This is a genomic window from Arthrobacter sp. TWP1-1 (genome assembly GCF_049897845.1).
Classification (GTDB): Bacteria; Actinomycetota; Actinomycetes; order Actinomycetales; family Micrococcaceae; genus Specibacter.
In genome coordinates this window covers 1-112,495 of the sequence record NZ_JAFCXC010000003.1, presented here as the reverse complement: position 1 = coordinate 112,495, position 112,495 = coordinate 1, and the positions used below count along the sequence as shown (strand labels likewise).

Here is a 112,495-nt window from a genome sequence, read left to right as displayed (position 1 = left end):
AGTGCCTCGCGGCGTGAAAGCGGACTGAGCTGGTTCTCGTGATTGCGGACGTATTCGCGCACCCAGTCGGAATCGGTCCGGGCATGTTGGCGAAGTGCCCAGCCGATGGCCTTGCGGATGAAAAATTCCTTGTCGTCAAGGTTGGGTGCGATGACATCCTGCAGCAGCCCAAGATCTGTTGCGGTTTTGGCTGGCAATTGAGCAATGATCGAAGCCCGGCGGAACCAAAAGTTCCCGTCCACACTCCATCGACGAAGCAGCGGGTCCATGGCCTCCCTGTCCTTGAGGAGTAGTTCGCACAGGCGTGGCGCCACCGAATCCACGAAATCCCACCACTGTCCGGTCCCAATGACGACGCCGTAAAACGGCAGGAGCGCCATCTCGCCCCGGCCCAGGCGTGAGTCGGTGAGCATGATGGCCGCATAGCGTTCCTCCCGGAACTGCGCTCCTTCCCAGAGGGAGGTGACCGTGGCGTTGAGTTCCTCGACGCCAGAGAAAGGGTGCTCCTTCGCCAGGGCTCGTACGGCTTTGCGGACAGTGGGGGAGGGCACACCCAGAAAGGGCATGGAAGATTTCATATAGAGCGCCATCCCTGCGGCTTTCTCTGTCATGGCTAGCTGATCGAGGGCGGGGCGCAGAGCCTGTAGAAATGCGGCATTGGGGGTCCCGAGCGTGCTTTGATCCGTGAATATGTTCGTTTCCGATGGCGTCATGGCACCAGCGTAGCGGCAGGGCGACTACCATCTTGTTGGTATGGAGCAAAGTGCATGGAGGCCGGTCGCAGAGCTTGTTGCTGTGCTCCGTTCCGTTGGCTGCGTCTACGCCGAGGACGAAGCCGCCATTCTTCTTGATTCGGCCGATTCGCCGGAAATCCTCGCTCGCATGCTGGCCCGCCGAGCCCACGGGTATCCCTTGGAACATATTGTGGGGTGGGCAAGATTTTATGGGCTGAAAATGTCAGTGGCACCAGGTGTGTTCGTGCCTCGATTGCGCAGCGAATTTCTTGTGGGGCAGGTGCTGGCCTCGATCCCAGGAATCCCGCTCGGGAACGAGCCTTTGCGGATTCTTGACCTTTGCTGTGGTTGCGGAGCCGTCGGTGCCGCCGTGGCCCATGACATGGCCGATGGTCCCCACGCCGTCGAGTTGCATGCTGCAGACATTGATCCGACCGCGCTCAGCTGTGCCGCCGAGAACGTTGCGCCCTTCAAAGGGCAGATTCATTGCGGGGACTTGTTCGCGGCCCTGCCGCGGGAGTTGCGCGGGACTTTTCACATCATCGCCGCAAATGCGCCGTATGTCCCATCAAGCGCACTTGAATTCATGCCGCAGGAAGCCAGGGTTCACGAACCCGAGGTTGCCTTGGACGGGGGGATTGACGGGCTTGAGGTGCATCGGAGAATCGCGGCCGAGGCCCAGCACTGGCTGCGGCCCGGAGGGGTGCTGCTCATGGAAAGCAGTGCTCGGCAGGCCGCTGACAGCGCTGGCATCATGGCCTCGCATGGCTTTTTGACGAGCGTCGCCAGCAATGATGACCTCGGCGGTACGGTGGTCACCGGCCGCGTGCGGTCGTCCGCCTAATCAGTGGCTTACGGCGGAATCAGATGCGGAGTAAGATTCGAAGCCAATCCGCGGTAAGCGTCGGACGCTTGGAGTGAGCATGAATTTACTGAGGTCATCACAGTTCGCTGCAGGACGGGCGCTTGCCCTGTTTGTCCTACTCCTGTCCGCCGCAGTCGGCCTCATGACCGGGTGCGCAGGCCGCCCGTCATCCGTCGCATCGAGTTCCGCCTCCGTGCTCGAAGAGTCGTCGGATGAGTGCCTAAGGGCCGACGGTGGATGCCTCGGGGTTCTCGCTCCAGGCGCCTACGAAAGCGTCCATTTCACCACCTTCAGCGAACCGTCTCTTGGGCAGTTCTCCTACGTGGTCGATGCCTCCTGGGCCAACGCTCTCGATCACACGCCTGCGTATTGGCTCCAGCGTGCCGACGCTTACGCCGCGAGCAACGGTGACGCCCAACTACCCGGGGTCTACATATGGGGCGACGTTGCAGCCGCCGCGCAGACTTTCCCCTCCTGCCCAGAAGAATCCGATCCCGCTGGACCCACCGAGGCAGCAGACCTTCTCGCTTGGATGACGACGCTGCCGGGTGTCATTGCCACGCCGATCAGCGCCCAGATCGGCGGCACAACCGTCGATGGTCTCGACATCGTCGTCGACCCCGCCACCTCGTCGACGTGCTATGGGTCGGTCCCAGTTGTGCTCCTCATCGCTGGTCGTCAAGGTGCGCCCGATCCGTACTTGTGGGGCGTCACCTCGCCGGAGCGCGCGCAGGTCTTTCTCCTCGACCTCGGGGGCGGCCATACTGCCGCGGTCTTTATTCAGGCGCCGACCGCGGAATTCGATGCACTCCTGACTCCGGCCAAAGACCTGATTGCCACGTTCAAGTTCACCGCACCCTGACTCGCCCCCGCCAAATCGGTGAACACGGAGCCTTGAAGAGCTTCGCGTGCCAGGTGGGCTCGTCTGGCGACTGTCTCGTGATGGTGTTGTAGATGTCGGGCCCTTTCGCATCCGGCATGGATGCGCGAAGATGGGGGAACATCCTGTGTATCAGGGGGTCCTAAGGGAACGAGCACGTCATGAATTCTCGTTTTGGCCAAGGTGCAGTGATCGTGGGGTTGCTGCCGGAACAAGATCCCGCGGTTTTGAAGTTTGCTGTCGAATTGGCTGCGGCAACCGGTGCTGAGCTGGTGGGTGCATATGTTGACCCCGGCAGTTACTTGATTGAATGGGACCCCGATGGCGATGTTCTGGGAAAGTCCCTGAACAGGGACCTGGATCCGGAGGACGAGGCGGCGTCGGCCGTCTTGGAACTGGGGTCGCTGCTGACAGCGGCCGCGGAAGCGCACATGGTCACCTCAAGCATTCGCGTTCTGGGCGGCGAAACAGCGCTTGCTCTGGGACGGTTGGCCCAGGCCGTGAACGCATCGGTCATTGTGGTGGGTGCCCGCCGCCCAGGAATGCTGGCCGGTGTCAATGAAGTCCTTGCCGGATCCGTTGTCCGTAAGCTTTTGGCAAGCCAGCACATACCGGTGCTGGCTATTCCACGCGTGGACGCCCACAAGCCATTACACGGCTGAGCCAAACGCTCAGCTTTTGTTGGCCACACATTTGGCTAGCTGGGCCAGGCCCTTTTCAAAATCGCCACCCACCAGTTTGTCCATGTTCATGAACAGCATGAAGACTCGGCCCAAGCCCTTGTTTTCCCCTGTCATGGTCCAGGTGACGCGGGTTCCGTCAGCAACGGGTTCAAAGGTGAAGGTTGTGGGATTGACAGCCTTCATGGGTTTCGTGAACTCAAGGCGGAGGTGGATTTTGGTGGGTTCAACGGCTTCCAGAATTTCCATGGTTCCGGCCCCGGCCTTGCCATTTCCCTTCCATGAATAGGTGGCGCCCATACCCTCCACCGGACCCGAATAGGTACGCTGCATGGACGGGTCGATCCCTTCCCACGGTGACCAGTTGATCCACTCACGGAAGCTGACAACCCGCGCATAAATTTCTGCTGCGGGGGCTGGGATGACGGCGCTGCGGGAGACACTGAATGTTGACATAAACACAGCATAAGCTCCCGCGCCGACATTCGTCAGTGGCCTTGTAAGGCAGCGGGTCAGCCGGCATCCTCGGGACCCTCAGCAGCGTCTTGGGTATGCATGCGAATTTCCGGCATGTCCCTGCCGTCGGTGCCTTCTGCCGCAGTCTCAGCATGTTCCCGTGCCGTCAATTCGCCGGTCGACGCGGTTGCGTCGCTTGGGTTCGTGGCTGGTGTGTTGCTCATGGCGGTGCCTCACTCTTTTGCCGCCCGGCACCTGATGGCCAAGCGGCCTCTCTTTAATTGTGATCCTTTGCCTCGGCTTTGTCATGGGTGTGCGGCCGCCCGCTTCCCGAATCATCACTGTATTTTCGCCGTGAGAGGTACAGACTGGAACCATGAAGAATCCCGTGGACCGTTGGCGGCGGCAACTGCGCGGCACATTCAGCAACAATTCGCCTGCTATCCCGCAATGGGAACTCGACCTGGAAACGGGCGACGACGCAGGCTATATTGGTCCTGATTCGGCGGTATGGGCTGTCCATGGTTCCATGACGACACTCGTGGCAGGCATCCAGGCCTTGTTGATCCAGGCGTTGCACCCGGGCGCCCTCGCCGGTATCTACGACCACTCCAACTACCGCACCGACCCGCTGAGCAGGTTGGCCGGCACCATTCAATGGATCTTCAAGCTCACGTATGGTGACACGGCGACCGCCCAACAGGCCGCCGCCAAGGTGCAACACATCCACGGCTATATTCGGGGGAGCTACACCTCAAATACTGGGGAAGAATGCCCCTATTCGGCCAACGATCCTGAGCTGCTCCGGTGGGTACATCTGGCCTTCACCAAAGCATTCCTGGCCTCACATCTTGCTTACGGTGGTCCGATTCCCGGTGGCCCCGATGCCTACGTCGCCGACTGGGCCGTAGCCGGCGCCCTTATGCAGGTCACGGATCCGCCCACATCAGTCAAGGAGCTCGACACCCAGCTCGCCGCGTTTACCGGCGAGCTACGCTGCGATGGACGCGCCCGCGAGGCGATCGCTTTCATTCGCCACCCGCCCCTGCCACGCTCCCAACGGGCCGGATACACGGTGCTGTTCTCAGCCGCCGTTGCAGCCCTGCCTTCGGTCTATCGCGAACTCATACAACTCCACGTCCCGGCACTTGGCCCAGTCACGCTTCCGGTGCGGGTTCCCACCCACCTCGTGCTCGCCGTCGTGCGCTGGAGTCTGGGGTCGCCGAGTCCCAGCGAAGCCGCGGCTCGGGTGCGGCGGATGCGATTGGGTATGCAGGACGCTCCCAGTAAGCGCCGCTAAGCTGGATGGTGGTGTTTTCTGCCAACGGACTCCCGCCCACAAACCAAGGACTGCATCCAGACCATGTCGCCACGCACCTTTTACCGCACCATAGCCACGGCCGAGGCTGTCACCTGGACGCTGCTGATCCTGGGAATGATCCTGAAATATGGGGTGAAGGTGGGCGATTGGCCCGTCTCCATTGGCGGTTTTGTGCACGGGTTGGTGTTCATCGCCTATGTCGTCACGTCGATCCTCATTGGCCTGAACCAGCGCTGGCCCAAGGGCCTAATTGTGGTTGCCGCGGCCACCTCAGTCATCCCGTACCTGACCATCCCCTTCGACAGGTGGCTGGAAAAGAAGGGAAAGCTCGACGGCGCATGGCGCACCACCGCGAGTGACCACCCCGGCGACAAGAAGTGGGCTGATGTTGCATTGCGAGCGATGGTTGCCAGGCCGGTCCTGCTCGGTGTGACCTTCGTTGTGGTTGTTGGCGGGATCATGGCCACCATGCTTTTCGTTGGCCCTCCCGGCGGCCGCGCCTAGGATCTCCCGGCTGAGGGGGAACCCGATCGCCGGAGAGGCTATTCGGAAATCGGGTTATTCGTTGGCCGCGTAAGGGTTGATGGTTCGATCCAGGAACGGGGTGAACCATGCCGCGACATCCAGGTTGGAGATGCCCATCTGGTTTCCTGCCGCGTCATTGCCGACGCCGTCATAGGCGGCCACGTAGAGCAGTTCATGGTCCAGGCCGTCAAACAACATTGTGTCGGTCAGGCTCCGCCAGTCGTCCGGCAATTCCAGTGCGGGGAGCATTTCTTGCAATACGTCCACGCTGTCAAGGATCAACTTGAGTGAGAGCTCCTGGGCAACGCACGACGGTGAGCTGAACGATGTTGCCAGCGACGTGCCCAGATCCAGTGTCACCACCAGGAATCTTTGGGCGAACAGCGGCCCGTAGTGGGTTTGATACAGCGGCGGCAAGGAGCTGAGCTGCAGTGCCTCATCGATGGCTTCGGGCGCGGTGCGAAGCGCCTGGACATCGTCGAAGAGTTGATCGATCAAATACTCATAGGCCCAGTGGATGGCGCCGCGGAGGTTCGTGGCCCGGCGCAGGGATTGGGCGCGGGAATCCGGATTGAGTTTGACCGTGGAATAGCCCAGACGCTCCAGCCCCAGACCTGGAAGTTTCTCGGCGGCATCAAAGATTTCCTCGAGCCACTCCTCCTCGTTTTCGGACTCCTCGAGTTCATCGCCGGCTTCGGGTTCATCGTCGCTATCGTCCCCGCCCGGCCACGGTGCCGATTCATGGGAGGCCTCGTCGATCCACATGCTTGCACCCAGCGCCATGACCCCCGGTACCTTGGCGAGAACGTCGTCGGGCTCCACGAGCATCATGAGAGCTGATTCGGGACTTTCGGCGGCTTGGGCGAGCATCTCCGTCAGTGCCACTGAATCGTCGCGGGACTGCTCGTGCGCCCAGTCCCGGGCGTGGGCCTGAACAGCCTCAGGATCGTCAAATTCCACGTCAATTTCAAGGTGCAGCTTTGCTGTGCGGGGGATATCCATGTCCGGAAGTTTACCGCGGGGCGCCGGTGGCCGTGGCTGCTCCGGTAAGTAACAGTCGGAGTCCGAATTCAAAGGCGGAATCGGCGTCTGCCGGGTCGGCCGAGGATTCGAGAACGCCAGCCTGGATCAGCCCGCTGCGGGTTTGTTCCTCCGTGACGCTGCCCAGGATGTAGTGCACCAGGGCTCGGGCCGCCCATCCGGCATTGTGCCCGCGCAGGCCCGCGGCCTCAAATCCAAGAGTAAGCCGGCGAAGCACGGTGAGTGATTCCGGGTCAATAGCGTGGGTCAGCGCAACCACCTCGGCGCCGTCGCGCACTCTTAGCAGGGCCCGCCGGATGGCTTGCGATTGCAAGTGCAGGGCAGCAAACGCCTCGGTTTCGGCGGCAGCGACCGGATCCGCGTCTGCATCAGGGTCGGCGACGCCGCGTGCACCTGCGCCTGTGGGCCCGGAATCGGCGGGCATCAAGATCATGACCGACAGCACGCCGAGTAATTCTTGTTTGTTCTTCACATGCCAGTACAGGGCCCCAGGCTGCACGCCAAGGTCCCGTGCCAATCGCCGCATGGACAGATCGGCCAGCCCGTAGTCCCGCAGGATTTCAAAGGCGGTCTCGATGACCTGGTCACGCGTGAGGGGCATGTGCTGCAATCTTTCGTTGAGTCTTCGCCGGGATGCCCATGGGGCAACTTCCATTTTGCCCCATGGCGGCAGCACTTTGCCGCCTGCCAGTAATCAGGGCCCGCGTCGAGCCGTCGCCGTAACGCCGGCCATTTGACAGAACCGTCTCCCATTTTGATACTTGAACAGTGTTCAATAACTTTCAAGCCCTCGCAGACCGGCAGTTGTCCGGCGCCACGTTGACCCGTCAGGACGCCCTGGCGGTCCTGACCTCCTCCGATGAAATGATGCTTGACATGGTGGCCGCCGCAGCACGCCTCCGCCGTGCGCACTTTGCCAATACGGTGAAGGTGAACTACCTAGTCAATCTCAAATCGGGGCTGTGTCCAGAGGATTGCACGTATTGTTCCCAGCGACTGGGCTCGGCCGCTCAGATCCTTAAATACACCTGGATCAAGCCGGAAGAGGCACTGGCCCAGGCAACCACGGGCATTAATGCCGGAGCCTCCCGGGTTTGCCTGGTGGCCAGCGGCAAGGGACCCACTGACCGCGACGTGGAGCGGGTTGCCGGCATGGTGGAGGGACTCAAGGACCAGCATCCGGGCGTGGAAGTATGCGCTTGCTTGGGGATACTCAAGGATGGCCAGGCGGAAAAGCTCAAGGCCTGTGGTGTTGACGCGTACAACCACAACCTGAACACCAGCGAGGAAATGTATAAGGAAATCTGTTCCACGCATGAATTCGCCGACCGAGTGCGAACCGTCGAACATGCCAAGGCCGCAGGGTTATCTCCGTGCTCCGGCCTCATCGTGGGCATGGGCGAAAGCGACGAGGACCTCATCGATGCCATCTTCGCCCTGCGCGAGCTCGGCAGCGACTCCATCCCCGTCAACTTCCTCATGCCGTTCGAGGGCACCCCACTGGAAGGGACCTGGCTGCTGACCCCGGCCCGCTGCCTGCGCATCCTCGCCACCGTGCGATTCGCCTGCCCCGACGTGGAAATCCGCATGGCCGGAGGGCGTGAAATGCACCTACGGACCCTCCAGCCACTCGCCCTCAACATCGCCAACTCACTGTTCCTCGGGGATTACCTCACGAGCGAGGGCCAGCCTGGCCAGGACGATCTCGCCATGATTGCCGACGCCGGCTTCATCGTCCTTGGCAGCCAGCCTGCCGCGTCCTCCAATGACATGCACGACGGCGAGACCTCGCCAGGTGCCCCACTCACCATCCGGCGTCGGGGCGCGGGAACGGAATTTGCCGCCAATGCATAGCGGTGCCGCCGGGGAACCATCACTCGTGGAGCGCGACCGCGGATTGCTTTGGCACCCCTATGCTCCGCTGGATGGACCGGCACCTTACGCGGTCCTTGGGGCGGGTGGGACACGGCTCCAGCTTCAGGCAGAGGATGGGCGGAGCTTCGCGGTTGTCGATGCCATGAGTTCCTGGTGGTCGGCCGTCCATGGTTACCGAAATGCGGAACTGGACGCAGCCCTGCAGGCCCAGGCGGGTTCCTTTTCCCATGTGATGTTTGGCGGACTGACGCACGCCCCGGCCGTGGAATTGGCCGAGATGTTGGTGGAGATGGCTCCGGCTGGATTGGAACATGTGTTTTTTGCAGACTCCGGTTCGGTGTCGGTGGAGGTGGCCTTGAAGCTTGCCGTGCAGTACCAGCGGGCCGCGGGCCATCAGCGACGCACTCGTTTCCTGGCTCTCGCCGGCGGCTATCACGGCGACACTTTTGCGGCCATGAGCGTGTGCGATCCGGTGGACGGCATGCACGCCGAGTTCCCCGGGCTGGTGGCGCCGCAGCTGTTCTTGCCGAGGCCGCCGCAGGCCCGATTGGTGGATGGCGAGCTGCGCTCCGATCCGTTGGAGGTGACCGCCTGGGCGGCCATCTTGGAAGATACCGTGCGGGCCCACCGGGATGACCTCGCCGCACTGGTCATGGAACCCGTGCTGCAGGGAGCCGGGGGAATGCACATTTATGCGCCCGAATGCGTCACTGCAGCCCGGCGCGTAGCCAGCGAGTACGGGCTGCTGTTGATCTTGGACGAGATTGCCACCGGATTTGGCAGGACCGGACAGCTGTTTGCCGCCGAGTGGGCAGGCGTTACTCCTGACATCATGTGCGTGGGCAAGGCGCTGACCGGGGGATACCTGACGCTTGCTGTCATGCTGTGTTCGCGCCAGGTAGCGGCCGTCATCACGAATTCGCCCTTGCGGGCGCTCCTGCACGGGCCAACATTTATGGCCAATCCGCTGGCATGCGCCGTAGCGGTAGCGTCGCTGAAACTTCTTCGGTCCGAGCCATGGCAGGGGCAGCTTGCCACACTCCAATCGGGGCTCATCACCGCGCTGGCTCCTGCGGCAGCACTACCTCAGGTTCGCGACGTCAGGGTTCTCGGTGGCGTGGGCGTCATCCAGCTCCACACACCTGTCGATGTCCCGGCACTCACCCGAGTGGCTTTGGAGCAAGGGGTGTGGGTGCGCCCGTTCCGGGACCTCGTCTACACCATGCCTCCTTATATAAGTACCGCAGAGGACCTCGCCACCATCGGAGCCGGGCTATGTGCGGCCGTGGCTCAGGTGCACGGCTGATGGCAGCCGCAGACGCGGTGTTGCCAACTGCGGGACATGGCGCCATGGAATCCTGGCTGCAGAGCCGTTCGGATGTGCGTGAGCGTCGCGGCCTCGTCCGAGCGGCCAGCCCGATACGTCTCTCCGCGGCGGGCGCCATGTTGGATCTGGCCAGCAATGATTATCTTGGTTTGTCTCGGGACCCCAGGGTTACGGCGGCCGCCGTCGACGCCGTGCAACGCTATGGTGCCGGTGCCCGGGCCTCCCGGGTGGTGAATGGCACGCTGCCTGTGCACGCCGAGCTCGAGAAACAGTTGTGCCACCTCACGGGTGCCGAGTCTGCCTTGGCGTTTTCATCGGGGTATCTGGCGAACCTTGGCGTCCTTGGTGCATTGGGTGGCCCCGGGACGCTTCTGATTCTTGACGCCCACGTCCACGCGTCGTTGCTGGACGCCGCCCGGCTGTCCCGTTCCCCCGTGGCAATAGTGCCGCACGGCGACCTGGGGGAGGTAGCGACCGCCCTACAAACTCGGACTCAGCCGCGTGCCGTCGTCGTGGTTGAATCCCTGTACTCGGTGCTGGGCGACGGCGCGAACCTCACGGCGCTGGCCGCCCTGTGCGCCAGCCATGATGCCTGGCTGCTTGTCGATGAGGCGCACGGGATCGGCGTGGCGGGAGCCGGGCGAGGTGCTGTCCATGCTGCCGGGCTGGCTGGGGCAGGGAACGTGTTGCTGACGGTGACACTGTCTAAGGCGCTCGGCGCGCAGGGCGGCGCCGTCCTGGGGTCCGCGGCTCTGCGTGAACATTTGCTCAACACGGCCCGGCCCTTCATTTTTGACACGGCCTTGGCTCCGGCCGCCGCCGCTGCCGCGTCCAAAGCGGCGCAGATTATTGCCGCTGACCCCACTTTAGTGGCACGGCTGCAGGAGAACGCGGCTACCTTGGCCCGGTTATGCGGAATTGAGCGCTCGCCGGGTGCTGTGCAATCGATCCCCATGGTCTCGGCCGATCACGCCGTGCGGGCAGCCGCCGGTTTGCGTGCCGCCGGTGTGCGGGTTGGGTGCTTTAGGCCGCCCAGCGTGCCCGACGGCGTATCCCGCCTGCGCGTGACCGCGCAAGCCGATCTCACGCCCGCGGAAATGGAATACGCTGCCGGGCTGCTCCGCACGGTGGCACGGGCGCACCCCGCGAACGTTTCAGAACAAGCTGGCTTGGGCCGGAACAGGAATGACATATGAACTACCTCGTAGTAGGGGAGCCAGCCACCGTCAAGGAGGTCATGCGGCGCACGGATGATTTTGCCCCGAGCAATGCGCTCACTTCGGTGGTGCCCCTAGCTCCGGGCACTCTACGCATTCTCAGTAAGGCCAAATTTGCCCTGCCCCCGGTGCTGGCCTCGGCCACGGGGGAGCGGCACCGCATGGTTCGCAAAGCCGTGGCAAGCTTCTTCACCCCCGCCAAGGTCGCGGCCGTGACTCCCCGCGTGCGGGAGCTGACTCGCCACCACATCGCGGAGACTGCCCTTGCCTTGGATTCGGGCCCGGTGGATCTGTCCCTGTCGCTGGCCCGTCACGTGCCGCCGGTCATCATGGCCGAGCTCACGGGCCAGGACAATCCGCCCTTGTCTGACCTCAAGCTATGGAGCCGGGACTCATTGGAATTGTTCTGGGGCTGGCCGAGCCCGGAACGGCAGCTCGAGCTGGCTGGCAGCGCCGCCGAATTCTATGGCTGGCTACGCGCCGAGGTGATATCCAGCCGCGGCAAGGACTCCCTGTTTGGGGTGCTGCTGGCGGCCGGGCTATCAACCGCGGAGGTGTGCTCTCTCGGCTATTTCCTGGTCATCGCCGGGCAGGAGACCACTTCACAGCTCATCAATACTGCACTGTACCGGGGCATTGGGCTGGGCACCGAGGCGTGGGCGGGACTCGCCAACACGGAACGTGCTGACACGCATGTCCGGGCGGTACTGGCCACTGAGTCGTCCGTCCACACGTGGCGCCGCGCCGCGATTCGAGACACCGAACTCAATGGGGTCAAGCTCCCGGCCGGCGCCGAGATTCTTCTGGAGCTTTCGGGCCGTCATGCCCCGGATTCGCCGCCCACCGCCTACTCGCTCGCCTTCGGGTACGGGATGCACCGCTGCCTCGGGGCCAAACTGGCCGAACTTGAAACCCGACTCGTGGTGGAAGAGGCCGCGGCCGCCCTGCCGGAGCTCAAACTCGCGGACCCGGAGCCTAGCTGGCTACGGCTGCTCTCCTTCCAGACTCCTACGACTGTCATGGCGGCAAGGAGTCCGCGGTGAAGGGCGCAGGGGTGAGCCGCGGAGGGGTGAGGCTGCCCGGCGTCGTAGTTGTTACCGGAACCGACACGGACGTCGGCAAGACACTCACGACGGCGGCACTCGCCGCAGTGCTGCAGGCGCACGGCGCCACCGTGGCCGTCTACAAACCTGTTCAGACCGGGGTGGCCGCGGGGGAGGGCGGTGACATGGGAGAGATTCGGCGCTTGGCCGGAACGAACGAATGCGTGGAAGGAGCCAGGTTGCTGTTGCCCATGGCCCCGGTCGCGGCTGCCGTGCGCGAGTCCAAGGCGCTACCGGCGCTCGCCGACCATGTTGCCACCGTTCAATCTTTGGCCACCAGTCACGACCACGTTTTAGTGGAAGGTGCTGGCGGGCTACTGGTGGAGTTGGACCAAGACGGGAACACGATCGCCGATTTAGCTTCGGCGTTCCCAAGCTCTGCCGTGGTGGTGGTCTGCCGCAGTGGACTCGGCACACTCAACCACACACTGCTGACCCTCGAGGCGCTCGCCGTTCGAGGATTGAGCGCAGCGGGGCTGGTGGTTGGATCCTGGCCGCGTGATCCGGGCGAGGTGGAACTGGATAACAAGGAATACCTGTCACGGCTTGCCACCCCGCTGCTGGGGTGCCTGCCGGAGCAGGCCTCCTTATTATCCGGAGAGCAATTTCGCACAGCGGCCCCGGAATGGCTCGGTATCCGGGGCCGCTGATGCTACATTCCGGCCGGTGAGTTTTCTAAAATGTCCTTGAGCCTGGCAAGGTCTTTGCGCATGGCCCGGCGCATCATGGGAGACATGAATGCACCGGCCAGAATCGAGAATCCACGGGGTTGTCCGGCATTGCGCAGGGTCATTCGGGTGCCGGCACCGTCCTCATCCCAGGTGTAGGTGGTTTCCATGGGGAACGGACCCTGGCTGGTGCGCATGACAAGCCTTGTCCCGGGGATGACCTCGACGAACTGATAGGTGTAGCTCAGTGTTCGGCCCAGGAATCGCGCACTGAACCGCACCTGTGAGCCGGTGCTGAGCGGAGGTTCACTGAGCCATTCGGCTGTGTCGATGTTCTGGTACCACCGTGGTGCATTGTCCGGATTGGCAGCGTAGGCGGCCACCTCGGCGCAGGGGACGTCAATGTGAATTTCCGTGCAAACGTTGACCACGGTGGTCACCTTCCTATCCAGTAGTTAGGCGCTGGCGGTTTGGCGGCCGGTGAAGGCCACCAGGCGGTCGAGGCTTTCCGCGGATTCCTCAACGAGGGTTTCGTCGGCGAAGCTGTGCCCGCGCATGCCGGGTGTGATGGTGTTCTGGGCCAGGCCAAGAACGTAATCGGAGAGGATCGGCGAGACCTCCAGCGGCTGGCCCGTGGCTGTGGCGAAGTCCCACGCATGCACCAGGAATTCAAGATTCAAGATGTTGGCAACCGTGGTGGCCGGCAGCTCGGCGAAGCCCATGTCAATCGTGCCTTCGAGGCCACGGGCCGCGAAGGCCTCCAAGGTGGGTGCAGCGGCATTGGCCACGCGCACCTCGGGCGAGGCCTCGGCGTCGTCGGTAAGGACGGCTCCCAAAGCCTGGCCAATTCCGGAAATTGATCCCACCAGGTGCTCCACCAATTCTGCGACAGAGAAATCGTCGCAGGGCGTGGGTAGGGGCAGATGCGCCTCGGTCAAGGTGGCCAAGATGCGCTGGACAATTGCCAGGGTGGCTTCGGCGCTGATGAGTTCGTTGATCGGGTCCGGAGCTGCTGCCCAATCATCGGCCCCAGCATCGCCTGTGGTGGCAAGTGCCTCGAGGCGCCCCAGGAAGTGGATCCAACCTTCGGTGTGTCCGACGGCCGATTCGTCACTCAGACCCTCATGGACCAACCGGACGGTAGTGCCGCCCGCAACGGGTTCCAACGTGATGGCGACAGTGGAGCCGGTGGAATCGTCCTGTCCTTCCCATCCCCAAGTGAAAACAATGCGCTTGCCGGGCTCGACCACGGTGAACGTGCCGGCGGCGGAATGCCCGGGAGTGATGGTCCAGCGATAGTCGCCACCCACCCGCAGATCAACGCGGGCAGCAACTGTTTGCCAGCGACGAAGGCGTTCGGGTTCCGTGATGAGGCCAAAGGCCACGTCGGGGCTGACGGGAATGAAAACGGACTGGTCAATGGTCATGAGAATTCTCCTGAGATTCGGGCGATGCGTGGGTCGGTGAGGCCAAGGCGGCCGCATCCGCTACTAACTGGTCGAGCTCCGTAGTCCAAAACATTTCCAGCGAGTCCCGCAGCTGGGCCATGCCATGAGGATTGAGGCTATAAAGGCGCTGCCGGCCGTTTTTTCTGGCCTGGACCAGACCGACCTCTGCCAGCAACAGCAAGTGCTGGGAGATCGCGGACCGGCTGACCGGAAAATTCTCTGCCAGTGCACTCACGCCTTGTTCTCCGGAACCCAAGAGCTGCAGCAGGCGTCGCCTGCTGGGTTCCGCTGCGGTTTCAAGGAGATCGGGCATGCTTATACGTTAGCGGGCGCTAACGCATCTGGCAAGCACTGAGGGAAGCGGCCCTGCCGGAAGGTGCGCTGAGAATGGACCCCTAATGCCTTGGTTGAACAAATTCAAGAAATATTTGAAATTATTCATCGAATCAACTGGCTTTATGCGCAGTCCGTGATGTAGTTTATTTATTAGTCCCCGACAAACAGTCCGGGATGTTCGCGTGCAATCGAAGGGAGGCCATGATGTTTACAACTATCAAGTCCGGAGTTATCGGAACTGGTCATGCCTTGCCCGGCACGCCTGTCAATCGCCGTCACAGCTAACACTGTCACCGCGTAGGGCCGCCGCCGCAAGGCTGTCCAGACAAGGCCGCGTAAACGCAGCCACCTTCCGACCCGTCACTCCTGGTCATTAGCCGCATTCATGATTGGCACCATTTTCTGATCTACGCCTTCGTTTAACGAATCGTGTAGCAGATTTGGATTTGCCGCATCTAAGCGCGTGACCACGGTTTGACGGCCGGACTCCAAGCACAAAACAAACCGCGCTTTTTTGTGCTCTCATAATGCCGTTTTATATTCATTTCGATTATGAAAGAAGGGCTTTATTTGTCGCGCCCCAAAATGTCCACTAATTCGCCACAATTCTTGAAAGGAGGTGTCACAATGAGCCCCAAGTCCCTTAGGTCATCCGTTAGGCGGATATTCTTCACCCCCGTGGATCAAGAAAAGTTCAACCAGCTTCGCGAGCGTCAGTATCGCGAGATCGTCCGGGTTGATCTGTTCAACATCCGGTAGATCCTCTGCCTTCGACGCCGTGCCGATGAAGGCACATCACTGAAAGGAGGAGCGAAATGACCATTACACATTTCGTACACCTCATTCCCAGGGTCGGTATGGTGCGTATTTCACCTCCCGGCCACCGTGAACAGCCCGTGCTGACCAGCACGGGCTGTTTTGATTAACTCCCAGCGGGCCATCAGAGGGAAGTGGCGTCGTTGAACCTGCCAGGTGCATTAAATCTGATACTTGAAGCTACAAGTAAATGGTGTATCTTTAGAGTATGGTCCGTCTTGTGGCTGGTCATGCAGATGAAGTCCCTTACCCCAAGGAGCACGAATGAACACCACCTTGCGCGATGTGCGCTCGCCCGAATGGACCGCCAACGACGTTCCTGACGCGGTGGTACTTTTCCTTCACGGTTACGGCTCCAACGAGCATGATCTAGGCCCGCTGGCTCCCGCGATTGGGCTCAATCTGCCTTGGGCATCACTGCGGGCACCGCTTGAACTCGGTAACGGGGGAGCCGCATGGTTCTCGATTACTACGCCGGGAGTTCCGGACGCAGCGCCCGTTGAGCGGGCAAGTGACGCGATCTGGGCATGGATTGATGAGAATGTGGATCCCGCGACCCGGATCGTGCCCATCGGTTTCTCGCAGGGCGGCCTCATGGCGAGCCAATTGTTGCGCACGCGGCCCGAGCGGGTTGTTGCGCCGGTTATTCTGGGCGGATTTGTGCTCGGTGCACCGCAGCCCGGGGACAGCGCCCTTCTGGAGCAACGCCCGGCTCTTTTCTGGGGGCGGGGTGCAGAAGATGGAGTCATCGCCCCGGTTGCGATTGCCCGTAGCAGCGAGTTCCTGCCGCAACATACCACCCTCAACGAGCGCATCTACCCAGGATTGGCACATGGCATCAACGCTGCAGAGCTCAGCGACGTGCGTGACTTCCTGGCCGTCGAGGTCGGCGCCCACGTGGTGGCCGTGGCGTGAGTGCCACATCCCCCTTCGAGATCGGGATCTTTACCTTTGGTGAGCTGACTCGCGACGCGCACGGCAAACCCATGGAAGCCAGAGCCCGCACCAGAGACATTCTTGAGTGGGCCCGTGTTGCGGACCAAGCAGGTTTGGATGTGTTCGGCGTCGGCGAGCACCACAGGGAGGACTTTGCCGTTTCCTCGCCCGCGGTATTACTGGCCGCTGCAGCAGCGCAAACCGAACGCATACGCTTGACCAGCACCGTTACTGTCCTGTCGAGCGCCGATCCGGTGCGAGTGTTCGAAGACTTTGCAATGCTCGATCTCATCAGCGACGGCCGGGCCGAGGTTACGGCAGGTCGAGGCGCCTATTTGGAGTCCTTCCCGTTGTTTGGCCAGCAGCTCGAGCGCTATGACGAATACTTCGAGGACAAGCTCGAACTACTCCTGCGAATCCGCGACGAAAACCCCGTCACGTGGACCGGGACCACCCGTCCGCCGTTGACTGACGCCGGGGTGTGGCCGCGGCCGGTCCAGGATTCACTTCCGATCTGGGCTGCCGTTGGCGGTACCCCCGCTTCGGCCGAACGGGCCGGCAGACTGGGCATGCCCTTATACCTGGCGATCCTGGGTGCGCCGGAGCGGTTTGGGCCTCTGGCGCAGTTGTACCGCCGTGCGGCACAGGACGCTGGCCGTGAACCTGGGCGGATCGGGGTTACCTCACACTTCTATGTTGAAGAGACCTCGCAGGGAGCCAGGGAGACCTTCTTCCCTTACTACTCTTCCTATATTGAGCAGAACATGCCGCGGGCTGGTCGGTTGGACCGAACTGGCTTTGATGCATGGGCGAGTCCACGCGGCGCGCTTTTCGCGGGCAGCCCTGCCGAAATCGTCGACAAGATCCTGTGGGAGCACGAGATTCTCGGCCACACGCGTTTCCTAGCCCAGGTGGGTTTGGGTGGCTTGTCGCAAGCGGCGACCTTGCGCTCCATTGAGTTGCTGGCAACCGAGGTCCTTCCGGCTGTCCGGGCGGCGCTGAAATAATAGGGTCGGTCCCTAATCTGTCGGGTTCGCAGATATGCGAATACGCTGGCCAAAAGGGACCGGCGAAAGGATGATCCGTGGATGCGCTCGAATTCTCCGGAGTGGGCGAATGGGCCGCCTGGCTGGAAGCTCATCATGACCAGTCGGGCGAAGCCTGGTTGCGCATTGGTAAGCGGAATACGGCGCTTGCGCTCATCGCCATCGTGGATGCCGGAGACGTTGGATTGTGCTTCGGCTGGATAGACGGTCAGCGCAAGGCCTTCGACGAGGACTCCTTTCTACAGCGCTATTCACGTCGCCGAGCGGGGAGTCCATGGTCTCGGGTCAACGTGGATCGAGCCGAATCGCTCATGGCGGCTGGCCGCATGCATCCCGCCGGTTTACAGGAAATTGCTCTAGCCAAGGCCGATGGGCGATGGGACAACGCCTATGAGCCTCAGCGGACTGCCCAAGTGCCGGACGAACTGACGGTTGCACTAGCGGCCAACCCGCTGGCCTTTTCCGTGTTCGAGACTCTGGGGCGCTCGGAGCAGTACCTGCTGATGTTGCCGCTGCTCAAGGCCTACACGCAAAAGGAGAAAGCAGCTGCGCTGGCCCGGATCATCGCCCATCTCAGCCGATAAAGCTGTTGTTTTTGGATGAATATTTGATGAATTGCAGGCCTCCTTAGATGGCTCAAGCTGAGTGTTCCGTGTGAATCGCCCATCGTTCCTTTACTGTTTCGTTATAAAAGAGCAAGACTGGGGAATGCGCTCCGGCGACCGGTCGGGACGCACGATGTGAGGAGATACCGTGGGACTTGAAGATATGGGCAAAGACTTCTTGAACAGCAACGACGGCCAGAATCTGAAAGATGATGCTCTGAACAAAGCAGGCGAGGCGGCCAACGGCCTGACTGGCGGCCGGTTCGAAGACCAGATCAACCAGGGTCGCGATGCAGCCAGCGGTGCGTTCGGTGGCGAGCAGGACAACGGTCAGTCTGACAGCCAGGGCTTCCAGCAGGAGAACGGCCAGCAGGAGAGCGGCCAGTCTGAGCGCCAGGGCTTCCAGCAGGAGAACGGCCAGCAGGAGAGCGGCCAGTCTGAGCGCCAGGGCTTCCAGCAGGAGAACGGCCAGCAGGAAGACGATCAGGAACAATTCTGATCTCACTTCCGCCAGTTGGCGGAAAATTACTAGTGCAATTGGAAACCCAGCCGCACCATGAGATTCATTCCGGTAGGTTTCCAACGGGACTAAAAGAACTGTCCGTAGAGGACTAGTTTCGCGGTCGGGTCACTCCCTCGGGGTGACCCGACCGGCGTCTTTAAGTGCGTACGATTGGCGCCCTGCAGGCAACCCTGACGGCAATGAACTACCCAGCCTCGTTCAGCTGGAGCAGGGGGCCAACTTTGGTAGATTTGATGCCATGATTTCCATTCAACTCGATGACCCGGACAGTGCCGATGTACAGCAATTGCTGGATGAGCATTTGGCGGACATGCGGGCCACATCGCCCGCAGAAAGTGTTCATGCGCTGGATCATGCGGCCCTGAAGAAGTCCGAGATTGCGTTCTGGACCGTTCGTGAGGGCGGCGTGCTTCTCGGTTGCGGTGCCTTGAAGCACCTCGGTGCCGATCAAGGCGAGATTAAGTCCATGCGAACGGTGCCGGCGGCTCGAGGGCGGGGAATTGCCGCATCACTGCTTGGGCAAATCCTGGCCGAAGCGCGGGGTCGTGGCTACCGGAAGCTCTATCTCGAGACTGGAAGTGACGAATTCTTCGCGCCGGCAAGGCGCCTGTATGGCCGGCATGGGTTCGCCGAATGCGAGCCCTTCGCCGACTATATTCTTGATCCTTACAGTGTCTTCATGGAGTTAAAGGTCGACGGCGGCATGCCCGCCTAATCGCTTGACGCGCCTCTAGGGCGCAGGCCGGTTCTTCTTTCCGTCTAACCACAGCTCCGTCGACTCGTCGCGGTGTGTGCCATCGCTGCCAACGTGTTTTTCGCTGATGCTTGGGCCATTTTTGACGATGTGGACAATCGCCATCGCGTGCCCGCGGCCTAGTCCGTAATCATCCTTGAGCCAGTCGATGATGGCGCCGGCTTTGACCGGTTCTTTGTCCAGCCCACGGTCATGGGCGAGTGTGAGAAGTTCCCGTGGGGTGAGCCCGGTTTTGTTCTCGATGGTGTCAAGATAGGCCTGAAATGACATTGTCGTTGCTCCCATTGAGTCTGCTGTTGGCCGCCCGGCGCGGCTTCTCCTAGACGGAACTATAGCTGGCAGTGTTCCTTAGTGATGGTTATGTTGGTACTAGTACGGCTCAGATAGCGGCCGCTTCGTCAATTTCCAAGCGGACGATCTACAAGTACTTTGCTGGCAAGGAAGGCCTCTTCACGGCCCTCATTACGGATGTTTGCGATAGTATCCATGACCCGTTCGTGGGGCTGACTGACCAGATGCGTTCGGCGGCGGATGCGCATACGGCCGTTGGTCCCCAGCAATCGCGTGATGTTCGGCGGCTCCAGTGCCCACTTCAGCGACGACGAGTTGACGCATTTCATCGACTTTGGTGTGAGGACCTTCATTGCGGCATACCGCCCCGAAAATAAGGAGTAGCACCATGTTGACGAAGGTCAAGGGAAGCGAGCTGATGCTCGGCGCCGGCCGCACCATCAAGTTCGAAGGCGAGGGGTACGGATCCGGTGTCTCGTTTTTCCTCGTGGACAATGACCCGGGGCAGGGACCCGGCCTGCACCGTCATCCCTATAGCGAGACTTGGGTTGTTCTCGAAGGCGAAGCCATCGTAAGGGCCGACGGCGAGGCTCACCCCGCCGTTGTCGGCGACATCCTGGTGGTTGAGGCCGGGACACCGCACCAATTCCGTGCGGCGGGTAGTGGCAGGCTCCGCATGATGTGCATCCACGCATCGCCCCGATTCCATCAGGAGAACCTGGAAGCCTGAGCAACATCCCGATCTTTAGGGCGAAACGTACCCAGCTGCCTTGCACTACGTCGTCGGACGTTTAGCGTTGCAACAAGTGGTTTGGGAGCCTGTTCTCGGGTATCCGGCCACGAATCTCAAGCAGATCCCGGGCATGGGCGTGCAGGCGCTTGTCCTCCTCGGTTACGGGAACCCAGGCTGGAACCGGAACCGAGTTGCCGGCGTCGTCTCGTGTCACCATGACGGTCAGGCAGTAGGTGGTCAGGTTCATCTCGCCGCTTTTGGGATCTCCCGAACGGACATGCACGGCGATGTGCATGCCCTTCGTCCCGGTGTAGACCAACCGTGCCTCGACTTCGACAACGTGGCCGATCAGCAACGGGCGGTAGAATCGGACGCCGCCGGAGAATACCGCCACGGTGTCGTTCCCGCAGTACCGGGTGGCGCACAAATAGGCGGCCTCGTCGATCCACTTCATGACAATCCCGCCGTGAACCTTCCCGCCCCAATTCACGTCTGTGGGTGCCGCAAGGAATCTTAGGACGACACGCTCGGCTGTTCCGGAATCGGTATATTCCTGGGCTTTCATGGCGTCCACGATTTCCTCCCGGACCTTGATCCGAGCCAGGGCAACGTCGCGCTGATGAATTTCTTGGTTTGTTCTCGGCTCAAACGGTGTCACTGCCGTGGGCTTGCCGTCCGCACCCACGGCGACGAAAATAACGATGCACTGACTGCGCATCGTGGGGATGCCGCCCCTTGGATCACCCGAGGACACCACGGTGCGAATGTGCATCGACGACCGTCCTGTGTAGACAACTGTCGCCTCAACTTCCACCATGTCGCCACTGTTGACTGGGTCCGCAAAGTGGATGTTACCTACATAGGCCGTCACGCAATATGACTTGGCCCAGCCGACGGCGGCCGCGTAGGCTGCCTTATCCACCCACTCGAGCACGGTGCCGGCATCCACGGAGCCGCTGTGCCCGACGTCGGTGGGGGCAGCAAGGAATCGAAGGGTCACGGAATTGGCGATGGTCTCACTCATGACTAAATTCTATTTAGCTCGCGGGCCGTCCTCTCTCTTGAAAGTCTCATCCGAGGTTTCCCGCGTCACATTCAGTTTCCTTAGATCGGGCCAATAAGGATCGATGTGAATGTTGCTGCACAGTTAATCGTCCATTCATAACATCCGCGGAACTTGTTAAACTGCTCTTACTAAATTTTCTGTCATGGATAACATTTCACGCAGATCAGTACTGTCCGCCGGCCTCGGTGTCGGCCTCGTTGTCGCTGTCCCGGGGGCGGCCTTTGCCACCTCAGTGGCTGACGACGCCGGCATCCGCACCGACCCCTTCCTCCTAGGTATCGCTTCCGGTGAGCCGTGGCCGGACGGTTTCGTGATTTGGACCCGCCTCGCGTTGGATCCGGTGGCCGAGGATGGCCTGGGCGGCATGCCCTCACGGAACGTAGCGGTCGCCTGGGAAGTTGCCGAAGATGCGAACATGCGCACCGTCGTTGCTCGCGGAGTTGAGCAGGCGCGGATCGAAACCGCGCATTCCGTCCATGTGGAGCTGCGTGGGCTGCGTCCAGGCCGCGAGTACTACTACCGTTTCCGCACCGGCCGTCACGTCAGTGCGGTTGGCCGCACCCTCACCAGTCCGGCCCTGCATGAGACGCCGTCGTCATTGGCCATGGCATTCGCCAGCTGCGCAAACTACGAGCACGGCTATTTCACCGCGTACTCGCGGCTGGCCCAGGACCACCCGGACTTGGTACTGCACCTGGGTGACTACATGTATGAGTCCAAGAACGTGATCAATAGCGGCAAGACGCGCGACCACCAGGGCCCCGAGACCAGCCTGCTGCAGGGTTACCGGCAGCGTCACGCGCAGTACAAGTCCGATTCTGATCTGCAGGCTGCTCACGCAATCGCACCGTGGTTGGTGGTCTGGGATGACCATGAGGTGGACAATAACTGGGCGGATGAAATTCCCGAAAATCAAGATCCGAAGCAGCTTAATGACACCGCGGAACATTTCCGGCTGCGCCGGGCCGCTGCTTTCCAGGCCTACTACGAGAACATGCCGCTCCGCGCTTCATCGGTGCCGGCCGGGTTCGATATGAAGATCTACCGCACCATCCAGTGGGGCCAGTTGGCCAACTTCCACATGATGGATACCCGGCAGTACCGCGACGATCAGCTGGCCGGAGACGGCTGGAAAAAGAACGTCACCGAGCGCCTGGCCGAGGACCGCACCATCACCGGAGCCGAGCAGGAAAAGTGGCTGCTGGAGGGCTTCAAGAACTCCACGCAGCGCTGGGACATTCTGGGCCAGCAGGTGTTTTTCGCCGAGAAAGACCGGAACGTGGCGCCGGAGATCGATGACGTCTCCATGGACGGCTGGGACGGCTATGCTTCCTCCCGCCGCCGCATCACTCAGGGATGGGTGGACGCGAACGTTCGCAACGCCGTCGTCCTTACCGGTGATGTGCACCGCAACTGGGCCAATGACGTCAAGGTGGATTACAGAGATCCGGCGTCACCGGTGGTCGGCTCGGAACTGGTCTGTACCTCGATCACGTCCACCGGCGACGGCACAGGATCCACCGCGGATCCGGTCATGGCTTGGAACCCCCACCTGAAGTTCTACAACGACAACCGCGGCTACGTGAACACCAAGATCACCAAGGATGCGCTCACGGCAGACTTCCGGACACTTGATTACGTCACGACGCCGGGAGCTCCCGTCAGCACGAAGGCGTCCTTCGTCATCCAGGACGGAATTCGCGGGCTTCAAGCGCAGTAGAAGCTATACCCGAGACTGGAGGGCCGAATCATGGCCTTCCGGTCTCCTGTGCGGTCAGACCATCCAGGCTTGGCGCTGCATCCTTGACTGCCCAGGCTTGACTCTTCATTGGAGCCACGAGTCGGTCAGGGTTCGAACGTGAAGGTTTTGACGACTGCACTGGCTCCGATTTTCTCGAGATAGTCCGTCAGGCTGTGCTGTTCGAGTACTGCTGTAATTTCTATTGCAACGTTTCCGCCCTTCCAATCGAGTAAGAAGAGGCGCATTTCCAAGGGGGCGCCCATGACGTGATGGAGATCAGAGACGCCGCCGCCGATGATGATCGGAATCGCATCAATGACGCCACCGAGCGGGCATGGACTCTTCCAGTTGTCACTTACTCGGAAGTCGAGCATGATGCCGGGCAAGCCGCCGACCATAGCGGGGGAGTCCGCGACTATTTCAAGTCCCGGCACCGTGCGATACCAAGCCGCAAGTTCCGCGGCGCTTGTGCCAACCCCCGGCTGTGCTTCTTCGGAGCACAGCGACGACGCTTGGACATTTTGGTACACGCCGATGTAACTGCCGCCCCAGGCGCCATCTGGCGAGTCGCTGATGTGGGTAAACAGCACGTGTCCGGGCAGATCCTCCCCGTTGTTCCAGCCTTCTTGGACGGTGTAGGACAACGTCGGTTCGAAGGACGTCGTCGAGTAACTTCCCTTATTCAGGGCTCCCAAGCAGACACCGCCGTGCGAGTCCGGGCAGACAAACTCCGCCGACAGCGCAGGCCTGGTGAGAGTGGCACCATCAGGCGTGGCGCTCAGGGACGCGGCCGTTACCTCTTCGGCGCTGAGGGCACGAGGCCATGTTCGCACATCGGCAACTGTGCCCTTGAAGAAGCCGGAAAGTTGTCGATTCGCCTGGCCGCTGCCGAACAACATGGGACCTTTCGCTGGAAACAAGGGGTCCGTAGCGACACCATTGGCGCTTGTCGGGTAGCCGTTGAGATAGAACAAGGCCCGTCCGCCGGCCGAATCGTAGACTCCGGCCAGATGCACCCAAATATCGGGCTCCACCTCGACTTTCGTCGCCCGGTCACGGTTGGTCACGAAGTCGTCCCCATTGCCGTCAGCAGGCTTGACTGAGAGTGACCAAAACCCTTCGGCGACTCCCAAGAAGAAGGCGCCGGCGACATCTCCGGACTGGCTTAGGACTGTGGCGTACTGTTCGGGCTGCCCTGCCGGACGAACCCAGGCGCTCACCGTGAAACTTGAATCCGTGGCAAGGGGGCCGGGATCTTGGGTTGTGGCGAAGTTCGTGCCGTCCAGCGTCAACCCCTCGCTTGTCCAGCGGGCTCCGTCTTCGAGGGAAAGGGTCACGCCGCCCGCCGAGGCTTCAGGTTTCGTCAGTGACCAAGCGTTGGCTGCCTCCAATTTGTCAGAGGAGCCGCAAGCTCCGAGTGTTCCGATCAGAACACTGATGATGATCGCCGCGATGGTTCGCGACCGGCAGCGGGCAAACGGATGCGGGGTGGATTTCGGGCTGAGCGGGACCGTGGCCTCAAGGACTCCCATAACGGTGCCTTATCTTCTCGATGAAGAGGATCCGAGAATTGGATCCTGACTGAGGGGTGCACGAGGAATCGGGCACTTATGGGAGACCAATGCCGGTGCCAGCCCGCAGGGGTGGCCGCAGATTCTCAGGATACTCTCGGGCTTCTGCCGATGAAAGGACAAGGTTGTGGCGCCCAGGCCGGTCCCGCACTGTTAAAGACGGTCAAGGAAATTTCACAATTTACTTGAAGTATCAACTATTTCGGGGGTATGCTTGCTTCATGACTACTGCAGCTGCCCTCCCACCAGTCCTCTTTCTCTCCCATGGCGCTCCGCCACTTGCCGATGACGCCACCTGGACTGCCGAGTTGGCCGCGTGGTCAGGAACCATGGAAAAGCCCAAGGACATCCTCATGATCTCTGCACATTGGGAAAATGCGCCTGTTACGTTGAGTGCCACCCGCAACAAGCAGGAACTTGTCTACGACTTCTGGGGATTCCCGCAGCATTACTACGACGTGCGTTACGACGCACCGATGGCACCCGATCTTGCCGACGAGGTAGCCCGATTGGCTGGCACGCACGGTCACCATGTGGAGCGCGACGAGTCCCGTGGCTTGGACCATGGCGCCTATGTCCCATTGAAGGAAATGTTCCCTGAAGCCGATGTCCCGGTGGTTCAGATGTCCATGCCGACCTTGGATCCGCAGGGCCTTTTTGCACTCGGACAATCGCTGGCACCGTTGCGTGAGCGTGGCACCATGATCGTGGGATCCGGATTCACCACCCATAACTTGCGGTGGTTCAACCCTGCCGCCGGGCCGGACACGGCACCCCCGTCGGCATCGAGTGAATTCGACCATTGGGCCGAGGAAGCCATGGCTCGCGGAGACGTGGATTCAATTCTGGACTTCATGCACAAGGCCCCTGCCGCACGTGAGGCGCACCCGCGCTCGGAGCACTGGGCCCCGCTCTATGTGGCACTTGGTGCTGCGTACGCTTCGGGTGGCATTGAGGCCAAGACTGCCATTGACGGCTTCTGGTTCGGGCTCTCCAAGCGCTCCTGGTCACTGACTTAAATAGCTCGTCAGTCCTAAACACGTCGTCAGTCCGGGCTTGCCGCTCAACGTTCTTGTGCGCTCGAGAGGTCAAGTTCGGTGGACGTTAAAGAAGCTATTTGCTGTTTGACCTGCACGAGCTCGTCCTTGAGTTGGTCAACTGTGACCCGGTATTTGTCGAAGAGAGCTGTTCGGCGCCGAGCCAGTATGAAACTGATGACTGCGGCGATAATGGCCAGTGGGAACGCTATTAGTAGGGCCCAACCGGATGCGGCGAAGAAGTCCGTCGCAACGGGGAGAACCTGTTGGAATGCCCGGAAGTCGTTCATCCCGCCAACTAGTCCGTTCAGAGCCGTGTCAAGTGAGCCCATGTACTGCCCCACTATGGGGGTCTCGGACAACGATGGAGCGATCAGGGGAGGTTGTGCTCCTGTGGACCAGCGGGATTCACGGAAATGCTTCAGGATGTAGAACCCAACACCCACGTTGATGGCCGCGAAAAGTAGCACCGAATAAAAAGCCGTCCAGTGAAACTTGTTTCGGCGCAGGAGTCCGGCGCCTAGTGCGAAGACTCCGGCCACTGCCCAAGGCAAGATGTGGAGCTGCTCGCTGTTTAGGCCACTTAATGGATCCAAGGAATTTTCCCCTCTTTCTGTTTGAAGGGATGCTCGTCCGGACCCCGGGACAGCCTATCCCGGAGGTGGATTTGAGTTGAAACGTGACGCCAAGACGTGCCAAGAGTGCACGCTCGACGACGGCGTTGTTCCGTTTTTGGGGAAGAGGTTAGATGGTCTCTTTGGCGGGATGACCGCCGTCGACAAGGTCTAGCTTCGGAGTCCGACTGCCACTTCGCTGTGCGGCCGCGCCAGCAAGAATGACGAGCGCGATGCCCGCAATCTGCAATATCGAGGGGGACTGGCTCAGTACGAGCAGCCCAATAATTACCCCGAAGGCAGGTTCGACGGCGAGCAGCGTACCGAAGGCGGCGTGGGCCATGCGGCGGAGGGCGAGCATCTCCAGCCCGAACGAGATGACGGGCGTGATGAGTGCAATTCCCGCGGCGAGGAGCAGCACCTGCCAGTTGACGTTCCCGGTGGCGACTTGGGGGAGTCCCACGATTGTGGTGAACACCGCGGCGATGGGGATGGTCAGAGAGAGGCCGCTGATGCCTGAGAAACGATCGCCGACGAGTTGCGTGAATACGTTGTACAAGCCCCAGCAGGCGCCAGCGGCCAGCGCAAAGCCAACGCCGATCAGGTCGATCTCTCCGTGCCAAGGCTCGGTCAGCAGGACCACTCCTGCCAAGGCCAGCAACGGCCAGATGAGTGAACCGCGCTTCTTGCTGGTAATCGCCGCCACCGCCAGCGGGCCGAGGAACTCAATCGCCACGGCGGTGCCCAGCGGGATGCGCTCGATGGCCGCGAGGAAGAAGGTGGTCATGAAGCCGGTGACGAGACCAAGTATCAGCAGCGTTGGAATGTCCTTCCGGCGGATTGACCGAAGCTGCGGCCTAGAGATGAGCCAGAGAAACACCGTGCCGAAGCACATTCTGAGCCAGGCTGTCCCTGCAGGTCCAACTTCCGCGATCACTGTGACCGAGAGGGCGTTCGATAGCTGGATCAGCAGCATCGCGGCGATCGCCAGCGACCATGGCGGGATTCCTGCCGTCGTGCGTTGGGAAATCATGATGCGAGCTTCCTTCTCGTCGTCCGGACCTGGGTACCTGGCCCATTGGGGGTTGATATCTCAAGCATCGGGGTTCTCCGTTTTACGTGCTGTGCCAACTCCGGGCTCAAAAACCGTCAGGGTGAACCGGGCCGGGTCGCTATTCGGGTTCTCATAGGCGTGAGCAGTGTCGCCGTGGAATGTGAGGGCATCGCCGGGGCCGAGATCGTGGGCGGAGCCATCAACTTCAACGGTAATCCGGCCTTCCTGAACGTGCAGGAGCTCTCGCGTGCCGGCCGAGTGGGCCTCGCTCTCATGCCGCTCCTGCGAAGCCAGGGTCCAATCCCAAAGCTCGACGACGTCGGGCAGTTCCGTGCCTGCCACCAGCACGCCTTGGCCGCCGTGTTCACCGCGCCAGAGTACAGCGCCTTGACCCTTGCGGGTCACCTTCGCCAGCCGCGGGGCTGGGGGCTCGACTAGCGAGGGGAGGCCCACGCCCAAGGCATCGGACAACCGCAACAGTGTGCCGACGCTCGGGTTCACCAAACCCTGCTCCACGTTCACCACCATGCGGCGGCTGACTCCCGCTGCCTCCGCGAGCTGGTCGAGCGTCCAGTCCCGGCCCTTGCGTTCCGTCTTTACCCGGGCGCCGATGACGCGCGCCAAGGCCTCTGCAGCAATATCCATATAGGGCAGCATAGTGCACTATTAGGGAAATGGGTTATTTTGGCGGTCGCGGCGGTGAGCTTCGCGCTAGTTGCACCGATCAACAAAAAAACCGCTCAACCACAAGGAGGCATCCCAGTGCTTGAGCGGTTTTTATCAGTCCGGCTGGCTGGATTTCAGGCTGCAACTTCTTGGTCTCCAGCTACAGGGCTGCCCCTGCGGTGATGAAGCCCTTCTCGACCATCCAATCGAAGGCGACGTCGGCAGGATCTCGCCCGTCAACGTCGACCTGAAGGTTCAGGGCACGCATGACGTCGTCGGTGAGAAGGGGTGAAAGTGGCTCGAAGATTTCTTCGAGCTCCGGGAATTGCACGAGCATCTCTGAATTGAACACCGGGGCAACGTTGTATGCGGGGAAGAACTGCTGGTCGTCGGCCAGCACAGTCAGGCCGAGCGCATCGATCCTGCCGTCGGTGGCGAACACCTCACCGAAGGTGCAGTCGCCGGAATCCGTGGCGCTGTACACAGCTCCGACGTCATAGAGGCCGATGTTCGCTTCTGGAACACCCTCGGCAGTTCCTCGCTCGATGCCATAGTGCGCGAGCATCGGGGCGAAGCCGTCTGGGCGGGAGTTGAACTCGGGTTCTACGCAGAACGTCCGCTCTGCCGCGGGCACCTTCTTAATGTCGGAGAGAGTGCTGAGCCCGAACTTGGCCGCTGTCTCGTTGGTGACAGCGATCGCATAGGTGTTGTTGAGCGGTGCCTTGGCGCCCCAGGTGAGTCCGTTGCTGAGGTCTTCATCGTGCACGGCCTGCCATTGGGCATTCTGGTCGGGGATGCCTTCAGTGTGGCCCATGAAGCTCAGCCAGGCCGTTCCGGTGTACTCCCAGATGACGTCGGCATTGCCGGCGAGCATGAGTGAACGGGTGGGCTGGCTGCCTGGAACATTGGTGAGGTCGTTGGCCTCGAATCCGGCGGCATTGGCGGCAAGTACAGCCATCTTGCCGAGGATGAGGCCTTCGGTGTTATTGCGTCCGGTGACCGTCACCTCGACCCCCTCGGCGCCGGGGATCGCTTCGATGGTTCCCGGCCCAGCGGCCGGAATGTAGGAGGTGGCCGGGGCAAGCCCACAGCCGGACAACAGCGCAACGGAGGTGAGTACGGCGGTGGCAGTGCCCGTTATGCGGGCCAGCCGCGATGGGGACGTGCAAGTTGTGGCGCGCATTTAGAGTCCTTTCGGTCGGCACAGGTGTTCGACGACCCTGCCGGCCCAGTCGACGAGGAGAGCGAGCAGCGCCACGAGAAGCGAGCCGGTAATGAGAACCGTGGGGAGGTTCAGCTGGACGCCCGTGGTGATGAGGATCCCCAGGCCACCACCGTTGACGAATGCTGCCAGCGCCGCCGTGCCGACCAGAAGAACCAAGGCGGTTCGGATGCCGGCGAGCATGATCGGCACAGCCAAAGGAAGTTCAACCTTGAAGAGCACCGCGGTAGCTGTCATGCCCATGCCGCGGCCAGCCTCGACAAGTCTTTGATCGACGTGTTGCAAGCCAACCATGGTGTTTCTCAATACCGGCAGGACGCCATAGAGCACGAGGGCGATGACGGCCGGCCAGAATCCAAAACCGAGCCAGAACGCGAGGAGCACGAGCAACCCAATGGACGGTGCGGCCTGACCGATGTTGGCGAGGGCGAGAACCGGGCCGTTGAGCAACCGGAACCGGTTTCGGGTCAGCAGTACGCCGAGCGGAACGGCGATGCCTAGGACGATGACCGCAGCCAGGAGGGTCAGCTGGAGGTGTTGGAGTGTATAGCCCCAGAGTGCGGCGGGAGCGAGAGTGGTGAGCTCGGTCGCCGTGAGTGGTGCCAGCTGGAGCCAGATGACAAGGGCGACGAGAATCACGAGAATCGCGATGAGTTGGATGACGAGTGCGCGCCATGATTGCCAGCCCGTTGGCGCGTCGATGGTTCCCGCGACGTCACCGGTACCTTCGGATTCGAGTGCATCGGTGTCGAGAGCGTCTGTGCCCAGTATTTCGCGGTCAGGTGGCGTCACTGTGACACCTCGTCGTCGGGTACTTCTGCTGGGGCGGCGTCTGGTGCTTGAACGGGGATGGAACTCGTGTTGATACCGATTGGTGCGTCGCTCGACTCTCCTGCAGCCGATTCGTGTGCTGCCGTGATCGCCTCCATGATGGTCGTAACGTCGATGACACCCATGAAAACCTCACGCCTGCCTGTGACGAGAGCAGCGCCGGCGCTGGAGACGAGCATTGTGTCGAGAGCATCGTTGAGCGTCGCCTTGCTGCTGACAACGGGCAACTTGGGGTCCGGCGTCGTCGTCACCGTCGTTAGACGTCCGAGCTGCCGACGTGAGAGCCGCTGGATCGGACGCTGGCGATCGTCGACGATGATGGCATGCCCGTGACCTGCTGCGGTGATGCGAGCGAGGACAGCTGCCGCGTCGTCCCCTGGGTGTGCCACAGTGGCTTCCGCGAGAGCAACATCGCCGACCCGAGTTAGCGTCAGCTGCTTCAGGCCGGCGCCGGCGCCAATGAAGTTCTCAACGAACTCGTTGGCGGGGTTCGCGAGGATCCGTTCGGGGGTGTCATACTGCACGAGCTGGGCGCCCTCATTGAAGATGGCGATCCAGTCTCCGAGTTTCACTGCCTCATCGAAGTCGTGGGTGACGCAAACGATCGTTTTCTGCACTTCGGCCTGAATATGCAGGAGCTCATCCTGCAGTCGCTGCCTAGTGATGGGGTCGACGGCGCCGAACGGTTCATCCATGAGGAGCACGGGAGGGTCAGCGGCGAGAGCTCGAGCGACCCCGACACGCTGTTGTTGCCCACCGGAGAGTTCCTTTGGGAAGCGATTGCGGTACACGCCCGGGTCGAGCGAGACGAGCTCGAGCAGCTCATCGACGCGGGCAGCTATGCGTTTGGCGTCCCAGCCGAGCATCTTCGGGACAATGCCGATGTTCGCGGCGACGGTCTTGTGCGGGAAGAGGCCGCCGGCCTGGATCACATAGCCGATCTTGCGGCGGAGCCGGTCGCCGTTCATGTTTGTCACGTCGTCCCCGTTGATGACGATGCGGCCCTCGCTTGGTTCGATGAGCCTGTTGATCATCTTCAGGGTCGTCGTCTTGCCGCAGCCCGACGGGCCGACGAACATCACGATCTTGCCCATGGGGATCTCCATCGTGAGACCGTCCACTGCCGGTTTTTTCTGGCCTGGGTACCGCTTTGTGACCCGGTCGAGAAGGATTGACGCGCCGCTGACACCGGCTGCGTGTGGTGCTTGGAGATTGTTAGTTGCTTCAGACACGGATACCTCGGGGGATTGTCAGTCGGCCGACGCCGACAAGGAGGAGATCGAGCAGGAGGGCGAGAATAATGATCCCGACGACGCCGGTCACCACGGATTCCAACGAATTTGCGCCGCCTAGCCGGGAAAGTCCGGAGAAGATAAAGCCTCCGAGCCCTGGGCCGAGCGCATATGCTGTGATCGCGGCGATACCCATGATCATTTGTGCAGAGACACGGATGCCAGCCAGAATGACGGGCCAAGCCATGGGAAGTTCCACCTGCAGCAGGGTGCCCATTCTGGTCATACCGATGCCCCTCGCGGACTCCACCACCGTGGGCTTGATGGCGGAGAGGCCAACAACAGTGTTGCGCAGGATTGGCAGTGCCGCGTAGAAGGATGTAACGATCACTGCCTGAGTGACGCCGAAGCCGAACGGCACCACAAGGAGGCCGATGAGCGCGAACGACGGCAGGGTGAGGCCGATGGCTGAGACGGAATTGGCGGCGGCTACCAGGGATTTTCTCCGGTAGATCAGCGAGCCGATAGCAAGTGATAGTAGGGTGGCGAGCACGAGGCACTGGATGACCAGGCTGAAATGCTGCCATGCGGCAAAGAAGATTTGGCCGAGTCTTTCTGAGACGAAATCCGTCACAACTGCCTTTCTTCTTAAATTTTTCCGGAACGAACGATGATGATTACTCGATCGCATATTCGCGGGGATGCTGTACGCACGCGACGATGATCCGATACGGATTTAACGCGTGATTTCCATGGGAAATTGGCTCGCATTCCGCGAGTGCATCTCTTGAATGTGTGGCATTTTGACGAAGTTATTCGTTCACTTCGTTCGCGTGTGCCACCACACGACTTAACTGACTGTACCGTCTTGAGCGCCTCTTCTGTTCTACGAGGCCGCTCGCGGAGGGCTGTCTTGCTCGCTTCTGACGTCGTCTTCGCGGACTATCGAGGTTCATTTTCCGGGCCTATTTGCGCCGTCAATCCCGTCGAGAGAGAAGGCTAATTGCGTTCCGCCATGAGCCATGGATGCTCGAACGCCGACATCGACGGGACCGAATGCCGGTCCAGGCAGCATCGTGCCGCCGTCACCGCAGGTCGGGCGTGGCCTTCTGGCCATTGCCGGACTTCGGAAGCCACCGGGCAAGGGCTTCCAGAATGACGTTCAGGCCAATGTCGAATTCGTCGCCGAAGTCATAGCCGGGCTTGAGTACATGCTCGGCAGCAATCTCGACAAGGTGGGGGTAGTCGCCAGCGGAGAACAGCTCAACGATGGGTTCGGTGATCGCCGCTGCCGTGTCCGGACCGGTGAAGGGCAGCGCCGCCTCCTGAAGGGCAAAGCCGTAGATGTAGCTGTCAAGGAGGGCGTAGGCGTGCGCCGTTAGTACTACCGAAAACCCTGCGTTCCGCAAAACGCCAAGGGTCGCATCATGGTGACGGAGGGTTGCAGGTCCCGGTGTGCTCCGCGACTCCAGTAACCCGATGGCCCAGGGGTGGCGGCGCAGGGCTTGGCGGAGGGCATCGGCTCGACTGCGCATCTCGATTTGCCAGTCACCCTTGGTCGATGGCAGTTCCACCTCGCTGAAGACCATGTCGATGATGGCATCGAGAATCTCGACCTTGTTGGCCACGTAGTAGTAGAGGGACATGGGTTTGACACCCAAGGTTCCGGCGAGTGACCGCATTGTCAGCGCCCCAATCCCGGCCTCATCGGCGAGGTCGACGGCGCACTGCAGCACGCGTTCGCGGCTCAACGGAACACGGTCCTGGGTTGCCCCAATAATTTCTCCGGCTGTCATGGCCCAAGACTATCGCATTTTCGTACACTGTACGATACGCTTTCTTACTAAGTAAGGCGGGGGCTTGCTGGGAACACCAACAAGCAAAGGAAAGAAATCATGGCAAGCACCAGAAACCACAAAGTCCAGGCCGGGAATACCCAGCCGGGCACCCCTGACGCCGACTTGATGTCGGCCATTGTCCGGGACCGCTACGGTGATGCAAGCGTCCTGCAACTGGCCCGGATCAGCCTGCCTCCGGTCAAGGACAACGAAGTGCTGGTGCGCGTCCACGCGGCAGGCCTGGACAGGGGAACTTGGCACTTGATGGCCGGACGGCCCTATGTGGCCCGGCTGTTCCTAGGTCTTCGCAGGCCGCGCAATCCGGTGTCCGGCCTGGATCTTGCCGGGACGGTGGCAGCGGTTGGCAGTGCTGTCACCCGATTCAAGGTGGGGCAGGAAGTGTTCGGCTTTGGCAACGGTTCGTTCGCCGAGTACGCCACGGCCCGCGAGAGTAAGTTGGCCCTGAAACCGGCAGGGCTGTCCTTTGAACAGGCTGCGGCCGTCCCCGTTTCGGCGGTCACAGCGTTGCAGGCCCTGCGTGACGTCGGACGGGTTCAATCCGGCGCCAAGGTTTTGATCACCGGGGCCTCCGGCGGGGTGGGCAGCTACGCCGTCCAACTGGCCGTGGCGTTTGGGGCGGACGTCACAGGTGTGTGCACCACGTCAAAAATGGATTTTGTGCGCTCACTGGGTGCCGGGCAGGTCATTGATTACACCCGCGACGACTTTGCGGACGGCAGCCGCCAGTACGACCTCATTTTGGACTTTGCCGGGAACCCCTCGCTGTCCCGGCTCCGCAGCGCACTCACGGCCACCGGGACCGCCGTCGTCGGTGGTGGGGAATACGGCGGCAACCTTACCGGCATGGGCCGGCAGCTGGGGGCAGTTGTCCTCTCTCCATTCGTGTCCCAGCGGCTGAGGATGTTCGCTGCCAGGGAGCGTGCCGCCGACCTTGATCAGATCACTGAACTGATCGATGCCGGCAAGGTCATGCCGAGCGTGGACAGGACGTTCTCGCTGGCGCAGGCCGCTGAGGCCATGCGCTACCTCGAAGCAGGGCGGGTGCGCGGAAAGGTTGTCATCACCGTGTCCGCGCAGCAGTAAAGCAATTCCGGCCGCAAGGCCGTTCAAACATGCAACTACCCATTCACCACGTCAAGAAAGAAGAGAACCATGTCACCATCAATACCGTTTGAGGCCCCATCCAAGGCATCCCCGCCCGCGGGTCGTATGCCAGCGGCGCACCTGTTTGCGCTCATTGCCGGCGTCGTTCTGGGCACAGCCTCGGTGGGTGCGCTGGGAACGTCGCTGCCGCTGCAGTGGGCAGTGGCCGGCATGGCACTCGGCGCAGCCATGATTCTGCTGGGTGCCACCGGGCTCGGCCGTTCCATCACACCTGGCGCATCGCTTGCAGCAGGCCTGGGAAGCAGCGCGGCGTTCATGCCCGCACAGTTGAGCGGGCAGCTTGATCCGGAACTCTCCCGGTGGAAGTGGCTCGTCAAGTGGTTCCTCGCGATTCCGCATTACGTCATTCTCGCGGTCCTGTGGGTTGCCTTCCTCGTGGTGACACTTGCCGCCGGGGTGGCCATCTTGTTCACGGGACGCTATCCGGCGCCGTTGTTCCAGTTTGCCGTCGGTGTATTGCGCTGGAACTGGCGGGTTTCTTTCTATGCCTACGGGGTGCTGGGCACCGACCAGTACCCGCCGTTCACCCTGGCCCGGACTGCCTACCCGGCCGAATTTGATGTGGCTTATCATGAGCATCTTTCCCACTGGAAGGTGCTCGTAAAGTCATGGCTCTTCGCCCTGCCCCAGCTGCTGGTTGTCTCCGCCCTGTCCGGGGGCGTCGGGGCGTCGTCGTCGGCATCGGGGATTTCATTGGTGGGCGTGCTGGTCCTGGTCGCCGCCGTCATCCTGCTCTTTACCGGGGTCTATCGGATGGGCTTGTTCAACCTGCTCATGGGCCTGAATCGCTGGACGTTGCGCACCTTCAGCTATGTGGCGCTGCTGACGGACAAGTACCCGCCCTTCCGGCTGGATCAGGGGCCACTGGACCCGCCTGCCAGAAGCCTGGAAGCACAGATCGCCTAGCCGCGGCCCCACAGTGACAACCCGAGGAGCATGGACATGAATCAATTACGCACACGGCAGATGGTCGGCAAAACGGTGCTAGTCACCGGCGCAACCGGGGGCATTGGCAAGGCCACCGCCGTCGGGCTGGCAAAAATGGGCGCGCACGTCGCCATCACCGGGCGGGATGCGGGACGGCTGGGGGAGGCGGCCCGTGAAATACGTGCGGCCGGAGGCGGGCCCGTGGACACCTTCCTGGCCGACATGTCCTCGCAGGCCGAGGTACGGCGCCTGGCCGGGGAGGTCCTAGGGAAATATCCCCGGCTCGATGTGCTTGTCAACAATGTGGGCGGTTACTGGGACTCTCGGCACCTTACCGCCGACGGGCTGGAGCGCACCTTCGCCGTGAATTACCTGGCACCGTTCCTGCTCACGAACCTGCTCCTGGAACGGCTCAAGGCGAGTGCCCCGGCACGCGTGGTCACTGTATCTTCCAACGTGCAGGCAGTGGGGCGGATCGATTTCGATGACCTCCAAGGCGAGCAGAAATATTCCGGATCACGAGCCTACAACCAATCGAAATTCGCAAACATCTTGTTCAGCTACGAGCTGGCCAGGCGGCTGCAAGGCAGCGGCGTTACGGCGAACACCCTCCATCCGGGCGTGGTCAACACGGGGTTTGGGGCCGGAGACCCCGGCACCATCCAGCGCATTTTTGTTCCCTTCGTACGCCCGCTCATGAAAACCCCTGCAAAAGGGGCCGCCACATCCATCCATGTGGCGTCGGCACCAGAACTGGAACAGGTCACGGGCCGCTTCTTTGCCAATGGCCGGGTCAGGCGATCGTCAGCACAAAGTTACGACATCGCCGTGGCCATCCGATTCTGGCAGGTGAGCGCCGGTCTGGTTGGACTGCCCGCATCCACCTGAACCATATGTGGCTGAAGTACGACGGCGTGACTCGCCTGGTCTGCTGATTGTTGTGGACTTCGCTGAGGTACTTAGCCGGGTCGTTCCCTATTTGCTTTGGCACGGATATGCATTCGCTCGCCTTGTTCTCCGAATACGCTCAAGATCTCACCTGGCTGCTGGCCATCGCTGCCGAACCAGTGGGGAACATGGGTGTCGAATTCGGCCACTTCCCCTGGTCCGAGAATCAGGTCATGATCCCCGAGAATCAGTCGCAGGCGACCCGAGAGGACATACAGCCATTCGTAGCCATCGTGGGAATTGCGGATCGGTGTGTTCTTGGTGACGGGGATGATGATTTTCCACGCCTTCATCCCGCCGGGCTGTCGGGTTAGGGGTATCACTGTGCGCCCACTGGCATTGCGGGGCTTGAGTCTGAGCCGGGGATCGCCGACTTCCGGGGCGCCGACCAACTCCTCGAGCGGAATACGGAATGCCTGCGCCAAGGGTAGGAGAAGTTCCAGGCTCGGGCGGCGCTGCCCGCCTTCCAAGCGCGACAAGGTGCTTTTCGAGATTCCTGTTGCTTCGGCGAGGCTGGTCAGAGTCAGGTTACGTTGCATTCGCAGCCGCCTTAGCCGTACTCCGACCTGATCGAGGGCCGACCGGATGGCGGTGTTTGTGTCGTTGTCCATATGCTCATCCAATGCCCGTTTCCCGGAATCAGCAACGTTTGTTGTCGGTCCGAGGATTTCCGGAGAACCTTGAGGGCATGAGCGATTATGAAGTAGTGATAGTAGGCGGCGGAGCCGCAGGGTTGTCGGCGGCGTTGCTGCTGGTACGGGCACGCCGCAAGGTTCTAGTTGTGGATGCCGGGGAACCAAGAAACGCGCCTGCTGCGCATTTGCACGGTTTCCTGTCCCGGGACGGCTTGCCGCCCGCTGAATTGCTGGCTTTGGGCCGAGCTGAAGTGAAAGCCTATGGGGGCGAGTTCCTCGAAGGCGAAGTCAAGGACCTTCTGCCGTCCGGCGGGTCAGGATTTTGGGTGGTGCTGGCGGGTGGTCGGAGGATTTCCGCCGGGCGCATCCTTGTTGCCAGCGGGCTACGTGATGAACTTCCTGATATCCTCGGCCTTGCTGAAAGGTGGGCCCGTGATGTTTTGCACTGCCCCTACTGCCACGGCTACGAAGTCCGTGGCCGGAAACTGGGTGTGCTCGGTGGATCACCCGACACGGTTCGATACGCACAAATTGTCCGTCAGTGGGCCGAGGATGTCGTGTTGTTCGCACCAGCCGGATTCTTAACGACGCTTCAGCGCTCGGAGCTGGCAGCTCGTTCGATCGGGATTGTCGAAGGGAGCGTCAGTAGAGTCATCGTCGAAGATGATCGCCTGCGCGGGGTCGAAATTGACGACGGCAGCATTGTCCTGCGTGATGCATTGTTCGTACCGCCGCGTTTCGTGCCCAATAGCGAACTCCTGGCTCGTTTGGGCTGCGAGCTGGACGAAGCCGGTTGGGCGCTGAAGGACGACACCGGACAGACCACCGTATCCGGGGTATGGGTAGCCGGCAATGTGGCTAATCCCCGAGCCCAGGTAATTACAGCGGCTGGCGAAGGTTCGGCTACAGCTATGGCCATCAACGCTGACTTGGTCGACCAGGATGTCCGAAGCGCCGTCCACGTATTAAGCATGGGCTCCTAAAGGCAACATGCTTTGACACTGCTTTCCGGCACGAACAGTTCAGTCTTACTCAAGGAGTAAACATGTCCAAGCTATCCATCGATCCCCGCCCCGCACAGGCTGCACCGCCGAACAAACATCAGCTGGCTCTCATGATCTGGCTAGCAGTGTTCCCCACACTGACCCTGATCAATCTGACCTTCGGAGAATGGCTCGGAACCCTTCACCCCGTGCTGCGTACCTTTGTCCTGGCCACTGTCGCGGTCCCGATCGTCATCTACGGCATCATGCCGCACTTGCACCGCCTGCGGGGCCTGCTTCTCACCGGCACCGCCGTCAAATAGCCGCTGCCCGCGATCGGTTACGCAAGGGCGTCGAGCGGCTGGCTTTCCTTAGCGGGTGCTGGTGTTGACTTCGCGTGGTGCTCCGACGCCGGCGTTGGGGGTGGTGGGGCGCTTCGCCTCCGACCTGAGGAGTACGTCAAGAATTTCACCGACGGCGACCTCGTCCAGCCCTTCACGGCGTAGCGGTTGATTCGGATGCAGCTCGTAGAAATTGCGACTGCCTACCCGGCTGCGGGTTAGATAGCCGCCCTCGACCAGGTCCGCCACAATTCGATGTGCAGCCCGTTCCTGGACTCCCACACGTTCGGCGATCTCACGGATCCTGATTCCGGGGTGGCTCGCTACGCAGTAGAGCGCATGCAAGTGATTCGTCAGGAAACCCCATTCAGTCATGTCATCAATTCTATCTGATATTCAGGACATGTTTTCATTGACATGTCTTATGTGACAGAATACCGTTTCTCGTGTCGGCTAGGTGACTTCACCGTCGACATGCGTCGCGGATCTGAGCGGATTGGAGACACCAACCGCATTTGAGACGCCGGCGTCAACCACGCGAAGTGGCTGGCGTCATGGCGCATGGAAGGATTCATCATGGAGCGACAGACCCCTTACCCCCTCGTTCTCGACGGCGATTATTCTCCTCATCTGAGCCGTTGGCTTTGGCTCGTCAAGTGGCTGTTGGTCATCCCGCACGTCATCGTACTGTTCTTCCTATGGATCGCGTTCCTTGTGATGTCGGTGGTCGCGTTCTTCACGATCTTGGTCACGGGCCGCTACCCGCGGGCGATCTTTGACTTCAACGTAGGCGTGCTGCGCTGGACCTGGCGGGTCGGCTACTACTCCTACAATGCCTTGGGCACCGACAGTTATCCGCCGTTCAGTCTGGCCGACGATCCAAATTACCCAGCACGGCTGTCCATGGAGCATCCACAGTCGCTCTCACGCGGGCTCGTGTTGGTTAAGTGGTGGCTGCTTGTGCTGCCGCACTACCTGATCACCGGTGTGTTCACCGGCGCTGCTTTCGCCGGTTACAGCCAGATGAGTGATAGTAATACCTGGGCCTACGGTAGTGGCCTCATTGGTCTGCTGGTCTGCATCGCCGGAATCATCTTACTGTTTGCTGGCTTCTACCCCCGCGGCTTATTCGACCTCATCATGGGCTTGAACAGGTGGGTGTTCCGCGTCAGCACCTACGCGGCACTGATGTCCGACCAATACCCGCCGCTCCGACTCGACCTGGGCGGCCACGACGTACCAAGCTCCGCGGACGCACACACCATGCCCGGGCCGGATCCGCTGCCAGCAAGCTGAGATTTTCCCGCACACGCAGTCGCACCGGACTACTATCAACCGGCCAAGCCAACTTCGAAGGAGAACACCATGGCCACCAACACGCACGCCACCCCGCCCCTCAGCCCTTCAAGCTCGAGACGCCGAATGCCGCCAATGAGAAGGATTTCCTTGACCGCCGGCGTGCTGTACGTGCTCACATTTGTCTCCATCCCCACCCTCGCGCTGTACAAGTCGGTGAAGGATGATGCAGGCGCCTTCGTTCTTGGCGCCGGCAGCACCACCGGGGTGCAGTGGGGTGCCCTGTCCGAGGTCGTCGTCGGCCTTGCCGGAATCGGCACCGCCGTGGTGCTGTACCCGGTGGCCAAGCGGATCAGCCAAACCGCCGCCTTGGGGTTCGTGGCAGCCCGACTCGTGGAAACTTGTCTCATCTTTGTCGGCGTCGTCAGCCTGCTCTCGATCATCACGCTGAGAAACGATGTGGCCGGAACGGCGGGCACGGACTCGGCCTCGTTGGTCACGATGAGCTACAGCCTGGTCACAAGCTACAAGTGGACGTTCCTGCTCTCGCAAAGCCTGATGCCAGTAGCATGTGACATGTTCTTGGGCTACGTGCTGTATCGATCCGCTCTGGTGCCCCGGATCTTACCGATCATCGCCTTCATTGGGGCCCCGCTGCTGCTGGCCTCTGACATCGCGGTCTTCTTCGGCGCATACGGCCAAGTGTCACCGATCGCCGCCCTTGCCGCGCTGCCCGTCGCCGTGTTCGAACTCTCCCTCGGCATCTGGCTGATCGCTAGAGGGTTCAAGGCCACACCGCTGACAGACGACGGCGAGCCAGTCCGCCCCGGCCGCCCCGACACCCACCGAACGGTCCAGCCGTGAAAACCCGGACCGCCACGCCATCCGTGGCCTTTGCCACGCCAGAACTATCGCTTTTTCGCATGAACCTGATGCGTGTCGGCTACCTCTTTATGGGCGTGGGCCTAGTCATCGTCAAGTGGCCCCTGCTCCTCCATGCCAGCTCCTTGCCGCTGTTCGAAGGCGTGGTCACCTGCCTACTCACGGCCATGTCCCTGCTGGCGTTCCTAGGGTTGCGTTACCCTGTTCGGTTGCTGCCCATCCTGCTGTTCGAGTGCATCTGGAAGATCATCTGGCTCTCAGTAGTGGCCCTGCCGGCTATCCTCGCCGGCGACGTCGACAACGCCACCAACGCTGTGATCTTCAACTGTTCACTGGTCGTCATTATTCTGGCTGTCGTTCCGTGGGGGTACGTGTGGCAGCGATACGCCATGGCGCAGGGTGACCGGTGGCACTGATGTCCGGCATCGAGGCCGTGAGTTCCGACCAAGCTCACGCAACGGTCGACGTCGGTGATACCCCAAGTGGCGAGGTTCAGCGTCTCGTCGATATTGCCAAGGTTTTGGCCTTCGCCGCTGTGTGGGTAGCCCTAGTCAAAGGTGGCCGAGTAGCTCAGGAGCCCATCCCGTGAACATCGGCAGAACCAGCAACGGTCCCACGACGCAGCATCTGGCCGTCCCCGGCGGAATGATCGCGTACGACATCCAAGGCACGGGACCCCTCTTGCTTCTCGTTCCCGGAATGGGTGACCTCCGGGCTGCCTACCGGTTTCTCACACCCGCGCTCGTGAGCGCAGGCTACGCGGTCGCCGCCGTCGATTTACGGGGGCACGGCGACAGTGATCCCTCGTTCGCTGATTACGGGGATGTCGAGACGGCTGCAGACATAACCCTGCTACTGCGCAAGCTGGGAGCCCCGGCCGTCATCGTCGGCAACTCAATGGGCGCCGGCGCCGCCGTAATCGTTGCGGCTGAGACCCCGGACCTTGTCGACGGTCTCGTCCTCATTGGACCATTCGTCCGGCAGCCTGCCTCCAGCACGGCGTTCTCCCGGCTGTTCCTGCGCCTGCTCATGGCGCGCCCATGGGCTGCAGCAGCGTGGAAGGCCTACATCCCGAAACTGTACGCTGGCAACCGACCCACGGACTTCGCTGACTACCTGGCCGCCATAATTGCGTCCATCAAGCGCCCCGGCTACACACGAGCATTCAGCCTGACCACCCGGACAGATCATAGGCGGGCAGGCACATGCCTGTCTGACGTTACCTCGCCCACGCTCGTTGTCATGGGCGACAAAGACCCCGACTTCTCAGACCCGAAGGGTGAGGCCGACTGGATTAGCCGGACCCTGGGCGGGACCACCGTGATGATCGAGGACGCCGGCCACTACCCGCAGTCACAGCAACCGGAACTCACTTCGGCAGCCATCATTCGATTCCTCGGAACAATTGCCTGACCACTGACCACTGACTGTTAGGTGTCGGGCTCCATCCAGGACTTGTGGCAAGGTTCCGTTGATATAAAGCACCACTTGATGCGCGTGGATACGGTCTCGAAGCCTTTTCCTGTCCGTATTGAAAGGAAGCAACCATGAAAACGCCCCAACGTTTGGCAAGAATTGCGGGGATTCTTTATCTCGCCGTCTCCATCCTGTCAGGCTTCGCCGTCGGATTCGTACGTCCCAAGGTGTACGTAGCCGGAGATGCTACCTCCACCGCCCAAAACATTGCCGCCAACGAAGGTCTGTTCCGACTCGGGTTTCTGGCAGACCTGACACAATCTGCCTGCATGCTGCTGGTCGCTATGGCCTTGTGCCTGCTGTTCCAGCAAGTCAACAAGAATGTCGCCCGGGCAATCGTAGTTTTCGCTGCAGTTAGCGCCGCCATCCAGTGTCTGAACCTGGCACCGTATCTTGCGGCACTGAGCCTGGCCACCGACTCCTCTTATGCGGCTGCATTCGGCCCAAGCGGGGCAAATGCTCTGGTCCTGCTCCTGATGGACCTGCAGCACTCAGGGTTCCTTATCGCGCAGGTCTTCTTTGGGCTGTGGCTGCTGCCGATGGGCTACCTCGCGTTCACCTCAGGCATGTTCCCCAAGGCGCTGGGCGTGTTGCTGATGATCGCATGCTTCACCTACCTGGCCCACCTGCCATTCGCGTTCCTTTGGCCGGAGGTTGGCACGATACTCACCCCGTTCGTGGCCATTCCGACGACGTTGGCCGAGGTTTGGATGGTCTTGTACCTGCTGCTCAGGGGCGTGAAGGTACCTACGCAGAACGCCCAAGTTTCCGTCCCACCCTGAGTCGCTCGGCCTGTGATTCGGTGCCAACCACGCTGACCGCAGCAAAAGACTGCTTGGCAAACACAAAGGGCCCCTAAAGCGTCACCTGCTCAGCGGCGCACCGCTCCGGACCGCCGTGACGACGTCGAGGATTGCCTCACTAGTAACGGCGGCATATTTCTCGTCTGAGACAAAGGACGCGTGGGTGGCGCCAGCGATGACTCGATGTGCAGTGTTAGTCGACAAGGCGGCCATTGCCTGCTGCTTTGCGGGCCAGTCGGCAGTACTTCCGCTGCCAGCTGTCAAGACGATCAAGGGTTTGTTCGCAAGGGTTTCTAGAGTGGCCGCTTGTTCCATCGAGGTATTCGCCTCGACATACTCGTTGATCGTGCTCTCAAGCTGGTCGGCTTTCGCGACGCTGGCGCGGGCCTCGTCCCGAGAAGCAGGTGGCAGGCTGCCGTAGTCGAACTGGCCGTAGATGCGGCCAAGACCAAAGCGGGCCAAACCCGAAACCAGTGCGGATACGCGACTCATGATGTTGTAGGAGTCCCCATCTTCCGTCGGTGTCGCCCTCGGTGTCGCCCTCGGTGTCGCCCTCGGTGTCGCCGTAAATTTCGGTGCTGTGGAGTCGATCAGCACCATGCCGGCCACCTCGTCGGGGTAGAGGGCTGCGAAGGCTTGCACGTAGAGACCACCAAACGAATGACCCGCCAGCACATAGGGCCCGGCGATGTCTCCGCGATGCAGCAACGTGTGGAGGTCAGTCGCAATCTGTGTGCCATCCTGGGCCGCATCTGAGGGCTGGCTCCACCCGCGACCCGCCCGGTCGTAGACGCAGACTCGGGTGTCACGGGCAACGGCAGGTGTTGTCCACCCGAAATCAGCGGACATCTCGCCTGCACCTGGTTCGAGCACGACTGTGGGGCTACCCGAGCCGGTGCAGTTCAAGCGCAGGCTGTGTCCGCCGACATCGATGAGCTGGCCGACCATCGGGTGGGCGCTTGCGTCCACCGCTTCCGTGACTGTTTCGTAGCCGCCGCCGATCGAGGCAAGAGCCAGCAACGCGAAGAGCGGATAGATGAGCCAGTATCGGGTCCAACTGCGAAGCCGTCGATGGGCTCGAACCGTCATCCAAATCACCAATGCCAGCAAGGTGGGCGGCCACACCCAGTTGATCACTCCGTTCACCGGGGAACCGAACACCACCAGAAGAAGTCCGCCCACTGCCATGAAAAGCGCTGGAGCGGTGGCCCACAGCTGTGGCTGATCGGTGAATCGTACCGAGAGCACGACGAGTATCGCCCAGCCCAGCGCGAATCCGCACAGGACAGCTCCCCTGATGTTGCTTTCGTCTGGCGGGACGAACGGGACGGTAACGAGGAGTAACGCGGCAAGTAGTCCTGTGGCCAGCGAACCGGTCACGATCCAGCCGATGGGCCCCCTTGGGTGGGGGTCAGGGGCATGGGCCAGATGGCTCTGCTCGGCGTCCTTCGGGGTGGGTGTATTCGTCACGATTGACTCGATTCCCAGGACTGCTGGCGTCGCGCGAGTACAGCCATCTGCACTTGTGGCACGTGCCGTCTACTCGAGACTATAGTATTTTCGCCAGCTTGAACCAGCCCAGTGGAATGCTGATTATTCAGCGGTGGGAGTGGCAGATTGTGGTTCTCCTTTCCGGGAGTCGGCGAATGGATTTCCAGAAGAAAGTCGCGTGGAACGGGGGTGATTTCAGGACATAGTTTCCATCATCTTCGATCGGAAATTAAGCGCAATCGCCAGAGCCCGGCACGGGTGCCAGCGCCTAGTGGCAAGAGGATGTTCCTAGGCGCGCTTGGCGTGGATCTAGGCCTGTGTCAACTGCGATGGCGGGCTATGGACCACGCTGCCTCGGCGTCGCCTAACGTGCCTGACGGCAAAAAAAGAAACACCCCGATCCGAAGACCGAGGTGTACCTATTTTGTCCTCACATTAAGTGGGAACTATGACCCGAGACATCACGCTGCTGGGTTGTTAGTTCAGTATGGTCTGGAGAATTTCGTCTGCTGCCCGGCGGCCGGAGCGGATCGCACCGTCCATATAGCCATTCCAGATTGAGGAGGTCTCCGCGCCTGCCCAGTGGATGCGGTCCACGGGAGCAGCGAGGGCCTTGCCGTACTGCGTCCAGGCGCCAGCACCCAGCCGTCCGCCATAGCAGCCGCGGGTGAATTCCTCGGCCGTCCAGTCCTGCTCCACGATGTCGAACGGCGCGGCTGCCTTCGGTCCGAAGTACTTCACTAAGGACCCGACAACTAGCCCGCGGCGTTCCTCTGCGCTCATCAAACTGGCGGTACGGGCATGGGAGCCTTCAAGGAAGCCGACCAATACCCCGCAGGAACCATCATTCGGGCTGTTGTCCAAGACGACGTTGAAGGCGTCGTCGAAACTCCACACACTGCCGTTGAGTCCGTCCTCGCGCCAGAAAGGTGTGTCGTATCCTATTTGGAGCTTGATGACGGCTCCGGCTGGCATCTGTTGGGTGAGCCCATCACGTAGCGCGGGCAGGGGAGGGGAGTAACGTATTCTGCCGGCCAGCGTTTGCGGTATCGCGACGATTACGTGCTGTGCCGTGATGCTGCCGCCTTCATACTGAACGACGACGCCGGACCCGTCCTGGTGGATGGTTCGAACCACGCAATTGAGCCGAACCGTATCGCCCAGTGCCGCGGCCATCCGCTCAGAAATGAGGTGAGTTCCGCCGACCACCCGCCTTTCTTGGGCTCCTCCGGCGGTGCTCATCAGCGAATCCAGGCTGGTCCCGGATTTGATGTAGAAAAGAAAGTGCAGGAGTGACAGTTCGGGAGCCTCAGCCGAGAAAAGGGCCGGAACGAGGATGCGGAAGAACCGTCTGGCGAGGCTGTCTTCGGTGTGGGCGACGAGCCAGGAGTCAAGGGTTTGGCGGTCCAAGTCCTGGGCCCCTTCGGTTTCCCAGGGTTCACCAAGCGCCACCGTTGAGGCCAGCGCTTCAAGCTGGTCCCAGAGCCGGTCAACTTCCGCGGCCGATTCTGCAGGAAGCCCAAATGTCCTGTCGGAGTAGCGAACCGTGTTCCCGTCGACCACGGTCAGTGCGTCGCCCTGATCGAAGCTGTGGAATGTCTCAAGCCCCAGTTCCTCGATGAGTCCAAGTACGGCATCCTGAGTCGGGCCGACCCATTGGCCGCCCATCTCCACAGGAACTCCGTTACTGAGAAAGCCCCCCATGTTTCGGCCGGCCACCCGGTCACGGGCTTCAAGTACGACGGCGGTCTTGCCTGCCGCTACCAACTTTCGGGCGGCGCTGAGGCCGGCCAGGCCAGCGCCCACGACAACTACGTCCACGTCAAACATTTCAAGATCCTCCAAGTGCAAATTCAGTCATATAACCAAGGCTGGCGCTGTCCGATACAGCACCAGCCTCAGAACAAATTCATTGGTTCGATTAGGCGACCGGCGCGAACGCGGCCTGACCCTGCACAGCTGAGGTTCCCAAGTCGCTTTTGGGGAGGGTAGTTCCGGACTCGACGGCGTGCATCCAGTCATTCGTGGTAGCAACGGCGGCAAAATTGGAGTGCAGCAGTACCATCAGCGTCTCGAGCAGCTGCTGCGCGCTGACTTCGCCCAGCTCGTTTGACAGGTGGACCGCGCCACTTGCATCCGAGAGCACTTCAACCCCGAAGCCCAGCGGTTCGGCTGCCGCTGCGGTGGCTAGATCGCAGTTGTTGGTCATGTAGCCGACCACTGTGATGGCCTCGACATCGTTGGATCGCAGCCAGGCTTCGAAGTCGGTGCCGGCGAAGACACTCGCGTAGCTCTTCACGATGTGCTTCCACGAATCCTTGCGGCGGGCGGAAATCTCCGGATGCAGTTGCCAGCCCTCGGATCCCTCGGCGAAGACCGGTGCCCCGGCTGGGTACTGGTGCTGCACCACGGCAACAGGCATCCCCTGCGCTTCGGCCAAGTCGATCGCCCGGGTGATGTTTGTCAGGGACTCGTTGCGGTCCGGGTACTGGATCTCCAGCGGTCCTCCGACGGTGAAGTAATCGTTTTGCACGTCGATAATAACTAGTGCGCGGCGCAGTGCAGCCATGGTGGGCTCCCATTCGTTGTTTTTGGTAGGTGATTCCAGCATGGCATCGTGCTCGCATGTACAGTGAGTGGCGTATATGCACATCTTCGATGGAAATGAGCCAAGATGAAGATTGCCATCCACGCCTTTGACGGCATGACCATGTTCCACCTGGCGACCCCGCTACTCGTCTTCGGCGAAGTTGCGCGATTGGGCCTGGGTGACGACTGGGAGACGAGGGTTTTCACCGAGGGCGGCCGGCCGGTTCGTAGTGCCGAAGGGTACGTGATTGGAGACGTCTCCGGACCGGAGGTTGCTGATGACGCTGACCTTGTGGTGTTTCCCTCGTGGTTGTCGGAGTTAACGGATCCCTCCGTGCCCCTGCTTCAACTGGTGAGAGATTCCCACGAACGGGGAGCCACGATTGCGGGCCTGTGCCTGGGCGCATATCCGGTGGCATGCAGCGGTGTGCTCGATGGCCGCACGGCGGTGACGCACTGGGGTGCCGCCCGGGACGTGGCCGCCAAGCTGCCCGCCGTGGAGTTCAACGACTCCGCGCTCTATATCGACCACGGTGATGTGCTGACCTCGGCCGGCACCGCTTCTGCCTTGGATGCTTGCCTGCATATTGTGCGAACACGTCTGGGCTCGGCGGCCGCGGCTGCCGTGGCGCGTCAAATCGTCATCGCTCCGCACCGTGAAGGCGATCAGGCGCAGTACGTTGCCCGGCCACTTCAAGATCCCGATCTGGACGGGCCGCTGGGCCGGACCATCCAATGGGCGCTGGCGAACCTAGATCAGGACCTTGAAGTCGAGAGTTTGGCGGCGCGCGCAACCATGAGCAAACGGAATTTCACCCGCAGGTTCAAGGAAGTCACGGGGCTCTCCCCGGCGCGCTGGGTACTGGGTCGTCGGCTCGACGATGCCCGTCAGCTGTTGGAAACAACGAGCTGGAGTGTCACCCGCATTGCTGAGTCGTGCGGCTTCGGCAGTCCGGTGACCTTTCGCCAGAACTTCGTTGCGGCTTATGCCACGACCCCGACTTCCTACCGAACCCGCTTCACCAGTCGCTAAGTTTCAGCCGAGACGCAACCCGGAGGCGATGCGGAACCACACCGGTTATCTGGCGGGAGATTTGTCCTGCTTGCGGGCATAGGCGCGATTGGCCCGCTGTCTGGCGCCGCAGCGTTCTGAGCACCACTGCCTCCTTGCGTGCGTTCGAACCATGAACCGATCGCACGGTGCGGATGCGCAGCTCGCGATGCGGTGGGCATCCGGACCGGTCAACAATGCTGCGGCATCCTCGGCGATTTGAGCCATGGCGTGATCGACGAGCTGGGTCGTTGGGTGGTTCGCAACTCGGAGCAGCCCTTTGTTGGAGTCGTGGTGCAGCAAGGCCGCGCTGGGCACCGCCGCCAGGGCGCGGTTGATGCTGCCCAGTGATTCCGCATTCGGAGCAACGCCTTCGGTGTGTGACTCCAGTACCCTGCGGAGGTTCTCTCTCAGATCCGTGAGTTGAAGTTGGCAGTAGCTCAGCAGCCCTGTGCCAATGGGCACGAGGTCGTGCATCACGAGCCATGCTGTGGCGTCTTCTGGACTGTTGAGTTCATCGACCCATTCTCCGCCCGGGAGTGTGGCGATGCTGTTGGCCAACGCTAAGCACAGATGCTCGGCGGTACCTGGAGCCGGGGGCAGTGGGACCTTTGTCATAATACTCACGGTATCAGTTGCGCTTTGGCGTGATAAGCCCTTACAGTAAATTATCACGTTAAAAACAACATTATCCCGTGATAAGTGAGGTAGTTCATGAGCAAGCCAAGTCTTTCTGGCACCGCCCCCTTCGTTTTGTCGGTACTCGACAATGCGCTCACAGGCGTCGGCATTTCGGCCCAAGAGTCCTACAACGAAGTCATCTCGTTGGCGCAGCTAGCCGACCGGCGAGGCTACCAGCGGTTCTGGATGTCCGAACACCATGCCATGCCCGGTGCCTCGATCCCCTCGCCACAACTCATGATGGCCAGGCTCACCGGCGAGACCACACGCATTAGGCTCGGGGCTGGCGGGATCATGCTGCCCAACCATGTGCCACTGGTGATTGCGGAGCAAATCGGCATGCTCGAGACACTGGCCCCCGGACGAATCGATCTCGGCCTAGGTCGGGCACCGGGCACCGACGGAGCAACCGCCGCGGCCCTGCGCCGTCACCACGCTGCGAACGATGAATTTCCCGAGCAAGTCGCGGAACTGCTCGGGTTTCTGGGAAATAACTTCCCGCAAAATCACCCCTACAAGGGAGTACCCGCCGTGCCGGGACCGTGGCAGGCTGAGCAAAACCGGGTCCCGCAATCGGGGACGCGCGCTGATATCTGGATTCTGGGGTCATCGACCTACTCCGCACAACTGGCCGCCCGACTCGGTCGGCCATACGCTTTCGCACTGCAATTTGGCAGCGCCGACGTCCTCAACGCCATGCGGATCTACCGCGAGAACTTCCGCCCGTCGAGCTTCCTGAAGGAACCGTACAGTCTGGTGAGCGTGGGGGTCGTTGCTGACGAGGATCGGGTCGAGGCGCGGCGCCAGTCGGCGTCCGGGGCCATGGCAATGCTGAAAATGTTCCAGCGCAAGCCCTTCTCTCTACTTCCTCCGGATGAAGTGGAGGCTTATCAAGCCACCTTCCAGGAGCGCCAGATCATTGAGGAATACACCGATCGCACCCTTCATGGAACCGCCGTCGAGGTGGCAGAAGGTTTAGAGGAGCTCCATGCCCAAACGGGTGTCGACGAAGTGATGCTCGTTGTTCAAGGACATTCGCGCCGAGCCCAAGCACGCACCGTGGAACTGATCGCAGACCACTACGGCATGCCCATCAACTAAGGCGGGGATATGCCGGCAGAGCGGCAGGGCTTGGGTTTGTTGCGCGTCGCAGTGCGCGATTGTGGGGGAAGTCTCCGCCGTCGAACGGGCCTTGCAATTGGCACATGGCGCCCGGGCCGTCAGACTGAATGCATGCAGACTTTTCTCCCATACCCCGACTTTCAGCAGAGTGCCGCCGCTCTGGACACCACAAGGCTAGGAAAACAGCGTGTTGAAGCGCTGCAAATTCTCCGTACGCTGGTGATTCCAGGATACGGTCGGCAGTCGCACCCCGCCGTTCGTATGTGGATGGGACATGTTCCCGCTCTCACCAAGTACGCCCTGGCTATGGCGGACGAATGGATCGCTCGCGGCCACCCGGATAACACCCGAGAGAGCATGAAGGAGTTTGCCCCGCAGGCCGCCCACCCCGACTATGCGAACAAGATCCCCATGCCGCCGTGGCTGGGTGAGCCTGATTTTCACGCAAGTCACCGTTCCAGGCTGATCCAGAAGGACCCGCGTTTCTATGACGCGCTTTTTGCTGACACCCCAACGGACTTGGAATTGATCTGGCCCGAGCCGCTGCGGGATCTCATTCCCGAGGACCCGTATGAAGACTTCGTGTGGGTTCTGCGCGCCCCGGTTGGTGACGTCGCTCCGGAAAAGATCGACAAGGTCGGAATGCCGGTCGGGGGCAAGGTCAAGTCTGTGAATGACGAGCACGACGACGAAGTCACCGAATCCGATAAAAAAGGGCCACGTTTTGGGGCTAAAGATGTCCGCAAGGCGCCAGCGCAGAAGGCGAAGAAGCCCACGCGTAACCGCAAGCGACAGGATGAGGCCTTCAGGACCCTACCCGGTAACACCACGGTGCTGATCCCGTTGGAAGATGGCGCCAGGTTTGTGTTGGGCAAGCTCCAGGGCCGGCCGATCACGCTCGATGACGGCCGTTTTGGCCGCACCTTCGAAGTCCAGGAAATCATTGACCGCGCGGACTTCGACTACCCTGCACTCTTGCAGGATCCGCGGGTCTTCTTCCCGATCCCCGGCCAGTAACGGCCCAGAGCCCTGGCTGCGACTTGTGCCCTTTGCTTGGGTCTCCAAGGAGCAGCCGGGACTGGTCCGGCATAGGGCGTGACCTGAAAACAAATATTGCTGCCGGACACCAACTGCGCACCCTTGTCCAGATCCGCTCCGGCGAGCATGCCCGGCACCAGAGCGGCGACCTTCAATCCGGTGTTCGCTCCCTTGTCCGTGGGCACGGACAATCATTCGTCAGCCAACCCGAACTTCTTTTATCCTTCGGCGGCTAATGCTTTCAGAGCGGGGCTGATAGAAACGTCTAAACTGCTGGGACCCGCAAGCCAGCGCTGCCGTTAGACGGCTTCGAGCACGCTGACGTAGTTGGCGATACCGACTCCGCCCATGTTTTGCACGGCGGCACGGCGCGGGCTGGGGAGTTGCATGGCGCCGGCGGAACCGGTGAGTTGCATGGCGGCAACGACGTGTTGAGAGACGCCAGTGGCGCCGACGGGGTGGCCTTTGGCTTTGAGGCCGCCGGAGACGTTGATGGGGAGTTTTCCGTCCTTGTAGACCCAACCTTCTTCGATGGCGCGGCTGCCTTGGCCGGGTTCGGTGAGTCCCATGGCTTCGTACATGAGGAGCTCAGCGATGGTGAAGCAGTCGTGGACTTCGGCGAAGTCCAGCTCTGCAAGTTCGACGCCGGCCATCCCGAGTGCGCGCTGCCAGGAGAGTCGGGTAGCGGCGAACGCGGTAGGGTCCCGGCGTGCGGCGGGGAAGAAATCGTTGGCCTGACCGAATCCTGCCAAGCGGACGGGGGAGTTGGCCCCGCCAGTGGGGCCGGTGGTGAGGATGATCGCGGCGGCGCCGTCGGACACGGGGGAGCAGTCGGTGCGGCGTAGTGGATCGGCGACCATGGGGTTCTTCTCGGAGACGGTGCGGCAGAATTCTTCGCCCAAGTCCTTGCGCAGTTGCGCGTAGGGGTTGTCGACGCCATTGCGGTGATTCTTCGCCGCGATGGAACCGAGCACGTCGCCGAGGCTTCCAGTGCCCGCGCCGTAGCGTTTTTCGTAATGTTTGGCGACGTCGGCGAAGAGTCCGGTGAAGCCGGTGGTGGAGGTTTGCCCAGCCATGTCGTAGTCGGCACCGAGCAGGGCGGCACCCACGACGTCGGCCCCGGCGTGGGTCATTTTCTCGGCGCCGATAACGAGCACGGTTTTCGCGGTTCCGGCGAGGAGGGCTTTGGCGCCTTGTTGGACGGCGGCCGATCCGGAGGCGCAGGCGTTCTCCACCCGGGTTGCCGGGACTCCGGCCAGTTCCTCGGAGACTTGCAGGGCCAGCGAGGAGGTGAAGGCCAGCGGCATCATGCCGGAGTTGAACTGTCCTAGGTAGATTTCATCGATCTGTCCGGGCTCGATGCCGGCGGTGGTGATGGCGTCGGTGGCGACCTGGACGATCAGTGATTCCAGGGTTTCTTCGGTGAGTTTGCCGAATTTGCTGTGGCCCCATCCGGTGAGCAGAATGTCTTTGCCGAATTGTTCGCGCAGGCTCATGCGGTGGCTCCTTCAAGGGCTGTTTTCGGGCTGTCATTGAGAGTGTCGAGGCGGATGGTGAAGTTGGGCTCGGTGGAGGCTTGGATGTCTTCTACGGTGACCCCGGGCGCAAGGCGAGTCAGGACGAGAACCGGTGTGCCGCCGTCGTTCTCGTCAGTGCGGGCCATGCTGAGGGCTTCGATGTCGAAGACGGCGAGGTTGGTGATGATGCGGTTCACCACGCGGCGCCCGGTCAGTGGCAGGGAACATTCGTTGACGATTTTGGGGGAGCCGTCCTTGGCGGTGTGGTCGGTGAGGACGACGACGCGCGGGGTGCCGGCCACCAGGTCCATGGCGCCTCCCATTCCCTTGACCATTTTGCCGGGGATGGTCCAGTTCGCGAGGTCGCCTGTGCCGGAGACTTCCATGGCACCCAGGATCGCGACCTTCACGTGGCCGCCGCGGATCATGCCGAAGGACGTGGCGGAGTCAAAGATGCTGGCGCCGGGCAGGAGGGTGACGGTTTGCTTGCCAGCGTTGATGAGGTCCGCGTCCTCTTCGCCTTCGTAGGGGAAGGGGCCCATGCCCAGGATGCCGTTTTCGCTTTGCAGGGTGACTCGGACGCCGTCGGGCAAGTTGTTGGCGACCATGGTGGGGATGCCAATCCCGAGGTTGACGTAGTCGCCGTCGGTGAGTTCTTCGGCTGCGATGGCAGCCATTTCGTTGCGAGTCCAGGCCATGATGCGTGCTCCTTTAAAGTTGATGTGGTTTAGGCCGGGACGGCGATGGGTTCGGTGCGAGTCCGGACCGTGCGTTGCTCAATGTCCTTGATGCGCGGCGTGGCCTGAACGAGGCGCTGGACGTACACGCCGGGGGTGATGATGTGGTTGGGGTCGAGTTGGCCTGGTTCAATAATGATCTCGGCTTCAACGATCGTGACCCGGCCAGCAGTGGCGACGATCGGATTGAAGTTCCGGGCCGTGTACCGGTAAATCAAGTTCCCGTCGGTATCGGCGGTGTGTGCGTGGACGAGGGCGACGTCGGCGATGATGGCGCGCTCTTGAACGTACGTTTCGCCGTCGAAGACTTCATGAGGCTTGCCTTCCGCGACCAAGGTGCCGACGCCAGTCTTGGTGTAGAACGCGGGGATCCCGGAGCCCCCGGCACGGAGCCGTTCGGCCAGGGTGCCCTGCGGGGTGAACTCGACCTCGAGCTTCCCGGCCAGGTACTGCTCGGCGAAGAGCTTATTCTCGCCCACATAGGAGGCGATGACCTTCGCGACCTGACCTGATTCGATGAGGATGCCCAGGCCTTTGCCATCGACACCCATATTGTTTGAAACCACCGTCAAGTCCCGGACCCCTGAATCACGCACGGCCTCAATCAGGTCCGCCGGGATGCCGCTGAGGCCGAAGCCGCCTACGGCCAGTACCATGCCATCACGCATCACATCGGCTAGAACCTGTGCTGCACTGCTATGCACCTTAGACATCTCTATCTCCTCATTGAGCTAATTCACGGACTGTCCATGTTGTGGACTGGTGTCTTTGAATTTGAGCTTAGGGTGACGTGAATTGGGCTGTCAAGGTGCATAATTGCGCAATAATCGCTTATTCACACAGTATGGACGGTATGCTCGGCTGTATCCACAATATGGACACTAAGGGGTGGTTTTGTATGAAACAAGTCGCGGTGCAAGGCGCACAAGTCGTCGGACGGATCGCGGCCCTGCTGCGAATTGTGAGCAGGAAACCTGAAGGCGCCCCCTTGGCAGATGTGGTCAGGGAGTCTGGTTTGACCCGGCCCACGGTCCACCGACTACTCAGCTCGCTCGCGGCAGAGGGCCTGTTGGACCACGACGGCGGCACCGGGAACTGGGTGCTGGGACCGGAGGCGCTACTGATGGGGTCCGTCGCTGCGGCACGATTTCCCCTAGAAGACATTGCCCGGCCCAGCTTGCGCAGGTTGGCCGAGGAGACGGGGGAGAGTGCTTTCTTTTCTGTACGACGGGGCAGTGAGACGGTCTGTCTGCTGCGGGAAGAAGGTAGCTTTCCTATCCGCTCCTTCGTGCTCCACGAGGGTGTGCGCTTTCCCCTAGGAGTCGCCTCGGCCGGCACGGCCATCATGGCCTTCCTGCCCGAAGAAGAACAAAAACAGATCCTGGCCCGCTGGGATCAGCACGCCGGAAATTTTGCTCCGGCTCACCCGATGGCTTTGGTCAGGGAAAATCTGGCACGGACCCACGGCGTCGGATATTCGGTCAACCCTGGGCTGGTACTGGAAGGCAGCTGGGGCATGGGCGCCGCCGTCTTCGACACGCAAGGGAAGCCCGCTTGGGCGCTCTCCTTGACCGGCATTGAACCACGTTTCCGTGCGGAACGTCAGGAATTCCTCGGACGGCTCTTGATGGAAGAAGCGCACCAAATCACCGTGCGGCTCCAGAGTGGCACCATGCGGGGTAACGCCTAATTACGCCGAGATGCTGACCGAAGGATCGGCCGAGGTGCGCGATTGCTCGTACGCCAAGAGGGCTGCGGTGGTCCGTTCGATGTGTTCCGTCAGGGCAGTGGCTGCCCCGTCGGCATCCCCAGCGAGCGCGAGCTCGGCTAATTGGCGGTGTTCTGCGGCGACGTCGCGGTCAAGATCATGCGCAATGTCAATGGACCAGTGCTGGTACAACAGTGCGAAATCCCGCAGTTCTGTGGCCATCGCTTCCAATCGGGGGCTATGGGCTCCCGCAAGCAGCGCATGGTGGAAGGCATGGTGGGCTTTGGACCAGAGGCCGTTCAGGTGCCCGTCAGGTGTTGTGTACATTGTTCGCTGAAGGGTGTGATGGGCTGCGATCAGTGAGGATTCCCACTCCACGCCGCCCGAGCTGATGGACTCGCGAAGCACGGAGGTCTCGATAAGGACGCGAGTGCGCGTCAGATCCAACAAGTCCTCCACGGACAAAGGGGTTACGCAGAAGCCGCGTTGGGGGATCGACTGCACCAGCCCATCTCCTGCCAGGCGTGTCATGGCTTCACGCACCACCGAGAGACTCACTCCGTAGGAAGTGCCAAGAACCGCAAGCCGGAGCTTGCTTCCTGGGGGATGGATTCCCCCCAGCAAATCGGCCCGAAGGGAGGCATAAACTTCCCCTGATTGGGTTTTGGACTCTTTGATGATCATGATGCGATCCTACCCGACCCCTTAACGAAAAACGCTGAAATAAATAAAAATCGATATTTTCTTGCTAAATCGATAGATGACTGGAAGAGTGTGTTGCAGATCACTTGACGATCGGCACTCGAGGCCACCTGGCAATGAAGCCTCCTGGTTCGAGAACCAGCCCACATCCTGCAGTACTTTATTTAGGAGTTCGCATGACGGATATTCAAGTTCCTGTTCTCATTGTTGGCGGTGGCGGCGCCGGCCTGACCGCTTCCATGACACTGTCCAACCTTGGTATCGAGTCGCTCCTGGTGACCTCGCTCCCCAACACCTCGATCCTGCCAAAGGCTCATGTGCTGAACCAGCGCACGATGGAAATCTTCACCGAAGTGGGCGTTGCACCCGAGATCTACAAGCGCAGCACCCCGGCGGAAAACATGAAAGCAACCGGCTGGTACACGGGCATCACGGGAGACCATGATGGTTATGGCCGCGAGCTGGGACGTCTGGAAGTCTGGGGAGGCGGCTACACCGACCCCGACTATGTCGCTGCAAGCTCATGCCGCACCTGCAACCTTCCCCAGATTCGTCTGGAACCCGTTCTGCGGGCACACGCTGAGTCGTTGAATCCGGGCAACGTACGCTTCAACCACGAACTGATCCGTCTGGTTCAGGATGAGGATGGTGTCCTGGCCACGGTCCGCAACAAGGATGACGACACCGAATTCAACGTACGCGCACAATACCTCTTTGCAGCCGACGGCGGCAGGACGGTCGGCAAGATGCTCGGCGTTGGAATGAGCGGTCCGCGAGATTTGATGCGCATGGTCACCGTCCACTTCACCGCGGACCTTTCCAAATGGCTCAAGGACGACGAAGTTCTTATTCGCTGGCTCGTCAATCCTGATTTCGGTGGCTCATGGTCCAGTGGCGTGTTGGTGCCCATGGGGCCGGAGCATTGGGGCCCGGCGTCTGAGGAGTGGATCGTTCACCTGCAGTACGCCACTGACGATCCTGCCGCAATGGAACGTGAGAAGGTCTTGGCCCGTCTTGATTCCATCTTGGGCGTCCCGGGGCTGGAACGTGAGATCAACAGCATCAGTTCCTGGATCATGGAGGGCGTCATCTCGGACAAGTTCCGCGAAGGGTCCGTTTTCTTCCTTGGCGACGCGGCACACCGGCACCCGCCGACAGGCGGATTGGGCCTGAACTCGGCCGTGCACGATGCCTATAATCTTTGTTGGAAAGTGGCCTCGGTGCTTCGTGGCCAGGCCGGCGATTCCCTGCTGGACTCCTACCAGGCCGAGCGTAAGCCCGTGGACCAGGCCAACATCGACAACGCCGTCGCCAACGCCATGAACCACTTCACCATCGACCAGGCGCTGAACATGAAAGCCGAGAACACCCCTGAGCAGAATTGGGACGAGGTGCGCCCCTTGTGGGAGGACCTGCCGGATTCACATGAGAAACGCCACGCACTGAACAAGGCCATTGGTTCGCAGACCATGGAATTCCGCCATCACAACGTTGAGTTTGGTTACACCTACGATTCCGGGGCCATCGTCGACGACGGCAGCCCCGCGTATGTGCCGCTGGACGCGGTGCGACTCTACGAGCCGAGCACCAAGCCCGGCCACCCGATGCCGCACGCCATGGTGGAACGGGAGGGCGAGCGAATCCCGCTCATCTCACTGGTCCATGGAGGGCACTTCCTCCTCATCGCCGGTGAAGACGGCGGTGACTGGATTGAGGCTGCCAACAAGATCGCTGCGGAGCATAGCCTGCCCATCAAGGCGGCCACAGTGGGAGTCTTGGGCAGCGACTATGTGGATGTCCGCGCGTCGTGGTTGAAGAACCGTTCCATTTCTTCAAAGGGAGCGGTCCTAGTGCGGCCCGACAGGTACATTGCTTTCCGTTCGATTGACGGCGTTGAGGACCCCCAGTCGGTTCTGAAGTCAGCGCTCGGTCAGGTTCTGGCCACTGAATTGCTCTAACTTTCAGTCCATCGCTTTGCCGGTGCGCACGCGCCGACACTACTATCCACAAGGAGTAATCTTGCGTATCGCAAACCACAACGAACGGGCTGTCCTACTATCCTCCGATGAGGCCGGCGTGGACGTTCACACCGCCAGTGCAGGTCGCTTCGGACCGGACTTGCCGTCGATCTACGGCAACTGGGACGACTTTACGGCCTGGGCCCGGGCCTTGCCTGGCAATGCCGACGACGTCGAGATCGACCGTTCCCTGCTCGGGTCACCTTCACCGGCACCACGCCAAATTTTCGCGATCGGGCTGAACTACAGCGCGCACGCGAAGGAATCCGGGTTCGAGGAACCTGAACATCTGCCCCCGGTCTTCACCAAGTACGTCAGCGCCCTCACGGGGCCTGACACCACCGTGGAACTCCCAAAGGGCGGGAACACCGACTGGGAAGTCGAACTCGTTGTCATCGTCGGCAAGGTGGCCTCAAATGTAGCCACCACCGATGCGTGGGCGCACGTGGCCGGGCTCTCTGTTGGCCAGGATATCTCCGAGCGGGTCTCCCAGCTTCGCGGGCCCGCCCCGCAATTCGGGCTGGGGAAATCGTTCCCGGGGTTCGCTCCTGTCGGTCCGTGGCTCGTCACCCCTGACGAGTTTTCGAACCCAGACGATCTGGAACTCGGGTGCAGCCTTGACGGCGAGGAGCTGCAGAAAGGGCGCACCAGCGAACTGATCTTCTCCATCCCGGAGCTGATCCACGGGCTCTCCGAGACGGTGACCCTGCTCCCAGGTGACATCATCTTCACCGGCACCCCCGCAGGCGTGGGTCTCGGCCGCACTCCGCAGCGCTTCATCCAGTCGGGCGAAACGCTGGTCTCCCATATCGAAGGAATCGGTGAAATCACCCAGACCTTCGTCTCCACCCGCTAGCGAGCAGCCCGGCGCCAAGACCGGGCGCCGGGCAAGGTGCCAGAACCCTTGCCCTATCCATGACCTAACCTCAAAGTAGATTCAAGAAGATTAGATACAAAGGAGTATCCCCATGTCGTTGCACCGTTTGACCCGCGTAGTGATGGGTGTCCCCAACGTCGCCGAAACAGCCGCATACTATGAGGAGTTCGGTCTGGATCCGCTGGGTGGCAACTCCTTTGGGACTCGGGATGGCGGTGAACAGCTCAAAATCGTCTTTGCACCTACTCGGCGCCTAGTGGAACTTGGCGTCGGTGTCGACAATGTCGATGACATCGCCCGCATCACGGCCCAGATGACCCGGCTGGGCGTTCCGATCAGCCACAACGGCACAGAACTTCTCGCCCAGGAACCCATCTCCGGATTCACCGCCCGTATCCACGTTGCGGCTCGCATTGCCCAAGAGAAAACGCCCGCCACACCCTACAACGGACCAGGCCGGACCGAACGCTGGGGCCGGGCACCCGGCGTCGTGCGGGATACCCGAATCAAACCACGGAAACTCGGTCACACCGTGATCGGCACCGTTGACCTAGCCGCCACCATGAAGTTCTTCACCGAAGGCATCGGTTTCAAGGTCAGTGACTACATTGATGACAAAGGTGCATTCATGCGGTGCTCCGTTGATCACCACAACGTCTTGGCGCTGGCGGCACCAGTGAATTTCCTCCACCACACTTCATGGCAGGTCGATGACATCGACGATGTTGGACGGGGGGCCAAGGCCATGCTCGAGAACAACCCCGAGCGTCATATCTGGGGCCTAGGCCGTCATCATGCCGGGTCCAACTTCTTTTGGTATCTCAAGGATCCGGCGGGGAATTTCTCCGAGTACTACTCCGACATGGACTGCATCCCCGAAGACGAAATCTGGACTCCGGAAACCTTCCATGGAGCCCAAGGACTCTTTAGCTGGGGTCCGCCACCGCCGCCATCGTTTCTGGCGCCTGACGATCTCGCGGCCTTAATGACCGGAACCCATGCCCCTTCGGCCTGAAGCGCAGGAGACCCGATGCCAGCGAACATAGAATGCCAAACCGTGCAGGTGCAAACACCAAATGAGCCGGATGCCCCAGGCGAACTATCCGAATCGGCTCCTGATGACAATGAGCTGGCTTGTTCCCCTTGGGCTGGACTCCACTACCGAGCAGAACCCGGGCTGGTTCACCAATAGTGAAGCAACAGCCCTGAGCTCCTGCCACTTAAACCCAGCATTAACCGGAACCGAGGGTGCCGGTATGGCTTCAATCGAGTTTGACCATGTGGTTGTGGTGGGGCATGAACTGGAAGCAATCGCCCAGAAGCTCGTTGAGCTATCCCGGCACAGCACACGGACTCGGTCGCATCGTGTCCGAGGGTGAGCCTTCTTGGGGCTGGTGTCGAACGGTCCTTGTGAGCTGCCGCGACTGACGCGGAGCGGTTTTTGGAGGGTGTGCGGCTGGTGGCATTTGGCCGATTTTCACGGCGACCGGCATCTTCGGGGTATTCAGGGGCCTTGGGCCGGCTGTGGCGGGCCCAACACTTACCCACACCAATCCCGGTGCGTCCCGCGGCGCTAGATCCGCGGAATCTTGCAATCGTTGCGCCCTCGTATTGAAAAGGGGAAGTCTGACCTGAGGAAAGGGGGAGTATCTCACAAACGGCTCTGACCTACGGAACATAACCGCAGGTCAGAGCCAAATTTGGTGCCCCGGTCAGGAACTAAATCCATGACCAAGAGAGTCTGAGGACTCTCATGACAACAGCCTCCGTTGCCCACCAAACCGCCGTGTTCCCGGGGGAGTGTGGGACAACAGGGCCCTTTTGCAGGCCAAAAATTGCCATGGGTTTTGGTTGAGAAACGTGAGTAGAACCTGACGTGGATCGACCAAATAGCGGTGGACCATCTCTTTGGTGATCGTTTGTAGGCTCTTCGGTCCGGCCCACCACGCGGCCATGGTCGGCGGTGGAACATGCTTTTTTGTCACTTTTTGTTTTGGGTGTGAAGCGCTATTTTCCTCCGGTTTGCCGTCCCGGTCAGCCTGAATTTGGTTCAATTTCGTGAGCGAAACTGTGAACCTAGATGTGACTGCCGGACACGACAAAGTGAGAGCATTTGGTTTGGTGCGGATCCAACTAGTCGAGGACTGGGAGGGCTTGATCCAACACGAGCCCAGTGGTGCCTCCTGTCGAGGCGCTCGCTAAATGAGTCCTATTTTCGTGCGGCGTTAACAACTATAATTTGATGCACACCACGCAGCGGGAGATGAGCTATGGTACGCGGAATCGGTAGGCGCAAAATGGGCGGGGGCGGAATAGGACTGATCGGGAGTGTGTATCTGGTCATCGGGGTAGTGGTCGCCGCGACCCATGACTATCTGGTGGCATGGAACGTTCCCGGCAACATTCTGGAAGGCCTGGCAACGATTGTCCTCTGGCCTCTAGTGGCCTTCTTCGGGGTCGATCTGCACACCTTGATCGCATAGGGCCGCGCAAATCCACACCGCTGACAAGCGGTTTTGAACTGGTGCCATATTGAGTGTCCCGTTCGCGCTGTCCGGTGATGGGCTCGGTGCGCGGAACTTGGCGATGGCCTGTGAATTACATCGGTATGTGGCTTGTTTTTACAGTGCTCAATGACCGATGCGCAGGACCCGCTGCGCGCTGCCTACAACCTCGGGCGCCAGAACGGTAGGGTCGTTGACCACTTGTACGCCTTCGATCTGGGTGGGTGTTTAGTCGCGGTCCGTAGTGGCGCCTTCTGGACCGTCGGTTCTTGAGATCGGGCCCAGAATGGCGTCGGAGATTTCCGTCCACTGGTGAATTTGGGTGGCCGTGAGGGGCTCGAAGATCAGTCGGCGAACTTCTTCGGCATGCATACCCGCGGCGTTTTGGACCGCTGTGTGGCCTTGTTCGGTCAGGGCGGTGAAGACCTCCCGCGATATTGGAGGCGTCCCTTCGGGTTCGCGCCGGACCAGCCCGCGGCGGCACATCCTAGTCAGCTGGTGGTGCAGGCGGCTTCGTTCCCAGCCGAGGTCATCGCTGAGGTCCGAGAATCGCCGTCGTCCATTCGGCGTTGCGGCCAAGGCGGCCAACACATCGTAGTCGGGGACCGACAATCCGCTGGTTGCCTGCAGGTGCTGCTCGAGGCTGCGTCTCAGTGATTGCTGCATGACGTCAAAAGAACGCCAGGCCACTCGCTCGCGTTCACCGGGCAATGCGTGGTGGTCCATGGCCTTGCTCCTGTCTTTCGGGGCCTTGCCCTTGTCAATGTTTAGCCCGCGGAGCGTGGTCTGCCTAGGGCAGGTGATCCATGGCTTCGCAGGGGCTGGAACCAGGCTGGGCTCGATGGACGTCCATCGCCAACCGGCTGATCAGCGAGGCCAGGGCCAGGGATTCTGGTTCTGCCAGCCCGGATAGGAGGTCGGCCTCGGCCGCGGCCACACGTTCCTCGTGGTCGGCCAGCATCTCCCGCCCGCTGTCGGTGGCAACGATCTTCCGCGCCCGTCGGTCTGACGGGTCGGGGATGCGTTCAACGACGCCCGCCTTCACCAGGGTATCGATCAGGTAGGTCAGGACGGTCCTGTCGATGGCCAGATGGGTTCCGAGCGCTTGCTGGTTTGGCGGGTCCTTGTGCACGACGGTCGAGAGTACTTGGAAGCCGCGAATGCCGGCCGGCATTTCGGCCACAGCGGTCTCAAAGCGAGTCTGGTAGCCGCGCAGTACCATTCCCAGATGCCAGCCTAAATCGCCCGGGACCGTCGCTGTCGCATTACTTGGATGTTCCTGTGTGCTCTCATTCATAAATCCATCATAGCGCAAGTATGAAGTTGCACAGATGTTCTGTCTGGAATATAGTCTGTCAAACAACCTAAATTGTTCTAGGAAGGAACCAGCAGCATGAGCGCTTCGCAGCACCAGCCATCAGAAGCCCGAACCATTGGGATCCTCGGCGCAGGCAGGGTGGGTGCCGCCGTCGCCCGGCAGGCTCTTAAGGCCGGCTATGACGTCAGGATCGCCACGGCCAAGCCGGCGGATGACCTCGTCTTGCTGGCTGAAATCGTCACTCCTGGGGCCGTGGCAGTCGAGGCTGCCGAGGCGGCGCGGGCCGATATCGTGGTCGTGGCGGTGCCGCTGCACAAGTACCGCACGCTTCAGCCGGAGCTTTTGGCGGGCCGGACGGTCATTGACGCGATGAACTACTGGGCTCCCATTGACGGGGAGATCGGTGATTTCGAGAACGACCCCAGGTCGAGCAGTGAAATTGTCCAGGCGTACTTGTCCGGTTCGGACATCGTGAAGACGCTTAACCACATTGGCTACCACGACCTCGAAGAGGACGACCGGGCGGCCGGCACAGCAGATCGCCGGGCGCTGGCCATGGCAGGCGGCAGCGATGACGCAAAAGCCCGTGTGGCCGGCTTCATCGAACGCCTCGGTTATGACGCGATTGATGCCGGTCCGCTCGAGGCCGGGCGTGCCTTCCAGCCGGGCACCGAGATCTTCAACGGCAGCCACTCTGCCGAACAGATGCGTTCGATCCTGGCCGCAGAACGCGAACCTTCCCTGGCCTGAAGTCAGTCTTTCAACACCTTCACAGAATTCAACACAGGAGAAAATCATGGAACTCGGTGCCTACAGCTTCGGCGACACCCCACGCAATCCCGACGGCAGTCTTCGTCCCACTGCTGAAGCGACCAGCAACCTCTTTGAGGCGATCGTCCTAGCGGACCAGAAGGGGCTGGACTACTTCGGAGTCGGCGAACACCACACCCTAGACATGCCCGCGTCCTCCCCGGGCACGATGATCGCCGCCGCAGCCGCGGCGACCAAGCAGATCATCCTTGGTAGCGGCGCCAGTATCATCAGCACCGATGACCCGGTGCGGATCTTCCAGCAGTTCGCCACTGCCGATGCGATCTCCGGCGGCGGCCGGGTGGAAATCACTGCAGGCCGCGGTTCCTCGGTGGAGACGTTCCCGCTGTTCGGCTACGACCTGCAGGACTACGACCGGCTCTACCCAGAAAAGCTCGACCTGCTGATGACCATCAACAGCGCTGACAACGACACAGCTCGCGTCAGTTGGTCCGGGACCGTTCGTCCAGCCCTGGACAACTTGGCCGTGGTTCCCCGCCCGGTTAACGGCCGGCTACCGATCTGGCTGGCGACCGGTGGCAGCGCCCCGTCCTCGGTCCGTGCCGGCAAGCTGGGCCTGCCCGTGTCCTATGGGATTCTCGGCGGCGCACCGCACCGATTCGCACCGCTGGCTGAACTGTATCGGAAGTCCGCCGCGCAGGCCGGGCACACCAGCGAAGACATCAAGGTTTCGGTGGCGGCGCTGGGCCTGATCGCCCCGACGAAGAAGGAAGCGTTGGAACGCTTCTACCCCGGATGGCACAACCTGAATATCGAAATGGGCAAGCTGCGCGGCTGGCCGGCCCCGGACAAGCGCGACTTCCTGGCCCAGGCCGATGCCCCCGGTGCCTACTACGTCGGGGACCCGGACGAGGTCGCCGCACGCATCGTGCACCTGCACGGCTACATGGGACACATGCGCCACTTCCTGCAGATGGACATAGGCGGCCTGCCCCAGGAACACTTCCTCGAATCCCTGACATTGCTGGCTACCGAGGTCAAGCCCCGGGTCGAGCGACTCCTCGCCGCCAAGTAAGCCACCAACCTTCCTCGCTTCGAAACTTTAAGGAAAGACCATGAACACGTACGTACTGCCGGAACTCGATTACGACTACGCAGCGCTGGAGCCCCACATTTCCGCCAGGATCATGGAGCTGCACCACTCCAAGCACCACGCCGCCTACGTGGCCGGCGCCAACACCGCCCTCGCGCAGCTGGCCGAAGCGCGGGAGCAGGGCAACTTCGCTAACATCAATCGACTTTCCAAGGACCTTGCGTTCCACACCGGCGGACACATCAACCACTCGGTGTTCTGGAAGAACCTTTCCCCGGATGGCGGGGACAAGCCCGACGGCGAACTGGCCGCCGCGATCGACGACGCGTTCGGTTCATTCGACGCCTTCCGCGCCCACTTCAGTGCCGCGGCCATGGGACTACAGGGTTCGGGCTGGGCCTTCCTGGCCTACGAACCGATCGGTGGAAACCTCGTAATCGAGCAGCTCTATGACCAGCAGGGCAACGTCGCGGTGGGCACCACCCCGCTGCTGATGCTAGATATGTGGGAGCACGCTTTCTACCTGGACTACGTCAACGTCAAGGCGGACTACGTCAAAGCCTTCTGGAACCTGGTCAACTGGGAAGACGTCACCCAGCGCTTCGAAGCGGCCCGCACCCACGCAACTGGCCTCATCATTCCCGCAACCGGCTCACTGGCCTAAGGAAAATCATGGAACTCGGCGTCTATAGCTTCGGAGACACCCAACGCAACCCAGATGGGACCCTTCGCGCCACCGCGGAGGCCATCGGCAACCTGCACGAGGCCATCGTCTTGGCCGATAAGAACGGGCTGGACTACTTCGGCGTGGGAGAACACCACACCACGGACATGCCTGCCTCTTCCCCCGGTGCAATGGTGGCAGCGGCAGTAGGCGCCACAAAGCAAATCATCCTGGGCAGCTCCGTGAGCGTGCTCAGCACCGATGACCCAGTCCGGGTCTTCCAGCAGTTCGCCACCGCCGATGCGATCTCCGGTGGCGGGCGGGTGGAAATCACTGCCGGGCGCGGTTCCTCGGCCGAGTCCTACCCCTTGTTCGGCTATGAGCGACAGGACTACGACCAGCTTTACGCAGAAAAACTCGACCTGCTGATGAGCATCAACAACGCTGACAATGACACCGCTCGCGTAAGCTGGTCCGGCACTGTCCGCCCCGCTCTGGACAACCTCGCCGTGGTTCCCCGCCCCGTCAATGGCCGGCTACCGATCTGGTTGGGCACCGGCGGCAGCGCTCCTTCTTCCGCGCGCGCCGGAAGGCTGGGCCTGCCCGTTTCCTACGGCATTATCGGTGGCACCCCGTCTAGGTTCGCTCCACTGGCAAATCTGTATCGGAAGTCCGCTGCGCAGGCCGGGCACACCGGAAAGGACATCAAGGTCTCGGTGGGTGCCTTCGGCCTGGTCGCCCCGACCAAGAAGGAAGCCATGGAACGCTTCTACCCCGGATGGCACAACCTCAATGTTGAAATGGGCAAGCTCCGGGGCTGGCCAACCCCGGACAAGAGTCACTTCGAAGCCTTGACCGAAGCCCCGCGAGCCTACTACGTCGGGGGACCTGACGAAATCGCCGAACGCATCGTTGACCTCCACGAGCACCTAGGGCACATGCGGCACTTCCTGCAGATGGACATCGGCGGGCTCCCGCACGAACATTTCCTAGAATCCATCACCCTGCTGGCCACCGAGGTCAAACCCCGCGTTGAGCGACTCCTCAAGAATCTGTAAACGTTCAAGAGTCGGCCGCTCCCAACGGTGAGACCCGAAAGAAAGTGTCGGCCCGCACGAACAGCCACGTATCGCCCTGCTTACCGACCACATCAAGTGATCGTCAAGCAGGGCGATACGTGGTTCGGTAAGTCGGTGCCAGAAGCCTGGCGCTTGGTGCAGTTTGAGCTGAGGGGTGGAAAGGTGGGCTGAAAAGGGCATGCCGCCGCGGTTCATGGGGTTGTCGATGGAGGCATGATCGCCGAGTTCCGTGAGCTGGAATCGATGATGCTGGACTGGAAAGCTTTTGTTTCTACGGATGGTTCCTTGTTAAACGACGTTGCTCTGGGCCGGGACTACGGCGATCGGAGTCCCAATACTTATCCGCCCCAACCCTCAAGTCCCACGTAGTTCTAGTTCCGCGGGATCTCGCGAGCATTACGCCCGTGGACGGGAAAGGAGAGTTGGTTCCAGATGGCTCTGACCCGCGGATTTAGAACAACGGGGCCCTTATGAGATGCCAACAATTGGCATGGGTTTTCGTTGAAAACGTGAGTAAAACGTGACGAGACCCAGCAGCGTAGCGCCGGAGCTGCTGATTGATGGCCGTTTGCAGGTTCATCGGCATGATGAACGGCATGCCACTCGTTGCCAACACAGGGCTGTCGTGCGTCAATAAGCCGCGTTGTTCAGGGCGCGGTTTCGGCGAGGGCAGTCAAACGTCCAGACGCCGTCATGAATTGTGCCTTTCGGTGCCTTTTGTTGGGGGGAGTGGAATATGAATGTAAATAATCACCCAACAATTTGCGTCTGGTCGGCGGTTTGGGGCGGTCTTAAGCGGGATGTTTCTGGGAGTCAATCTGCGAACCTGGACATGCCTGCCGGACACGTCGATATGCGACCGTTTTGTTAGCCGCGGGTTCAGCAGGCCTAGGACTGGAACAGCCTTCGGCAACCATATGCAGGCTCGCCACATCCGTGTAGCGTAAAGAGCATGAGCATGAGCATGACTGCATTGCCCTTGCCGCAGCGGTTAGTTCGGGCGGTGGGCGAGAGTTCCGTTTCCGAGCGGGTTGCTACGGCCCAAGAGTTCGTCTATGGGCCCATCTTGGATTGGGCCCGGCGCAGCCCTTTTCACACCAAGGTCTTCGGTCATTCGGTGCATCCGCTGCTCACCGATTTGACGCTCGGGTGCTGGATCAGCGCTTCAATCCTCGATCTGACCGGCGGTTTACCGGCACGACCCGGTGCAACGCTCTTGGTCGGAGTGGGACTCGCGGCAGCAGTACCGACCGCTATTGCGGGCGCTGGCGACTGGGCGGAAATGATGGGCCCCGAGCGTCGGATCGGAGCGGTACACGCTTTGGGTGCCGACGCCGCCACGTTCCTTCTCCTCGGCTCTCTGATCGTGCGGATGCGCGGGCACTATTCGCTCGGTGCGAGCCTCGGCATGGCCGGAAACGTGATCATGGCCGGAGCCGGGTTCCTGGGTGGGCATCTAGCCCTCAATCGTGGAACCGCACGCCGGACCGCTGCCGCCGACCATGGGTAATCGGCGCGTTCTCGTCGAGTCTCATCGCGCTTCCCGTGGGATACGAACGAAGCCCGGCTGCGCGCGGCCTCCCGCAACAGCCACCTGACGCGAGGACCAAGATCGCCCATCGTCACCGGGAACCGCAAGAGGCCGGTCCGCGCGGCGCGGCGCGGCGTCTACGTCCATCCCTTGACCTGTCGTGCGCGCCTTGGTTACAGTGCCGCATAGTTCCGCCGGTTCATTTCGGCCGGCGCACGGGTGGTAACGATGTCGAGGGCTGTTCACGCCAAGGAGCACACCATGGGAACCCCGACCGGGGCCGGATTGCGTCGGCCTAGGCCCGCTCTGCCAACCTTTTGATCGTGACGATCGCCTCCGACCACATGCCACGCATGCTGTCTGCCCACTCGTCAGGCACCTCGAGCTCGACGACGAGAGTCGTCACCCCGTCAGTCTCGTTGAACGAGTAGCTCTCGTGCAGCCCGACGGCGGGTCCTTCGCGGTTCTCGACGCCATTCACGATATCGCCGAGGTAGCGGATCAGTACGAACTCGTGAAGCCGATTCTCGACGATGGTGCCGAGGAGACCACTCGCCGTGCCGTCGTCGTTCGGGCCGAGGAAGCGGATCTCGTCGCCTTCATTCCAGCCGCCCTCGTAGGTCGATCCCTCGTTGAAGGCACTTGTCCATTCGCGGTAGGTGTCGAGGTCGAGCATGACGTTCCAGACGTGCTGCGCGGGAGCGTCGACATCAACGCTGAATCGAAGATTCTCCATACTCGATTGTAGATCGAGGCACCCTGGCGGCTCAAGACCGCTTGCAAGGCCCGTTCGTCGACGAGCTCCGCAACCTGGCGGTATGGATTGGGGCGATCGTAATATGCACAGCGGCATTCGCTATCGCTGACTGGTACACAATTCCAATTGGATGACTACTTCTGTCGCCCCGGGGCGAGAACTTGTCTTCCCCTTTAGCTCACCCAAACTGGTCCATGGGATGAAACTCAGATTCTGAAAGTGATGACTAGAATCTCAGGAAAATTCAGCTGAATTAGATGAGTAAAAGATGACTTGGGGCTCTTCTTGCCCCTCACGGGTCCTGGCCTGCGGAGCATAACCGCAGACCTGGGCAATAGAAAGTGCCCTTGGGTGGTGTGTGGTTTCAGTACATCGCTGACTCTGGTGGAGGCCGCGGAGTTGGCAGGTCATTTGATGTGTCGGGACATCGTTGACGGTCGGAATTGCTGCGGTAGATGGAGTCTGCCTGGGTCTGGTCTTTGGCTGAGTCAGTTACACCGTGCGAGTACTGGAAAGACGCCACGTGGTGCGGGCGACGCCTCCATGCGTGCTTGCCCCGGCTCGGATGTGCAGTCGGTGCTAGACACAACCCGTGTCTGTTTTAACCTGGCAGTAGGGCAAAACGGGCCAAGAAAAAGACAAAAGCCCCCTCCCGAAGGAGAGAGCTTTTGTCAACGATATCGCGACACATCAAAAAGTGCCCCGGGCGGGAATTGAACCCACGACCAAGAGAAACTCAGGAGTTTCATGCCAACAGTCTCCGTTGACGGTCAAAAACCGCTAGTTTCCGGGGGAGCTAGATCAATTAGGGACCGTTGATATGCCATGATCTGCGGTTGGTTTTCGTTCAAAAACGTGAGTAAAACGTGACTAGGCCCTGCAGCGTGGCGCCGAAGCTGCTGCCTGATGGCCGTTTGCAGGTTCATCGGCATGATTGATGGCATGTCACTGGTTGCGAATGGATGGTCGTCGTACCTGAATGGAAGTCGTTTGATCTGGGGATGGTTTGGCTTGGGTTCGTCAGACTGCCTGGGGGCAGAGAAGAGGGTCTTTTGGTGCCTTTTTGCCCGGGGGAGTGGGTAGAAACGTCCGCCAATTCCCCTGTTCGCAGGACCGACCATGGCGCAGAAGCCGTAAGAAATGCGATCGTTTTGAGACGTCAATCTGCGAATGCAAAATAGGTTCATCCGAACGCGAATCATTAAGTGACAAGAACCTTCCGTATGTCGCCCGGTCATCGGGACGGACCACCGGACGGGGTATGCGGACACTCCGCCAGCAGCAAAATCAATAGTCCAGGTCAGGGCATTGTTTGTCTGGTGAGGGACCGGCTTAAGGGCGCCGGACAACAACGAAAAATAAGCAACCTAGATGGTGCAGTAATCTAAGAACCGGGGCTTCCGCTCTGTTCAACTCGGACCGGCCAGAGTGTCGGCAACAATCACTGTGTCCGGCACTCTCTGCCCTCTTTTACTCATCGACCTTCCCACTGTTAAGATTGGACGAATTTCTTGTCAGCCAGCCACACAATTGCAAACCGACGAGAACATCCGAGAATGCTCATCCTTGACGACAAATGGGGTTTCGCCGCCCGAGTGCAGCAGGAAGTGAATCTGCCAGGCACTGTGAAAGTGGTTACCGACCTTGACTCTGTTGAACAGACGGAGTGGGACGCGCTCATCTTGAATAGCGCGTACCAGAAAGTAGACACGTCGAATGTCTTCAGTAAAAGTTATTCGCGAGTGGCGGATCACCTTTACATCTTCAAAGTGCTGCCGGAGGGTCATCATGGAAATTTCGGAGTCCTGGACAGGGTTTCGGGGCTAAACAGTGCAGAGGACGACGTCACTCTAGGGCTACGGTGGGAGATTCCTGGGCATGAGATTGCAGTCAAGCAAGGGTTTGACCGGGAGTTGCTAACCTCTCTGACTGAGGCAGCCGAAAGCCGGGACACCCAATCTGGGCTGATCATCCCCGATGAACTGCCCGTCGGCGTGGTTTTGTCTTCATTCGCCATCGGCCCGCAGGGCGTCGTCTTGGCTGGAACCATTAATGCTCCCAAAAGAGGCGAAGTGTGGTTCGTCCCGAGCGAGGTAAGCACCCTCGGACCTTGGATCAATGCAGCATTCGCGAGCTGGCGCCGGCTGGAGCCCAAGAAATTCCCCGGGGTTCCCGACTGGTGGGCCTCGTCTGAGTGGCACTCGGCAGAAGAATCTGCCATCGCTCTCAGACACGCTGAGGAGAGTGAGACCTTCGAAAGGGCTAAGGCCAAGTTTGAAGCCATTCGTGTGCAGCTGGACTTAGAACTGAATAAGGCGCGGGAAGAAGCTGCGGCAGGGAGCAGACAACTTCTACGTGGACAGGATGATGCGCTGCAGGACGCCGTTCGCGATGCCTTGGAAAACTTGGGCTTCGGGGTTAGGGACATGGACCTTGAGTGGGTGGACAAAGAGCGGCGGGAGGACTTCAGGATTACCGACCCCGACGATCCTCAATGGTTGGTCCTAGGTGATGCTACTGGTGTCAGCGGCAACGCAAAGGGCGGGAAATTGTCAGTCCTGCAGGGTTACGTGACTAAGTACGTCTTCGAGGAGACCCCGGACACCATCCCAGGCATGTGGTATTTGCTGAACAGGGAGATTGATAAGGACCCGAATGTGCGCAGCACCATTCTCCGAGCTGACGAGATCGAGCCTTTCGCTGCCCAACAAGGGCTCATTCTCGATACCACAGCCCTCTATGTGCTGCTTCGGCACGCACATGATCTGCCGGAAGAAAGACCCGCTATCCGACAATTTCTGCGGACATCTATTGGCCTCGTGGCACTTCCGAACGCCAGTGCCTGGATTGAAGCGCGCACAGCTGTAGCAATTGCGAGTGAGTAGTCGGGCATTTCCATCTTTGATGCTGGCTGGCTCTACGGCGTGCGCCATTAAGCATCTTCCCGAGTAGGACAGGACGCTGTAACAGCGGAGCGGGCGGCAGATGCCGGTACGGACAGGGCGGTGCCCTTTCACGATGACGATCTTGCCCTAAGCTCGCGCCGTAGTCCCGCAGCGATGCTCTGGTCCGTTTTCCCGCTACTCGCACTTCCCGGTGTTCCGGCGGGTGCTGCGTCGTGGGCTCCGTCGGTGCTCGGCGAACTCCGTGTCCGTTAGAGTCGGAAACTCGTCTTGATATGTATCGTCGTCAAAAACGTCGAACCGGCCTCTGTCGGTGTTGTACTGCATTTCAAAGTTTGGGCATACCAGTTTCGACGCCGGAAGTAAGAACTCCCGCGTGAACGGCTCGTTCTCTGCCGTCAATACAAGAAAGACATGGCCAGTCGTTCCGCCGATGAAACGCGGCTCAGGGTTCCATGCGGGAACGAGTTGAGGGTCTGACCGGCGGGAATGCAATTGCGTTGGCATGGACCTGCCGCAGCCCTTCGTTGGGCTGCTGGTTCACGTCAATATTGCCTAATTGCGTGAGCTGGAAAATTGAATTTGGCGCGCCGGACTGCTTGCAGGCTCAAAGGACGTACTTGGCCAACCTAAAGTGCTTAGTTCCGAGTGGACATCGGTCCCGTCCGCGTGTTATTGGCCATGAAAAATTGCGCATAAGCGGCCAATCGGTGGTAGCCAACATTCCGAAGGCCTCAAAGGGCATCGTCGCGGCTGGGTATGAGCGAAACGAGGATTTTTCAACTGTTACTCGTAGGCGCGATGTGGTTTCAGCTCCACCGAAGGTCATGACCGAAATGATGATGAGACGCCCCGGGCGGGCGTTAAGTCACCGGAATGACCTGACGGTGAATATGGGTGTCAACTCGGTCGTCATAAGGCAGAAGATTTTCGGCGGGCACATTCTTTGGTTCAGTGGGTGCGAGGCGTGTGTTGTGTTTCTTCTTTTTCATGAATAATGAGGAAATGTACTTCTTTCCTGATGACGCACACTCCGGCTCCGACCTTGGCCGCTCTCTTGTAGATCCTTTTGCCGAATTTTGGAGTAATGGTGAAGGGCCGGCACATTCAGCAATTGACCGAAAAATAGCTGCTGCTGGTTTACCCAAAACTGAAGGTAGCAAGCAACAAAAGATTATTGATGCTTTCTTGAGGGCCGACGAGGCGCAGGCATATGCACTAATGAAGGGGCTTCTTGACGCACTAAGGAAACACGCCAATTCGTATTGGTCCAAAGGCTCGGAGCAACAAGATGAAGAAAAAGCACATCTTCGTCAGGTGATCCAAGATGCAGGGTATTCGCTCGAAGAAGACTTCAAGCTCTCAGCCGAGCAACGTGAACCGGCCGCAAAATCAGTCGTTCCTGCCTTGCCGGGGCGTCCTGGGAAAGTGCAGCCGTCAGCATTTATTACGGCAAAAGAGAAACAAGCAATCCACCTTGCTGAGACCGATGTGGCTCCACCAAAGGAAATATTCATGGTCCACGGCCATGATGATGGACTGCGGCGTGAGGTGTCTGAGTGGGTGCAGGAATCATTAGGAGTGACACCGATAGTTCTCAGCAAGCAGCTGAATGGAGGTAAGACTCTGATTGAAAAGTTCGAATCGTATTCAGCTGACGCAGCTTGTGCCATTGTCATCATGACACCGGACGACCAAGCCAGGGCAAAGAACAACCCCGAAGAGATAGAAAATAGGGCGCGCCAGAATGTCGTATTCGAGCTGGGTTACTTCTACGGGAAGCTCAGGCGAGAGAACGTAATCGTCTTGAATTTTGGAGTAGAACTTCCGGGGGATATCAAAGGCATGGTGGATGTCCGGGGTCAAGACTGGAAAATCGAACTTCTTAAGGAACTTGCCGGACTCGGTTATAAATCCAATTTCTAACCTGGTTCTGCTTTGAAGAGTTCCGGAGCGAGGGTCTTCTTGGCCTTGATTACCTGAACAATTGACGCCAAGGGGCGCTGTTGTATTAGCCAGCCCCCGCTCCGGACAAGCTGCCGCCGATGGATGGGGCCTTCGAACTTGCAGGCTAGCGACACGACATAGGTCCGGTTGACGGGACGAGGTTACGGTCAGCCGCTTAAAACCCATTGCCAAAGGCACCCGTGCAGCCTGCAACTGCTTGGACCACGCGCTAAACCTCGTTGGCATTAAAACTAGCTAAACGACCTGCGGACGCCCTGCACATTCAGTACAGTCCAAAGAATGAAGGAACTGATACTTCGAGGTGACATACTGACATCGCAACAGATTTACTATATGAATGTCGAAAATGGTGGCTAATGGTGGCCACCACGTATAGGAAGAGTTCCTCATGAATATCGCGGACGACGACAGGACTCACATATCCTCATCGATCGGGCGACGAGGATATGTGGCTGCAATTCAGTGAGTGTCATGATTTCAGAGTTTACAAGCGATTCGGACCGTGTGGAATGCCCGGTAGCTTTCCCTCTGTATTCGTCGCTCATGCTTGATCCTAAAGAAAATGGATAGCCAATGAAAAAGCTTATTTCTGCTGTAGCTATTGCCGTCATTTCGCTTTCCTTGGCAGCTTGTGGCTCCGAGAACGAAGATGCCGTTAAATCGGCTTCCTATGATCCATCCCAAGGTAATGCTACGGAAAAGCTACGCTGGGCGTCTCTTTATCTGGCCGAGAATAGCGTGGTGACCAGCGACCCCTACGATGCGGCTACTGATACCCGGGTCATCGAAAGCTTGACTGATAGCTTCTGTACGGCCGTAGGAAAAGGAAGCTTGACGGTCACAGACTGGGTCACTGGTATGTCTAACCCTGGGAACGGGACGTCGAAGAAGGACGCAGTTATCTTCGCTGGGGCTGCTGCAAATGCATACTGTCCCAGCGTCAAGGCCGAATTCGATGTTTTCCTTGAAGCGAGCAACATAGTGGTCACATGGCAAGACTGGGAACCAGCCATCAGGGATGGTGACGGGCCAACATCCCAGAGATAAGTCATTGACGGCTACCTGATTCATCGGGGGCTCCCGAACAGACCTCGGCGACACCACAGGAATGAGGTGCACCCTCGAGAATTTGGGGCCATTGTGGAAGGCTATTTCCCCCTGTCTAGGGATGCCGGCAGCGATTTACGAGGAGTCGCAGTAGTTATTGAAATCGGGCTTGGCTGGTTCTGGATCTAGTATGTGCAGTGAGGATCATGTGTCCCTCTGGGTTCCGCCACGTCCGAATGCTTGCAAAACCTCGGTATTGTCGGGTGCCTCGTGGGTCTTCTGGACTTAGTGCTTGCTCGTGATTTGTTCACTAGAGTGCCCGAGCTGCGCGGTTGCAGCAGCCATACCCTGGGTGTTGGCAAGAATGGTTCCCACTGACTTTCGAAACGTGTGCGGCGTGACCCAGTCGAAGCCGACAGCTTTGCGGGCGTCGCGCCATTGCTTGCGAAAACCGTTGGGGTCCCGAATAGTTAGGGTGCTGGAGGGGAACACTAAATCAAGATCATTTTGGCGAACTGGATCATCCTGACGCCGGCGCAGCATCTCCACGGCAAAAGGCGGCAGGAAGTAGCGTTGCCGTGAGTTGGCGCTCTTGGGGTGGTCTTGGATCCTAAGTCCGTTCTTGCCCCGAACGTCGATGATGGTCCCGCGAACCGTGACCGTTGGCTTTTCGGCGGCAAGGTCAACGTCGGACCACCGAATGGAAAGCGCTTCGCCGATCCTGATGCCGGTGGCTAGCATGATGTCGACGACGTCGAGGATGTCCTTTTCGTGGAGCCCGTTTTGGCGGCCGGTTGGTTGCTGCCAGGCATAGACGTCGTGTCGAAGTTTGGCCACTTCGTCAATAGTCAGTGCCCGGACTTCTTTAGTGCTGGTGGGGATTCGTGCGACTTCCCGGAGCGGGTTGGCTGCGGCTGCGCCATGGCGTGTTGCAAGGGACAACATGCCGGTAATCAGCGTTTTTGACATTTTGGCCGTTGCATTGCCGTGCTTTGTGCGCACGCCCTTGAGGAACTTGTCTAGGGTGGAGACGTTCGCTTCTCGAATAGTCAGGTTGCCGACGCCGGGCAGGATGTAGGTGTCGATGATTTCTCTGTTGCGGCGGCGTGTATTGGCGGCTCGTTTCAGGTCTTCGAATTCCAGCCACCAGAACTTGGCGAGTTCGCTCATGGCCATGTCGGGGCTGATGACGTCGTCGGTGGGAGGCAGCATGGCATTGAGCTTGGCCAAGAGGCCAGCTTCGGCTTGTGCCCCGGTTGGCCCGGTCATTTGGTACATGCGGGGTTTTCCGTCGTATCCGCGCATGGTCGCCCGGGCCCTCCACGTGGTTGGGCCAAGCTTCCGGCGGGTTATTTTCCCCCATGTCCCGAGCGGTGTTTTTGCTCTAGACAAGGGGGTCTTCTGTTGTGGCGAGCCACGCGTTGAAATCCGTGCGGCTAATGCGAAGATGGCGCCCGATCCTGTGAGCCCTCGGGCCCGCATGCTTGACGCGCCACTGGTAGAAGGTCTGCTCGGGTATCTGCAACTCACGGCAGATCTCTTTCGGCGTCATCCACTCATCGACGAAACCAGGACTGCCGTTTCAGGGCTCGGCTTCGGTACCCTGGTCACCAGGCTCGTGCCGTTCCAGGCGCTGTTTGGAGGAGTCGACTATGGCGGCCTGGTTGCCGTTGTGCAGGCGAGCTTCTTGTCCTCCAAAGACATTCTGCCCCGTGAGTACGACGATCTGAGGCCCAAATAATGGGGTCCGTCGGCAGAGGATCAGCGTTGGAGCACAGCGACTGCTTTTGCCAGCCGTTAGCAGGTGTTGGAAGGTCGTCGGGAGAGTCCTTCGCCAGGATTTGGGCCGATTTCGGTTGCCGCGGCGCATAATTCCCGAGCAATTTTTCGTTCAAAAACGTGAGTAAAACGTGACTTGGACCGCTTTTGGCCTTAAGTGACTCTGACCTGCGGAACATAACCGCAGGTCAGAGGCGCTTTTTGGTGCCCCGGGCGGGAATTGAACCCACGACCAAGAGATTAGAAGGCTCCTGCTCTATCCGCTGAGCTACCGAGGCGTGGCCATAAATTACGGCCTCATCTAAATTATCAGGTTAATTCTGTGATCTCTTCCTCCACAGCCGGGCAAGCACTTGGAGTTGTCCCCAATCCGCACATAGCCACTACCGTCGCCCAGTTCGAAGGCGTTTGCTGGAAAGACGTCAACCCCGCCGCAGCAGCGGCCCGCAGAAAGGCAACGCAATGGCAAACACCATCACCGTCAGGGGATTCGCGACTACAGGGATTGAGTTGCGAACCACCGCCACCGGCCTTGTTGTGGGCGATTTCCGCATGGGGTCCAATGAGCGTCGCCCGGATCCTGTCACCAATGTCTGGGCAGATGGACCCACCAACTGGTTCCGCGTGCATGTTTTCAGGGCACTGGCCCAAAACGCGGCGTCAAGCATTCACAAGGGTGACCGCATCATTGTCGTGGGCAAGCTCAAGATCAGCACCTACTTGCGCAAGGATGGGACCACCGGCACCAATGTGGACATCGAGGCTGAAACCATCGGGCCGGATCTTCAGCTTGGCACCGCTCACTACGTCCGCGTCTCCAGTGCTCATCCTGCCGGTCGGGACTATTCAAGGAACGACGCCGGTCCCTCCAATGAGTCGCCACTCAATTCTGGCGGTGGGGGCGAGGATGGGCCCCTTCCTGACGACTCCTCCGATAGGGATGATCGTGGCGATGGGGACGGAGAGAACCACAACGCTGTTGACCAGGGTTCGGTTTCCGAGCATTCTGAAGAGCCAATGGATCCCGACGAAGCTCTGGAATCAGTGGGAGAAGGTGAAGTCCTGGACAGGGCCACGGGTGAGCTCATCGCAGAAGACGCACCCTTCTAGGGAGTCGTGGGCAAGTGCCCAAACCGTCGTGGCAGAATGGCGGGGTGACTTTGGAAAAGATGACATCCCGCCACCAGCCAAACAAAGCCTGCATGAGTGTGCGTGCAGTTGGCATGACGGCCCTGTTGGCGACGTCCATGATTCTTGGTGGGTGCTCTCTGCTACCCACGGCACAGGCCCCGGCAACCTCGGCCCCGGCAGCGGGCCCCACCACCGTTGCGCCAGAAGATGCTCCCTCGGCACCCGCCGAGACTACGGACGACACGCCCCCGGAGGCAAAGACGGCCGCGCAAGAACTGCAGGAAAAAGTCAGTGCTTCCCTGACAAGCCTCGCCGCCGGCACAAAATCGCCCAACCGTGAACAAATGATGCAGGCCATGATCGAGGCTGGCGCGGTTCAGGAAAACGTCGAGATTTCTGTTGACATCACGCCGACAGGACTCGCCGTGGACGCGATTGAAACTGCAACGTTGGTGGCTAAGGAATGCGTCGTGGGGCAGGTTCGCGGTGGAGAAGTAGCCGTCACGATTCTCCCCGTTCTCGCATCCGGACGTTGCTTTGTTGGAGACGTTCACTAGGTCGAATCAGTCCACGACTACCGCGTTCCTCACTTTCATGGTCGCGAATGTGGGATATATGGCTGCACCCACTAACCTTGGGGGTATGGCGGAATTTATTTATACAATGTCCAATGCCCGCAAGGCTGTTGGCGAAAAACTCATTCTCGACAACGTAAGCATGTCTTTCTACCCGGGCGCCAAGATTGGTGTCGTAGGGCCCAATGGTGCTGGTAAGTCCACCATCTTGAAGATCATGGCTGGCTTGGACACTCCCTCTAACGGTGATGCTCGCTTGAGCCCCGGCTACACTGTGGGCATTTTGCTCCAGGAGCCGCCGCTGAACGAGGAAAAGACCGTTCTCGGCAACGTCCAAGAGGGCGTCGGCGAGATCTACGCAAAGATCACCCGTTACAACGAGATCTCCGAAGAAATGGCCAGCCCCGATGCTGACTTCGACGTTCTTCTCGAAGAGATGGGCAAGCTGCAGGAAGCAATCGATGCTGCCGACGCTTGGGACATCGACTCCCAGCTGGAGCAGGCCATGGACGCACTTCAGTGCCCGCCGGGAGACTCAGACGTCACCGTCCTCTCCGGTGGTGAGCGCCGTCGTGTCGCCTTGTGCAAGCTCTTGCTGCAGAAGCCTGACCTGTTGCTCCTCGATGAGCCCACTAACCACTTGGACGCCGAGTCCGTGAACTGGTTGGAACAGCACCTCAAGAGCTATGCCGGTGCCGTTCTCGCCGTGACCCACGATAGGTACTTCCTTGACCACGTGGCCGAATGGATCGCTGAAGTAGACCGCGGCCACCTGTACCCCTACGAGGGCAACTACTCCACTTACTTGGAGAAGAAGCGCGCTCGTCTGGAAGTTCAGGGCAAGAAGGATGCCAAGCAAGCCAAGCGCCTCACCGAAGAACTCGATTGGGTACGCTCCAACGCCAAGGGCCGCCAGACCAAGTCCAAGGCTCGTCTGGCCCGCTACGAGGAAATGGCTGCCGAGGCTGACCGCACGCGCAAGCTCGACTTCGAAGAAATTCAGATCCCGCCGGGCCCGCGCCTTGGTGGCATTGTGCTCGAAGCCGACAACCTGAAGAAGGGCTTCGGCGACCGCGTGTTGATCGACGGCTTGACCTTCACTCTGCCTCGAAACGGCATCGTTGGCGTCATCGGCCCGAACGGCGTCGGCAAGTCCACGCTCTTCAAGACCATTGTTGGCCTGGAAGAGCTCGACGGCGGCACGCTCAAGGTGGGCGAGTCGGTCAAGATCTCCTACGCTGACCAGAACCGTGGCGGCATCGACCCTGACAAGACCCTGTGGGAAGTTGTCTCGGACGGCCTGGACTTCATCCAGGTCGGCCAGGTTGAAATGCCTTCCCGCGCCTACGTTGCAGCCTTTGGCTTCAAGGGTCCGGATCAGCAGAAGAAGGCTGGTGTGCTCTCCGGTGGTGAGCGTAACCGCCTGAACCTCGCGTTGACCCTGAAGCAGGGTGGAAACCTGTTGCTTTTGGATGAGCCCACTAACGACCTTGACGTGGAAACCCTCAGCAGCCTTGAAAACGCTTTGCTGGAATTCCCCGGCTGTGCCGTCGTGGTATCGCACGATCGCTGGTTCCTGGACCGAGTCGCCACCCACATCCTCGCTTACGAAGGCACCAATGAGAACCCGGCCAACTGGCACTGGTTCGAAGGTAACTTTGATTCCTACGAGGAAAACAAGGTTGAGCGACTAGGCACCGAAGGTGCACGCCCTCACCGCGTCACCCACCGCCGCCTGACCCGCGACTAACATCTCGGGCACGTAGGACCAACAAGATTGGCCGGTCTCCTCACGGGGGACTGGCCTTTCTTGTGCCTGCAGCTGCCCATAGTCAGGGCCTCGCTCGTGACTTACAGTTCCGGGATCAGCGGATGCCGAACCTCAGATAAATGGCCTAAGCCCGGTATTTTCCGCGAAAAGGCCCTTATGCTGGGAAAATGTCAGAGACACAGTCCAAGCCACGGGTCCATCGCTGGGTTTTCTGGCCAGCAGCCTCGATTGTTATTGTTTTCGCATCCTTTGCCATGATCGCCCCGGAGACCGCTGAGGCATTGTTCTCCGGAATTCAAAGCGCAATCGTCGGCTACTTTAATTGGTACTACGTACTGCTGGCCACCGCGCTGGTGATTTTTTGCCTGTGGCTCGGATTCGGCAAGTTCGGCGACATCAAGTTGGGCAAGGACGACGACGTACCTGAGTTCTCCCTCGGTTCGTGGTTTTCCCTGCTCTTCGCCGCCGGTATGGGTATCGGCTTGGTGTTTTACGGGGTCAGTGAACCTTTGAGTCATTACGCCACCCCGAAACCTGGAACCACAGGGACTCCAGGTGAGATTGCCCAGCAGGGCCTCTCTCAGACCTTCCTGCACTGGGGCGTCCACGCGTGGTCAATCTATGTGGTCATCGGACTGGCACTGGCCTACGCCATCCACCGACGCGGCCGGCCGGTATCAATTCGGTGGGCTCTTGAACCCCTGCTCGGGCGGAGGGTGCGTGGCGGGTTGGGAAACCTCATCGACGTCGTCGCCCTCGTGGGAACTATTTTCGGCGTGGCCACCTCCTTAGGGCTCGGCGTCTTGCAGATCAGTGCAGGACTGGAGAGCGCCGGACTGATCACATCCTCGATGTTCATCGACCTGGTCATCATTGCCGTGATCACCTGTTTCGTCTTGTTTTCGGTGCTTTCGGGTGTGGGGAAAGGTATGAAATGGCTCTCCAACACCAACCTCATCCTTGCTGGAATTTTTGTTGTCTTCCTGCTCGTGGTCGGTCCAACCCAATTCCTCCTACGTAACTTTGTGCAGTCCACGGGCAACTACCTGCAAAATTTCATGGGTATGGCTTTCAACGTCAGCGCGTTCTCCGGTGCTGAGGGCGAAGTCTGGCAATCGACGTGGACAACGTTCTACTGGGGATGGTGGATCTCGTGGGCCCCATTCGTCGGTATTTTCATTGCCCGGATTTCCAAGGGTCGAACTGTCCGCCAATTCGTTGCCGGGGTCATCCTTGTACCCACCTTGGTTACGCTGCTTTGGTTCAGCGTTTTGGGTGGCACAGCGCTTTACTCAGAGCTGTCGGGCAAGGGCGGGTTGGTGGGGCCGGACGGAACCGTTGATGCCGCCGGTGCCTTGTTTGCGACACTGGCGCAGGTACCCGCAGGCAGCCTGCTCACAGTCGGGGCAATCGTGATGATCGTCATCTTCTTCGTGACCTCAGCAGACTCGGGTGCCTTGGTCATGGGCATGATTGCCACCGGCGGTGATGTAGAACCAAAGAACTGGATCCGCATCTTCTTCACCTTGGCGACGTCGCTGCTGGCCAGCGCGCTACTTCTGTCCGGCGGCCTTGAGGCACTGAAAACAGCGGCGATCATCATCGCTCTGCCTTTCAGCGTGGTGCTGATCTTGATCTGCTGGTCCACTTATCTGGCGTTCTCCCGCGAGTCCCGGGCCTATGAAAAGGCTAGGCGCATGGCCTTCGTCGAGCACATCGGGGACTTCTACGGGTTGGAAGTCGAGGGGCCAAACCAGGATTCCCCGCTTTTGAACCTGCGTGCGCTCACCGCACGCTTGCGCGGTCGGCTTCCGGCAGAACAGCGCACTCGCATCGACCCGTTCGGCCACCATCCCCGGGATCAGCAAAGCACAGGCCCAACAGCAGCAGATGAACCTGCAAAACCGGATTCATAGCCCAAGGGCACAGTTGACAGAGCTAGTCTGTTTCAACGCCTTCGGGAACACGGATCATGCCTTCCTGGGCAACCGTGGCGACCAGTTCGCCGTCGCGGTTGAAGAAGCGGCCAAGATTCAGTCCCCGAGCCTCCGAAGCGCTGGGGGAGGCGGCCACATAGAGCAGCCAGTCGTCCACCTGCAGCGGGCGGTGCCACCACATGGCGTGGTCGAGACTAGCCACACTGATCCCGGGAGTTGACCAGCTGATGCCGTGGCGTCGCAGGGACGGCTCCAACAAGGTGTAATCACTGGCGTAGGCAAGCGCTGCGCGGTGCAGGTTCTGATCCTCCGGCATGGGACCGAGCGTCTTCAGCCACACGGCTTGGTGCGCAACATGCTCACCCTTGACGTCAAAGTAGATGTTGGCACCCACATGGCGGATATCGAAGGGCCGGTCGAAGGCCCACGCTCGTGCCACGGGGTGATCGATCCCGCCCAACAACTGGGCCGACGTCGGAAGTGTCTCAGGGGCGGGGATGCCCTCCGGCATAGTGTCCTGATGCTCAATGCCGCTATCCGGTCGCTGGAAAGAGGCGATCAACGACAGGATCGGCACCGACCCTTGGTAGGCGTGTGTACGCCGGGCCGAGAAGGATCGCCCGTCGCGCAGCCGCTGAACACCAAAGGTCAGGGGAGCGGCGGCGTCGCCCGGACGCAGGAAATAACCGTGCATCGAATGAACAAGGTGATCGCTGCTAACCGTGCGAGTCGCGGCAATCAGCGACTGCGCCAAAACCTGACCGCCAAAGAGACGGGGCCTAGGGGCGTTGGCATCGCCAAGGCCTACAAAGATGTCTTCATCCGTTTGGGCTCCACCCGCATCGGACAGTTCCAGGATGCGCAAAAGGGTTTCCATCGGGTCGCTGCTCTTAGGCGTCACATTCATAGACGTGACTCTATGTGTCGGCGGACCAAGCCACAAATAGGCGCTCCGGCAGGAATTCGCCAGATTGCGGCCAAAGTGATGTGACGTTGCAGACTTCGATTGGTGACGCCCCTGCGGCTTTGAGATGATGAAGGCATGGCATCAGGCATCCAAATTGCACAGCAAATCCGTTTCGGCGACATTGACGCGTACGGTCACGTCAATAACGTAGTTTTCCTGCAATATCTGGAGGATGCCCGCGTTCAGCTAACTTACGCCGAGTTACCCGGTGGTGGCACGTTCCAGGACCTAGTGGGCAACGATTTGTTCACCCTTGTGGGGCGGCACGAGATTGAATATCTCGCCCCCATCAGTTTCCGGCCCACGCCCATCTTTGTGAACATCTGGGTCACCAACATTGGCGGCTCAAGCTTCGATTTTGGCTACACCATCACCGAATCCGATTCCACAGTGCTCTATGCTCAGGCCGCAACGTCCATGGTGCTGGTCTCACGCACCACGGGCCGGCCGGTACGCCTGAGCGATGCGCAACGCACGGCGCTCGAAGCTTGGCTCGGGGACCCCGTACCGTTCAAACGCAGCACCGCACGCCCAAGCACTTCAATCTCCGCCGAAGGAACCCGCTGATGTCGACCGCCACACACACCGATGAATTGCTCTTGGATGACGCCGGAACAGTCGCTGATCTGCGCACCTTTGTCACGCGCGCCCGGACCGCGGACGACGGCGCCATCCGGCTTCAGGGGGCAGGTCACGTTCTCGCGGCGTACGTCTGCGTCATGCGCGCGAAACTCCTAGGGGAGGGCACGCCTACGATTCTTGGGCTGCGCACCATGGCGCTGGCAACGCCGTCGGACATTGATGTGACAGTGTCGCTGGCCTCGGTGGCCGACCGCCTGGCCCGCATGGAAGACGACGATCTTCGCCTTCCGGTGCCGCCCATGACGGTTCATGAATCGTGGGCCGGCGTCAGTGCACCGCGCAGCGCATGGGAAGAAGTCGGTACGGTATCGGCAGACGCCCTCATCGCCGTAGCAAAGGCCGGTGTGCAGGAAATCGGCCAGATCATCCCCGTCAACCCCGGGGCACTGTTGGTCAACAACATCCGCGCCTCCGTGTGGGGCCGCCCCATGGATGGCGTCCCAGGCGAGGTCCCGGGTGGTGCCGCATTTGCCGCTTACGCGCTTGGTTTCGTGGCCCCGGGCGAAAGCGCCACCATCTTCAGCTCGCATAAGTGGCTTCGCATCAGCACCACTCGCGGTCACATCCTGGTCCGCCCGAAGTCCGTACTTTAGGGTCTCGACAGGCTCGACCAGCGGCGTCTTAGGCCGAGTTGACCAGCGAGGCCGCCGCGCGTTCCAGATAGTCCCAGAGCGTGGCCTCGTGTAAGGGGGAGAGCTCCGCGGCGTCGACGCCCTTGCGCATGGCAATCAGCCAGTGGTCGCGGGCTTCGGGCGTGACAGCAAATGGAATGTGGCGCATGCGTAGACGCGGATGGCCGCGTTCCTCCAGGTACGTCCGCGGACCGCCCCAGTACTGTTCCATGAACAGCAGCATGCGCCGCTCGGCCGGGCCCAGATCTTCCTCGGGGTACATGGCGCGCAGAAGCGGATCGGCGGCAACGCCCTGGTAAAAGACATTGATGATCTTCTTGAACGTTTCATGCCCGCCAATTTGGCCATAGAACGTGTCCGAATAGTCGGCCGGCTGAGCGGGACTCTTGGACGAGGGCTGGATGTGGATTTGCTCGGAACTCATGATGTTTTTTCTATTCTGCTGACTCGGAAGGTTCGTTGGTGGTGGGAACGGACGACGCCGGTCCCGGAGCTGCGGCCGGAACGGCATCTTGCCTCGGGGTGCTGAGGGCGTCGGTGGCATCGGGGGAGTCTACGGCCGGGGGCCGGTAGCTGCCTTTTGAACGATTTCCCAGCCGGAGGATCTCACCATTGCGCAGGTACCAGAGTGTGCCGTCCTCGGCCAGAACACGAGTGATGCGCAGACCCACGGCCTCAACCGTACCGATGACCTCGCTGGTCTCGATGACGTCACCGATCCCGTACTGGTCCTCGATGGTGATGAAAATGCCAGCTAGGAAGTCGCGGATGAGCTGCTGGCAGCCAAAGCCGATGGCAATACCCACAACACCAACACTGGCCAGCAACGGGGCAATATCGATTTGGAACGCGATCAACACATAGAAGCCAGTCACCACGGCAACAACAGCGGTCACAATGGAATTCAGCAGCGAGCCGATGGTGCGGGCCCGCTGGACGCGGCGTTCGTTTTCCAGTCTCCGCATGACCGGGTCGATGTTGCGGAGTACCGGCGCAGCCCAACGCAACGACCGGTGTTCGATCATGGTGTTCTCCGACAGGGCACGCTTGACCACAATCCGGATCAGGTAGTGCAGCACAAGCCACACCAGTAGCCCAACGGCTATCGTGATGCCACTCAAGGCAAGGTGTTCAAGGATGCCGTCATTGGAGCCGACGAAAATATTGCTACCTAGCACGCGAAATTTACCCTGTGTCCGTTGGTGGTGGAATGAGAACTTTCTATCAACCCTAACGCCCGCTCCTGAGGGATTTAGTCCTCGGTGACGCTCAGCAGCCCTGGCTCATGCCGCACCGGGAAGTTCACGCTACGGGCGATGAAGCACTTTGCTGACGCCTCAGCGTGCAAGGAGAGGGCCAATTGCTCCGTTGCCGGGTCCGCGACCTGGATTTTTGGGTTCAGCACAACCGATTCAAATTGCCCGCTCCCGTCCCGGTTCATCACCATGGTCCCGGTGGCGGTGTCCTCGTACTGGGTGATGACGACCCCGTGCAGAACGGCGACGTGGAGATAGGACAGCATGTGGCACTGGGCCAGTGCGGTGACCAGCAGTTGCTCAGGGTTCCAGCGTTCTCGGTCGCCGTGAAAGGTCCTGTCCGCCGAGCCCAGCAAGAGGGGCAGACCTACGGCCGTGACGCTGTGGTCCCGGCCGTAGTCCCTATAGTTCGATGTCCCGGTTCCCGTGTTGCCGGTCCAGAGGACATTCACTTCATAGTGGTGTTGATTTAGCGCCATACTCCAGCATAGAGCGGAGGGCTCAGCTTGGTGTTTTGCAACGCTGCCGCGTAACCGTTGGCATATCCTGCCGCGGTGGGGTGGAAGGCCAGCGCTTCGAGCCCTGGGAGCGGTGGGATCAGCCAGCTGTCCCCTGAGGGGTAGCCGTGGCCGTCAAAGTAGCCGGTCACGGAAACAAACCGCGCACCGCTGTCCACAGCACTTTGCGCCAGAACTGCGTTGAGTTGGTCCACCGTCGCGTTGATCGTCGTCGCGAGGGGTGCCAATTGCGGCGGGAGGTTGCCTACCTCAAAGAGGTGCGGGTATCCCATGTACACAATCTGAGCCCTCGGAACCTTGGCACGGATGGACTTGGTCAGCCCCTTGACCTTTGCTGGCAACAAGGCCAGTTGAGCCTGTGCCTCTGCAAGGGCGCGCTGGCAATCGAGTGACGGGCTCAGGCAGGCAGCAGCAACTTGACCCGAGCCCACATCATTGCCGCCCACGGTCAGGCTGACGAGCCGTGTGGAGGTGGGAATCAATGAAACCTGGGTGAGGACCTGGTTGATCGTGGCGCCGTGACAGGCCAAATTCTCAAAAGAAAGTCCATTGGCAGTGGCGAAGACATCGCCGTAGCCGTAAGGGCTTTGGAGGCATGGGCGGCCTACAAAATCCCCGCCGGAACCTGCCGAGTACGAGTCACCGATTACGGTGTATGTGCCTGCCGGCGGCGGTGCGGCCGTTGCAGGGAGTCCGGAAAACCCAAAAATGAGGCCCCCGGAGACCACGGCTGCTGCGACTGTGCGCGCGGCCACTTTCCTGAATGTATGAGTTCTCATGGCCCGAAGCTACGCCCGGTGAGAATGCTCTGAATAGAGTGGTGAGTACTTGCTTTTCGCAGTACATGTTGGCCGCGTATTGGCCGTATGCCGTTTCGCGGCGCCGCCACATGGTGACGGCGCCGCGAAAATGGCACTAGCTGCTACTTGTCGCTGGCTTGGGCACGCAGCGCGCGGGCTACGCCGTCGCGGCTTTCAACCAGCAAGCGGCGCAGGGCAGGAGTCTCCCCGCCCAAGGTTCCAAGGAATTCATCTGTGGCATCCAGCGTGTCCTGCGAAACCAAGCCGGAGGGGTACAGGCCCGTGATGATCGTCGAGGCGCTCTCGTACGACCTGTCGTCCCAGATCCCCTGAACCGCGGCAAAGTACTTGGCAACGTACGGCTCAAGAAGGGAGTTATCCCAGACCTTGCCGAAACCGGTGATTGACGCGCGCTGGACGGCATTTGCACCATCACCGCGGACGACGACGGACTCCCACGTTTCAGCCTTAGCCTCGGCCGTGGAGATGGCGGCGTAGGCGGTGGCTGCCGCCAACTGACCGTTCTGGGTGTTATCGAGTGCCAGGGCAGCATCGATCGCTGCCGAATCGGCGCGGCCGCCGGCCACCAAGGACGTCAGCAGCTCCCAATTCATATCGGTGTCCAGGGTGAGTGAGTGAAGAACAACGCCACCATCCAACAATGCTTGCACAGTATCCAGCTGCTCGGCCGACTGGGCGCGGGCAGCGAAGGCCCTTACGAACTGGAGCTGTGCATCGGAGCCAGCACCTGCAGCTTGGGCCAAGGCCCACAACGAATCCGCGGCGGCGATGGCCGTGGCTTTCTGGTGTTCGGGCGCAACGTAGAGTTCCAGCGCCGTGGCCAGCTGGCGCAGAAGCACCATGATGACAGTGGAATCGCTCTCGTGCCCAACCGTGGCCAAGACAAAGTCCACGTACTCGCGGGCAGACGTTTCGCCGTCGCGCGTGGCATCCCAGGCCGAGGCCGAGACCAGGGTGCGGGGGAGCGATTCCTTGAAGTCCTTCAGGTGGGTCTTGGCCGTGGCCAGTGACTGGGCATCGAGGCGAATCTTGGCGTAGGCCAGATCATCGTCGTTGAGTAGAATCAGCGCCGAACGCTTCATGCCCACGAGTTCCGGCACGTCCGTGGAGGCACCGTCAACATCGAGCTCAACGCGGTGCGTGCGGACCAGCTTGCCGGCATCTTCGCCCTCAGTAGCGAGGTCGTAGAAGCCAACTGCCGCGCGGTGCGGGCGCAACGTCGGGTACTCGGCGATCGCGGACTGGAGGATCGAGAACGAGGTGATCACGCCGTCGTCCGATACCTCGATGGCAGGCTTGAACGTGTTCACGCCAGCTGTCTCGAGCCACATCTCGGTCCAGGCCGACAGGTCGCGGCCGCTGGCAGCCTCGAGCTCAACCATAAGATCGGGCAGTTCGGTGTTGCCCCAAGCGTGCTTGTCGAAGTAGGCGCGGACCCCGGCCATGAACTCTTCCTGCCCAACCCAGGCAACGAGCTGGCGTAGAACCGAGGCGCCCTTGGCGTAGGTGATGCCGTCAAAGTTGACCAGCACGTCCTCGAGATCGTTGATCTCGGCCTTGATGGGGTGGGTGGAGGGCAGCTGGTCTTGGCGGTAGGCCCAGCTCTTTTCCATCGAGGAGAACGAGGTCCAGGCGTCCACGTACTTCGTGTTTTCGGCCGCGGCCAGCGTGGACATGAATTCGGCGAAGGACTCGTTGAGCCAGAGATCGTTCCACCAGCGCATAGTCACGAGGTCGCCGAACCACATGTGGGCCAGCTCGTGCAGGATGGTGATGGCGCGGCGTTCCACCATGGCGTCGGTGACCTTGGAGCGGAACACGTAACTTTCCAGGAACGTCACGGCTCCGGCGTTTTCCATGGCGCCGGCGTTGAACTCAGGTACGAAGAGCTGATCGTACTTGGGGAATGGGTACGGGGTGCCGAACTGCTTCTCGAAGAATTCAAAGCCCTGACGGGTCAGCTCAAAGACATTCTCGGCGTCCATGAATTCCATGAGCGATTTCCGTGCAAAAACACCCAGCGGAATGATGCGGCCGTCGGAGCTGGTCAGCTCGCTGCGCACGTTCTCATAGGGTCCGGCGATCAGTGCGGTGATGTAGCTGGACATCGTCAGTGTGGGTTCAAAGTGCCACGTGGACTTGCCCTCGCCAGCGGATTCCGGGGCCGGTGTGGGGGAGTTGGAGATGACGTCCCAATGGGCAGGAGCCGTCACGTGGAAGGTGAAAACTGCCTTCTGGTCGGGCTGCTCAAACACGGCGAACATGCGGCGGCTGTCCGGCACTTCAAACTGGCTGTACAGGTACACCTCGCCGTCCGCGGGGTCCACGAATCGGTGCAGGCCCTCGCCCGTATTCATGTACAGCGCGTCGGCTTTGACGGTGAGCACATTCTCGGCGGCGAGGGTTGGCAGCTGGATGCGTACGCCGTCGGACACCTCGGCGGGGTCCAGCTCCACGCCGTTCAGGGTTACTTGGTGCACCTTGTCCGTCACCGCATCAATGAACGACGTCGAGCCCTCCTTCGCGCTGAATCTCACCGTGGTGGTGGAAGCGAAGGTGGTCTCGGATGTTGTCAGATCGAGGGTGACGTCGTAACTTTCGACGTTCAGAGTGGCCGAGCGCTCAATGGCTTCGGCTCGGGTCAGGTTCATACCAGGCAAGGTGATGCCTTCCGTTCGGGTTCGGATTGAACATGGCCGCAAGGCAGCAACAACGGCGTGCCCGGCGGTGGGTTGAATTGATTCTTTCAGGTTACTGCCAAGTAGCGGCGTGGTCATGTAGACGGGTCGAATTTGCGCCCCGCGTGGCGCTGGGCAAGGGTTAACTTAGATTTGTTTGTCTTGAAGTGGGGGAGTGGACGTTTATGGGGGACCAGGTACGCGAGGCGGCGGCGGAGAAACGGTATAACCGGCGGTGGCTCATTGCGGCCATCCTGGGGCCGCTGCTTCTGGGCGTTATGGCGGCGGGGTGGATGTTCACCGTTGCAGATAGATTGCCGGCTGAATTGGCCACACACTGGAACGGCAAGAACCACGTTGATGGCTATTCCTCGCTGTGGGTGATGGCTTTCATGACGGTGGGTGTGGCCGCCGGAACCGGGGCGCTCATCTCCGTCCTGGCCGTGGTTACTCGGGGCCAGTCGCTGCTGCTTGCACGGATTGGTCTGGGTGCCGGGGTGGCCCTTGCCGTCGCACTCACGGCCCTGATGGTAGCCATTGCTGCCGGACAGTTGTATCTGGTGGACGTCTCTCAGGCGAAGCTTTCCGGTCCCGTGATAGCCATAGGACTTGCCTTGGCATTCGTGGCTGCGGCCGGGGTGATCTGGCAATACCGGCCCGGAGAGGTGGACAGGACACAAAGCCCCGTGGTTGTGGCCATGAATGCCGGGGTCACCTCTATGGAGATGGCGCTTTCCGCGGCTGGCCACGAGCGGGCTGAGCGTGCGGAAACGCTGCGGATCAAGGTCTCCATGGGGGCTTGGGCCTGGGTATTGAGCGGGGGCATCGGCGGAATCGTTGCCCTGAGCACTTACTTTGTCTTTCCGCTACTGGCGCTCTTGGGCGTGGCTGTGGGCGCGCTGGTTTGGGTGTTTTGCCAGGGCACGGTGGTCATTGATCACCAAGGTGTCAGGGTGCTGGCCTCCGGTTTCTGGAAGGTCATGCCCTTGGAATGGAAGGAAATCGACAGGGCTGCAGTCGAAGACATCAAGGCCCTGGACTATGGCGGATGGGGCTACCGCAGCAACATCGGAAGCACCGGCTTCATCATGAACAGCGGACCCGCCCTAGTGATGGCAGGCGGCTTCCACCAACACTTCGTCATCTCCATGCCGAGCCTCGAGGTGGCGGGCGACGCGGCTGCCCTTGTCAACGCTTATGTTCACAACAAGAAAGTGAAAAAATAGATCCATGGCACCCGATGGCAGTCACGACTCCGCTACTGAGCGCCGCCTTGATGCCCGGGCGTTGCGGTTTGCCCTCATTTTCCCGGCTTTACTCTCGGCAGCTTTAGTCCTTGGCAGCGTGTTGATCAGCGCCCAACTGCCCGACGGCGTCGTTCTCCCCTTGGGCGGTGGTCCCGTGGCGGTACCTGTCTTTCTGTCGGTGGGGGTCGTCGCCATTATGGTGACGGGCGCCGGGCTGGGCAGCCAGGGAGCCCGAACCACCTTGCCCCGAAATCTGCGCCGGGTCCTGCTCGGGGTGGCCATGACCCTGCAATTATCGGCATTTACCCTCTTTGTCGCGGCACTTTTGGGCCAAGGGGCTCACGGCGGCCGGCCACCGGAACGAGTGGATGGATTTGTGCTCTTGATGGGATGCGGCCTTGCGGCAGCCATGGGTGTGGTCCTCGCACTGACGTTCAAGCCCGACGAGCAATGGACGCCCGCGGACGATCTCGCCTTGGCCCACATGATGGTGGATCAAAACGACCCCACCGAAGCAAACGACAGGCTGGGCTACTTCCTGCACCCAAGGAGTTCTGTCGTCCTGATGATCTTGCTGGCCGGCGTCTTTCCCGGAGCCTTCCTGGCGCTCATTTCACCGTGGCTCCTGCTGACAACGGTTCTTGCCGCCCTCCTCATGATTGCCTTGCTGTGCGCAACTGTCAGCGTGGACCGCACCCAGCTGGAGGTAAAACTGCTCGGCCTCATTCCGGTCCTCGTTGTGCCATGCCACTCCGTGGACGCGGCCGTGTCACTGGACATCGTCGCGCGGGACTACGGCGGGTGGGGCCCACGCAGGCACAGCGGTTCCGCCACGTTCCTTAGCTACTCGGGTGCCGCCGTCGTACTTCGGCTCGACGACGGCGGGAAGGCAGTGGTCAGCGCGCCGACCCTCGACGTCGCGGATGATCTCTCCGCCATCTTGAATCGCCGCGCGGGGAAAACGCCCCACCAGAGATAGCGGCCGAGCGGATCGGGCGGCCGTAATGTGGTGCAGCCTTCGGTAGGCTTGAGCCTGACGTAATCACCCGCACAGACGAAGGAATCCTCATGCGCGTTCACATCGCAACCGACCACGCCGGCATGGAGCTCAGCGCTCACCTCATTACAGCGCTTGCTGCCAAGGGCTACGAGATGGTGGACCACGGACCGCAGGCCTACGACGCCGAGGATGATTACCCTTCCTTCTGCATCAACGCAGCCTTGGCCGTGGTTGCCGATCAGGTCGCGGGCGTAGACGCGCTGGGTATTGTTCTGGGCGGTTCCGGCAATGGTGAGCAGATTGCCGCCAATAAGGTCAAGGGTGTTCGCGCAGCACTGGCATGGAACCTTTCCACAGCAAAGTTGGCCCGCGAGCACAACGACGCCAACGTCATTGCCGTGGGTGGACGCCAGCACAGCGTCGAAGAGGCCACCGAAATCATCGAAGCGTTCCTCGCCGAGCCATTCAGCGATGCCGAGCGCCATGTTCGCCGGATCGGCAAGATCGCCACGTACGAGACCACGGGCGACGTGGTCGAGTAATTTTCGCTTTGAACACTATTGCTGTGAACTATTTTGCTTTGAATGCAGGCGTCCTGATGCTGCCGGGCCCAAGCGGTGGATCCAATGCCTGAGGGGCATTCGGTCCATCGCCTGGCCCGGCAGTTTCAGGACGTTTTTGGTGGCACCACCTTGGCTGTTTCAAGTCCACAGGGCAAGTTCACTGCCGGCGCGTCCCGGCTAGACGTTCACATTCTGGAACGCGCCGAGGCCCACGGTAAACAAATGTTTCTTTACTTTTCGAACGATCTCGTGATGCGGGTTCACCTCGGGTTGTACGGGGCATGGGACTTTGGTGGCGACTCCACCTTTACCGGTGCCTCAAGCATCGGGGCCCCACGCCGGATCGGTGAGCGGGAAGTAGCCGGGGATCCAGAGGGGGACTTTGCCGGACCGCCGGAACCCAAGGGCGCGGTGCGCGTACGCCTTGTTTCAGATCACGGCTGGGCGGATCTTCGCGGACCCACGGCATGCGAGGTCATCACTCCGGCTGAAGCCGTTGTGGCACGAAGGAAATTAGGTCCGGATCCCCTGAACAACGGGGCTGGTGATGCCGAGGATTTTGTACAACGGATTTGTAAAAGTGCCACCTCCATTGCCCTGCAACTCATGAAGCAGGACGTGCTGGCAGGAGTTGGCAATGTCTACCGAGCCGAGACGCTGTTTCGGCTCGGCCTGGATCCGCTGCTTTCGGGCAAGAACCTGCAACGCGAAGAAGCAACGGAGCTGTGGCGCGATATTGCCCGCATCATGGCCGACGGAGTCCGCGACGGCCGCATCATCACCACCGAGTTGGCCGATAGACCCTCCGGAACGGGCGTAACGGTGGGCTGCAGCTTTGGCGCTGGTGACGGTCTGCCGGCTCGGCCCAACGCGCCCGTCCCGGTCGAGGATGCGCATTACGTATACAAACGTGAGGGCTTACCCTGCCGACATTGCGGCACTGAGATCGCCATGAAGGAGCTGGGCGGGCGAAAACTGTACTGGTGCCCGTCCTGCCAAAGTCGTTAGTTAGGGAAAATTTCGAGGCTGAGTACTTCTCGATTTGCGGGAGCGCCAAAGTCGTTGATAAGGTTACGGAGTTGTTCGGCCGCAAGCCGAATTGCAGGGCTCCAATTAGCAGCAAAATTGGGGGCGTAGCTTAATGGTAAAGCCTCAGTTTTCCAAACTGATGACGCGGGTTCGATTCCCGTCGCCCCCTCCAATTTTAATGGAAATCCCCGGTCAACTGGCCGGGGATTTTCTGTTTAACCACCGCCGACCCGACCCCACGTCAGAGGTGCGGCTCACGCCTAGGGGAGCGGCGCCGTCGTGCAGTGAAAACGGCAGCATTAATACTCAGCCAGCCAGCGCGCATCCGCCACGGATGGGCCGATTGTGCATCTGGCAACTTTTGCCCGTAGACTGTTGCGGGCACTACGGGGCGTAGCGTAGTGGCTAGCGCGCCTGCTTTGGGAGCAGGAGACCGCAGGTTCGAGTCCTGTCGCCCCGACTTCAGCATTATCCGGTTCACGTTTGGTCAGTGACTGCCCATGTGCTGGGCCTAATAATCCATCAACAGACCATCAGGAGTACCACGCTGTGAAGAGCGCTGTCGAAAACCTCACACCCACTCGTGTAAAGCTCGATGTTGAGGTTTCCTTTGAGGAATTGAAGCCCAGCATTGCCGAGGCTTATAAGACGATTGGTACCCAGGTTCAGGTGCCTGGTTTCCGTAAGGGCAAGGTCCCGAACACGTTGATCGATCAGCGCGTTGGCCGTGGCTACGTTCTGGAAACCGCTATCAACTCCGGCCTCAACGGCTGGTACCAGGAAGCTGTTGTCGAGAACAAGCTCACCCCGCTGAGCCGTCCCGAGGTTGAAATCACTGAAGTTCCGGACCCGTCCGGCACCGATGGTGTTGTCAAGTTCCACGTTGAGCTGGACATCCGCCCCGAGATCGAACTGCCGGACTACGCCGGCATTGAGGTTGAGGTTGCTGCTGTTGAGGCTTCCGACGAGGACACCGACAAGGCTCTTGACGAGCTGCGCGGCCGCTTCGGAACGCTGAAGGCTGAGGACCGCCCGGCTGCCGATGGTGACTTCCTCACCATCAACATTGATGCCAAGATCGACGGCGTTGAGGTTGACTCTGCTGCTGACCTTTCCTACCAGGTCGGCGCAGGCAACATGCTTGACGGTCTGGACGAGGCTGCAACCGGCCTGTCCGCTGGCGAAGAAGCAATCTTCAACACCAAGCTCGCCGGTGGCGAGCACGCAGGTGAAGAAGCACAGGTCACCGTCAAGGTCACCTCCGTGAAGGTTCGCGAATTGCCCGAGGCAAACGACGACTTCGCTCAGCTGGCTTCCGAGTTCGACACCATTGCCGAACTGAAGGAAGACTTGGCCAAGCAGGCTGCCGAATCCAAGACTGTTGAGCAGGGTGTTGAAGCCCGCGACAAGGTTCTGGAGAAGCTCGTTGGTCTCGTCGAGGTTCCGGTTCCGGAATCCGTCATCACCGAGCAGCTCGAGCAGCACTTCCGCCCCGAGAACTCACACGGTGAAGATCACGACTCCGAAGAGCACCGCGCCGAAGTCAAGGAAAACACCGAGAAGGCCTTCCGCAACGAGATCATCCTCGATGCTATTGCCGACAAGGAAGAGATCAGCGTCAGCCAGGCTGAACTGATCGACTACATCGTTTCCTCCGCCAGCCAGTACGGCATGGAACCGAACCAGTTCGCGCAGATGCTCGATTCTTCCGGCCAGGTCAACATGATCGTTGGCGAAGTCCGCCGTCGCAAGGCACTTGCCGCTGTTCTGGGCAAGGCTTCCGTCAAGGACTCCGAGGGTGCAGCAGTGGACCTGACCGACTTCGTATCAGTTGCTTCCGAAGAAGAAGAAATTGTTTCCGAGGACGAGGTCATCGAGCCCACAGCAGTGACCGATCCGGGCGAAGTCCGCATCTAATTGCTTCCCCTTACAGGGTAAAAGAGATCTAAAAGCCGTTGCTGGTTCCTTTTCGAAGGAGCCAGCAACGGCTTTTTCTTTGCCCTTCACGTTGCCCCTCTCGTTGCCACGACATTGCTGTTTTATTCCCCGCTGCGCCGCTTCTTCGGTGATCGTGCGCCTACAGCGAACAGTGTCCTGATGGGCGCCAAAGCGCCGTCGAAAAGGGCTACTGTCCAAGTAGTGAACATTAGTGATGGTCACGCTGGGCAAGCTCAGCGAGCCACACGAAGGAGAGGTAAACCCACCATGGCACAGCACACCACCCCCACGATGGCTAGCGCGGACCCGTCCGGCTCGGACCAGTACATCTACAACCGCCTGCTCAAAGAACGCATCATTTGGTTGGGTTCAGAGGTTCGTGACGACAACGCCAACCTGATCTGCTCGCAGCTGTTGCTGCTCTCGGCCGAAGATCCTGAGAAGGACATCTACCTTTACATCAACTCACCCGGTGGATCCGTGACGGCCGGCATGGCCATCTACGACACCATGGAGTTCATCCCGAACGACGTCGTAACTGTCGCCACCGGGCTGGCAGCGTCCATGGGGCAGTTCCTGCTCTCCTCGGGCACCAAGGGCAAGCGCTACGCGACACCCAACGCACGCATCCTCATGCACCAGCCTTCAGGCGGAATTGGTGGAACGGCGTCGGACATTAAGATCCAGGCCGAACTGATCCTGCACATGAAGAAGGTCATGGCCGAGCTGACAGCAGAGCAGACCGGCCAGACCGTCGAGAAGATCCTTGTCGACAATGACCGCGACAAGTGGTTCACCGCAGCGGAAGCCCTGGAATATGGCTTCTTTGACAAGATCTCCCGTCATGCAGGAACCGTTGCCGGTGGCGGCGGAACCAACGCCAAGTAAAAGCCGAAGAAAAAGATTTCAGGAGTAAACCGATGACTTACAACTTTGGCAGTACAGCATTTGGCCACACTGCCGGCAACCTTCCTTCTAGCCGCTACGTGCTGCCTCAGTTCGAGGAGCGCACGCCTTACGGCTTCAAGCGCCAGGACCCGTACACCAAGCTCTTCGAGGACCGCATCATCTTCCTCGGCGTGCAGGTTGACGATGCCTCGGCCGACGACGTTATGGCGCAGTTGCTCGTGTTGGAAGCTGACGACACCGACCGCGACATTACCTTGTACATCAACTCACCCGGTGGATCGTTCACGGCCATGACGGCCATCTACGACACCATGCAGTTCATCCGCCCGGAAATCCAGACGGTCTGCCTTGGCCAGGCGGCGTCAGCTGCCGCTGTCCTGTTGGCCGCTGGTGCACCTGGCAAGCGACTGGCACTGCCGAACGCTCGCGTTCTGATCCACCAGCCATCCCTCTCCGGCGGTCAGGGTGGACAGGCCTCTGACCTGGAAATCCAGGCCAACGAGGTCATGCGTATGCGTGAATGGTTGGAGAACACCCTTTCCGATCTCTCCGGGCGCACGCCTGAGGAGGTCAGCAATGACATTGAGCGTGACAACATCCTCACGGCAGCCCAGGCCAAGGACTATGGCCTGATCGATGAGGTTCTGGCGCCGCGCAAGATGAAGGCTGCGGCCATCACCCGCTAATACGGTTGAATTAAACGCCGGAACAGGAAAATTCCTGTTCCGGCGTTTACCTTCCACTCAATGTCCATGCTGTGGCCTAGAGTGGAATTAAGTTTGTACGACGTTCCTAGCACCAGCTGTGGAATGCATAAGGTTTAGGGTAACTTCGCCGTTGGCGGGTTAGTCGCGGAAGGACACATCAATGGCCAGGATGGGCGAAAGCACCGATCTGCTGAAGTGCTCCTTCTGTGGGAAAAGCCAGAAGCAGGTTCGCAAGCTGATTGCGGGCCCCGGTGTGTACATCTGTGATGAGTGCATTGAGTTATGCAACGAGATCATCGATGAGGAGCTGTCTGAGGTAGCCGAGCTCGACTCCTTCGAGCTCCCCAAGCCGCGGGAAATCTTCGACTTCCTGCAGGAATACGTCATTGGTCAGGAACCAGCCAAGCGATCGCTGGCCGTGGCTGTTTACAACCACTACAAGCGCATCCAGTCCGGTCACGCCGTCAAGAGCACCACCATTTCCGGTGGCGTGCACGATGAAGTAGAAATCGCCAAGTCCAACATCTTGCTGGTAGGACCCACCGGTTGTGGCAAGACCTACTTGGCGCAAACCTTGGCTCGGCGTTTGAACGTCCCGTTTGCCGTTGCCGACGCCACCGCGCTCACCGAGGCTGGCTACGTGGGCGAGGACGTTGAAAACATCCTGCTCAAGCTCATCCAGGCAGCAGACTTTGATGTCAAGAAGGCCGAACAGGGCATTATCTACATCGATGAGATCGACAAGATTTCGCGCAAGTCCGAGAACCCCTCCATTACCCGTGACGTGTCCGGTGAGGGCGTGCAGCAGGCGCTACTGAAGATTCTCGAAGGAACGGTTGCCTCAGTTCCGCCCCAGGGTGGCCGGAAGCATCCGCACCAGGAATTCATCCAGATCGACACGACGAACGTGCTCTTCATTGTGGCCGGCGCCTTTGCCGGACTGGAAGAGATCATTGGTTCACGCGCAGGCAAGAAGGGCATCGGCTTCGGCGCCCCGCTCAGTGCACTCAAGCAGACCGAGGCCAGCTACGCCGACGTCATGCCGGAGGATCTGCTCAAGTTTGGCCTGATTCCCGAATTCATTGGCCGCCTGCCGGTCATCACCACCGTGACGCAGCTTGACCGCACGGCCTTGATTCAGATCCTCACCGAACCCAAGAACGCTCTGGTCAAGCAGTACCAGAAGATGTTCACGCTCGACGGCGTTGAGCTTGAGTTTGATGACGAGGCTCTTGCTGCGATTGCCGATCTGGCATTAGTTCGGGGAACAGGAGCCCGTGGCTTGCGGGCCATCCTCGAAGAGGTCCTCCAGCCTGTCATGTTCGACCTGCCGAGCAGGGAAGACATCGCAACAGTCGTCATCACCGCAGAAGTTGTGGGCAAGAAAGCCGAGCCCACCTTGATCCCGCACGAGGTTGTTGCCAAGCGCCGGAACAAGTCCGCCTAACATTCCCTTCTTCCGGAATAGTTTTTAGCGCCTTGCCGTTGGAACAAGGGAAGAGGCTTCGCCTCGATCCGTCATTGGAATCCATGCTCTACCAAGGAGTTTTTTCGTGTCTGAAACAGCTTTAAACGCCACCGAAACAGCCGACTTTTGGTTTGACCCCACCTGCCCCTTCGCTTGGGTCACCTCGCGCTGGATCGGCGAAGTGGAGCAGGTTCGCGATATCAAGGTGAACTGGCACGTCATGAGCCTGTCCGTGCTGAACGAGAATAACGATTCCCTCCCTGAGAAGTACAAGGCACTCATGGCAAATGCTTGGGGACCCGTTCGTGTCATCATTGCGGCTGTCCAGGAGCACGGCGAAAAGGTCATCAAGCCCTTGTACGACGCGATGGGGACGCAAATCCACAACAACGGGAACAAGGACATGGCCGACGTTGTCGCCAAGGCCCTTGCTGAGACGGGTTTGCCCGCAGAACTGGCCGCAGCTGCCACGACTGACACGTACGATGTAGCACTGCGCGCCAGCCACGCAGAAGGCATCAGCAAGGTGGGCCAGGATGTGGGCACCCCCATCGTGGCCTTCAACGGCACCGCGTTCTTTGGACCCGTCATTACCCGGATCCCGCGCGGTGAGGAAGCCGGCAAATTGTGGGACGCTACCGTCACGCTGGCCAGCTTCCCGTACTTCTTCGAGATCAAGCGCAGCCGCACCGAGGACCCGCAGTTCGGCTAAATAGCAGTGATTTCAATGGTCATGGGCAGGTGGTGAAAATTCTTGAGAATCTTTCCCACCTGCCCTTGCGTTTGCCTTACACACGGGCGCATACTTGTTCTTACCCAATCCGCCAAGGAAAGGGCTGATAGGTACTAAAAAATTCAGTGACCGAACTTATCTGATCATCGAGAACCGTTTCGACGGGACTCAAAAAAGGGTTCGTTAGCACCGGTGACGCGGTGAAAGTCCTGAAAATCATTAGCACCCACCAGACCGCGAACGTCACCACGCGGCATGAAAGTCGAAGCCCCACCGACGGCTATTAGCCGATGGGGCTTCCCCTTTGCCCAAAAACTGGGCTTCGCCCAAAAGCAAGCGGCCCACGGGATGCAGCCGTTCACCCAGTCTTCACCCCGGCGTTTCCGCAACGCTCTGCCGTGGCAACCTTCGCCGGTCATGGTTGAGGAGTGAAGGTTGCCATAGTTGCTGAATCGTTCCTGCCCGAGATGAATGGGGTCACCCATTCACTGCTGAAAATCTTGCAACACCTGGATGCGCGCGGGGATCAAGTATTGGTCATCGCCCCATCCACGCTTGAAGACGCTCCCCGTGTGGTGGAAGGTGCGACCGTCAGGCGGCTGCCTGCGGTTCCCCTTGCCGGCTACCGGAACATCCGGATCGCCGTCGGCGGGGTGGCGCGTGTGAAGACCCTGTTGGCCGAATTCAATCCGGACGTTGTCCACTTGGCCTCGCCGTTCGTTCTTGGATGGCGTGCCGTCAGAGCTGCGGCGGCGTTGGGCATTCCCTCTGTGGCCGTGTATCAAACGGACGTCCCCGGGTACGCGGCCAAATATGGCATGCCATTCCTAGAAAATTGGGCGTGGCAGCGCGTGGAACGGATCCACACGACCGCCACGAAAACACTGGTTCCCTCGACCGACTCGATGCAGAAACTGCGGGGCCACGGCATTCCGCGAGTTGAACTCTGGCGACGAGGAGTGGATATTGAGCGCTTTCATCCCGGAAAACGCAGCGTTGAGTTTCGCCAAAAGGTAGCTCCGCAGGGGCAGAAGATCATCGGCTATGTTGGGCGCCTCGCGCTCGAGAAGCAGGTTGAGGATCTGGCCGTCTTGGCGTCCATCCCGGACACCCGGCTCGTCATTGTCGGCGACGGGCCACAACGGGAGTTCCTCGCGTCAATCCTGCCGAACGCCTACTTCACGGGATTTCTGGGCGGAGACGAGCTGGCCACTGCCATGGCCTCCTTCGATCTCTTTGTTCATCCAGGCGAACTCGAGACCTTTTGCCAAACTATTCAAGAGGCCATGGCAAGTGGTGTCCCCGTGGTGGCCACGGGCCGTGGTGGGCCCGTGGACCTGGTGGATTCCTCCCGCACTGGCTGGCTCTACGCCCCGGGCAACTTGGCCCAATTGCGGGCCTACGCCATGGACCTTATAGGCGATGACTCCAAACGCGCGGCCTTTTCCGCCGCGGCATTCCAGCAGGTCCAAGGACGCAGCTGGCACGTTGTGTGTGAGCAGCTGATGGACCTCTACACCCAAGCCATTGCAGACCACCCGCGGCTTCCGGCCGCCCTGAAAGGAATCAAATGAAAATTTCAGTCATCGGCGCGGGTTACCTTGGCACCGTCCATGCGGTCACTCTCGCGCATATGGGCCACGATGTCATCGGTCTCGACACGGATGCCGCACGGATTGCGCAGCTGTCCAACGGCACTGCACCTTTCCACGAACCTGGCCTTGCCGAATTGCTCAAGGAAGGGCACGACGGCGGTCACCTCACGTTCACCACCGACCCGGCGGAGCTGGCCGATGCCGAGGTTCATTTCCTGTGCGTCGGCACCCCGCAATCCAAGACTGCCAACGATTCTGACCTGTCTTTCCTTCGTTCAGCCATTGAGTCGCTGCTGCCCCACCTGCACTCCGACGCCCTGGTTGTGGGCAAGTCGACCGTGCCGGTAGGAACGGCAGGCGTGGTTGAGTCGATGATCTCGGCGACCGGTGCGGTGTTGGCGTGGAATCCGGAATTCCTGCGGCAGGGCACCGCCGTCAAGGACTCGCTGGTTCCCGACAGGCTGGTCTACGGAATTGCCGAGGGTGAGCGAGGCGCCAAAGCCGGGGCCATGCTCGACGCCGTCTACGCGTCACTGCTGGAACGCGGGACCCCGAAGGTGGTCACCAACTTTGCCACGGCCGAACTGATCAAGGTCTCGGCGAACGCGTTTTTGGCCTTGAAGCTTTCCTACATCAACGCGGTTGGTGAGTTTTGCGAGCAGGCGGGGGCCGACGTCGTACAGCTTGCCCAAGCACTGGGGCACGATGACCGTATCGGGGGTAAGTATTTCCATGCCGGGATCGGATTCGGGGGAGGCTGCCTGCCCAAGGATCTGAGGTCCTTCCGGGCGCAGGCTCAGAGTCACGGTGTCGACTCCCTCGATGAAATGTTCTCGCTTGTCGATGGCATCAATGCCGATGCGCGATACCGCACGGCGGAGACAGCCGTGCGGCTATGTGGCGGCTCGGTGGCAGGGCGGCGCATCACAGTCCTTGGCGCTTCCTTCAAGCCGCACACGGACGATATCCGTGATTCGCCGGCGCTGGATGTGGCGGCCCAGCTAGCGTCGCAGGGCGCGCACGTGACCGTCAGCGATCCCCAGGCGGCGGACACTGCCTGGCTGCAATTTCCACAGCTTGCCTTTGAGCGAGATGTGACAGTAGCGCTGAACGGAGCCGAGCTGGTGCTGCTACTGACCCAGTGGCCCGAATTCACCACCATGGATCCCGCTCAGGCGGCCGCTCTGGTTCAGCGCCCGGTGATCCTCGATGGGCGCAACGCCCTTGACGCCGTCGCCTGGCAGAGTGCCGGATGGGACTACCACGGGATCGGGCGCGCTGGTTTGGGCAGCACCGCGACATCACGGGCCACCGTCTAGGATGCAGTGATTGCTCAGGCGCCGGGCCGGTACATTGCCCTCGGAGACTCATTCACGGAAGGGGTCGGCGATGTCAGCAACCGCCGGCCCAACGGTGTTCGGGGATGGGCCGACAGAGTTGCGGAGGGACTGGCTAGCGACTGTCCAGGATGGGAATACGCAAATCTTGCCATCCGCAGCAAGCGGCTGCGGCACATCATCGCCGAGCAGCTGGAGCCTGCCGTCGCGATGAAACCCACGCTCATCACGCTTTATGCTGGCGGCAACGATGTCATGGACTTTGGGACAAAAATCGCTGACATTCTGGCCGACTACGAAGTCCTTGTAGCCGAGCTGGTGCAGACCGGCGCAACGCTTGTCCTGTTCACCGGCTATGACGTGGAGGTGTCGCCGATCCTGAGCCCTTTGCGGCGCAAAAACCATGCCTACAACGACGGCGTTCGACTCATCGCCGCGAAGTACGGCGCCATCCTGGTGGACTACGCCAGTTTCTCCGCCTACGCGAACTCCCGTATGTGGGCGCCGGACCGGCTCCACATGTCCAAGGCCGGGCACAAATACCTCGCCTCAAGGCTGTTGGACATCCTGGAAGTACCGCATGGGATCACGCATAAGACGAAGCACCGGGCACCCACCATCACTGCGAAACAGTGGGTGCGTGAACACCACGCATGGGTTACCGAATGGGTGCTGCCCCTCGTGGGACGCAAGCTGCGCGGCACCACCCTTGGCGATTCCCTGAGCCCCCGCTGGCCCGAGCCAGTGCGGGTGCCGCCGAAGAAGGGCCTCAAGAAGCTGGCGGGCAAAATCCCCGATGCTCGCTCAGATATGGGCCATTATTCATGAACGCTCGCTCACATGATGTGCAGGAGCGTTGTCCGAAAACGCCCCGTAAGAGAGCGAGCGTTGGAAACAGGCGTGGCCGCCACCTTGAATAGGTGACGGCCACGGTGAGCAGTTGAGAACTCTGGCCAGAACCGCTTAGGCCTGAGCTGGCTCCTCAGCCGGCGCAAGCTCGACGTCGGACACGGTGAGTTCGCCCTCGCCCACGGCAACCGTGAGCTCCAGGGCGTTCGCCGCGGCCTTGAGGTCACCCAAACCGGCCGTCAGCTGCGCGGCCTGGACCTCGCCAGCGGTGACCGTTGCGGAGATGACCTGGGTGCGTTGCTTGACCTTAGCCTCGGACTTGGCCTTGCGGATGCCGCTCAAGGCGTCCCCGACCGTCGCGAGCAAGGTGGTGTCGCCGTCGTCCACGGCAACTGCGGACGGCCACGGTGCACGGTGCACCGAACCGGTGCGCCACCAGCCCCAGACCTCTTCCGTCGCGAACGGCAGGAAGGGCGCGAACAAGCGCAGCAGCGAATCAAGGGTCGTGGCCAGGGCGGCCAGCACGGATGCCTGGCCTTCCTCGCCGCTGGCACCGTAGGCGCGGTCCTTGATGAGTTCAACGTAATCGTCCGTGAAGTGCCAGAAGAAGCTCTCGGTGAGCTGCAGGGCGCGGGCGTAGTCGTACTTTTCAAAGGCGGCTGTCGACACGCGGACAACTTCTGCCAGCTGAGCCAAAACGGCGCGGTCCAGGGGGTTCGTGATGACGGCGTTGTCTGCCGTGACGACGTTTGCCTCGGTTGCACCAAGGTTCAATACGAATTTGGAGGCGTTGAGCAACTTGATGGCCAGACGGCGGCCAATCTTCATCTGCGCAATCTCGTAGGCCGTATCGGCGCCGAGCTTGGCGGAGGCTGCCCAGTAGCGGACGGCGTCGGCGCCAAAATCGTTGAGCACGTCGGTGGGGACCACCACGTTGCCCTTGGACTTGGACATCTTCTTACGGTCCGGGTCAAGGATCCAGCCGGAGATGGCCGCATGCTTCCACGGTGCGTTGCCCTGAAGGGCGTCGGCGCGAACGGCGGAGGAGAACAGCCAGGTGCGGATGATGTCGTGGCCCTGGGGACGCAGATCGAAGGGGTAAACCTTGCCGAACAGGTCCTCGTCCTGGCTCCAGCCGCCCACAATCTGCGGGGTCATGGAGGAGGTGGCCCAGGTGTCGAGCACATCGGCGTCGCCAACGAAGCCACCGGCAACGTTGCGCTGCTCTTCGGAGTAGCCCGGTGCCGCATCGGCGGCGGGGTCAACCGGGAGCATTTCCGAGGTGGGCAGGATGGGGTGATCGTAGTCCGGGTTAGCGTCGGCATCCAACGGGTACCAGACGGGAACCGGCACGCCGAAGAAGCGCTGGCGGGAAACTAGCCAGTCACCGTTCAGGCCGGAGATCCAGTTGTCGTAGCGTGAGCGCATGAACGCCGGGTGGAATTCAATTTCCTTGCCGCGGTTGATCAGGCGTTCGCGGCGTTCCTCGTCGCGGCCACCGTTACGGATGTACCACTGGCGGGAGGAGACGATCTCCAGGGGCTTGTCGCCCTTTTCGAAGAAGTTCACGGGGTGCATGATCTTCTTGGCTTCGCCGTCGAGCAGCTCGGCCTCGCCCAGCATGGCAACGACGCTTTCCTTGGCGCTGAAGACGGTCTTGCCGGCGATGGCTGCGTAGTTCGCGCGGCCTTCTTCGGTGGTGATCCACTCGGGGGTCTCGCCGAGGATGCGGCCGTCGCGGCCAACGATGGCGCGGGTGGGCAGCTGCAGTTCACGCCACCAGGTGACGTCGGTGAGGTCACCGAAGGTGCAGACCATGGCGATGCCGGAGCCCTTGTCGGCCTTGGCCAATGCGTGGGCACGGACCTCAACCTCAACGCCGAATAGGGGAGAGGTGACCTTCTTGCCGAAGAGCGGCTTGTAACGCTCGTCGTCGGGGTTAGCTACAAGAGCGGAGCAGGCGGCCAACAACTCGGGACGCGTGGTCTCGATGTAAATCTTGGTGCCATCTTCGGCGAAGAACGGGTAGCGGTAGTACGCGCCAGCAACTTCGCGGTCTTCTAGCTCGGCCTGGGCAACGGCCGTACGGAACGTGACATCCCACAGCGTGGGGGCCTCGGCCATGTAGGCGTCGCCAGCTGAAAGGTTCTCCAGGAAACCACGCTGGGACACTGCACGCGAGTGGTCGTCAATGGTGCGGTACGTCAGATCCCAGTCAACCGAGAGGCCCAGAGTCTGGAAGAGGTGCTCAAAGACCTTTTCGTCCTCGACGGCCAGCTCTTCACACAGCTCGATGAAGTTCTTGCGTGAGACGACGTCGAAGTCACGCTGGTTCTTCGCCGGAGTTGCCGGCGGACGGTAGCCGTCTACGTAGGTGTAGGTGGGATCGCAGCGAACACCGAAGTAGTTCTGCACACGACGCTCGGTGGGCAAACCGTTGTCATCCCAACCCATGGGGTAGAAGACGTTCTTGCCGTTCATGCGCTGGAAACGGGCCAGCACATCGGTCTGCGTGTAGGAGAACATGTGGCCCACGTGCAAGGAACCGGACGCTGTGGGCGGGGGAGTGTCAATGGAGTACACCTGCTCCCGCGTGGTCTCACGGTCAAACTTGTAGGTGCCTTCGTCAAGCCAGCGCTTGGTCAGGGACTCTTCAAGCCCCTCCAAAACGGGTTTGTCGGGAACGTTGCTTGTGGTGGGTGCGGGCGTGTCTGTGCCCGGAATGTTTTCAGCCATGGCTCAAGTCTTTCATGAGTTGCCCCGGAAGCAGGATTTTGCAGGATAATGGAGCCCGTGAGAATTCCTGAGAGCGCGCAGCAACTGTGGCAAACGGCGGGGTTGGCGTGGGCCGATGTGGTCCCCGAGCCCGAAAGTTCCGACTATTGCGCCCACACCCTGACGCTCGCTGGGCGCCCGGCCGTGTTTCGCGTCGCCAAGACCACGCCCACCAAAGTTGGGCAGTTCGTGACGCTCTGGCAGCGCTCGGCCCAGGGGCCCATTCGCCCCTATGACATGTCCGACGGCGTTGCCCTGTTTGTCATCCAGGCTGGCGTTGGCGCGGGGCTGGGAATGTTCGTGTTCCCGGCACATACCCTGGCTCACCAAGGGGTGGTGTCCATCGACGGCAAGGGTGGCAAGCGAGCCATGCGGGTCTACCCGCCCGACGTTGAGACCACCAGCGCCCAGGCCCGGCGCACTCAGAAATGGCAGTGTGAGTACTTCCTGCCGCACGATGCCAGCGTGGCGCGGGTCAGGGAGCTGTACTCGGCCTGACCCGACCACCGGATCCGCCGAAAATTATGCGCTGAACTCGTGCCGGGTTTTGCGCAAAAACGTTTATGCGCAGAACCCCATGCGAGCTCAGCGCATAAATTCAGTCGACTGAGCATATGCGCAGAACTGGCGGTCGATTTGACGCATAAGTTCGCGGTTTCATCCGGAGATGGCTAGCGGCGGGACTATGCTGCAACTATGGGCACAGTGCGGATTTTGCGTGTGTATGAGGAACCGGAGCCGGGGGAGTATCGCGTTCTCGTGGACAGGTTGTGGCCGCGTGGGGTCAAGAAGGACAGCATTGACCTCTGGCTCAAGGAGATCGCGCCCAGCACGGAGGTCCGCAAGTCCTTTGGCCATGTGGCGGAGCGCTTTGAGGCCTTCGAACGTGACTACACGCAGGAACTCACGCACAATCCAGAAGTGCAGCAGCTGCGCGAGCTCATCGAGGCCCACGCAAAGGTGGTGTTGCTCTACGGTGCCAAGGACTCACAGCAAAACCAGGCAGCCGTGCTGATGGCATTCCTCAACAAGACGTCATAGCCACAGCCCCGTTCAACGCCCGGGCGCAACAGCGTTAGATTTGAACCATGGCTGAAAATACTTCCAAGAATGCAATTGTCACTGGCGCCAGCTCCGGAATCGGAGCCGCAACCGTTCGCCAACTCCGCACCGACGGTTGGAACGTCATCGCCGTCGCCCGCCGTGAAGATCGGCTGGCCCAACTGGCACAGGAAAGTGGCGCCGTAGCGTTCGCCGCAGACATTACCAACGACGACGACGTTGCCCGCCTTAGCGTTTTCGCCGGCGACACGTTCGCTGCGACAGGCGGGCTCGACACCCTGATCAACATTGCCGGTGGCGCTCGCGGTGTGGACAGCGTGGCCAATGCCCAGGAAGCAGATTGGGAGTGGATGTACCAGGTCAACGTTCTGGGCACCGTGAAGGTCCTGAAGGCATTCCTGCCCACACTTCGAGAGCATGGCTATGGCACGGTGCTGAACCTGACCTCAACGGCCGGCCACATCACGTACGAAGGCGGCGCCGGATACAGTGCGGCCAAGTTCGGCCAGCATGCGCTCACCAACGCCCTGCGCCTGGAAGAGGCCGAAAACAACATCCGCGTCATCGAGGTGGCGCCGGGAATGGTCGCAACGGAAGAGTTCACGCTCAACCGACTCGGCGGCAACCAGGAAGCCGCGGACAAGGTCTACCAGGGCGTGGAGAAGCCACTCACCGCGGAGGACGTGGCAGGGGTGGTGGGCTACGCCGTCGGGCTTCCCCACCACATCAACCTCGACCAGATTGTCCTGCGCCCCGTGGCACAGGCAGCCGCGCATAAGGTCATTCGCCGCTAGTAAGGGCCGGTAAGCGGGATGCGCGCGGAAACCGCGCGCATCCCGTAGAATAAGGGACAAAGCGTCGACCCGGCCATCACCGGTGAGCTTCCGGAAGAACGCCTCACCAAAAGTGGGGCCAGTAGAACCGGACGGGTAAGCCCGTCACAGCAGCTAATGAGCGGCCGCACCTGTGTAAAAACGGGCACGGTAAGCGAGGTGGTACCGCGGCGAAAGCCGTCCTTGCATCCTGAACATGAACACCCACAACCAGGATGATGTGATGACCCACTTCCCGAAGGCCTCTGCCGCCGCTGGCCTCCATGCCGAATCCAAGCACGTTCCCTCCTCCGTGAATTTCCCGAAGGTGGAAGAACTCGTCCTGAAGTACTGGGACGAAGATGGCACCTTCCAGGCCAGCATCGATGCGCGCGACGCCGGTGTTGATGGGTCCAACGAATTCGTCTTCTATGACGGCCCTCCCTTCGCCAACGGTCTGCCGCACTACGGCCACCTGTTGACCGGTTATGTCAAGGACCTTGTAGCCCGCTACCAGACCCAGCTTGGCCGCCGCGTTGAGCGCCGCTTCGGCTGGGACACGCACGGCCTGCCCGCCGAGCTGGAAGCCATGAAGCAGCTGGGCATGACCGACAAGGCGCAGATCGAGGCCATGGGCATCGATAAGTTCAATGACGCCTGCCGCTCCTCCGTCATGAAGTACGCCGGCGAATGGCAGGAATATGTCACCCGCCAGGCTCGCTGGGTTGACTTCGACAACGACTACAAGACGCTCAATGTCGAGTACATGGAGTCGGTCCTCTGGGCGTTCAAGCAGCTCCACTCCAAGGGTCTGACCTACAACGGCTACCGGGTTTTGCCGTACTGCTGGAAGGATGAGACCCCCCTCTCCAACCACGAACTGCGCATGGATGACGACGTCTACAAGGACCGCCAGGACCAGACCGTCACCGTCACCTTCCCCATCCTGGCTGGCGAATCCGCCCTCTCGCAGGACCTGGCCGGCGTCAGCGCGATCGCCTGGACCACCACGCCCTGGACCCTACCCACCAACCAGGCCCTCGCCGTCGGGCCTAAGGTCAGCTACGCCGTCGTGCCGGTTGGCCCGAATGGTTCCGGTACGGGCGCCACTGCCGAGAAGTTCCTGCTGGCTGCCGATCTGGTCGGTGCCCACGCCAAGGATTTGGGGTACGACGACGCTGCTGCCGCGACGGCCGCTGTCACCGCCACATACGCCGGCGCCGAGCTTGGGGGCCTGAAGTATGAGCCACTGTGGGACTACTTCGCCGACGACGAAAAGTACGGCACGGCCAAGTCCTGGCAGTTCCTGCTCGCCGACTATGTGACCACGACTGACGGTACGGGTATTGTTCACCAGGCTCCGGCCTACGGTGAAGAGGATCAGAAGGTCTGCGAGCAGAACGGCATCCCCGTGGTGCTCTCCGTCGACGAAGGCGCCAAGTTCCTGCCGCTCTTTGCCCAGGGCCCGCTGAGCGAGATCGCCGGCGTGCAGGTCTTCGACGCCAACAAGGCCATCACGCGCGTCGTGAAGGAGGCCGGGCGCCTGGTGCGCCAGGCCAGCTACGTGCACAGCTACCCGCATTGCTGGCGCTGCCGCACACCCCTGATCTACCGCGCCGTCTCGTCCTGGTACGTTCAGGTCACCGCGTTCAAGGATCGCCTCGTCGAGCTGAACCAGGACATCAACTGGATCCCCGGCAACGTCAAGGACGGCCAGTTCGGCAAGTGGCTGGCCAACGCCCGCGACTGGTCCATCAGCCGTAACCGTTACTGGGGTTCACCCATCCCGGTATGGCAGTCGGACGACCCCGAATACCCGCGCACCGATGTGTACGGCTCGCTCGCCGAGATGCAGGAAGACTTTGGTCGCCTGCCGTTGAACAAGGAGGGTGAGGTTGACCTGCACCGCCCGTTCATCGATGAGCTGACCCGCCCCAACCCGAACGACCCCACTGGCAAGTCCACCATGCGCCGCGTCGAAGACGTGCTCGACGTCTGGTTCGACTCCGGCTCCATGCCGTACGGCCAGGTGCACTACCCGTTCGAGAACGAGGACTGGTTCAACACGCACAACCCGGCCGACTTCATCGTCGAGTACATTGGCCAGACCCGCGGCTGGTTCTACATGCTGCACGTGCTCTCCACGGCGCTCTTTGACCGCCCGGCGTTCAAGAACGTCATCAGCCACGGCATCGTGCTGGGCTCCGATGGGCAGAAGATGTCCAAGTCGCTGCGCAACTACCCGGATGTTTCCGAGGTGCTTGACCGCGACGGCGCCGACGCCATGCGTTGGTTCCTGATGGCCAGCCCCATCCTGCGCGGTGGCAACCTGGTCGTCACCGAACAGGGCATCCGCGAGGGTGTTCGCCAGGTCATCTTGCCGATGTGGAACGTCTACAGCTTCTTCACTCTCTACGCGAATACCGCGAATGAGGGCAAGGGTTACGACGCCAAGCTGCGTTACGACGATTACTCCGACCCCATGGATCAGTACCTGATGGCCAACACCGGGGATCTGGTGCGCGACATGGAAGCCAAGCTCAACGAGTACGACGTCTCCGGCACCTGCGACTCCCTGCGCAGCTACTTTGACATGCTCACCAACTGGTATGTCCGCCGTAGCCGTGGCCGTTTCTTTGACGAGAACGTTGACGCCTTCGACGCGCTCTACACCGCACTGGAAACCGTGTGCCGAGTCGCAGCGTCCTTGCTGCCGCTGGTCACCGAGGAAGTCTGGCGCGGTCTCACCGGCGGGCGCTCCGTGCACCTGACCGACTGGCCTAACGCCGATCTGTTCCTGAGTAATGCGGCGCTCGTTGACCAGATGGATCAGATCCAGCAGATCTGCTCCACCGGTTCCAGCCTGCGCAAGGCAGCCAAGTTGCGCGTCCGCCTGCCTTTGGCGGAACTCACTGTCGTGGCCCCGAACGCCGCCGCACTCAACGACGGCGCCGCAATTGTTGCGGAGGAATTGAACATCCGCGCCGTCCGCTTTGTCGATGCGGCCGAGGCCTCCCCGGAGGAATTCGGCATCTCGCAGAAGCTCGTGGTCAACGCCCGCGCCGCAGGCCCGCGCCTGGGTAAGAACGTCCAGCTCGCCATCAAGGGCTCCAAGTCCGGCGACTGGTCAGTCACCGACGGCGTCGTCACGGCCGGTGGCCTGGAGCTGGAAGCGTCCGAGTACACGCTGGAGACAGTTGTGGCCGAGGACGGCGACGGCGGCAAGAGCGCCGTCGCGATGCTGCCCGGCGGTGGCTTCGTGGTGCTCAACACCGAACTGACCGAGGAACTCGAGGCTGAGGGAACGGCCCGTGACATGATCCGCGCCATCCAGCAGGCCCGCAAGGACACCGGTCTGCAGGTCAGTGACAGGATCCGCACCATCGTCAGCGCGTCGCAGGACATCGTGGATGCCCTGCACGCAAACGCCGAACTGGTCAAGGGTGAGACCCTCACGCTCAAGCTCGAACTCATCCCAGGTGACGTTGAAACCACCATCACAGTTGAACGGAGCATGTCCTAAATGTCTGCTAACCACGACGAATTCTCGGTGGAGAGCGTTTACGCCGAGCTGTTGGGCCGTGCCCCGGAGAACAAGATGGAGCCGCGCCTTGCTCCTTTGCTCCGCGTCATGGACATCATGGGTGAGCCCAATAAGGCTTTCCCCATCATCCACATCACCGGCACCAACGGAAAAACCTCCACGGCGCGCATGATCGAATGCGGCCTGCTGGCCCATGATCTGCGCACCGGGCGGTACACCAGCCCACACCTGAGCCGGGTGACCGAACGCATCAGCATCGACGGAGCCCCCGTCAGCGATGAGACGTTCGTGCGAATCTGGGATGAGACCCGCCCTTACCTTGACATTGTGGATGCCGAGCTCGCCGACGCCGGCGAGGTGCGCCTGACCTATTTTGAATGCCTCACCATCTTGGCCTTTGCGATCTTCGCTGATGAACCGGTGGATGTAGCTGTCATTGAAGTTGGCCTTGGTGGCATCACCGATGCGACGAACGTTGGTGACGGCCAGGTCGCCGTGATCACCCCCATCTCCCTGGATCACACCGAGCTGTTGGGTGACACCACCGGGCTCATCGCCGAGGAGAAGTCCGGCATCATCAAGGAGGGCGCCTTCGTCATCAGCGCCGCCCAGCCCACCGATGCCGCGCAGGTCATCCTCGACAAGGCCCGGAACGTCCATGCTGAGTTCCGCTTCGAAGGCGTCGAATTTGGCGTGGAATCCCGCACCATCGCCGTGGGCGGGCAGCAGCTTGACCTGCAGGGACTCGCGGGTCGTTACCCGGGCATCCTGCTCCCGTTGCACGGTGAACACCAGGCTCAGAATGCCGCCGTCGCACTTGCCGCTTTGGAGGCCTTCCTTGGTGGCGGGGAAAAGGAACTGAACCTGGAGCTCGTCCAGGAAGGCTTCGGCGCGGTCACCTCTCCGGGTCGCCTAGAGGTCATGCGCACCTCGCCCACCATCGTGGTGGATGCGGCGCACAACCCAGCGGGTATTGCCGCCAGCGCCAAGGCGCTGCAGGAGTCGTTTGCCTTCAGCAAGCTCGTGGTGGTGCTGGGCGTCCTCCAAGAAAAGGATGCCGAGGAAATCCTGACCACGCTCAAGGAATCCTACGGTGATGAGGCGGGGGAGATCGCGCTGACGCAGTCGAACTCCCCGCGCGCCATACCTGCCGCCGAGCTGGCCGAAATGGCCGTTGATCTAGGCTGGGCCGAGGAAGATGTGCACATCGCCGAGAAGCTCGACGACGCCATCGAATGGGCCGTTGAACGCGCCGAATCCAATAATGATCTGGCCGGCGGCGTCCTCATCACCGGTTCCATCACCCTTGTAGGTGAGGCACGGATTCTGCTGGGCCGCCCGGGTGAAAAGGAGGGCCTCTAGACATGGCAAAACTGACAAAAGCGCAGCGTGAATGGAAGCCCAACACGCCCAAGAAGCTGCGTTCGACGAAGATGATGTTTGCCTCCGTGGTGCTCATGCTCGAGGCCTTCGTGGCGTTGTTCCTCGGCTTGGCACTGTTCGGCATCCATGACAAAAACCCGGCTTACCTTGTGGTGGCAGCGGTTCTGGCTGTGCTGATGATCCTGGCCTGCGGTGTGATCCGCAAGACGTGGGGGATTGCGTTCGGTTGGCTGTTGCAACTGGCGCTGATCGCCGGAGGCTTCTGGGAACCATCCATGTTCATTGTGGGTGTGCTCTTTACCGTTGCTTGGTGGTACGCCCTCAATGGCGGTGCCAAGATCGACCGCGAGAACGTGGCACGCGCCAAGGCACAGGCGATGTGGGATGCGGAGCACCCTGCGGATTCCCCCGAATCGTCCGCGAAGTAAACTAAAACTGATCCTGTTTTTATCTAATTAATTGGAGTTATCGTGAGCATTGAGCGCACCCTTGTCCTAGTTAAGCCCGACGGCGTGGCCCGCAACCTTTCCGGAGCCGTCCTGGCCCGCATCGAAGCCAAGGGGTACACCTTGGCCGAGCTGAAGAAGGTCACCGTCACCCGCGAACAGCTCGAGGCGCACTACGAAGAGCACGTTGGCAAGCCGTTCTACGAGCCGCTGGTTGAGTTCATGCTCTCCGGCCCCGTCGTGGCAGCCATCTTTGAAGGCCACCGCGTTATTGAAGGATTCCGCTCCTTGGCCGGAACCACCGATCCCACCACGGCAGCTCCCGGCACCATCCGCGGCGACTTTGGCCGCGACTGGGGCCTGAAGGTTCAGCAGAACCTGGTCCACGGCTCCGACTCGGTTGAGTCCGCAGAGCGCGAGATTGGCATCTGGTTCGCCTAAGCGTTCCCGCAAGTAGTACGACGACGAAGGGCACCTCCCAGCGGGAGGTGCCCTTCGTCGTCGTACTTTCAACTCCCACCCCACTCTCGACGCTCGCTCACATACGGGGCATTAAACACAAACGCTCCTGCACCATGTGAACTGCTCCCCGAAAGTTGGACTGAATAATTCAGTTCCTTACTTTCGGGGAGTTTTTTATGCGTAAAAGTAGTTCATTGACCATCGAGCAGCGGCTAGCCGCCGTCGATCTGTTTGA

General features: G+C 60.6%; 115 protein-coding genes and 3 tRNA genes (1 of these 118 cut by a window edge). 75 read left to right on the top strand and 43 right to left on the bottom strand.

All coding sequences use genetic code 11. The features are described from left to right. On the bottom strand, positions 1-713 hold the 5' portion of the coding sequence (locus tag ACP7B9_RS06950) for a DNA alkylation repair protein (RefSeq protein ID WP_425861981.1). Its footprint begins 13 nt before the window's first position; only the first 713 of its 726 coding nucleotides appear in the window; it begins with the start codon at positions 711-713; its stop codon lies off the left edge, out of view. Between the two features lie 40 nt (positions 714-753). Here ACP7B9_RS06950 and ACP7B9_RS06945 point away from each other — a divergent pair, with 40 nt between their 5' ends. The 3 genes from ACP7B9_RS06945 to ACP7B9_RS06935 all read left to right on the top strand — a co-directional run bounded on the left by ACP7B9_RS06945 (position 754) and on the right by ACP7B9_RS06935 (position 3,141). Beyond that, on the top strand, positions 754-1,578 hold the full coding sequence (locus ACP7B9_RS06945) for a putative protein N(5)-glutamine methyltransferase (RefSeq protein WP_425861980.1): 825 nt from the start codon (positions 754-756) through the stop codon (positions 1,576-1,578). Positions 1,579-1,657: 79 nt separating this feature from the next. Continuing rightward, positions 1,658-2,461, top strand: coding sequence for a hypothetical protein (locus ACP7B9_RS06940; RefSeq protein ID WP_425861978.1), 804 nt, complete (start codon positions 1,658-1,660; stop codon positions 2,459-2,461). 179 nt (positions 2,462-2,640) lie between these two features. Further along, on the top strand, positions 2,641-3,141 hold the full coding sequence (locus tag ACP7B9_RS06935; RefSeq protein WP_425861976.1) for a universal stress protein: 501 nt from the start codon (positions 2,641-2,643) through the stop codon (positions 3,139-3,141). A gap of 9 nt (positions 3,142-3,150) precedes the next feature. On the opposite strand, the gene ACP7B9_RS06930 is transcribed toward ACP7B9_RS06935, so the two are convergent. Next, positions 3,151-3,615, bottom strand: coding sequence for an SRPBCC family protein (locus ACP7B9_RS06930; RefSeq protein WP_425861974.1), 465 nt, complete (start codon positions 3,613-3,615; stop codon positions 3,151-3,153). Positions 3,616-3,671: 56 nt separating this feature from the next. Then, positions 3,672-3,839, bottom strand: coding sequence for a hypothetical protein (locus ACP7B9_RS06925; RefSeq protein ID WP_425861973.1), 168 nt, complete (start codon positions 3,837-3,839; stop codon positions 3,672-3,674). A gap of 152 nt (positions 3,840-3,991) precedes the next feature. On the opposite strand from ACP7B9_RS06925, the gene ACP7B9_RS06920 reads away from it, so the two are divergent. Together ACP7B9_RS06920 and ACP7B9_RS06915 are read left to right on the top strand one after the other, a co-directional pair. After that, entirely contained in the window at positions 3,992-4,915 is a 924-nt protein-coding gene (locus tag ACP7B9_RS06920) for an oxygenase MpaB family protein (RefSeq protein ID WP_425861972.1), read from the top strand. A 63-nt stretch (positions 4,916-4,978) separates the two neighbouring features. Then, positions 4,979-5,440 (top strand): DUF3817 domain-containing protein, encoded by a 462-nt coding sequence (locus tag ACP7B9_RS06915; RefSeq protein WP_425861971.1) that lies wholly within the window; start codon positions 4,979-4,981, stop codon positions 5,438-5,440. Between the two features lie 54 nt (positions 5,441-5,494). Here the strand turns inward: ACP7B9_RS06915 and ACP7B9_RS06910 are convergent, their stop codons facing one another. Further along, positions 5,495-6,463, bottom strand: a complete 969-nt coding sequence (locus ACP7B9_RS06910; protein ID WP_425861969.1) for a hypothetical protein — start codon at positions 6,461-6,463, stop codon at positions 5,495-5,497. Positions 6,464-6,473: 10 nt separating this feature from the next. Beyond that, positions 6,474-7,103: a TetR/AcrR family transcriptional regulator C-terminal domain-containing protein gene (locus tag ACP7B9_RS06905; RefSeq protein ID WP_425861967.1), complete on the bottom strand. Its 630-nt coding sequence runs from the start codon at positions 7,101-7,103 to the stop codon at positions 6,474-6,476. 167 nt (positions 7,104-7,270) lie between these two features. Here ACP7B9_RS06905 and bioB point away from each other — a divergent pair, with 167 nt between their 5' ends. Genes bioB through bioD form a run of 5 tightly spaced genes read left to right on the top strand, consistent with a single transcriptional unit; the run spans position 7,271 to position 12,674 of the window. Further along, positions 7,271-8,356 carry a biotin synthase BioB gene (gene bioB, locus ACP7B9_RS06900; protein ID WP_425861965.1) on the top strand — a complete coding sequence of 362 codons (1,086 nt, stop codon included), beginning with the start codon at positions 7,271-7,273 and terminating at the stop codon, positions 8,354-8,356. Then, positions 8,349-9,683: an adenosylmethionine--8-amino-7-oxononanoate transaminase gene (locus ACP7B9_RS06895; protein ID WP_425861963.1), complete on the top strand. Its 1,335-nt coding sequence runs from the start codon at positions 8,349-8,351 to the stop codon at positions 9,681-9,683. Before bioB ends, ACP7B9_RS06895 begins: the two co-directional genes overlap by 8 nt. Further along, a complete protein-coding gene (locus ACP7B9_RS06890) occupies positions 9,683-10,900 on the top strand; it encodes an 8-amino-7-oxononanoate synthase (protein WP_425861961.1) in 1,218 nt (405 codons plus the stop codon). The genes ACP7B9_RS06895 and ACP7B9_RS06890 overlap by 1 nt, the downstream gene beginning before the upstream one ends. After that, on the top strand, positions 10,897-11,964 hold the full coding sequence (locus ACP7B9_RS06885) for a cytochrome P450 (RefSeq protein WP_425861959.1): 1,068 nt from the start codon (positions 10,897-10,899) through the stop codon (positions 11,962-11,964). The genes ACP7B9_RS06890 and ACP7B9_RS06885 overlap by 4 nt, the downstream gene beginning before the upstream one ends. Beyond that, positions 11,961-12,674, top strand: a complete 714-nt coding sequence (gene bioD, locus ACP7B9_RS06880) for a dethiobiotin synthase (protein ID WP_425861957.1) — start codon at positions 11,961-11,963, stop codon at positions 12,672-12,674. Before ACP7B9_RS06885 ends, bioD begins: the two co-directional genes overlap by 4 nt. Before the next feature lie 2 nt (positions 12,675-12,676). Here the strand turns inward: bioD and ACP7B9_RS06875 are convergent, their stop codons facing one another. The 3 genes from ACP7B9_RS06875 to ACP7B9_RS06865 are packed head-to-tail and all read right to left on the bottom strand — an operon-like array spanning position 12,677 to position 14,453. After that, on the bottom strand, positions 12,677-13,123 hold the full coding sequence (locus ACP7B9_RS06875; protein ID WP_425861955.1) for an SRPBCC family protein: 447 nt from the start codon (positions 13,121-13,123) through the stop codon (positions 12,677-12,679). Positions 13,124-13,147: 24 nt separating this feature from the next. Further along, on the bottom strand, positions 13,148-14,119 hold the full coding sequence (locus ACP7B9_RS06870; protein ID WP_425861954.1) for a TIGR03086 family metal-binding protein: 972 nt from the start codon (positions 14,117-14,119) through the stop codon (positions 13,148-13,150). After that, a complete protein-coding gene (locus ACP7B9_RS06865; protein ID WP_425861952.1) occupies positions 14,109-14,453 on the bottom strand; it encodes an ArsR/SmtB family transcription factor in 345 nt (114 codons plus the stop codon). Before ACP7B9_RS06865 ends, ACP7B9_RS06870 begins: the two co-directional genes overlap by 11 nt. Before the next feature lie 650 nt (positions 14,454-15,103). Here ACP7B9_RS06865 and ACP7B9_RS06860 point away from each other — a divergent pair. From ACP7B9_RS06860 to ACP7B9_RS06835, 6 genes are all read left to right on the top strand, one after another. Then, positions 15,104-15,235, top strand: a complete 132-nt coding sequence (locus ACP7B9_RS06860; protein WP_425861950.1) for a hypothetical protein — start codon at positions 15,104-15,106, stop codon at positions 15,233-15,235. A 321-nt stretch (positions 15,236-15,556) separates the two neighbouring features. After that, positions 15,557-16,207 (top strand): alpha/beta hydrolase, encoded by a 651-nt coding sequence (locus ACP7B9_RS06855; RefSeq protein WP_425861949.1) that lies wholly within the window; start codon positions 15,557-15,559, stop codon positions 16,205-16,207. Beyond that, complete coding sequence (locus ACP7B9_RS06850) at positions 16,204-17,235, top strand: LLM class flavin-dependent oxidoreductase (RefSeq protein WP_425861947.1); 1,032 nt, start codon at positions 16,204-16,206, stop codon at positions 17,233-17,235. The genes ACP7B9_RS06855 and ACP7B9_RS06850 overlap by 4 nt, the downstream gene beginning before the upstream one ends. A 77-nt stretch (positions 17,236-17,312) precedes the next feature. Continuing rightward, on the top strand, positions 17,313-17,858 hold the full coding sequence (locus tag ACP7B9_RS06845; protein ID WP_425861945.1) for a YdeI/OmpD-associated family protein: 546 nt from the start codon (positions 17,313-17,315) through the stop codon (positions 17,856-17,858). Between the two features lie 169 nt (positions 17,859-18,027). Then, positions 18,028-18,378, top strand: coding sequence for an Rv0909 family putative TA system antitoxin (locus ACP7B9_RS06840; RefSeq protein ID WP_425861943.1), 351 nt, complete (start codon positions 18,028-18,030; stop codon positions 18,376-18,378). A 262-nt stretch (positions 18,379-18,640) separates the two neighbouring features. Continuing rightward, the gene (locus ACP7B9_RS06835) at positions 18,641-19,117 is read left to right on the top strand and encodes a GNAT family N-acetyltransferase (RefSeq protein WP_425861941.1); all 477 of its coding nucleotides are present in this window, start codon (positions 18,641-18,643) and stop codon (positions 19,115-19,117) included. Between the two features lie 15 nt (positions 19,118-19,132). Here the strand turns inward: ACP7B9_RS06835 and ACP7B9_RS06830 are convergent, their stop codons facing one another. After that, positions 19,133-19,426 (bottom strand): DUF4287 domain-containing protein, encoded by a 294-nt coding sequence (locus ACP7B9_RS06830; RefSeq protein ID WP_425861940.1) that lies wholly within the window; start codon positions 19,424-19,426, stop codon positions 19,133-19,135. Positions 19,427-19,497: 71 nt separating this feature from the next. Between ACP7B9_RS06830 and ACP7B9_RS06825 the strand changes: the two genes are divergently transcribed. Both ACP7B9_RS06825 and ACP7B9_RS06820 read left to right on the top strand, forming a co-directional pair. Then, on the top strand, positions 19,498-19,824 hold the full coding sequence (locus tag ACP7B9_RS06825; RefSeq protein WP_425861938.1) for a TetR/AcrR family transcriptional regulator: 327 nt from the start codon (positions 19,498-19,500) through the stop codon (positions 19,822-19,824). Between the two features lie 11 nt (positions 19,825-19,835). Beyond that, positions 19,836-20,177, top strand: a complete 342-nt coding sequence (locus ACP7B9_RS06820; RefSeq protein WP_425861936.1) for a cupin domain-containing protein — start codon at positions 19,836-19,838, stop codon at positions 20,175-20,177. A 61-nt stretch (positions 20,178-20,238) separates the two neighbouring features. Here ACP7B9_RS06820 and ACP7B9_RS06815 read toward each other — a convergent pair whose 3' ends face one another. Further along, complete coding sequence (locus ACP7B9_RS06815; protein WP_425861934.1) at positions 20,239-21,204, bottom strand: acyl-CoA thioesterase; 966 nt, start codon at positions 21,202-21,204, stop codon at positions 20,239-20,241. A 184-nt stretch (positions 21,205-21,388) separates the two neighbouring features. Here ACP7B9_RS06815 and ACP7B9_RS06810 point away from each other — a divergent pair, with 184 nt between their 5' ends. Further along, positions 21,389-22,966 (top strand): alkaline phosphatase D family protein, encoded by a 1,578-nt coding sequence (locus tag ACP7B9_RS06810; RefSeq protein WP_425861933.1) that lies wholly within the window; start codon positions 21,389-21,391, stop codon positions 22,964-22,966. Between the two features lie 125 nt (positions 22,967-23,091). Here ACP7B9_RS06810 and ACP7B9_RS06805 read toward each other — a convergent pair whose 3' ends face one another. Beyond that, positions 23,092-24,519 (bottom strand): LamG domain-containing protein, encoded by a 1,428-nt coding sequence (locus tag ACP7B9_RS06805; protein ID WP_425861931.1) that lies wholly within the window; start codon positions 24,517-24,519, stop codon positions 23,092-23,094. Between the two features lie 260 nt (positions 24,520-24,779). Here ACP7B9_RS06805 and ACP7B9_RS06800 point away from each other — a divergent pair, with 260 nt between their 5' ends. Further along, positions 24,780-25,577 carry a dioxygenase gene (locus ACP7B9_RS06800; RefSeq protein ID WP_425861930.1) on the top strand — a complete coding sequence of 266 codons (798 nt, stop codon included), beginning with the start codon at positions 24,780-24,782 and terminating at the stop codon, positions 25,575-25,577. 44 nt (positions 25,578-25,621) lie between these two features. Here ACP7B9_RS06800 and ACP7B9_RS06795 read toward each other — a convergent pair whose 3' ends face one another. The 8 genes from ACP7B9_RS06795 to ACP7B9_RS06760 form a co-directional block, all read right to left on the bottom strand. Beyond that, positions 25,622-26,191, bottom strand: a complete 570-nt coding sequence (locus ACP7B9_RS06795) for a hypothetical protein (protein ID WP_425861928.1) — start codon at positions 26,189-26,191, stop codon at positions 25,622-25,624. Between the two features lie 148 nt (positions 26,192-26,339). Continuing rightward, positions 26,340-27,242, bottom strand: a complete 903-nt coding sequence (locus ACP7B9_RS06790; RefSeq protein ID WP_425861926.1) for an EamA family transporter — start codon at positions 27,240-27,242, stop codon at positions 26,340-26,342. Between the two features lie 60 nt (positions 27,243-27,302). After that, on the bottom strand, positions 27,303-27,908 hold the full coding sequence (locus tag ACP7B9_RS06785) for a helix-turn-helix domain-containing protein (RefSeq protein ID WP_425861924.1): 606 nt from the start codon (positions 27,906-27,908) through the stop codon (positions 27,303-27,305). 181 nt (positions 27,909-28,089) lie between these two features. After that, a complete protein-coding gene (locus ACP7B9_RS06780; RefSeq protein ID WP_425861923.1) occupies positions 28,090-29,112 on the bottom strand; it encodes a glycine betaine ABC transporter substrate-binding protein in 1,023 nt (340 codons plus the stop codon). Continuing rightward, positions 29,113-29,853 carry an ABC transporter permease gene (locus ACP7B9_RS06775; RefSeq protein ID WP_425862564.1) on the bottom strand — a complete coding sequence of 247 codons (741 nt, stop codon included), beginning with the start codon at positions 29,851-29,853 and terminating at the stop codon, positions 29,113-29,115. It abuts the gene before it with no gap. Positions 29,854-29,939: 86 nt separating this feature from the next. Next, positions 29,940-31,103, bottom strand: a complete 1,164-nt coding sequence (locus ACP7B9_RS06770; RefSeq protein ID WP_425861921.1) for an ATP-binding cassette domain-containing protein — start codon at positions 31,101-31,103, stop codon at positions 29,940-29,942. 103 nt (positions 31,104-31,206) lie between these two features. After that, positions 31,207-31,848 (bottom strand): ABC transporter permease, encoded by a 642-nt coding sequence (locus tag ACP7B9_RS06765; protein ID WP_425861920.1) that lies wholly within the window; start codon positions 31,846-31,848, stop codon positions 31,207-31,209. Positions 31,849-32,299: 451 nt separating this feature from the next. Beyond that, positions 32,300-33,010: a TetR/AcrR family transcriptional regulator gene (locus tag ACP7B9_RS06760; protein ID WP_425861919.1), complete on the bottom strand. Its 711-nt coding sequence runs from the start codon at positions 33,008-33,010 to the stop codon at positions 32,300-32,302. 99 nt (positions 33,011-33,109) lie between these two features. Here ACP7B9_RS06760 and ACP7B9_RS06755 point away from each other — a divergent pair, with 99 nt between their 5' ends. The 3 genes from ACP7B9_RS06755 (at position 33,110) to ACP7B9_RS06745 (ending at position 36,052) form a co-directional block, all read left to right on the top strand. Beyond that, on the top strand, positions 33,110-34,156 hold the full coding sequence (locus ACP7B9_RS06755; RefSeq protein ID WP_425861918.1) for an NAD(P)-dependent alcohol dehydrogenase: 1,047 nt from the start codon (positions 33,110-33,112) through the stop codon (positions 34,154-34,156). 69 nt (positions 34,157-34,225) lie between these two features. Further along, entirely contained in the window at positions 34,226-35,143 is a 918-nt protein-coding gene (locus ACP7B9_RS06750; RefSeq protein WP_425861916.1) for a DUF4389 domain-containing protein, read from the top strand. Positions 35,144-35,179: 36 nt separating this feature from the next. Next, on the top strand, positions 35,180-36,052 hold the full coding sequence (locus tag ACP7B9_RS06745) for an SDR family oxidoreductase (RefSeq protein WP_425861914.1): 873 nt from the start codon (positions 35,180-35,182) through the stop codon (positions 36,050-36,052). Between the two features lie 71 nt (positions 36,053-36,123). Here ACP7B9_RS06745 and ACP7B9_RS06740 read toward each other — a convergent pair whose 3' ends face one another. Then, on the bottom strand, positions 36,124-36,723 hold the full coding sequence (locus tag ACP7B9_RS06740; RefSeq protein WP_425861912.1) for a helix-turn-helix domain-containing protein: 600 nt from the start codon (positions 36,721-36,723) through the stop codon (positions 36,124-36,126). Positions 36,724-36,800: 77 nt separating this feature from the next. Between ACP7B9_RS06740 and ACP7B9_RS06735 the strand changes: the two genes are divergently transcribed. Together ACP7B9_RS06735 and ACP7B9_RS06730 are read left to right on the top strand one after the other, a co-directional pair. Continuing rightward, positions 36,801-37,730, top strand: a complete 930-nt coding sequence (locus tag ACP7B9_RS06735) for an NAD(P)/FAD-dependent oxidoreductase (RefSeq protein WP_425861911.1) — start codon at positions 36,801-36,803, stop codon at positions 37,728-37,730. A gap of 62 nt (positions 37,731-37,792) precedes the next feature. Further along, complete coding sequence (locus ACP7B9_RS06730; RefSeq protein ID WP_425861909.1) at positions 37,793-38,053, top strand: hypothetical protein; 261 nt, start codon at positions 37,793-37,795, stop codon at positions 38,051-38,053. 48 nt (positions 38,054-38,101) lie between these two features. On the opposite strand, the gene ACP7B9_RS06725 is transcribed toward ACP7B9_RS06730, so the two are convergent. After that, positions 38,102-38,446 carry a helix-turn-helix transcriptional regulator gene (locus ACP7B9_RS06725; protein WP_425861908.1) on the bottom strand — a complete coding sequence of 115 codons (345 nt, stop codon included), beginning with the start codon at positions 38,444-38,446 and terminating at the stop codon, positions 38,102-38,104. Between the two features lie 201 nt (positions 38,447-38,647). Here ACP7B9_RS06725 and ACP7B9_RS06720 point away from each other — a divergent pair, with 201 nt between their 5' ends. Further along, entirely contained in the window at positions 38,648-39,367 is a 720-nt protein-coding gene (locus ACP7B9_RS06720) for a DUF4389 domain-containing protein (RefSeq protein WP_425861906.1), read from the top strand. A 35-nt stretch (positions 39,368-39,402) separates the two neighbouring features. Here the strand turns inward: ACP7B9_RS06720 and ACP7B9_RS06715 are convergent, their stop codons facing one another. Continuing rightward, positions 39,403-39,546 (bottom strand): hypothetical protein, encoded by a 144-nt coding sequence (locus ACP7B9_RS06715; protein WP_425861904.1) that lies wholly within the window; start codon positions 39,544-39,546, stop codon positions 39,403-39,405. Between ACP7B9_RS06715 and ACP7B9_RS06710 the strand changes: the two genes are divergently transcribed. The 5 genes from ACP7B9_RS06710 to ACP7B9_RS06690 all read left to right on the top strand — a co-directional run bounded on the left by ACP7B9_RS06710 (position 39,518) and on the right by ACP7B9_RS06690 (position 42,507). After that, on the top strand, positions 39,518-40,231 hold the full coding sequence (locus ACP7B9_RS06710) for a DUF4386 domain-containing protein (RefSeq protein WP_425861903.1): 714 nt from the start codon (positions 39,518-39,520) through the stop codon (positions 40,229-40,231). The genes ACP7B9_RS06715 and ACP7B9_RS06710 overlap by 29 nt on opposite strands. Beyond that, a complete protein-coding gene (locus ACP7B9_RS06705; RefSeq protein WP_425861901.1) occupies positions 40,228-40,665 on the top strand; it encodes a hypothetical protein in 438 nt (145 codons plus the stop codon). The genes ACP7B9_RS06710 and ACP7B9_RS06705 overlap by 4 nt, the downstream gene beginning before the upstream one ends. Beyond that, positions 40,656-40,838 carry a hypothetical protein gene (locus tag ACP7B9_RS06700; protein ID WP_425861899.1) on the top strand — a complete coding sequence of 61 codons (183 nt, stop codon included), beginning with the start codon at positions 40,656-40,658 and terminating at the stop codon, positions 40,836-40,838. Before ACP7B9_RS06705 ends, ACP7B9_RS06700 begins: the two co-directional genes overlap by 10 nt. Then, positions 40,835-41,662, top strand: a complete 828-nt coding sequence (locus ACP7B9_RS06695; RefSeq protein ID WP_425861897.1) for an alpha/beta fold hydrolase — start codon at positions 40,835-40,837, stop codon at positions 41,660-41,662. The genes ACP7B9_RS06700 and ACP7B9_RS06695 overlap by 4 nt, the downstream gene beginning before the upstream one ends. Positions 41,663-41,796: 134 nt before the next feature. Continuing rightward, positions 41,797-42,507 (top strand): DUF4386 domain-containing protein, encoded by a 711-nt coding sequence (locus tag ACP7B9_RS06690; protein ID WP_425861895.1) that lies wholly within the window; start codon positions 41,797-41,799, stop codon positions 42,505-42,507. Positions 42,508-42,588: 81 nt separating this feature from the next. Here the strand turns inward: ACP7B9_RS06690 and ACP7B9_RS06685 are convergent, their stop codons facing one another. The 3 genes from ACP7B9_RS06685 to ACP7B9_RS06675 form a co-directional block, all read right to left on the bottom strand. Continuing rightward, positions 42,589-43,998, bottom strand: a complete 1,410-nt coding sequence (locus tag ACP7B9_RS06685) for an alpha/beta hydrolase (protein WP_425861893.1) — start codon at positions 43,996-43,998, stop codon at positions 42,589-42,591. A gap of 498 nt (positions 43,999-44,496) precedes the next feature. Beyond that, positions 44,497-45,849, bottom strand: coding sequence for a flavin monoamine oxidase family protein (locus tag ACP7B9_RS06680; RefSeq protein ID WP_425861892.1), 1,353 nt, complete (start codon positions 45,847-45,849; stop codon positions 44,497-44,499). Between the two features lie 91 nt (positions 45,850-45,940). Continuing rightward, positions 45,941-46,630, bottom strand: coding sequence for a cysteine hydrolase family protein (locus tag ACP7B9_RS06675; protein WP_425861890.1), 690 nt, complete (start codon positions 46,628-46,630; stop codon positions 45,941-45,943). A 63-nt stretch (positions 46,631-46,693) separates the two neighbouring features. Between ACP7B9_RS06675 and ACP7B9_RS06670 the strand changes: the two genes are divergently transcribed. Continuing rightward, complete coding sequence (locus tag ACP7B9_RS06670; RefSeq protein ID WP_425861889.1) at positions 46,694-47,641, top strand: GlxA family transcriptional regulator; 948 nt, start codon at positions 46,694-46,696, stop codon at positions 47,639-47,641. 45 nt (positions 47,642-47,686) lie between these two features. Here ACP7B9_RS06670 and ACP7B9_RS06665 read toward each other — a convergent pair whose 3' ends face one another. Continuing rightward, positions 47,687-48,277, bottom strand: coding sequence for a CGNR zinc finger domain-containing protein (locus ACP7B9_RS06665; protein WP_425861887.1), 591 nt, complete (start codon positions 48,275-48,277; stop codon positions 47,687-47,689). Positions 48,278-48,373: 96 nt separating this feature from the next. On the opposite strand from ACP7B9_RS06665, the gene ACP7B9_RS06660 reads away from it, so the two are divergent. Together ACP7B9_RS06660 and ACP7B9_RS06655 are read left to right on the top strand one after the other, a co-directional pair. After that, complete coding sequence (locus ACP7B9_RS06660) at positions 48,374-49,441, top strand: LLM class flavin-dependent oxidoreductase (RefSeq protein WP_425861886.1); 1,068 nt, start codon at positions 48,374-48,376, stop codon at positions 49,439-49,441. Positions 49,442-49,573: 132 nt separating this feature from the next. After that, complete coding sequence (locus ACP7B9_RS06655; RefSeq protein ID WP_425861884.1) at positions 49,574-50,479, top strand: MSMEG_6728 family protein; 906 nt, start codon at positions 49,574-49,576, stop codon at positions 50,477-50,479. A 320-nt stretch (positions 50,480-50,799) separates the two neighbouring features. On the opposite strand, the gene ACP7B9_RS06650 is transcribed toward ACP7B9_RS06655, so the two are convergent. The 3 genes from ACP7B9_RS06650 to ACP7B9_RS06640 are packed head-to-tail and all read right to left on the bottom strand — an operon-like array spanning position 50,800 to position 53,467. Next, entirely contained in the window at positions 50,800-51,996 is a 1,197-nt protein-coding gene (locus tag ACP7B9_RS06650; protein WP_425861882.1) for an acetyl-CoA acetyltransferase, read from the bottom strand. Further along, on the bottom strand, positions 51,993-52,715 hold the full coding sequence (locus tag ACP7B9_RS06645; RefSeq protein ID WP_425861881.1) for a CoA transferase subunit B: 723 nt from the start codon (positions 52,713-52,715) through the stop codon (positions 51,993-51,995). The genes ACP7B9_RS06650 and ACP7B9_RS06645 overlap by 4 nt, the downstream gene beginning before the upstream one ends. A 29-nt stretch (positions 52,716-52,744) precedes the next feature. Continuing rightward, positions 52,745-53,467, bottom strand: coding sequence for a CoA transferase subunit A (locus ACP7B9_RS06640; RefSeq protein WP_425861880.1), 723 nt, complete (start codon positions 53,465-53,467; stop codon positions 52,745-52,747). A gap of 185 nt (positions 53,468-53,652) precedes the next feature. On the opposite strand from ACP7B9_RS06640, the gene ACP7B9_RS06635 reads away from it, so the two are divergent. Then, a complete protein-coding gene (locus ACP7B9_RS06635) occupies positions 53,653-54,444 on the top strand; it encodes an IclR family transcriptional regulator (RefSeq protein WP_425861878.1) in 792 nt (263 codons plus the stop codon). On the opposite strand, the gene ACP7B9_RS06630 is transcribed toward ACP7B9_RS06635, so the two are convergent. Next, positions 54,445-55,146 carry a GntR family transcriptional regulator gene (locus ACP7B9_RS06630; RefSeq protein ID WP_425861876.1) on the bottom strand — a complete coding sequence of 234 codons (702 nt, stop codon included), beginning with the start codon at positions 55,144-55,146 and terminating at the stop codon, positions 54,445-54,447. Positions 55,147-55,340: 194 nt separating this feature from the next. Between ACP7B9_RS06630 and ACP7B9_RS06625 the strand changes: the two genes are divergently transcribed. The 5 genes from ACP7B9_RS06625 (at position 55,341) to ACP7B9_RS06605 (ending at position 60,542) form a co-directional block, all read left to right on the top strand. Next, positions 55,341-57,122 carry an FAD-dependent monooxygenase gene (locus ACP7B9_RS06625; protein ID WP_425861874.1) on the top strand — a complete coding sequence of 594 codons (1,782 nt, stop codon included), beginning with the start codon at positions 55,341-55,343 and terminating at the stop codon, positions 57,120-57,122. 61 nt (positions 57,123-57,183) lie between these two features. After that, positions 57,184-58,038, top strand: coding sequence for a fumarylacetoacetate hydrolase family protein (locus tag ACP7B9_RS06620; protein WP_425861873.1), 855 nt, complete (start codon positions 57,184-57,186; stop codon positions 58,036-58,038). Between the two features lie 112 nt (positions 58,039-58,150). Further along, entirely contained in the window at positions 58,151-59,074 is a 924-nt protein-coding gene (locus ACP7B9_RS06615) for a VOC family protein (RefSeq protein ID WP_425861871.1), read from the top strand. Positions 59,075-59,135: 61 nt separating this feature from the next. Further along, positions 59,136-59,438, top strand: a complete 303-nt coding sequence (locus ACP7B9_RS06610) for a hypothetical protein (protein ID WP_425861869.1) — start codon at positions 59,136-59,138, stop codon at positions 59,436-59,438. Between the two features lie 891 nt (positions 59,439-60,329). Continuing rightward, positions 60,330-60,542: a hypothetical protein gene (locus ACP7B9_RS06605; protein ID WP_425861867.1), complete on the top strand. Its 213-nt coding sequence runs from the start codon at positions 60,330-60,332 to the stop codon at positions 60,540-60,542. A 249-nt stretch (positions 60,543-60,791) separates the two neighbouring features. Here the strand turns inward: ACP7B9_RS06605 and ACP7B9_RS06600 are convergent, their stop codons facing one another. Next, positions 60,792-61,289 (bottom strand): MarR family winged helix-turn-helix transcriptional regulator, encoded by a 498-nt coding sequence (locus ACP7B9_RS06600; protein ID WP_425861865.1) that lies wholly within the window; start codon positions 61,287-61,289, stop codon positions 60,792-60,794. Between the two features lie 64 nt (positions 61,290-61,353). Then, entirely contained in the window at positions 61,354-61,860 is a 507-nt protein-coding gene (locus ACP7B9_RS06595) for a MarR family winged helix-turn-helix transcriptional regulator (protein ID WP_425861863.1), read from the bottom strand. 96 nt (positions 61,861-61,956) lie between these two features. On the opposite strand from ACP7B9_RS06595, the gene ACP7B9_RS06590 reads away from it, so the two are divergent. The 5 genes from ACP7B9_RS06590 to ACP7B9_RS06570 all read left to right on the top strand — a co-directional run bounded on the left by ACP7B9_RS06590 (position 61,957) and on the right by ACP7B9_RS06570 (position 66,998). Next, a complete protein-coding gene (locus ACP7B9_RS06590; RefSeq protein WP_425861861.1) occupies positions 61,957-62,631 on the top strand; it encodes an NADPH-dependent F420 reductase in 675 nt (224 codons plus the stop codon). 46 nt (positions 62,632-62,677) lie between these two features. After that, entirely contained in the window at positions 62,678-63,727 is a 1,050-nt protein-coding gene (locus ACP7B9_RS06585) for an LLM class flavin-dependent oxidoreductase (RefSeq protein ID WP_425861860.1), read from the top strand. Between the two features lie 40 nt (positions 63,728-63,767). Beyond that, positions 63,768-64,409 carry a superoxide dismutase gene (locus tag ACP7B9_RS06580; RefSeq protein WP_425861859.1) on the top strand — a complete coding sequence of 214 codons (642 nt, stop codon included), beginning with the start codon at positions 63,768-63,770 and terminating at the stop codon, positions 64,407-64,409. Positions 64,410-64,417: 8 nt separating this feature from the next. After that, on the top strand, positions 64,418-65,467 hold the full coding sequence (locus ACP7B9_RS06575) for an LLM class flavin-dependent oxidoreductase (protein WP_425861858.1): 1,050 nt from the start codon (positions 64,418-64,420) through the stop codon (positions 65,465-65,467). Between the two features lie 979 nt (positions 65,468-66,446). Next, a complete protein-coding gene (locus ACP7B9_RS06570; RefSeq protein WP_425861857.1) occupies positions 66,447-66,998 on the top strand; it encodes a DUF2231 domain-containing protein in 552 nt (183 codons plus the stop codon). Between the two features lie 316 nt (positions 66,999-67,314). Here ACP7B9_RS06570 and ACP7B9_RS06565 read toward each other — a convergent pair whose 3' ends face one another. Next, positions 67,315-67,755 carry a hypothetical protein gene (locus tag ACP7B9_RS06565; RefSeq protein WP_425861856.1) on the bottom strand — a complete coding sequence of 147 codons (441 nt, stop codon included), beginning with the start codon at positions 67,753-67,755 and terminating at the stop codon, positions 67,315-67,317. A gap of 1,532 nt (positions 67,756-69,287) precedes the next feature. On the opposite strand from ACP7B9_RS06565, the gene ACP7B9_RS06560 reads away from it, so the two are divergent. The 3 genes from ACP7B9_RS06560 (at position 69,288) to ACP7B9_RS06550 (ending at position 73,694) form a co-directional block, all read left to right on the top strand. Further along, a complete protein-coding gene (locus tag ACP7B9_RS06560; protein WP_425861855.1) occupies positions 69,288-70,661 on the top strand; it encodes a hypothetical protein in 1,374 nt (457 codons plus the stop codon). 1,008 nt (positions 70,662-71,669) lie between these two features. Next, positions 71,670-72,605: a TIR domain-containing protein gene (locus tag ACP7B9_RS06555; RefSeq protein WP_425861853.1), complete on the top strand. Its 936-nt coding sequence runs from the start codon at positions 71,670-71,672 to the stop codon at positions 72,603-72,605. A gap of 615 nt (positions 72,606-73,220) precedes the next feature. Continuing rightward, entirely contained in the window at positions 73,221-73,694 is a 474-nt protein-coding gene (locus ACP7B9_RS06550; RefSeq protein ID WP_425861851.1) for a DUF732 domain-containing protein, read from the top strand. A gap of 285 nt (positions 73,695-73,979) precedes the next feature. On the opposite strand, the gene ACP7B9_RS06545 is transcribed toward ACP7B9_RS06550, so the two are convergent. The 3 genes from ACP7B9_RS06545 to ACP7B9_RS06535 all read right to left on the bottom strand — a co-directional run bounded on the left by ACP7B9_RS06545 (position 73,980) and on the right by ACP7B9_RS06535 (position 75,751). Next, positions 73,980-74,972, bottom strand: a complete 993-nt coding sequence (locus ACP7B9_RS06545; protein ID WP_425861849.1) for a tyrosine-type recombinase/integrase — start codon at positions 74,970-74,972, stop codon at positions 73,980-73,982. Positions 74,973-75,078: 106 nt separating this feature from the next. Then, positions 75,079-75,246 (bottom strand): helix-turn-helix domain-containing protein, encoded by a 168-nt coding sequence (locus ACP7B9_RS06540; protein ID WP_425861848.1) that lies wholly within the window; start codon positions 75,244-75,246, stop codon positions 75,079-75,081. 429 nt (positions 75,247-75,675) lie between these two features. Further along, positions 75,676-75,751, bottom strand: a tRNA-Arg gene (locus tag ACP7B9_RS06535). Between the two features lie 184 nt (positions 75,752-75,935). Here ACP7B9_RS06535 and ACP7B9_RS06530 point away from each other — a divergent pair. The 4 genes from ACP7B9_RS06530 (at position 75,936) to ACP7B9_RS06515 (ending at position 80,866) form a co-directional block, all read left to right on the top strand. Next, on the top strand, positions 75,936-76,583 hold the full coding sequence (locus ACP7B9_RS06530; RefSeq protein ID WP_425861846.1) for a single-stranded DNA-binding protein: 648 nt from the start codon (positions 75,936-75,938) through the stop codon (positions 76,581-76,583). A 92-nt stretch (positions 76,584-76,675) separates the two neighbouring features. Next, a complete protein-coding gene (locus ACP7B9_RS06525) occupies positions 76,676-77,161 on the top strand; it encodes a DUF6993 domain-containing protein (protein ID WP_425861843.1) in 486 nt (161 codons plus the stop codon). Between the two features lie 85 nt (positions 77,162-77,246). Next, the gene (ettA, locus tag ACP7B9_RS06520; RefSeq protein WP_425861840.1) at positions 77,247-78,929 is read left to right on the top strand and encodes an energy-dependent translational throttle protein EttA; all 1,683 of its coding nucleotides are present in this window, start codon (positions 77,247-77,249) and stop codon (positions 78,927-78,929) included. 188 nt (positions 78,930-79,117) lie between these two features. Next, complete coding sequence (locus ACP7B9_RS06515; RefSeq protein ID WP_425861838.1) at positions 79,118-80,866, top strand: BCCT family transporter; 1,749 nt, start codon at positions 79,118-79,120, stop codon at positions 80,864-80,866. Positions 80,867-80,888: 22 nt separating this feature from the next. Here the strand turns inward: ACP7B9_RS06515 and ACP7B9_RS06510 are convergent, their stop codons facing one another. Beyond that, a complete protein-coding gene (locus tag ACP7B9_RS06510) occupies positions 80,889-81,794 on the bottom strand; it encodes an acyl-CoA thioesterase (protein ID WP_425861836.1) in 906 nt (301 codons plus the stop codon). A gap of 135 nt (positions 81,795-81,929) precedes the next feature. On the opposite strand from ACP7B9_RS06510, the gene ACP7B9_RS06505 reads away from it, so the two are divergent. Beyond that, positions 81,930-82,421, top strand: a complete 492-nt coding sequence (locus tag ACP7B9_RS06505; RefSeq protein ID WP_425861835.1) for an acyl-CoA thioesterase — start codon at positions 81,930-81,932, stop codon at positions 82,419-82,421. Continuing rightward, a complete protein-coding gene (locus tag ACP7B9_RS06500; protein WP_425861834.1) occupies positions 82,421-83,089 on the top strand; it encodes a hypothetical protein in 669 nt (222 codons plus the stop codon). Before ACP7B9_RS06505 ends, ACP7B9_RS06500 begins: the two co-directional genes overlap by 1 nt. 28 nt (positions 83,090-83,117) lie before the next feature. Here ACP7B9_RS06500 and ACP7B9_RS06495 read toward each other — a convergent pair whose 3' ends face one another. The 5 genes from ACP7B9_RS06495 to pepN all read right to left on the bottom strand — a co-directional run bounded on the left by ACP7B9_RS06495 (position 83,118) and on the right by pepN (position 88,374). Next, positions 83,118-83,552 (bottom strand): globin, encoded by a 435-nt coding sequence (locus ACP7B9_RS06495; RefSeq protein WP_425861832.1) that lies wholly within the window; start codon positions 83,550-83,552, stop codon positions 83,118-83,120. A gap of 10 nt (positions 83,553-83,562) precedes the next feature. Next, positions 83,563-84,291, bottom strand: a complete 729-nt coding sequence (locus ACP7B9_RS06490; protein WP_425862563.1) for a mechanosensitive ion channel family protein — start codon at positions 84,289-84,291, stop codon at positions 83,563-83,565. A gap of 89 nt (positions 84,292-84,380) precedes the next feature. After that, the gene (locus ACP7B9_RS06485) at positions 84,381-84,863 is read right to left on the bottom strand and encodes an OsmC family protein (protein WP_425861831.1); all 483 of its coding nucleotides are present in this window, start codon (positions 84,861-84,863) and stop codon (positions 84,381-84,383) included. Further along, complete coding sequence (locus tag ACP7B9_RS06480; protein ID WP_425861829.1) at positions 84,854-85,681, bottom strand: SGNH/GDSL hydrolase family protein; 828 nt, start codon at positions 85,679-85,681, stop codon at positions 84,854-84,856. Before ACP7B9_RS06480 ends, ACP7B9_RS06485 begins: the two co-directional genes overlap by 10 nt. A gap of 143 nt (positions 85,682-85,824) precedes the next feature. Beyond that, on the bottom strand, positions 85,825-88,374 hold the full coding sequence (pepN, locus tag ACP7B9_RS06475; RefSeq protein WP_425861828.1) for an aminopeptidase N: 2,550 nt from the start codon (positions 88,372-88,374) through the stop codon (positions 85,825-85,827). A 212-nt stretch (positions 88,375-88,586) separates the two neighbouring features. On the opposite strand from pepN, the gene ACP7B9_RS06470 reads away from it, so the two are divergent. The 14 genes from ACP7B9_RS06470 (at position 88,587) to ACP7B9_RS06405 (ending at position 101,755) form a co-directional block, all read left to right on the top strand. Then, the gene (locus tag ACP7B9_RS06470) at positions 88,587-89,627 is read left to right on the top strand and encodes a DUF1648 domain-containing protein (RefSeq protein ID WP_425861826.1); all 1,041 of its coding nucleotides are present in this window, start codon (positions 88,587-88,589) and stop codon (positions 89,625-89,627) included. 4 nt (positions 89,628-89,631) lie between these two features. Next, positions 89,632-90,627, top strand: a complete 996-nt coding sequence (locus tag ACP7B9_RS06465; RefSeq protein WP_425861825.1) for a hypothetical protein — start codon at positions 89,632-89,634, stop codon at positions 90,625-90,627. 89 nt (positions 90,628-90,716) lie between these two features. Then, entirely contained in the window at positions 90,717-91,190 is a 474-nt protein-coding gene (locus ACP7B9_RS06460; protein ID WP_425861823.1) for a ribose-5-phosphate isomerase, read from the top strand. A gap of 84 nt (positions 91,191-91,274) precedes the next feature. Further along, the gene (locus ACP7B9_RS06455; RefSeq protein WP_425861821.1) at positions 91,275-92,219 is read left to right on the top strand and encodes an Fpg/Nei family DNA glycosylase; all 945 of its coding nucleotides are present in this window, start codon (positions 91,275-91,277) and stop codon (positions 92,217-92,219) included. A 119-nt stretch (positions 92,220-92,338) separates the two neighbouring features. Continuing rightward, positions 92,339-92,412, top strand: a tRNA-Gly gene (locus ACP7B9_RS06450). 215 nt (positions 92,413-92,627) lie between these two features. Next, positions 92,628-92,700 (top strand) — tRNA-Pro (locus ACP7B9_RS06445). Positions 92,701-92,789: 89 nt separating this feature from the next. Beyond that, complete coding sequence (gene tig / locus ACP7B9_RS06440) at positions 92,790-94,157, top strand: trigger factor (RefSeq protein ID WP_425861820.1); 1,368 nt, start codon at positions 92,790-92,792, stop codon at positions 94,155-94,157. A gap of 288 nt (positions 94,158-94,445) precedes the next feature. Then, a complete protein-coding gene (locus tag ACP7B9_RS06435) occupies positions 94,446-95,066 on the top strand; it encodes an ATP-dependent Clp protease proteolytic subunit (RefSeq protein ID WP_425861818.1) in 621 nt (206 codons plus the stop codon). Positions 95,067-95,098: 32 nt separating this feature from the next. Next, positions 95,099-95,773, top strand: coding sequence for an ATP-dependent Clp protease proteolytic subunit (locus tag ACP7B9_RS06430; RefSeq protein ID WP_425861816.1), 675 nt, complete (start codon positions 95,099-95,101; stop codon positions 95,771-95,773). A gap of 181 nt (positions 95,774-95,954) precedes the next feature. Continuing rightward, the gene (gene clpX, locus ACP7B9_RS06425) at positions 95,955-97,241 is read left to right on the top strand and encodes an ATP-dependent Clp protease ATP-binding subunit ClpX (protein ID WP_425861815.1); all 1,287 of its coding nucleotides are present in this window, start codon (positions 95,955-95,957) and stop codon (positions 97,239-97,241) included. A 106-nt stretch (positions 97,242-97,347) separates the two neighbouring features. Then, positions 97,348-97,974 carry a DsbA family protein gene (locus tag ACP7B9_RS06420; protein ID WP_425861813.1) on the top strand — a complete coding sequence of 209 codons (627 nt, stop codon included), beginning with the start codon at positions 97,348-97,350 and terminating at the stop codon, positions 97,972-97,974. Between the two features lie 449 nt (positions 97,975-98,423). Further along, positions 98,424-99,569, top strand: a complete 1,146-nt coding sequence (locus ACP7B9_RS06415) for a glycosyltransferase family 4 protein (protein WP_425861811.1) — start codon at positions 98,424-98,426, stop codon at positions 99,567-99,569. Further along, positions 99,566-100,909 carry a UDP-glucose dehydrogenase family protein gene (locus ACP7B9_RS06410; protein ID WP_425861809.1) on the top strand — a complete coding sequence of 448 codons (1,344 nt, stop codon included), beginning with the start codon at positions 99,566-99,568 and terminating at the stop codon, positions 100,907-100,909. The genes ACP7B9_RS06415 and ACP7B9_RS06410 overlap by 4 nt, the downstream gene beginning before the upstream one ends. 6 nt (positions 100,910-100,915) lie before the next feature. Continuing rightward, entirely contained in the window at positions 100,916-101,755 is an 840-nt protein-coding gene (locus ACP7B9_RS06405; RefSeq protein WP_425861808.1) for an SGNH/GDSL hydrolase family protein, read from the top strand. Between the two features lie 135 nt (positions 101,756-101,890). Here ACP7B9_RS06405 and valS read toward each other — a convergent pair whose 3' ends face one another. After that, positions 101,891-104,512, bottom strand: a complete 2,622-nt coding sequence (gene valS / locus ACP7B9_RS06400) for a valine--tRNA ligase (RefSeq protein ID WP_425861806.1) — start codon at positions 104,510-104,512, stop codon at positions 101,891-101,893. A gap of 57 nt (positions 104,513-104,569) precedes the next feature. On the opposite strand from valS, the gene ACP7B9_RS06395 reads away from it, so the two are divergent. The 7 genes from ACP7B9_RS06395 (at position 104,570) to ndk (ending at position 112,239) form a co-directional block, all read left to right on the top strand. Further along, positions 104,570-105,049, top strand: coding sequence for a MepB family protein (locus tag ACP7B9_RS06395; RefSeq protein ID WP_425861804.1), 480 nt, complete (start codon positions 104,570-104,572; stop codon positions 105,047-105,049). 198 nt (positions 105,050-105,247) lie between these two features. Beyond that, the gene (locus ACP7B9_RS06390; protein WP_425861803.1) at positions 105,248-105,592 is read left to right on the top strand and encodes a DUF488 domain-containing protein; all 345 of its coding nucleotides are present in this window, start codon (positions 105,248-105,250) and stop codon (positions 105,590-105,592) included. Between the two features lie 47 nt (positions 105,593-105,639). Beyond that, entirely contained in the window at positions 105,640-106,407 is a 768-nt protein-coding gene (locus ACP7B9_RS06385; RefSeq protein ID WP_425861800.1) for an SDR family oxidoreductase, read from the top strand. Positions 106,408-106,669: 262 nt separating this feature from the next. Then, on the top strand, positions 106,670-109,948 hold the full coding sequence (gene ileS / locus ACP7B9_RS06380) for an isoleucine--tRNA ligase (RefSeq protein WP_425862562.1): 3,279 nt from the start codon (positions 106,670-106,672) through the stop codon (positions 109,946-109,948). After that, a complete protein-coding gene (locus ACP7B9_RS06375; RefSeq protein ID WP_425861798.1) occupies positions 109,949-111,331 on the top strand; it encodes a bifunctional folylpolyglutamate synthase/dihydrofolate synthase in 1,383 nt (460 codons plus the stop codon). Between the two features lie 2 nt (positions 111,332-111,333). Next, positions 111,334-111,780, top strand: a complete 447-nt coding sequence (locus ACP7B9_RS06370; protein ID WP_425861796.1) for a DUF4233 domain-containing protein — start codon at positions 111,334-111,336, stop codon at positions 111,778-111,780. A 42-nt stretch (positions 111,781-111,822) separates the two neighbouring features. After that, entirely contained in the window at positions 111,823-112,239 is a 417-nt protein-coding gene (gene ndk, locus ACP7B9_RS06365) for a nucleoside-diphosphate kinase (protein WP_425861795.1), read from the top strand. Positions 112,240-112,495 lie beyond the last annotated feature (256 nt).

Coding starts and splice junctions, on each gene's coding strand:
- ACP7B9_RS06945 (WP_425861980.1), top strand. CDS start 754: ATGGAGCAAAGTGCATGGAGGCCGGTCGCAGAGCTTGTTGCTGTGCTC.
- ACP7B9_RS06940 (WP_425861978.1), top strand. CDS start 1,658: ATGAATTTACTGAGGTCATCACAGTTCGCTGCAGGACGGGCGCTTGCC.
- ACP7B9_RS06935 (WP_425861976.1), top strand. CDS start 2,641: ATGAATTCTCGTTTTGGCCAAGGTGCAGTGATCGTGGGGTTGCTGCCG.
- ACP7B9_RS06930 (WP_425861974.1), bottom strand. CDS start 3,615: ATGTCAACATTCAGTGTCTCCCGCAGCGCCGTCATCCCAGCCCCCGCA.
- ACP7B9_RS06925 (WP_425861973.1), bottom strand. CDS start 3,839: ATGAGCAACACACCAGCCACGAACCCAAGCGACGCAACCGCGTCGACC.
- ACP7B9_RS06920 (WP_425861972.1), top strand. CDS start 3,992: ATGAAGAATCCCGTGGACCGTTGGCGGCGGCAACTGCGCGGCACATTC.
- ACP7B9_RS06915 (WP_425861971.1), top strand. CDS start 4,979: ATGTCGCCACGCACCTTTTACCGCACCATAGCCACGGCCGAGGCTGTC.
- ACP7B9_RS06910 (WP_425861969.1), bottom strand. CDS start 6,463: ATGGATATCCCCCGCACAGCAAAGCTGCACCTTGAAATTGACGTGGAA.
- ACP7B9_RS06905 (WP_425861967.1), bottom strand. CDS start 7,103: ATGCCCCTCACGCGTGACCAGGTCATCGAGACCGCCTTTGAAATCCTG.
- ACP7B9_RS06895 (WP_425861963.1), top strand. CDS start 8,349: ATGCATAGCGGTGCCGCCGGGGAACCATCACTCGTGGAGCGCGACCGC.
- ACP7B9_RS06890 (WP_425861961.1), top strand. CDS start 9,683: ATGGCAGCCGCAGACGCGGTGTTGCCAACTGCGGGACATGGCGCCATG.
- ACP7B9_RS06885 (WP_425861959.1), top strand. CDS start 10,897: ATGAACTACCTCGTAGTAGGGGAGCCAGCCACCGTCAAGGAGGTCATG.
- ACP7B9_RS06870 (WP_425861954.1), bottom strand. CDS start 14,119: ATGACCATTGACCAGTCCGTTTTCATTCCCGTCAGCCCCGACGTGGCC.
- ACP7B9_RS06865 (WP_425861952.1), bottom strand. CDS start 14,453: ATGCCCGATCTCCTTGAAACCGCAGCGGAACCCAGCAGGCGACGCCTG.
- ACP7B9_RS06860 (WP_425861950.1), top strand. CDS start 15,104: ATGAGCCCCAAGTCCCTTAGGTCATCCGTTAGGCGGATATTCTTCACC.
- ACP7B9_RS06855 (WP_425861949.1), top strand. CDS start 15,557: ATGAACACCACCTTGCGCGATGTGCGCTCGCCCGAATGGACCGCCAAC.
- ACP7B9_RS06835 (WP_425861941.1), top strand. CDS start 18,641: ATGATTTCCATTCAACTCGATGACCCGGACAGTGCCGATGTACAGCAA.
- ACP7B9_RS06830 (WP_425861940.1), bottom strand. CDS start 19,426: ATGTCATTTCAGGCCTATCTTGACACCATCGAGAACAAAACCGGGCTC.
- ACP7B9_RS06820 (WP_425861936.1), top strand. CDS start 19,836: ATGTTGACGAAGGTCAAGGGAAGCGAGCTGATGCTCGGCGCCGGCCGC.
- ACP7B9_RS06815 (WP_425861934.1), bottom strand. CDS start 21,204: ATGAGTGAGACCATCGCCAATTCCGTGACCCTTCGATTCCTTGCTGCC.
- ACP7B9_RS06810 (WP_425861933.1), top strand. CDS start 21,389: ATGGATAACATTTCACGCAGATCAGTACTGTCCGCCGGCCTCGGTGTC.
- ACP7B9_RS06805 (WP_425861931.1), bottom strand. CDS start 24,519: ATGGGAGTCCTTGAGGCCACGGTCCCGCTCAGCCCGAAATCCACCCCG.
- ACP7B9_RS06800 (WP_425861930.1), top strand. CDS start 24,780: ATGACTACTGCAGCTGCCCTCCCACCAGTCCTCTTTCTCTCCCATGGC.
- ACP7B9_RS06790 (WP_425861926.1), bottom strand. CDS start 27,242: ATGATTTCCCAACGCACGACGGCAGGAATCCCGCCATGGTCGCTGGCG.
- ACP7B9_RS06785 (WP_425861924.1), bottom strand. CDS start 27,908: ATGGATATTGCTGCAGAGGCCTTGGCGCGCGTCATCGGCGCCCGGGTA.
- ACP7B9_RS06780 (WP_425861923.1), bottom strand. CDS start 29,112: ATGCGCGCCACAACTTGCACGTCCCCATCGCGGCTGGCCCGCATAACG.
- ACP7B9_RS06760 (WP_425861919.1), bottom strand. CDS start 33,010: ATGACAGCCGGAGAAATTATTGGGGCAACCCAGGACCGTGTTCCGTTG.
- ACP7B9_RS06755 (WP_425861918.1), top strand. CDS start 33,110: ATGGCAAGCACCAGAAACCACAAAGTCCAGGCCGGGAATACCCAGCCG.
- ACP7B9_RS06750 (WP_425861916.1), top strand. CDS start 34,226: ATGTCACCATCAATACCGTTTGAGGCCCCATCCAAGGCATCCCCGCCC.
- ACP7B9_RS06745 (WP_425861914.1), top strand. CDS start 35,180: ATGAATCAATTACGCACACGGCAGATGGTCGGCAAAACGGTGCTAGTC.
- ACP7B9_RS06740 (WP_425861912.1), bottom strand. CDS start 36,723: ATGGACAACGACACAAACACCGCCATCCGGTCGGCCCTCGATCAGGTC.
- ACP7B9_RS06735 (WP_425861911.1), top strand. CDS start 36,801: ATGAGCGATTATGAAGTAGTGATAGTAGGCGGCGGAGCCGCAGGGTTG.
- ACP7B9_RS06730 (WP_425861909.1), top strand. CDS start 37,793: ATGTCCAAGCTATCCATCGATCCCCGCCCCGCACAGGCTGCACCGCCG.
- ACP7B9_RS06725 (WP_425861908.1), bottom strand. CDS start 38,446: ATGACTGAATGGGGTTTCCTGACGAATCACTTGCATGCGCTCTACTGC.
- ACP7B9_RS06720 (WP_425861906.1), top strand. CDS start 38,648: ATGGAGCGACAGACCCCTTACCCCCTCGTTCTCGACGGCGATTATTCT.
- ACP7B9_RS06690 (WP_425861895.1), top strand. CDS start 41,797: ATGAAAACGCCCCAACGTTTGGCAAGAATTGCGGGGATTCTTTATCTC.
- ACP7B9_RS06680 (WP_425861892.1), bottom strand. CDS start 45,849: ATGTTTGACGTGGACGTAGTTGTCGTGGGCGCTGGCCTGGCCGGCCTC.
- ACP7B9_RS06675 (WP_425861890.1), bottom strand. CDS start 46,630: ATGCTGGAATCACCTACCAAAAACAACGAATGGGAGCCCACCATGGCT.
- ACP7B9_RS06670 (WP_425861889.1), top strand. CDS start 46,694: ATGAAGATTGCCATCCACGCCTTTGACGGCATGACCATGTTCCACCTG.
- ACP7B9_RS06665 (WP_425861887.1), bottom strand. CDS start 48,277: ATGACAAAGGTCCCACTGCCCCCGGCTCCAGGTACCGCCGAGCATCTG.
- ACP7B9_RS06660 (WP_425861886.1), top strand. CDS start 48,374: ATGAGCAAGCCAAGTCTTTCTGGCACCGCCCCCTTCGTTTTGTCGGTA.
- ACP7B9_RS06655 (WP_425861884.1), top strand. CDS start 49,574: ATGCAGACTTTTCTCCCATACCCCGACTTTCAGCAGAGTGCCGCCGCT.
- ACP7B9_RS06650 (WP_425861882.1), bottom strand. CDS start 51,996: ATGAGCCTGCGCGAACAATTCGGCAAAGACATTCTGCTCACCGGATGG.
- ACP7B9_RS06645 (WP_425861881.1), bottom strand. CDS start 52,715: ATGGCCTGGACTCGCAACGAAATGGCTGCCATCGCAGCCGAAGAACTC.
- ACP7B9_RS06640 (WP_425861880.1), bottom strand. CDS start 53,467: ATGTCTAAGGTGCATAGCAGTGCAGCACAGGTTCTAGCCGATGTGATG.
- ACP7B9_RS06635 (WP_425861878.1), top strand. CDS start 53,653: ATGAAACAAGTCGCGGTGCAAGGCGCACAAGTCGTCGGACGGATCGCG.
- ACP7B9_RS06630 (WP_425861876.1), bottom strand. CDS start 55,146: ATGATCATCAAAGAGTCCAAAACCCAATCAGGGGAAGTTTATGCCTCC.
- ACP7B9_RS06625 (WP_425861874.1), top strand. CDS start 55,341: ATGACGGATATTCAAGTTCCTGTTCTCATTGTTGGCGGTGGCGGCGCC.
- ACP7B9_RS06615 (WP_425861871.1), top strand. CDS start 58,151: ATGTCGTTGCACCGTTTGACCCGCGTAGTGATGGGTGTCCCCAACGTC.
- ACP7B9_RS06610 (WP_425861869.1), top strand. CDS start 59,136: ATGAGCCGGATGCCCCAGGCGAACTATCCGAATCGGCTCCTGATGACA.
- ACP7B9_RS06605 (WP_425861867.1), top strand. CDS start 60,330: ATGGTACGCGGAATCGGTAGGCGCAAAATGGGCGGGGGCGGAATAGGA.
- ACP7B9_RS06600 (WP_425861865.1), bottom strand. CDS start 61,289: ATGGACCACCACGCATTGCCCGGTGAACGCGAGCGAGTGGCCTGGCGT.
- ACP7B9_RS06595 (WP_425861863.1), bottom strand. CDS start 61,860: ATGAATGAGAGCACACAGGAACATCCAAGTAATGCGACAGCGACGGTC.
- ACP7B9_RS06590 (WP_425861861.1), top strand. CDS start 61,957: ATGAGCGCTTCGCAGCACCAGCCATCAGAAGCCCGAACCATTGGGATC.
- ACP7B9_RS06585 (WP_425861860.1), top strand. CDS start 62,678: ATGGAACTCGGTGCCTACAGCTTCGGCGACACCCCACGCAATCCCGAC.
- ACP7B9_RS06580 (WP_425861859.1), top strand. CDS start 63,768: ATGAACACGTACGTACTGCCGGAACTCGATTACGACTACGCAGCGCTG.
- ACP7B9_RS06575 (WP_425861858.1), top strand. CDS start 64,418: ATGGAACTCGGCGTCTATAGCTTCGGAGACACCCAACGCAACCCAGAT.
- ACP7B9_RS06570 (WP_425861857.1), top strand. CDS start 66,447: ATGAGCATGACTGCATTGCCCTTGCCGCAGCGGTTAGTTCGGGCGGTG.
- ACP7B9_RS06565 (WP_425861856.1), bottom strand. CDS start 67,755: ATGGAGAATCTTCGATTCAGCGTTGATGTCGACGCTCCCGCGCAGCAC.
- ACP7B9_RS06555 (WP_425861853.1), top strand. CDS start 71,670: ATGAATAATGAGGAAATGTACTTCTTTCCTGATGACGCACACTCCGGC.
- ACP7B9_RS06550 (WP_425861851.1), top strand. CDS start 73,221: ATGAAAAAGCTTATTTCTGCTGTAGCTATTGCCGTCATTTCGCTTTCC.
- ACP7B9_RS06545 (WP_425861849.1), bottom strand. CDS start 74,972: ATGTACCAAATGACCGGGCCAACCGGGGCACAAGCCGAAGCTGGCCTC.
- ACP7B9_RS06540 (WP_425861848.1), bottom strand. CDS start 75,246: ATGACGCCGAAAGAGATCTGCCGTGAGTTGCAGATACCCGAGCAGACC.
- ACP7B9_RS06530 (WP_425861846.1), top strand. CDS start 75,936: ATGGCAAACACCATCACCGTCAGGGGATTCGCGACTACAGGGATTGAG.
- ACP7B9_RS06525 (WP_425861843.1), top strand. CDS start 76,676: ATGAGTGTGCGTGCAGTTGGCATGACGGCCCTGTTGGCGACGTCCATG.
- ettA (WP_425861840.1), top strand. CDS start 77,247: ATGGCGGAATTTATTTATACAATGTCCAATGCCCGCAAGGCTGTTGGC.
- ACP7B9_RS06515 (WP_425861838.1), top strand. CDS start 79,118: ATGTCAGAGACACAGTCCAAGCCACGGGTCCATCGCTGGGTTTTCTGG.
- ACP7B9_RS06510 (WP_425861836.1), bottom strand. CDS start 81,794: ATGAATGTGACGCCTAAGAGCAGCGACCCGATGGAAACCCTTTTGCGC.
- ACP7B9_RS06505 (WP_425861835.1), top strand. CDS start 81,930: ATGGCATCAGGCATCCAAATTGCACAGCAAATCCGTTTCGGCGACATT.
- ACP7B9_RS06500 (WP_425861834.1), top strand. CDS start 82,421: ATGTCGACCGCCACACACACCGATGAATTGCTCTTGGATGACGCCGGA.
- ACP7B9_RS06495 (WP_425861832.1), bottom strand. CDS start 83,552: ATGAGTTCCGAGCAAATCCACATCCAGCCCTCGTCCAAGAGTCCCGCT.
- ACP7B9_RS06485 (WP_425861831.1), bottom strand. CDS start 84,863: ATGGCGCTAAATCAACACCACTATGAAGTGAATGTCCTCTGGACCGGC.
- ACP7B9_RS06480 (WP_425861829.1), bottom strand. CDS start 85,681: ATGAGAACTCATACATTCAGGAAAGTGGCCGCGCGCACAGTCGCAGCA.
- pepN (WP_425861828.1), bottom strand. CDS start 88,374: ATGAACCTGACCCGAGCCGAAGCCATTGAGCGCTCGGCCACTCTGAAC.
- ACP7B9_RS06470 (WP_425861826.1), top strand. CDS start 88,587: ATGGGGGACCAGGTACGCGAGGCGGCGGCGGAGAAACGGTATAACCGG.
- ACP7B9_RS06465 (WP_425861825.1), top strand. CDS start 89,632: ATGGCACCCGATGGCAGTCACGACTCCGCTACTGAGCGCCGCCTTGAT.
- ACP7B9_RS06460 (WP_425861823.1), top strand. CDS start 90,717: ATGCGCGTTCACATCGCAACCGACCACGCCGGCATGGAGCTCAGCGCT.
- ACP7B9_RS06455 (WP_425861821.1), top strand. CDS start 91,275: ATGCCTGAGGGGCATTCGGTCCATCGCCTGGCCCGGCAGTTTCAGGAC.
- ACP7B9_RS06435 (WP_425861818.1), top strand. CDS start 94,446: ATGGCACAGCACACCACCCCCACGATGGCTAGCGCGGACCCGTCCGGC.
- ACP7B9_RS06430 (WP_425861816.1), top strand. CDS start 95,099: ATGACTTACAACTTTGGCAGTACAGCATTTGGCCACACTGCCGGCAAC.
- clpX (WP_425861815.1), top strand. CDS start 95,955: ATGGCCAGGATGGGCGAAAGCACCGATCTGCTGAAGTGCTCCTTCTGT.
- ACP7B9_RS06410 (WP_425861809.1), top strand. CDS start 99,566: ATGAAAATTTCAGTCATCGGCGCGGGTTACCTTGGCACCGTCCATGCG.
- valS (WP_425861806.1), bottom strand. CDS start 104,512: ATGGCTGAAAACATTCCGGGCACAGACACGCCCGCACCCACCACAAGC.
- ACP7B9_RS06390 (WP_425861803.1), top strand. CDS start 105,248: ATGGGCACAGTGCGGATTTTGCGTGTGTATGAGGAACCGGAGCCGGGG.
- ACP7B9_RS06385 (WP_425861800.1), top strand. CDS start 105,640: ATGGCTGAAAATACTTCCAAGAATGCAATTGTCACTGGCGCCAGCTCC.
- ileS (WP_425862562.1), top strand. CDS start 106,670: ATGACCCACTTCCCGAAGGCCTCTGCCGCCGCTGGCCTCCATGCCGAA.
- ACP7B9_RS06375 (WP_425861798.1), top strand. CDS start 109,949: ATGTCTGCTAACCACGACGAATTCTCGGTGGAGAGCGTTTACGCCGAG.
- ACP7B9_RS06370 (WP_425861796.1), top strand. CDS start 111,334: ATGGCAAAACTGACAAAAGCGCAGCGTGAATGGAAGCCCAACACGCCC.